Origin of the sequence: Amycolatopsis japonica (assembly GCF_000732925.1) — a bacterium.
Lineage (GTDB): Bacteria > Actinomycetota > Actinomycetes > Mycobacteriales > Pseudonocardiaceae > Amycolatopsis > Amycolatopsis japonica.
Genome location: NZ_CP008953.1, coordinates 3,571,069 through 3,686,411, shown reverse-complemented (window position 1 = coordinate 3,686,411; position 115,343 = coordinate 3,571,069). Strand labels below are relative to the sequence as shown.

Here is a 115,343-nt window from a genome sequence, read left to right as displayed (position 1 = left end):
GCGGACGCGGTCACCGCCCAGAGCACCGGGCCGCGGTCGAGCCCGATCGGGCCCTTCGGATTGGTCGCGTAGTTCTGGATGTAGCCGCCGGTGGTCATGTAGCCGACCGCGTTGTTGCCCGCGAACACCAGCGCGGCCACCACGACGAGCACGGCGTGTTTGCGGAACAGCTGGATGATCGGGGTCCGGGTCCGCTCACGGCGTTCGGCGATCTCACGGAAGACCGGGCTCTCCTCGACCCGGCGCCGCACGTAGTGGCCGACCAGGATCAGCCCGACGCTGAGCAGGAACGGGATCCGCCAGCCCCAGTCGAGGAACGCCTGCCCGGGGACGAGCAGGCTGGTCAGCGCGAGCACACCGGAAGCCAGCAGCAGCCCGAGCGGGACACCGATCTGCGGCGAGGCGCCGAAGAGGCCCCGTCGCTTCGGCGGCGCGTGCTCGACCGCCATCAGGACGGCGCCGCCCCATTCCCCGCCCGCCGAGATCCCCTGCAGGATCCGCAGCAGGATCAGCAGTACCGGCGCGAGGACCCCGATCTGGTCGAACGTCGGGAGCACACCGATCAGCGTGGTCGCGGCGCCCATCAGGATCAGGGTGAGCACCAGGACCACGCGGCGGCCGTACTTGTCGCCGAAATGCCCGGCGAGGAACGCGCCGAGCGGACGGAACAGGAAGCTCACGCCCACCGTGGCGAAGGAAACGAGCGTGCTGTTCGCCCCGAGGCCGGAGAAGAACAGCTTGCCGAAGACGAGACCGGCCGCGGACGCGTAAACGAAGAAGTCGTACCACTCGACGGTGGTACCGACGACGGTCGCGAAGGCGACCCGCCGCCGGTCGGAGGACGGTGGGGCGGTCCGGCCGGATATGCGTTCATCCTGGGCTGGGTTCGACACGTGGACTCCTTTGTCGTCGGCCACCTTGCCACTGTGGCACGGAATCATATACGTTATTAGATACGAAGCAAGGGTCGAGGATTCAGGGGAACATGGGCACTTACGAGGCAACGTCGCCAGCGGACCGCGGCTCCGGTCCGCTGGGCACCCGGCCGGGCAAGATCATCGCCGTCCATCTCAGCTACGCCTCCCGCGCGGAGCAGCGTGGACGCCGTCCGGCGCACCCGTCGTACTTCTTCAAGCCGTCGAGCTCGATCGGCACGTCCGGCGGCACGGTCGAACGCCCGGCGGGCACCGAGCTGCTGGCCTTCGAAGGCGAGATCGCGCTGGTCATCGGCACCACGGCCCGCTGGGTCAAACCGGACCAGGCGTGGGACCACGTCGCCGCGGTGACCGCCGCGAACGACTTCGGCCTGTACGACCTGCGCGCCGCGGACAAGGGCTCCAACGTCCGGTCCAAGGGCGGCGACGGCTACACCCCGCTCGGTCCCGGCCTCATCGACGCGCGTGACGTCGACCCGTCGTCGCTGCGCATCCGCACCTGGGTGAACGGCGACCTGGTGCAGGAGGACACCACCGCCGGGCTGCTGTTCCCCTTGCGGCAGTTCGTTTCCGATCTCTCCCAGCACTTCACGCTCGAACCGGGCGACGTCATCCTCACCGGAACCCCCGCCGGCTCGACCGTGGTCTCCCCCGGCGACGTCGTCGTGGTCGAAGTGGACGTTCCCGGCACCTCCGCCAGCAGCGGACGGCTCCACACCACGGTTTCCCAGGGGATCCGGTCCTTTTCGGACATCGGCAGCCAGCCCGAGGTCGACGAGAAGCAGCGCGCCGAAGCGTGGGGCACGCCCGTCGAAGCACCTGTCGAGGAGGACGCCCCCGCGCTCAGTGAGGAATTGCGCGCCAAGCTTCTTCGTGCGCCTGTCGCGGGTCTGTCCGCCCAGCTGCGCAAGCGCGGGCTGAACAACGTCGCGATCGACGGCGTGCGCCCCAACCTGCCCGGCTCCAAGGTCGTCGGCACCGCGCGGACCCTGCGTTTCGTCCCGAACCGCGAGGACCTCTTCAAATCCCACGGTGGCGGCTACAACGCCCAGAAGCGGCTCTTCGACTCGGTCGGCGCCGGCGAGGTCATCGTCATCGAAGCCCGCGGTGACAAGGGTTCCGGCACGCTCGGCGACATCCTGGCGTTGCGGGCGCGCTACCTCGGCGCCGCCGGGGTGATCACCGACGGCGGGGTCCGCGACTTCGACGCCGTCGCCGCGACCGGGCTCCCGGTGTTCTCCCAGGGCGCGCATCCGGCGGTCCTCGGGCGCAAGCACGTGCCGTGGGACACCGACGTCGCGGTCGCCTGCGGCGGGGCCACCGTCCTGCCAGGGGACATCATCGTCGGCGACGACGACGGCGTGGTGGTCATCCCGCCGTCGCTGGCCGAAGAGATCGCCGACGCGGCGCTCGTCCAGGAGGACGAAGACTCCTGGATCGCCGAGCAGGTCGGACAGGGCCGCCCGATCGAGGGGCTCTTCCCGCTGAACCCGTTGTGGCGGGAAAGGTATGAGGCATGGCAGAAGAAGCAGTGAAGACGACCAGCAAATCCGAACTCGCCTACGAGTGGCTGCGTGAGCGGATCGCCCGGCACGAGTACGGACCCGGCTACCGGCTGGTGCTCGCCGAGATCGCCGGCGCGCTCGACATGAGCGTCGTCCCGGTGCGCGAGGCGATCCGGCGGCTGGAAGCCGAACGGCTGGTGACCTTCGAACGCAACGTCGGCGCGCGCGTGGCGATGGTGGACCAGAACGAGTACGTCCACGCGATGCAGACCCTCGGCGTCGTCGAAGGTGTCGCCACCGCGTTGTCCGCGCCACAGCTGTCCGAAGAGAACATCGCGCGGGCGCGGCGGGTGAACGAGCGCATGATCGCCCTGCTGGACCACTTCGACGCGCACGAGTTCACCGCGCTGAACCAGCAGTTCCACTCGCTGCTCTTCGAATGCTGCCCCAACCCGCAGATCCTCGACCTCGTGCACCAGGGCTGGACCCGGCTGTCCGGCCTGCGCGACTCCACGTTCGCGTTCGTGCCCGACCGCGCGCACCGGTCGGTCGAGGAACACGAAGAGATCCTGCGGCTGATCTCCGCGAAAGCCGACCCGCTCGACATCGAATTCGCCGCGCGCAACCACCGCTGGGCCACCATGCAGGCCTTCCTGGACGCTCGAGAGCGCGCCAAGCGCTGACTGAGGAGGAATCTTGACCAGCACGACTCCCCGGCCGATCCCGGACGGTGTCCCGGAGCGGATCCGGCACTACATCGGCGGCGAACTCGTCGATTCGGCCGACGGCGCCGTCTTCGACGTGCTCGACCCGGTGACCAACGACGTCTACGTCCAGGCCGCCGCGGGCAAGAAGGCCGATATCGACCGCGCTGTCGCCGCCGCGCGGAAGGCGTTCACCGAGGGCCCCTGGCCGAAGCTGCTGCCGCGCGAGCGCTCGCGCGTGCTCAACCGCATCGCCGATCTCGTCGAGTCGCGGGACAAGCGGCTGGCCGCACTGGAGAGTTTCGATTCGGGCCTGCCGATTTCGCAGGCGCTGGGCCAGGCACGGCGGGCCGCGGAGAACTTCCGGTTCTTCGCCGACCTGATCGTCGCGCAGGCCGACGACACCTACAAGGTGCCCGGCCGCCAGGTGAACTACGTCAACCGCAAGCCGATCGGTGTCGCCGGGCTGATCACACCGTGGAACACGCCGTTCATGCTGGAGTCGTGGAAACTCGCGCCCGCGCTGGCGACCGGCAACACCGTCGTGCTCAAGCCCGCGGAGTTCACCCCGCTTTCCGCGTCGCTGTGGGCGGAGATCTTCGAGGAGGCCGGGCTGCCGTCGGGTGTCTTCAACCTCGTCAACGGCTTCGGTGAGGACGCCGGTGACGCGCTGGTGAAGCATCCGGACGTCCCGCTGATCTCGTTCACCGGAGAGAGCGGCACCGGCAGCCTGATCTTCGGCAACGCGGCTCCGTTCCTCAAAGGACTGTCGATGGAACTGGGCGGCAAGTCGCCCGCCATCGTCTTCGCCGACGCCGATCTGGAGACCGCGATCGACGCGACGATCTTCGGCGTGTTCTCGCTCAACGGCGAACGCTGCACCGCGGGCAGCCGCATCCTGGTCGAGCGCGCGATCTACGACGAGTTCGTCGAGCGCTACGCCGCGCAGGCCAAGCGCGTCGTGGTCGGCGACCCGAGCGACCCCAAGACCGAAGTCGGCGCCTTGGTGCACCTCGAGCACTACGACAAGGTCATGAAGTACATCGAAATCGGCAAGACCGAGGGCAGGCTCGTCGCCGGCGGCGGCCGTCCGGACGGCTTCCCGACCGGGAACTACGTGGCGCCGACGGTGTTCGCCGACGTCAAGCCGGACGCCAGGATCTTCCAGGAGGAGATCTTCGGCCCGGTCGTCGCGATCACGCCGTTCGACAGCGAGGAAGAGGCGCTCGAACTCGCGAACAACACGAAGTACGGGCTCGCGGCCTACGTCTGGACCAACGACCTCAAGCGGGCGCACAACTTCGCGCAGTCCGTCGAGGCGGGCATGGTGTGGCTCAACTCGAACAACGTCCGCGATCTGCGCACGCCCTTCGGCGGGGTGAAGGCGTCCGGGCTGGGGCACGAGGGCGGCTACCGCTCGATCGACTTCTACACCGACCAGCAGGCGGTGCACATCAATCTCGGCGAGGTGCACAACCCCGCCTTCGGCAAGGGCTGAGCCCACTCCACTGTCCACAAAGGATGACGCAATGAAGCCGATCCCCACCCCGAAATCGCCGCCGCCGGACGTCCTGCGCTGCGCGTACATGGAACTCGTCGTCACCGATCTGGCGCGTTCGCGGGCCTTCTACGCCGACGTGCTCGGCCTGACGGTGACCGAGGAGGACGAGACGACGGTCAGTCTCCGCACGATCGACGAGTTCATCCACCACAATCTCGTGCTGCGCCAGGGACCGGTCGCGGCGGTCGCGGCCTTTTCGTACCGGGTGCGGTCGCCCGAGGACCTGGACAAGGCAGTCGCGTTCTACACGGAACTGGGCTGCCGGGTCGAACGCCGCGCGGACGGCTACACCAAGGGCATCGGCGACTCGGTGCGCGTGCAAGACCCGCTCGGCTTCCCCATCGAGTTCTTCCACGACGTCCAGCACGTGGAGCGCCTCGGCTGGCGCTACGACCTGCACCTGCCGGGTGCGCTGGTGCGGCTCGACCACTTCAACCAGGTCACGCCGGACGTCCCGCTCGCGGTGAAGCATATGGAAGACCTCAACTTCCGGGTCACCGAAGACATCCAGGACGATCAGGGCACGACCTACGCGGCCTGGATGCGCCGCAAGCCCACCGTGCACGACACCGCGATGACCGGCGGCGACGGGCCGCGCATGCACCACGTCGCCTTCGCCACGCACGAGAAGCACAACATCCTGTCCATTTGCGACAAACTCGGTTCGCTGCGGATGTCGGACCACATCGAACGCGGACCGGGCAGGCACGGCGTGTCGAACGCGTTCTACCTGTACCTGCGCGACCCCGACGGGCACCGCGTCGAGATCTACACGCAGGACTACTACACCGGCGACCCGGACAACCCGGTCGTCACCTGGGACGTGCACGACAACCAGCGCCGCGACTGGTGGGGCACGCCGGTGGTCCCGTCCTGGTACACCGACGCCTCGCTGGTGCTCGATCTCGACGGCAAGCCGCAGCCCGTCGTCGCGCGGACCGATGACAGCGAGCTGGAGGTCACCATCGGCGCCGACGGCTTCTCCTACACCCGCAAGGGTGACGACGAAGGCGAACTGCCGGCGTGGAAACAGGGCGAGTACAAACTCGGCAACCAGCTCTGAGGCAGGGGACATGCTCGAAGAGGAAACGATCACCGCGATCGCCGACGAACTGGCGGCCGCGGAGGAGGCGCGGGAGACGATCCCGCTGCTGACGGCGCGCTATCCGGACATGACCGTCGAGGATTCGTACGCCGTGCAGAACGAATGGCGGCGGCGGGGCATCGCGGCGGGTCGCCGTCCGGTCGGCCGCAAGATCGGGCTGACGTCGAAGGTCATGCAGGCGGCGACCGGGATCACCGAACCCGACTACGGCGCCATCTTCGCGGACATGGTGTTCGAGAACGGTTCCGTGATCGAACACAGCCGGTTCTCGAACGTGCGCATCGAGGTCGAGCTGGCCTTCGTACTCCGTGATTCCCTCGCCGGACCGGACACCACGGTGTTCGACGTGCTGCGGGCGACCGAGTACGTGGTGCCCGCGCTGGAGATCCTGTCGTCGCGCATCGAGATGGCTGGCCGGACCATCGTGGACACGATCAGCGACAACGCGGCCATGGGCGGCATGGTCTACGGCGGCAACCCGGTCGCCGTGGACGCCGTCGACCTGCGGTGGGTTTCGGCGCTGCTGTACCGGAACGAGACCATCGAGGAGTCCGGCGTCGCCGCCGCGGTGCTGAACCACCCCGCGAACGGTGTCGCCTGGCTGGCGAACAAACTCGCTCAACACGGTGACAAGCTCGACCCGGGCGACATCGTGCTGGCGGGGTCCTTCACACGGCCGATGTGGGTGCACCCCGGCGACACCGTGACCGCCGACTACCGGGATCTGGGGGCGATCACATGCCGCTTCGTCTAGATCCGCCGTTCCGGGATCGGCTGGGCGAGCGGCCGCGGATCGGCATGTGGGTCACGTCGGGCAGTCCGGTCGTCGCCGAGATCTGCGCGGGCTCCGGGCTCGACTGGCTGCTCGTCGACACCGAGCACTCCCCCGCCGGTCTGGAGACCGTGCAGGCGTTGCTGCAGACGATCGCCGCCTACCCGATCACGCCGATGGTGCGCGCTCCGTCCGGCGACGCGGTCGCGCTGAAGCAGCTGCTCGACCTGGGCGCCCAGAACCTGTTGGTGCCCATGGTCGACAGCGCCGAGGAGGCGGAAGACGTCGTGCGGGCCGTCCGCTATCCGCCGCAAGGCGTGCGCGGTGTCGGCAGTGCCCTCTCCCGGTCCGCGCGCTGGAACCGGGTCGAGGATTACCTCGCGAAGGCCGAGGAGTTCACGTCGCTGTTCGTCCAGATCGAGTCGACGGCGGGGGTCGCGGCCGCCGCCGAGATCGCCGCGGTCGACGGCGTCGACGGGGTGTTCGTCGGGCCGTCCGATCTGGCCGCCTCGATGGGCCTGCTCGGGAAGCAGACGCACCCCGATGTCACCGCGGCCGTCCTGAGCACGTTCGAGGCCGTCCTCGCTTTGGGAAAACCAGTGGGAGTCAACGCGTTCGACCCGGCGCAGGCTCAGCGCTACCTCGACGCCGGCGCCTCGTTCGTCCTGGTCGGCGCCGACGTCACGCTGCTCGCCCAAGGTTCGGAGGCGCTCGCGCGACGGCATCAAGCCTAAGGTCTTTGGGCATGCTCTCGTGGCTGCTCGACTCTGCTCTGCGCCGGCAGGCGGAACGCGACCGTTCGGCGCGCGGCGCGTTCTTTCCTGGCCGGATTCACCGGAACTCCCGGCTGCCGAGGCAGTCGTGCATCCGTGCCGCGCGGCAGCCGGGCAGGTGTGGTTCGAGGTCGATGTCGCGGCGGGTGGGCCTTCGAAGTGGCTGGGATTCGGCGGTTTAGGTTGGGTTGCGGGCCGAACACAGGGACTCGATAAGCGCCGCTTCGGGTCCACACAGAGTGACCCGCGCCCCAACGTAAAGGTGCTCGAAGGCGGTAGCACTTCATCTGTGTCAGAGCCCCTGAGACTCAATGCTTCCTTCAGGCAGGGACCCTCACGGAGTAGATGATCACCACGCAGGGGCTCATGTTCGGAAGACGATAACCACTCATGTTCTGTCCGGCGGGCATGCCGAAGGGCCCGTCGCCGGCGTGGCCGACGGGCTCTTCGGGGTTCAGACGTGATGCAGGGTGTTGCGCCGAGGTTTTCGGAGCGGATCCCTGTATTGGGGTGGGATGAATTCCGGTAACCCATCGGCCGCCATTCGTACTTCCCAGTCGCCGTGGTGAATCAGCCGATGATGGAAACCACACAACAGGACCAGATTCCGGAGATCCGTCGGCCCGCCGTCCGCCCAATGATGAATATGATGAGCGTGGCAATTCTTCGGCTTCCGATGACAGCCGGGGAAGGCGCAGCCACCGTCGCGGATGTTCAACGCGCGTCGTTGGCCTGGGGTGACGAACCGTCTCAGCCGCCCCATATCCAGTGGTTCACCCGAGGCACCCATCACGACCGGCACCATCAGGCAGTCGCAGGCGGCGAGCCGGGCTTCCCGTGCCGTCATCGTCCCTACGAAGTCGAGGCAGGCGGTGCCGAGGCCGGACTTCAGTTCGTCGAGTCCGATGGTGACGTGGACGAGGGTGCGGTAGCCGCTGGTGCCGGGCTGGTCGGGGCAGGCGATCGCCAGGTCGAGGAGTTCGGCCCAGGCGTCGCCCATGCGTTCGCACTTCATCCGCAGATCCGCCTGCCCGAACTCATCCACCGGCCGCGGCTGGGCATGCGCCTCCAACGCCGCCGCCGTGCGAGCACCGGTCTCGTCATCGAGAAGACCGGTCAGTTTCCAGAACCCGTCTTTGCGGCGTTCCAGGGTGATCTCGCGGCGTGGTTCCTTGGGCTCGGGGTCTTTGGGTTCGTTGCCGTCAGGGTTGAGCAAGTCCTGCAAGTTCGCCTCGGCCTTGGCGAGCTGCCGGGGACCGGCGTTCGGGGCGAGATTGGCGAGGATCTGCTCCGCGCCCTCCCGCTCCTCCGCCGAAATGTCGGCGGGGAGGTTTTTCAAGATCTCCAGGATCTGATCAATCCGCTCATCCCCGACCAACCCCTGAGCGGCGACCGCGGCAGTCGCGGGAGCGACCGGCGGAACCTCCGTGCCATCCAACGCCCGCGTCGGGTTCAAGGCGATGGCCCGCTTGACGATCGGTCCTGCCTCACCGCGTGACAGCCCTGCGATCTCGGCGAGCCAGCTGGCCGTGCTGCCATGCCCGTACAAGTCTTTGGCGCCCCGAGACTCGATCTCCGCCAGAAACTGCCCCAGACAGGCGGTCGCGATTCGAATCACCTGCAACGCCTGCTGCACGCCATGGGCAAGCTCCAGCTTGCCGGCACGCCACAGCTCCTGCGGCAACTCGGGGAGGAAGGTCTCGGACACCCCTCCATAATACCCGAAGAAATCGAACACGTGTTCGTAATTTCAAGCAACCAGCGAAACGCACGAACAACACTGGAGAGTGATTTAGAGCGTGTCTTACATGGTGATTGATTGCTCGTCAGCGACGAACTTGGCCGTGGCGGATCGGTTGTCGCAGCTGCTGGTGCCGGATGAGCTCTGGGGTTGGCAGAGCCGTTGATTCCGGCGTTCGAGCCACGGTGGTACGGCAGCTCGCACAACTGCTGCCACACCCGCCCCGGCTCCTGCGGCAAGAAAGCCCGCTCACCCCTCGGCGAAAACCGAATCAGCCAACCTCGACCCGCACAACCCCTGGAAGCCGAAACGCCGCCACAACCCCACCCACAGCGACAACGCCCACAAACCCGAAGACAACACCAAAACCCAGCCCCGGCCGAGATTCCAACCCCGCCAGAATCGCGCCGGTCACCGCGACGCCGCCCACCGCACCCACCTGCCTCACCGTGTTGAACAGACCCGAAGCGCCACCCGCGGCCTCCGGATCGACGGACGCCATCGCGATGGCGGACAACGGCGACCACGCCATCGCGTTGGCGGCGCCGAGCAGCGCGGCACCCACGGAGATCCACCAGGGGTTCAGGTTCAGCACCACCACCAGCCCGATGAGCAGCAGGCTCGTCGCGAGCAGGCTCATGCCGAGGATCGCCGGTCGGCGCCCGCCCACCCGGTCGACCCAGCGGCCGGCCGGTGGCGACAGCAGGATCGCGACGACGGCGTCCGGTGCGAGGACCAGCGCGGCCTCGATCGGGCCGAAGCCTCGCATTTCCTGGATGTACAGCATCGTGGGAAGCGCCATCGCGAGCACGGTCGCGCCGAGCGACGCCATCGCGAGGCTCGCGGACAAGTACCCGGACGAGCGATAGAGGCGCAAGGGCGCGAGCGCGTCCGCGCCTTGTCTGCGTTCTTGGAACCAAAAACCGACCAAAAGCACGACGGCGAGGGTGGCGGCAGGCAACGAGAGCGGGCTCCACGACAGCAGCGCCCAGACGAGAAGGCTCAGACCGGCCGTGCTCAACGCGGCGCCGAGCAGGTCGAAACGGGCGGTGCCTCCCCGGCTTCCCGGGATCAGGCGAACGCCCATGACGACGGCCGCGGCGCAAAGCGGCACGTTCACCCAGAAGATCCAGCGCCAGTCCAGGCTCGCGGTCAGCAGTCCGCCCAGCACCGGACCGAGCAGGGTGGCGGCCGCCGCCACCGAGCCCCAGATACCGAAAGCGCGGCCTCGCTCATCGTCGGCGAAGAGCCGACGGATCAGCGTGAGCGGTTGAGGCGACATCGCGGCCGCCGCGAGGCCTTGCAGGATCCGGAAGGCGATGAGCCAGCCGATCGACGGCGCGAGCCCGCACAGCGCGGAGGCGACGGCGAAGCCTCCCATGCCGAAAAGGTAGACACACTTGGGGTCGAAGAGATCGCCGAGCCTGCCGGCGACCAGCAACGGGACCGAGAACGCGAGCAGATAGCCCGCCGTCACCCAGAACAGCGCGGAGACGTCCCCGCCGAGGTCGGCTTGGATGCTCGGGCTCGCCACGGCGACGATCGTCGTGTCGAGCAGGAGCACGAAGAAACCCGCCAGCAGAGCCGCGAGGCCACCCCATCGCGACGATGTCATCCGCCCCCCAAACCGCGTAGGCCGATCACGATAGGGCCACGGACGGCGCCCGTCGTAACAAGGCCTTGCCGCCTCGCGAGTTGTAAGCCGACGGCTTCGGCAAAGGAGAAGATCTTGAACCGGGCGGGTTCGACATGGTTCTGGTCCTTGCTCGGCGCCTGCATCGCGGCCGCCCTCGGCACGGCGATCAATTTCGCGACCGACCTCAAGACCAACTTCCTGGCCTGGGGCCTGGTGGTCGCGTTCACCCTCGCGACCGGGCTGATCAGCGGTATCTCGCAGGTACTCGTCCGCCGCGACGGTGGCTGCCCGAGCACCACCGGAACGACGAACGTCTACAACGTGCGGCACTCACAGGTCAACGCCTGGCTGGTGTTCCTGATCCTCGGGATCTCGGGTTCGTTGCTGGCGGCCATTTTCGTGGGCGTCCATTTCGCGGGGTCGTTCCAGACGGCCGGGACACCGATTCCCGCCGTGATCGAGCCGAGCCCGACGACCAGCACCACGACCAGTACGACGTCCACGGTGCCCCAGCCCGCCACGAACGAGGACATCGCCCAGTTCGTCACCGCCTACTACCGCCTGATGCCGGACACCCGGGCAGGCTGGCCGCTGATCGGCCCGAACCTCCAACGCCGCGGCCAGAGCGATTACGAAGCCCATTGGGGCAGGATCAGCGCGGTGGACGTGCACAGCGCGTCCGCCACCTCCGCGACCACCGTCCGGGTCCGGATCACCCTGCATTACCGCGACGGCCGCCCTTCCCCCACGGAAACGCACGAGCTGACGGTCGTCCCCCACGACGGCCGCCTCTGCATCGACGCGGACACTCTCATCCGCGCGAAATAGAATCCGCCCATGACCGCTCTTCCACGCGGCGGGCGCCCCGCCGAGGCCTTGGCGGCCGTCGAGGCGAGCATCGAAGACCGCTGGCGGCTGTTCCTCGCGGAATACGGTGTCTCCCCTGGGACGACGGAGGAAACCGACCTCGCCGAATCGGTCGTCGACGACACTTCCGTGTTCGAGTGGCGGATCGTCGACGCCGCATACGACAGGTTGACCTGCGCCGACTGCGGCAGCCACCTCGGATCGGGTCCCGTCGGCTGCGACAAATGCGACCAGGCCGACGGATTCCGGTTCGCGGCCATCGAAACCGACCGTCCCGCGACGCCGCCGGGCACCGAGCACGGGCTCCGCGTCGCCACCGCGGTCGCCCGCGCCCGGCACCGCCACGGGGCACGGGCCCGCTGCGGTTTCGAACTCGGGCTTCCGCTTCTCCTGGGCGGACAGCTGCCCGGCACGGCTCAAGCGCAGGCGTACCGGGCAGCCATCGACAAACTCACCGAGGAGGAATGCGAACGCGTGACCTCCTTCGAGGAGATCCCGGGGATCAGTAGTCGTCGCGTCCGGTGAACTGCTGTTCCAGCAGCTCCGCCGAACCCGCGACGAGTTCGAGCGGATCGGTGAACTCGTTGATGTCGAGATTCACCAACGGCAGGGAATGGCGCAGCACCAGATGCTCTCCCATGACCACCAATCCCCCGACGACGATGGTGTTGCCGATCTCGGTCAGCACGGTCGCCAGGTCGACCTCGTCGACCCGGGCGAAAGGCGTCGCGATCTGCACCCAGTCCTCGCGGCGGTCGAAGATCTCCCGCGCGATGACCACGGTTTGGGCCCGCTCTTCGTAGTCGTCGTCACCGTAGGACAACCGGATGCGAATTTCGTCCGGTTCGTCCTTCACCACCCGATATTCGTGCCGTACGAACGCGACCAGATCGGCCCATTCCGCCATGAATTCAGTCTCCCTCGCAGTCGAAGATCAAGACTAGCGACTGCGAGGACGAAGAGTCCGACCCACGCCTGACATCACCCGGACAGCGGCCGCCCGTATGTGTTTCGACACCGCTTGGTCCTACGACCGGATCACCCGGGGTCTCGCGAGTGCGAGCGGAAGACATCCACGACAGGCCTCAATGGCGAAATGGACCTCCACTTCGACGGAAGCAATTCGGCCTCCAATCGCTCGGGCTCTAACCGGACAGCGGTGAAGGCCTCCTTCCCTACTTTCCGGGTAGGCAAGGAGGCCTTCACCACTCACGAGGCCGAAGGTCAGCCGCCGGTCGGCAGCCCCGCCCGCGCTTCCTGCGCGGTCAAGGGACGCAACGACAGCGTGTACTCGTACGTGCTGTCCGGCTGGACCTGACTGCGTTCCCGCACCGGGTTGGGCGTGTCCCCGACCCCGGTCACCGCGTGACCGGCGTGCAGCGTGAACCAGCCCTTGTTGCGCTGCAACTGGAACGGGTACGCCGCCCGGTCGAGATCGTCGAACGGCGTCACGCTGACGTCGTTCGCGCCCCCGACCAGCAGGCCACCGGTCCGGCCGTCGGTGAGCAGCGCCCACCGGCTGTCGGTGTGGTTGCCGTGGTCCTGCGGCCGGTGGTACTCGACGTACTGCTCGTCCACCGTGCTCGACTGCACGCCGATCGGCGTCCCGTCCTTGCGGTCGACGTAACTCTCGGCTTTCCGTCCGTACCAGGCGAACCGGTCATACCGGTCCGGTACCGCCAGCGAGACACCGATCCGCGGCAGATACGGCAGAGTGCGCACACTCCCCTGCGGAATCACCCGATTGGCGAGGCTCAGCGTCCCGGTCCGGTCGACGGTGTAGGTCATCGTCTGGTCGAACCACGCCCCGGCGACGTCCGGCGCCGCGACCCGGCTGTCGACGATCACCCGAACCCCGCGCGAGCCGTCCTTCTCGACCCGGACGCCCGTGACCGTGGTCTTCAGCCGATCGAGCCCGGCCTTGCGCCAGTCCTCGCCCTCGGCCCTGCCCCAGGCGAACGTCTCGTTGCTGATCGGTGCCCGCCACGCGTCGAGCTTCGGCCCGCCGCTCAGCAGTTCCTTGCCTTGATGCCGGATGGACGTCAGCGTGCCGCCGGCCTTGTCGACCCGATACGTGACGCCTGCCGCCGACGCCGTCACCGATGCGGCGTCCTCGACGACTCCGACGGACTTCCCGTCGAGCGGAGTCCTGTCCAAGCCCGGAACCCGCTTCCCGCCCAAGGAGAACTGATCGTGCGCCAGGACATGTCCTCGCGCCGGCATCGGCTCGCCCTGGGTCGTCACCGCTTCGACGGTGAGGAACCGTTCGCGGTCCGCGGGATTCGGCGGCACCGGAACCGCGACCTTTCCGGTCGACCCGGGCCCGACCCGCAACGGCTGCTCGCCCCGGGCGACCACCCGAGAGCCTTCCTGGATCCGCCACCGCAGGTTCAGCTCGTCGGTGCCCTTGAACTGCCGCTCGTTGGTCACCGAGACCGTGCCGCCCGAGTAGGCGAAGCGCAGCGGCTGATGCGCCCATGCCATCTGCGCGGTTTCCGGCTGCACCGACCGATCCGAGCCGATCAGACCGTCCACACCGGACAGACTGGAGCCGTACGACAGATGGCTCCCCCGCTCGGTGACACTGTCGAAGTCCAGCGCCAGCACGGCCCCGTCCGCGGGAGCCGTGCCGGACAACTCCGTGGCGGACAACGGCTTGTCGTAGATGCGGACGTCGTCGACGGCTCCGCGGCCCATCCAGCCGATGGTCGACGGGTCGTTCCATGACGTCTCGAAGTCGCGGCCGATGTTGACCTCCGCCGAGGACGAGTCGATCGCGCCGGTGAACGGTTTGCTCCCGATCTCCTTGCCGTCGACGTACAGCCGCAGGGTCGTGCCGTCGTAGGTGCCGCTCACCCGGTGCCAGTCGCCGTAGAAGTCGGCGGGCACCTTCGCCTGCACCGCCTGCCACGTTCCACTGTGGATGAAGAACTCCAGTGTGTCCTGCGTCTTCATCTTCAACGCGTACTGGTGGTCGCCCTTGCCGAGGATGCGGAAGTCACCGGTCCACTTCCCCGGTTTCACCCAGGCGTCCAGCGTGAGCGCCTTCCCGGTGATGTCGAGTTTCCGGTCGCGGTAGACCTCGACGAAATCGTCAAGGCCCGACAACGCCAGCGCCTTGCCGCGATGACCTTCGACCAGATCCGGCTTTCCGCTGAGATGCGCGGAGATGGCGTTGCCCGACGAATCGGGGGTGAGCCGGATCGGCTGCCGGATGTTCTGCTCCGCCCAGTCCCAGATGAACCCGCCCTGGGTCTGCGGATTCGCCCGGATCGTGTCCCAGAACTCCCGGAAGTTGCCGAGGCTGTTGCCCATCGCGTGGGCGTACTCGCCGAAGATCAGCGGTTTGGTGGTGTTCTTCGCCTGCTCGGCGAACTTCTCCGGCGACGGATACCGCGGCCCCCAGACGTCGGCGAACGGCGCGTCGCCGTCCGGGCTGTTCGACTGGTGGTAGATCGGCCGGGTCGGCTCGTTGGCGTCCAGCCATTCCGCCAGCGCGAAGTGATGCGCGCCGAGGCCGGCCTCGTTGCCGGTGTCCCACAGGAAGACGCTCGGATGGTTCTTGTCCCGTTCGACCATGCCGATCATGCGGTCGAAGAACGCGTCCCGCCAGGCCGGGTCGTTCGCCTGGCAATAGCGGGCGCAGTTCTCGTGGTTGTGGGTCTCGATGTCGATCTCGTCGTCGATCCAGAGCCCGTGCCGGTCGGCCAGTTCGTAGAAATAGGGATCCGACGGGTAGTGCGAGGTGCGGACCGCGTTGACGTTGAGCTGCTTCATCAGCGCGACGTCGCGCTCCTGCGCGCGCCGGGGCACGTGCCTGCCGTGGTCGGGGTCGGTCTCGGCGCGGTTGACGCCCTTGAACAGCACCCGTTTCCCGTTGACCAGCAGTTGCTTGTCGCGGATCTCGATCTCGCGGAACCCGGTCGTCTCACTGGTGATGTGTGTGACGCGGCCGTCGGGCGCGGTCAGCGTGAGGACGGCCGTGTACAGGTTCGGCGTCTCGTCGGTCCACTTCGCCGGGTTGCGGACGGGCAGGCTCAACGCGGTCTTGCCGCCCGCGTCGACCTCCCCGCTCGTGGTCCCGACCTCCTTGCCCGCCGCGTCGCGCAGGCTGAGCCCGACGCGGTGCTTGCCCGCGGTTCCGCCGGGTTTGGTGGCGACCTCGACCGCGGCCTTGAGGATGGCGTCGGTGTAGGTCGCGTCGAGGTCGGTCGTCAGCCCGACGTCCTGGATGAACGTGCCCGGCGTCGAGTGCAGGGTCACCGAGCGGAAGATGCCCGAGTACCGCCACTGGTCGACATCCTCCAGGTAGGCACCCGCACTCCAGCGGTGCACCTGCACGGCGATCCGGTTCGGACCCGGCCGCAGCGCGGACGAGATGTCGAACTCCGCCGGCGTGTAGCCGCCCTGGTCGTAGCCGATGTACGTCCCGTTCACCCAGACGAAGTACGCCGACGTGACACCCTCGAAGCGCAGAAAGGTCTCGCGTTCCGACCACTGGGCGGGCAGGGTGAAATCGCGGACGTAGGCGCCGGTCGGATTCACGTCACGCGGGACGCGTGGCGGGTCGTCGGGCTGGATCTCGGTGGCGATGTTGCGGAAGATCGGATGGTCCAGACCGTCCGTCTGCCAGGTGTGCGGCACCGACACCTCACGCCAGCTCGACGCGTCGTATCCGTCGTCGTGGAACCCCTTCGGCACCTGAGAGGGGTTGTCCGCCATGGCGATCCGCCATTTGCCGTCGAGCGACATCGTGTAGGGACCGCGTTCGTCGCGGCGGGCCGCGGCGGAAACGTCCGCGTACGGACGAAGGTGGGCGTGCGGTGGCTCCTGTCCTTCGGAGACTTTTCGTGGATCGTCGAGATAGGACTGGACGTCGGCGGCCGCCGGAGAGCCGGTCGCGACGAGCGTCCCGGCGAGCATCGCCAGGGCCAGGACGATGGGGCGTGTTCGCAGCACTGCGTTCAACCTCCCAGGGAGTTCAGCTGAGCCGGAAGCTGACCCGTTGACGATCCCGCACCGCGGCACCGGGACGGAAGACCAAGATCCTTCCCTTGTCGTGGGCCAAATAGGTGGCAGGTTCACCCGGGAGGCGGAACGACACCGCCAGCCGGTCGGAAAGGCCCGGCACCTGGGTGAAACTCGCCGCCCGGCCGTAGGCGTCGCTTTCGTCGTACGGATCGATCCGCACGGTCGCCGCGTCCACCACGCGGACGTACCGGTCCGGGAAGTTGACCGACTGCAATGCGACGGTGCCCGCGCCACGGAACCCGGCGACGATGCGGAACTGGGAATCGGCCAGCTCGCGGACATTGCCGTCGGCGGTCAGCCGGTACTCGTAATGCCGCACGTGCAACGCGGGATCGTCCAACGGGGACAGTCGTACGCACGGGCCGCCTTTGCCGACCGGTACACCGAAACTCGGCGTCCCGTCGTCGTTCCAGTACAGCCGTTGCACCCGGGTGTGCCGGTTCGGGTCGTACAGCGGGTCGCCGGTGATGTCGCGGTAGTCGCGGGCGTGGTACACGAGGACGTCCGAGCCGTCCTCGGCGACGGTGAACGAGTTGTGCCCGGGCCCGTACTGCCGGGTCGCCTCGTTCGTGGTGAACACCGGCTGTGGCGACTTCGTCCACGAGCGCGGGTCCAGCAGATCCGAACGTTCGTCGGCGGTGAGCAGCCCCATGCAGTAGCGGGCGTCGGTGGCACTCGCCGAGTAGGTCATGAACACCCGCCCGTTGCGGACGAGCACCGCCGGCCCTTCGTTGACCTTGAACCCCTGGATCTCCCAGGGCAGCGTCGGCACCGCGAGCCGGACGGGGTCGCCCTTGAGCGCGAGCGGTGACGCCATCTCGGCGAGGTACAGATTGCTGTTGGTCGCGATTCCCGGCTCGCTCTGCGCCCAGGCGAAGTACCGCTTGCCGCGGTGCTCGAACGTCGTCGAGTCCAGGGTGAAGGTGTCCCACTTCGTCACCATCTGCCCGCGCAGCACCCACGTGCCCGCCCGCGGATCGTCCGAAGTGGACTCCAGCACGTACGTCCGGATGCGGAACACATCGTCCGAATCGCCCGCGGCGAAGTACACGTACCAGCGCCCGTCGATCCGGTGCAGTTCCGGCGCCCAGATATGGCCGCCCATCTTCCCGGACGACGGACGTCGCCAGATCGTCGTCTCCCTGGCGGTGGCCAGGCCGTCGAGCGTGGCGGCACCGCGGACGACGATGCGGTCGTACTCGGGCACCGAACCGGTCAGGTAGTACATCCCGTTCACCGGCCGGGTGATGAACGGATCGGCCCGCTGCTCGACCAACGGGTTCCGCGTGGTCAACGGCACGGGAGCGGTTTCGGCGGCTTGGGCCGTACCCGGTGCCAGGCTTCCGACGGCGGTGGCGGCCAGCAGCCCGCCTCCCGCTCTGAACAGGTCACGACGGTCGATGGTCATGGTCATCCCCTCACTCGGGCCGGGAACCGCAGGAACGTCACGGAGTTCGGCGGGAAGGTGTACGTGAAGGTGTTCGAGACGCCGGAGAAGCGGGTTTCGCGCGGTGCGATCGGCGTGGTGAAGGCGGTGTTGACGTCGTCCGGCAAGCCCTGCAACGTCGTCACGCGGGCGGTGGCGCCAGGCTGGACGCGAGTGCCGAGGTCGACGCGGGTCCGGGCCGCGGAAGCCTGCGCGTTGACCACCTTGACCACCAGTTCACCGGTCTTGACGTCGCGGGTGACGACCTGGCGGAACGGCTCGGCGACCTTGTCGTCGGTGAACGAGCCCCACTTCTGTCCGTCGAGGAACAGCGTCACCTGACGGCCCCGGACCTCGACCCGCAGGTCGTACTGCCTGCCGGTCTCGATCTTCGTGTCGTTCTGGAGCAGGGTCTGCTTGCCGCCGCCTTCGGTCTTCTCCACGGCCGAGACGGTGTTGTTCCAGCCGCCGAGGTTCCACCAGTAGTTGTTGCCAGTGTCCTTCACGCCGAACGCGACCAGGAAGCCTTCCTTGCCGCCGGTCTTGGTCGCCTTCACGGAGAAGTCGTAGTTGCTCCACGAGGGATCGCCGGCGGTCACGAGGGTGTTCTCGGCCGCCTGATCCGACTGGACGTAGGCCCCGTTCGACACCGCCCACGATCCCCGTCCGGCCACCTTCGACCAGCGTGAATCGTCTCCGGAGAAGTCGTCCGCGAACAGCTGCGCGCCGTCGGCGGAGGTGACCTTGACGTCGTCGTAGGCCGCGCTCGTCGCCCAGGTGGAGAGGCCGATCGCGCCCGAGATGGGAGCGACCGTGGCAGGCGTGGCGGACGCCTTGCTCGGGACCACGTGATCACCGACGTTGGTCATGAACAGCTTCTGCGTCTCGTAGCTGGCCGAAGCCCACGAGCGCTGGTTGTCGAACCAGATCATGTCCGGCTTCCACTGCACGTAGTCGGTGTTCGCCAGTAGCGGCGCGTACGACGCGAGCTTGACGACGTCGGCGTTGCGCTCCAGCCCGGTCATGTACGCGGCCTCGGCCAGCGCGTTGCCGAACTTGTTGTCCAAAGACGCGTACTCGCCGAGGAACACCTTCGGGCCGTTGCGGTCGTAGGAGTCGTACCGCTGGTTGTTCTGCAGGAACCACTGTGGACTGTTGTAGTAATGCTCGTCGACCATCGAGACCTTCGCGTTCCGGTTCAGGTCCCACAGCCGGTCGAACGTCGTGCCGGTGTCGTCCGGTCCCGAATTGCTGATCACGGTGATCCCCGGGTACTTCGCCGCGATCGCCTTGCGGAACTCGGTGAACCGGGTGAAGAACTCGTCGGGCAGGTTCTCCTCGTTGCCGACGCCGAGATGCGTCAGGTTGAACGGCGCCGGATGTCCCATCTCGGCCCGCTTCTTGCCCCACGTCGAGGTGACCGGGCCGTTGGCGAACTCGATCAGGTCGAGGGTGTCCTGGATATGCCGCCGCAGCAGCGCCGGATCGTCGGTCGCCTTGTTCTGCCCGCAGCCGGTGACCAGCGCCGGCACCACGGGCAGCGGCATCGCGCCGATGTCCTCGGAGAACTGGAAGTATTCGTAGTAGCCGATGCCGTAAGACTGGTTGTAGCCCCAGAAGTTCGCGTTCGTGGCCCGTTGCTCGACCGGGCCGATCGTGTCCTTCCACTGGTACGAGCGTTTCCGCTCCCAGTTCGGCGCCTCGTAGCCCTGATGGCTGCCGGTGTTGACCAGGCAGCCGCCGGGGAAGCGGACGAAACCGGGCTTGAGCGCGGCGATCTTCTCCGCGAGATCGGTCCGCATGCCGTTGGGGCGGTTCTTGTAGGTTTCGCGCGGGAAGAGCGACACCATGTCCAGCCGCAGCGTGCCACCGCCGGACGCGGTCAGCGCGAGCCTGCCCAGCGCGCTCGACTCCCGCGCCCGGACGGTGCCGGTGTAGCGCACCCAGCCGTCGCCGCGGACCTGGACCCGCAGCGGATCGGCGAGCGCCTTCCCCGCCGGATCGGTGACGGCCACCGTGAGCGGGGTGCCCGCCGCGCGATCCGTCCGGGCGAACACCGAGAAGTCGTACTGCTTGCCCTTCTCGACCCGGATCCCCGAGTTGTAGCCCGAATTCGCGACGCCGTACTCGCCACGGGTGAGTTCGAGCTTGAGATAGCGCCGGTTCCGTTCGTTGAGCCGCCGGTCGTCGTCGGCCACCGTCGCCGTGCCGGTTCCCCCGTTGAGCGATGTGGGTGCCCACGAGGTCAGCGGGGTGTACGACGCGTTGTCGGCCTTGTCGTACTCGAAGGAGCGGTTCTGCACGAGTTCGGCGTACAGGCCGCCGTCCGCGGCGCGGTTGATGTCCTCGAAGAAGACGCCGTACATCGAACGGTCGATCGTGGCACCACGTCCCGCCGCGTCCACGGCGAGGGTGTAGTCGGTCGTCGGTGTCTGGCCCGAAGCGGTCTGAACGGGCACGAGGACACCGGCGGCGATGGTCAGGGACAGCACACCGAGCCGGACTGATCTGCTGCGCACAGCACTTCCTTTCGCGACGTTGCGAGGAACCGGAGTGATCAGGCGGCGGTACGGGCCCGCCGTTTGGTCCAGATGTCGTAGGCGACCGCGGCGAGCAGCACGAACCCCTTCACCAGGTTCACGCTCTCGGTCGGCGCGCCGATCAGGGACATGCCGTTGTTGATCACGCCCATGATGAGCCCGCCGGTGATCGCGCCGACCACCTTGCCGACCCCGCCCTGCACCGCGGCGCCGCCGATGAACGCCGCGGCGATCGCGTCGAGCTCGAACATGTTGCCCGCGGTCGGCCCGGCCTGGTTGAGCCGTCCGGCCACGATGATCCCGGCGAGCGCGGAGAGCACGCCCATGTTGACGAAGATCCAGAACGTCACGCTCTTGACCTTCACGCCGGACAGCGTCGCCGCCTGCAGGTTCCCGCCGATGGCGTAGATGTGGCGGCCGAACACCGCCCGCGTCGTCACCAGCGAGTAGCCGATCACCAGTACCGAAAGCAGGATCAGCACCCACGGCAGGTTCTTGTACCGCGCCAGCTGCACCACGACGAACAGCACGACGGCGGCCGCCGCGGCGATCTTCAGCAGGAACATCGGCAGCGGATCGACCTCTTGCAGGTAGTTCAGCCGGGCCGTCCGCTTGCGCCACCGCGAAACGATCGCGCCCGCGATGGCCAGTGCACCCACCAGCAGGCTGACCACGTCGGCGCCGCCGAGCGGGCCCAGCCCGATGTTGCCGAGATAGCCGCCGGTGAACCCGTTCGCCAGCGTGCGCACCTCGTCCGGGAACGGGCCGATCCCCTGGTTCCCGAGCACGGTGAGCGTCAGCGCGCGGAAGATCAGCATCCCGGCCAGCGTCACGATGAACGCTGGAATCCCGAAGTACGCGACCCAATACCCTTGCCACGCCCCGATCACCGCGCCGACGGCCAGCGTGATGAGCAGCGCGACCGGCCACGCCACACCGAGGTTCACCATCAGCACGGCCGAGATCGCGCCGGTCAGCGCCACCACGGAACCGACCGACAGGTCGATGTGCCCGGCGATGATGATCAGGATCATGCCGATCGCGAGGATCAGCACGTACGAGTTCTGCACGATCAGGTTCGAGATGTTCTGCGGTTCCAGCAGCGCGCCGCCGGTGAGGATCGAGAACAACACGACGATCAGCGCGAACGCGACGTAGATGCCGCTCTCGCGCGGGTTGAACGAGATCCGGCGCGGCGCCCTGGCCGGCGCGGCTCCCTGCTGATCACCGACACCGGTGACGGTGTCGGCGGAGGCGGTGCTCATGTCTTACTCCTGTTCCCTGGTCATCGCCCGCATGAGGACCTCTTGGGTGGCCTCGGCCCGGTCGACCTCACCGGTGATCCGGCCCGCCGACAGCGTGTAGATCCGGTCGCACAGCCCGAGCAGTTCCGGCAGCTCGGACGAGATGACCAGCACGGCCTTCCCCTCCTCGGCGAGCCGGTTCACGATCGTGTAGATCTCGTACTTCGCGCCGACGTCGATGCCGCGAGTCGGCTCGTCGAGGATCAGCACGTCCGGATCGGTGAGGATCCATTTGGACAGCACGACCTTCTGCTGGTTGCCGCCGGAGAGCGTGCCGGTCACGCTGCGCACGTCCGGTGCCTTGATGTTCATGCTCTTGCGGAATTCTTCGGCGACACGGTGTTCTTCGTTCTCGTCCACCCAGCCGCGGCGCGCGAGTTTGCCCAGTGCGGCACCGGAGACGTTGCGCTGGATGTCCTCGATGAGGTTCAGCCCGTAGCGTTTGCGGTCCTCGGTGGCGTAGGCGATCCCGTTCGCGACGGCGTCGCCGACCGTGCGCACGTCGATCTCCTTGCCGTCCTTGATCAGGCGGCCGGAGATGTCCTTGCCGTACGAGCGGCCGAACACGCTCATCGCGAGTTCGGTGCGCCCGGCGCCCATCAGCCCCGCGAGCCCGACGATCTCGCCGCGGCGCAGGGTCAGGCTCGCGCCGTCGACGACGACCCGGCCGTGTTGCGTCGGGCTGTGCACGGTCCAGTCCTCGATCTGGAGGACCTCGTCGCCGATCCGCGGTTCCCTCGGCGGGAACCGGTTCTCCAGTTTCCGGCCGACCATCCCGGCGATGATGCGGTCCTCGGTCACCGTGCTCGCGTCCAGCGTCTCGATCGTCCTGCCGTCGCGCAGGATGGTGATCGAGTCGGCGATCGCGGCGATCTCGTTGAGCTTGTGCGAGATCAGGACGCAGGTGACGCCGTCGTCACGCAAGCCGCGCAGCAGGTCGAGCAGATGCGCCGAATCGTCGTCGTTCAGCGCCGCCGTCGGCTCGTCCAGGATCAGCAGTTTGACCTCTTTGGACAGTGCCTTGGCGATCTCAACCAGCTGTTGCTTGCCGACGCCGATGTCCAGCACCGGTGTCACCGGGTTCTCCCGCAGGCCGACGCGCCGAAGCAGCTCGCCCGCCTCGGCGTTGGTCCGGTTCCAGTCGATCAGCCCGCCGCGGGCCTTCTCGTTGCCGAGGAAGATGTTCTCCGCGATGGACAGTTGCTGGCACAGCGCGAGTTCCTGGTGGATGATCACGATGCCGCGCCGTTCGCTGTCGCGGATCGCGGAGAACGCGCACGGCTCGCCGTCGAAGACGATCTCGCCGTCGTACGAGCCGTGCGCGTAGACGCCCGAGAGCACCTTCATCAGCGTGGATTTGCCCGCGCCGTTCTCGCCGCAGATCGCGTGGATCTCTCCCCGGCGCACCGACAGGTTGACGTCCTGCAGCGCCTTGACGCCGGGGAAGGTCTTGGTGATCCCCCGCATCCGAAGGATTTCGTCGGTCACGTCGCTACCTCAGCTGTTCCGCTTTGTAGTAGCCCGAGTCGATGAGTTCCTTCTGGTAGTTCCCCTTGTTGAGGATCACCGACTCCAGCAGGAACGCCGGCACGACCTTCTGTCCGTTGTTGTAGTCCGTCGTGTTGTTGGTCTCGGCCTTGCCGCCCTTGAGGACCGCGTCGGCCATCTTGACCGTGGTCTCGGCGAGCTTGCGGGTGTCCTTGAAGATCGTCGAGTACTGCTCGTTCGCGATGATCGACTTCACCGAGGCGACCTCGGCGTCCTGGCCGGTGACCACCGGGTACGGCTGGCCGGGCGTTCCGTAGCCGTTGCTCTTGAGCGCCGACAGGATGCCGATGGAGAGCCCGTCGTACGGCGAGAGCACGCCCTGCACCTTGTCGCCGGAGCTGTAGGTCTTGGTCAGCAGGTCTTCCATCCGCCGCTGCGCGGTCGCCGCCTGCCAGCGCAGGATCGCCGCGACGTTGAACGCGGTCTGGCCGCTCTTGACGACCAGCGTCCCGTTTTCGAGGTACGGCTTCAGCACGGACATGGCGCCGTTGAAGAAGAATGTCGCGTTGTTGTCGTCCGGCGAACCAGCGAAAAGCTCGATGTTGAACGGTCCCTTGCCCTCGCCGGGAGAACCGTCCTCTTTGAGCACCTTGAGCCCGGTGAGCAGCGACGTCGCCTGCTGCACGCCGACCTTGAAGTTGTCGAAGGTCGCGTAGTAATCGACGTTCGGCGTGTTGCGGATCAGCCGGTCGTAGGCGATGACCGGGATCTTCTTGTCCGCGGCCTCCTGCAGCTGGGTGGTGATCGCGGTGCCGTCGATCGAGGCGATCACGAGCAGTTTCGCGCCCTTGGTGATCTGGTTCTCGATCTGGTTCACCTGGGTGGGGATGTCGTCCTCGGCGTACTGCAGGTCGACCTGGTAGCCCAGCTTCTCCAGCGCCGCCTTGATGTTGTCGCCGTCGTGGATCCAGCGCTCCGACGACTTGGTCGGCATGGTGACGCCGACCAGTCCGCCCGCCGCGCCTCCCGCGGCCGCCTGCTGATCGACGGACTTCTGACTCGAACCGCAGGCCGTCAGCGCGGCACCGAGGCCGACCGCCACGGCCAGTGTGGCCAGTTTCGTGAACTTCATTGTTCCTTCTCTCCGGTGGGGACCGATCAGAATCCTTGTGCGAGCCGGTAGTAGGCCTGGTTCCAGCGCATCCGGTCGGCGATCGAGGCGGGCGTCGTGGCCTGGTCGATCACGAGCAGTTCGACGTCGAGCATGGTGGCGAAATCCCGGATCGTTTCGGCGCCGACGGCCTGGGTGAGCACCGTGTGGTGCGGTCCGCCCGCCGTGATCCACGCTTCGGCGGACGTCGCCAGCGACGGCGCCGGCTTCCACACCGCGCGCGCCACCGGCAGGTTCGGCAGCGGCTCGTCCGGCGCGACGACCTCGACCTCGTTGGCCACCAAGCGGAACCGGTCGCCGAGGTCGGCGAGGCCGATCACGACCGCGTCGCCGGCGGCGGCGTCGAACACCAGCCGGACCGGATCCTCACGGCCACCGATGCCGAGTGGGTGGATCTCGCACGAAGGCCTGGCGGCGGCGATGCTCGGGCAGACCTCGAGCATGTGCGCGCCGAGGATCTTCGGTTCACCGGGGCCGAAGTGGTAGGTGTAGTCCTCCATGAAGGACGTCCCACGCTCGGAGTCGCGGCCCATCGCCTTGACCGCGGTCAGCAGCGCGGACGTCTTCCAGTCGCCCTCGCCGCCGAAGCCGTAGCCGTCGGCCATCAGACGCTGCACGGCGAGACCGGGAAGCTGCCGCAGGCCGCCGAGATCCTCGAAGTTCGTGGTGAACGCGCCGAAACCGCCGCTCGTCAGGAACGTGCGAAGCCCCTGCTCGATCCGGGCCGCGTAACGCAGCGATTCGTGCCGCTCCCCCGCCTTGGCGAGTTCCGGCGCGAGCGCGTACGTCTCGGCGTACTCGTCGACGAGAGCGTCGACCTCGGCGTCGGGCACCGCGTCGACCAGCGCGACGAGTTCGTTGACGCCGTAGGTGTTCACCGAGACGCCGAACTTCAGCTCCGCCTCGACCTTGTCCCCGTCGGTGACCGCGACGTCGCGCATGTTGTCACCGAACCGCGCGAGCCTGAGCGAGCCGATGGTCTGGCGCCCGACCGCCGCGCGGACCCAGGCGTCGATCCGGTCGGCGACCGACGGATCCGCGGCGTGCCCGGCGATGGTCTTGCGCGGTACCCCGAGCCGGGTCTGGATGTAGCCGAACTCGCGATCACCGTGCGCGGCCTGGTTCAGGTTCATGAAGTCCATGTCGATGGACTGCCACGGCAGCGCCTCGTTGAGCTGGGTGTGCAGATGCAGCAAGGGTTTCCGCAGCGCGTCCAGCCCGGTGATCCACATCTTCGCCGGCGAGAACGTGTGCATCCAGGCGATCACCCCGACACACGCGTCGTCCGCGTTCGCCTCCAGCATCACGCGCCGGATCGCCGACGGCTCCGTCAGCACCGGCTTCGCGACGATCTCCGCCGAGATCCGCCCGGTGTCGGCCAGCATCCGCTGGATCTGCAACGACTGGCCCGCGACCTGTTCGAGGGTCTCCTCGCCGTACAGCGCCTGGCTCCCGGTGAGGAACCAGACCTCGGTCTTGCGTTGTGTGCTCACTTCTCTCCCTGCTGGCCGTAGACGTTCTGGTAGCGCGCGTAGAGCCGGTCCACGTCCTGGTCGGACAGTGGCTCCGGCCTGCCCAGCGCGGAAGCGATGTGGACGGTTTTGGCGACGTCCTCGACCATCACGGCGGCCTTGACCGCGTCGCGTGCGGTGCGGCCGACGGTGAACGGGCCGTGGTTGCGCATCAGGACGGCGGGCGACCGGCTGGACCGCAGCGTCTCGACGATGCCCCGCCCGATCGAGTCGTCACCGATCATCGCGAACGGCCCGACCGGGATCTCGCCGCCGAACTCGTCCGCGATCATGGTGAGCACGCACGGGATCGGTTCCCCGACCGCGGCCCATGCGGTCGCGTAGGTCGAATGCGTGTGCACGACCCCGCCGACCTCCGGCATGTGCCGGTAGACGTAGGCGTGCGCGGCAGTGTCCGAGGACGGCGCGAGGTCGCCGTGGACGACCTCGCCGTACAGGTCGGTGACGACCATCGTGTCGGCGCTCAGCTCGTCGTAGGACACCCCGGACGGCTTGATCACCATCAGGTCGTGCCCGGGGACCCGCGCCGACACGTTGCCCGCGGTCCAGATGACCAGTTCGTAGCGGGTCAGCTCGCTGTGCAAGCGGGCGACGGTGTCGCGCAGCTCTTCGAAGGTGTCCGTGATCTCCACGGCGAGGCTCATCGGTGCAGTCCTTTCCGGACGGAACGGCGCCGGGCGGCGAGCCGGTGCATGACGTCGTTGGCCCCACGGCCGAAGTAGTCGTGCAACGCGGCGTACTCGGCGTAGAGGTCGTTGTAGGCCTTGACGTTCTCGGCGATCGGCCGGTGGACGGCCCGGCGGACCGAACCCATCGCGAGCGCGGCGGCCGGGACGTCGGCGTGCGCCCCGGCTGCGACGGCGGCGTGGATCGCCGAGCCCAGCGCGGGGCTCTGGGCCGAACCGGCCACGGACAGCGGCAGGTTCGTGACGTCGGCGTAGATCTGCATCAGGAGCGGGTTCTTGACCAGGCCACCGGCGACGATCAGTTCGGTGACCGGTACCCCGGCGCGTTCGAAGGTCTCGATGATCGTCCTGGTGCCGAACGCGGTCGCCTCCAGGAGCGCGCGGTAGGTGTCCTCGGGGCGGGTCGCGAGGGTCTGGCCGACGACGACGCCGGACAGTTCGTGGTCGACCAGTACCGACCGGTTCCCGCTGTGCCAGTCGAGCGCGACCAGTCCGTGTTCGCCGATCTCCTGCATCGAGGCGAGCCGCGTGAGCAGTTCGTGGACGGAGATCCCCGCTTCCCTGGCGTCGTCCACATAGGACGCGGGCGTGCCGTGCTCGACGAACCACGCGAAGATGTCGCCGACGCCGCTCTGTCCGGCCTCGTAGCCCCATTTCCCGGACACGATCCCGCCGTCGACGACGCCGCACATGCCCGGTACCTCGCGCAGTTCGGCGCCGTTCATCACGTGACAGGTGGAGGTGCCCATGATCGCGACCATCTGCCCCGGCTCGACCGCCTGGACCGCGGGCGCGGTGACGTGCGCGTCGACGTTGCCGACGGCGACCGCGATCCCCTCGGGAAGCCCGGTCCATTCCGCCGCTTGAGCGCTCAGGCTCCCCGCCTTGGCACCGAGGGCGCCCAACGGATGCACGAGCTTGTCGTCCACAAAGGACCCGAAGCCAGGAGCCAGCTCCTCCAGGAACTCCGCGCTCGGGTAGCGGCCGTCCTGCAGGATGCCCTTGTACCCGGCGGTGCAGGCGTTGCGGACGTAGGTTCCCGTGAGCTGCCAGACGATCCAGTCGGCGAGCTCGACCCAGTGGCGCATCCGGGCATAGACCTCAGGCGCCTCTTCGAAGACCTCCAGCGCCTTGGCGAACTCCCACTCGGAAGAGATCAGTCCGCCGTAACGCGGCAGCCAAGACTCGCCGCGCTTCCGCGCCAGTGCGTTGATCCGGTCGGCCTGCGGCTGAGCGGAATGGTGACGCCACAGCTTCACGTAGGCGTGCGGATCCCCGGCGAACTCGGGCAGTTCGCACAGCGGCGTGCCGTCGGCCGTCGTCGGCACCATGGTGCACGCGGTGAAATCGGTACCGATGCCGATCACGTCGGCGGGATCCGCCCCGGCGGCACGGACGGCCTCCGGCACGGCGGTGCGGAGGACGTCGACGTAGTCCGACGGCACCTGGAGCGCCCAGTCCGGCGGCAGACCGTGGCCGGTCCGCGGCAGGATCCGGTCGATCACGCCGTGCCGGTACTCCGAAACCGCGCTGCCCAGTTCCGCGCCGTCGCGGACGCGGACCACGACGGCCCGGCCGGACAGCGTCCCGAAGTCGACGCCGACGACCAGCGGCTCCCTTGTACTCACTTCTTCTCCAACTGTTAGCGTTCACATTTCTGGTCGAAAACCACGATCACCCGTGTTTGGAGCCGGAACTCGCGTGTTTGAAGCCGGTCCGGCTCCAATCACGCGGGTTACGGCCTTGATCACGCGTGTTCCGTCTTACGTGGCCCGCCTCCGACGAGGCGTTGCAGCACGATGAAGGCGAACAGCAGCGCACCGGTGATGATCGAGGTCCACCAGGAGTTCAAGGTGCCGTCGAAGGTGATCAGGGTCTGGATGATGCCCAGCACCATGATCCCGAGCACCGTCCCGAGGACGTAGCCGGAGCCGCCGGTGAGCAGCGTGCCGCCGATGACGACGGCCGCGATCGCGGTGAGCTCCAGCCCCACACCGTTGAGCGGATCGCCGGAAGACTTGTACAGCACCAAGAGCAGCCCGCCGAGGGCCGAGCAGAACCCGCTGAGCGTGTAGACCGTGATCCGCGTGCGGCCGACGTTCAGGCCCATCAGCAGCGCGGACTTCGGGTTCCCGCCGATCGCGTACACCGTCCGCCCGAACCTCGTCCCGTACAGGACGTACGCCGCCGCCGCGACCACGACGAGCGCGACGACCACGCCGATCGAGATGTGCAGTTCCCCGCCGAGCGGGATCTGCGTCTGCGCGAGGTTCGCGACCGTCGGATCGTCGATCGAGTACGCCTGGGTGCTGATCGTGTAGCAGAGCCCCCTGGCGAAGAACATCCCGATCAGCGTCGCGATGAAGGGCTGGATCTCGAACACCTGGACCAGCACGCCCATGCCGAAGCCGAGCGCCGCGCCGATCGCGAGTACCGCCGGGATCACCGCGAGCACCGGCCAGCCCTGGTTCTGCAGCAGGTCCGCCGAGACCACAGTGGACAGTGCCACCACCGAGCCCACCGACAGGTCGATCCCGCCGGTGAGGATCACGAACGTCATCCCGACGGCGACGACCAGCAGGAAGGCGTTGTTGATGAACAGGTCGAGCACGACCTGCCCGGATCCGAACGCCGTGTAGCTCGAAGCGCCGTAGACGTAGGCGCCGATGAGCATCGCCATCGTCGCCAGGATCGGCAGATGCCGTTGCCGCGGCCGATAACCCTTGATGCGGTCGAGTGTCGTCATACCCCGGCCTCCACCTTCTCCGGCAGGACGGCGGGCGACGGCGGGGCCGGTTTCCGCCGCCGGGCGAGCTTCCTGCGGAACACCGGCGACTGCAGCAGGCAGACCGCCAGCACGACCACGGCCTTGAACAGCATGATCGCCTGCGGCGCGATGCCGAGCGCGTACACGGTCGTCGTCAACGTCTGGATGAGCAGCGCGCCGATCACCGAGCCGGTGAGCGAGAACCGGCCACCGGTCAGCTGCGTCCCGCCGATGACGACGGCGAGGATCGCGTCCAGTTCGATGAACTGCCCGGCGTTGTTGCCGTCGGCGCTGTGCACGTTCGCGCTGATCATCAGGCCGGCGATACCGGCGCAGAGCGCGCAGAAGACGTAGGTGAGCCAGATCAGCCGCGCCGACCGGAGCCCGGCGAGCCTGCCGGCCTCCGGGTTGCCGCCCACCGATTCGACCAGCAGCCCCAGCGCGGACCGGCGCACCAGCACGGCGGCGATGGCGAACACCGCCAGCGCGATGAGGATCGCGCTGGGCAGGCCGAAGGTGAACCCGCTGCCGATCCATTCGTACGGATGCGAGTTGACGGTGATGATCTGGCCGCCGGTGATCAGCTGGGCGATGCCTCGGCCGGCGACCATCAGGATCAGCGTCGCGATGATCGGCTGGATGCCGAGCACCGCCACGAGCCAGCCGTTCCACAGACCGAGCACGAGGGCGAGTCCCAGCGCCATCCCGACCGCCGCGAGCGTCCCGCCGACACTGTTCTGATCGCCGAGTCCGCTGAGGTGCAGGCACGCGAGCGCGCCGCTGATCGCGACGACCGCGCCGACGGAGAGGTCGATCCCCCGCGTCGCCACCACCAGCGTCATGCCGATCGCGATGAGGATCAGCGGGGCGCCGTTCTTGAGGATGTCGATCAGGTTCCCGTACAGATGCCCGTCGCGGAATTCGATCGCGAAGAACGCCGGATGCGCGATGAGGTCACCGAGCAGCAGCGCCAGCAACGCGACGACCGGCCAGAACAACCGATGTTTGCTCATCGTGCGACTCCTTCGGCCATCGTCGCCATCACCTGGTCCGCGGTCAGCGTTTCGTTGTCCAGCACGGCGACCACCGCGCGGTCGCGCAGCACGACGACCCGGTGGCTCAGCCGGAGCACTTCCTCGAGTTCGGCGGAGATGAACACCACGGCCATCCCCTCGCCCGAGAGCCGCGCGACCAGCCGCTGGATCTCCGTCTTGGCACCGATGTCGATACCGCGCGTCGGCTCGTCGAGGATCAGCAGCCGCGGTTCGGTGATGAGCCACCGCGCGAGCAGCACCTTCTGCTGATTGCCGCCGCTCAGGTCGCCGACCTTCGCCTCCGCGTTGGCGGGCCGGATGTCGAGCGCCTTGATGTAGCGCTCGGCGATCTCGTCCTGCCGCCGCCGCGGGATCGGCCGGGCCCAGCCACGCGAGGCCTGTAGCGCGAGCACGATGTTCTCGCGCACGGTGAGTTCCTCGACGAGGCCTTCGGTCTTGCGGTTCTCCGAGCAGAACGCGATGCGGTGGTCGAGGCCGGTCCGCGGGGTTTTCAGCGACACCGGCTCGCCGTCGATCCGCACCGAACCGCTGTCCGCGTGATCGGCGCCGAACAGCAGCCGCGCCAGTTCGGTGCGGCCCGAACCGAGCAGCCCGGCGAGCCCGACGACCTCGCCGGACCGGATGTCGAGCGAGAACGGCGCGACACCGCCCTTGCGGCCGACGTCTCCCGCTTCGAGGAAGACGGGCGCCCCGGCGACGTCCGACCGGCTGTGCCCCGCGTCCTCGATGTCTTCGAGCGCCGCGAGTTCCTTGCCGATCATCCTGGTCACCAGGTCGACCGGGGTGATCTCCTCGGTGCGGTACTCGCCGATCAGCTTCCCGTTGCGCAGCACCGTCATCCGGTCCGCGACGGCGAAGACCTGCTCGATGAAATGCGAGACGAACAGGATCGCCATCCCCTGGTCCCGCAGCGAGCGCACCACGTTCAGCAGCTGCTCGACCTCGCCCGCGTCCAAACTGGACGTCGGCTCGTCGAGCACGAGCACCCGCGCCTCGACGTCGAGCGCCCTGGCGATCGCGACCAGTTGCTGCACCGCGATCGAGCAGCCGCCCAGCTCGGCCGAGACGTCCACTTCGACGTCCAGCCTGGCCAGCAGCGCGGCCGCCCGGCGGCGCGTCTCGCGCCAGTCGATGCGGCCGCGCCGTCGCGGCTCCTTGCCGAGGCAGATGTTCTCCGCCACCGACAGGTTCGGGCAGAGGTTCACTTCCTGGTACACGGTGCTCACGCCGGAGCGCTGTGCCTCCCCCGGCCCGCTGAACGCGACCCGGGCACCGTCGAGCTCGATGGTGCCCGCGTCCACCCCGTAGACGCCGGTGAGCACCTTGATCAAAGTGGACTTGCCGGCACCGTTCTCGCCCATCAGGGCGTGCACTTCGCCGGGGAACATCCGGAAGGAGACGTCGTCGAGGGCGACCACGCCGGGGAATTCCTTCCGGATATGGCTCATCCGCAGCATCGCAGGGGTTTCCGTCATCGGCTCAGTACTGGCGTTGCGGCAGCGCGGCCTTGGCCGCGGCCTGGTCGAATTCGGTCTCGGTGGTCTCGATGCGCGGCGGCACCTGCTCCCCGGCGGCGACCTTCTTCACCAGATCCATGAGCTGCGGGCCGAGCAACGGGTTGCATTCGACGACGTGGTTGATCTTGCCGTCGGCCAGCGCCTGCAGGGCGTCGCGGACGCCGTCTACCGAGACGATCTTGATGTCCTTGCCGGGCACTTTGCCCGCCGCCTCGATCGCTTCGATGGCGCCGAGGGCCATGTCGTCGTTGTGCGCGTACAGCACGTCGATCTTGGGCTGGGACTTCAGGAAGGCCTCCATGACCTCCTTGCCCTTCGCCCGGGTGAACTCACCGGTCTGCGACGCGACGACCTTGAACTTCGGGTTCGACGCGATGACGTCGGCGAAACCCTTCTTGCGGTCGTTCGCCGGTGCGGAACCGGTGGTGCCCTGCAGTTCCACGATGCTGACGTCGCCAGCCGCCGAGCCGAACTCCTTGGCCAGCCACTCGCCGGCCTTCTTGCCCTCGGCGACGAAATCCGAGCCGAGGAAGGTCTTGTACAGCGACTTGTCCGGCGAGTCGACGGCCCGGTCGGTGAGGATCACCGGGATGTTCGCCGTCTTCGCCTCCTTGAGCACGGTGTCCCAGCCGGATTCCACGACCGGCGAGAAGGCGATCACCTTGACCTTCTGCTGGATGTAGGACCGGATCGCGGCGATCTGGTTCTCCTGCTTCTGCTGCGCGTCGGAGAACTTCAGCTCGATCCCGGCCGCCTTCGCGGACTCCTGGATCGACTTCGTGTTCGCCGTGCGCCAGCCGCTTTCCGCGCCCACCTGGGCGAACCCGAGGGTGAGGGCGCCGCCGCCACCCGTTCCGCCGCCACCGCCGCACGCGGAGAGCAGGAGCAGCCCGGCCACTCCGGCCACGATCGCCGTCCACGGTTTTCTTGCCACATCGACTCCTAGATCCGCACTGATCAATTGAGTTAGCGTTAACATTCGCGCCTTGAGCCGCCGGGAAACGGCTCTCGGAGCTACGAAAGACCGGTGCTCTCCCGCACGATCAGTTCGGGGACCACCAGGTCGCGATCTCGGTCCTCACCGCCGTTCATCCGGCGGCGAAGCAGGTCGAACGTGCGCCTGCCGACTTCGACGAAGTCCTGGCGCACCGTCGTCAGCGGCGGCGTGTAGTACGCCGCCTCGGGAACGTCGTCGAAGCCGACGATCCGCATCTCCCCCGGCACGTTCACGCCAGCCTCGGTGCAGGCGCGAAGGAAGCCGAGGGCCATCTGGTCGTTGGCCACGAACACCGCGTCCAGGCCCTTTTCGCCGACGAGGGATCGCCCCGCCGCGTACCCGGACCGCGCACTCCAGTCACCGCGGATGACGGGCGGGATCGGCGCGCCGTGCCGTTCCAGGGTCTCGCGCCAGCCGCGTTCGCGGTCGAGCGCCTCCAGCCAATCCTCGGGTCCGGCCACGTGCCAGACGGTCTCGTGCCCGAGGCCGAGAAGGTGTTCGGTGGCGCGGCGCGCGCCGTCGAACTGGTCGACCGAGATCACCGGGACCGGCGCCTTCTCGCCGCCGCCGACCGCGACGAGCGGTACGTCGCTGGGCGCCGCCTCCAGGGCGCGGGCGGCGGTGACATGCGGCGCGATCACGACGATGCCCTCGACGGCCTGGCGGCGGAGGCGCTCCACGGCGTCGGTGATGGACGACCGACCCGGGCGGCTGATGCTGGTTATGGTCGTCGCGTAGCCGGCCTCGCGGGCGGCGTGCTCGATGCCGCTCAACGTGCTGGCCGGACCGTAGAGGTTGGCCTCCAGCGCGACCACGCCGAGCGTGCCCGAACGGCCGGTGACCAGCGCGCGGGCGACCGAGTTCGGCCGGTAGTCCAGCTGCTCGATCGCCGCGTTGACGCGGACCCGCGTCTCGGCGCGGACCGGGCCGGTGCCGTTGATGACCCGCGAGACCGTCATATGCGAAACACCCGCGAGCGCGGCCACGTCGGTGAGACTGGCCTGCTTGCTCTCGGTGGTTTCGCGCGCCATCGCCTGTCTCCCAATCCCGGTACCGTGTGACGAGTGCCGCAAGTGTTAGCGATAACACGAGCCGGGTCAAGCGCTCCCCGAGTCACAGTCGGGTCACGGACCGGTTCCATGAGCCAAGGTTGGCGTGCCAAGGGCGCCTATCGCCGTGCGCGGATGGACGACACGCGTGACTGGACGGACGACACATGTGCCCAGAGGGACGACTCGCCATGCCGTCCAACCAGTCACGCGTGTCGTCCGTCGGATCACGCGTGTCGTCCGTCCAGTCACGCGAAACAGCCAGCTCCACACAAGGAGCCTCGTGAGCGGCAATTCGGACCAGACCCCGAAACGCCACTCACGACCACCCCCGGCTCAGCTGGAGGCGCGATGCGTGAGCGAGACCGGCAAGATCCGCTGGCGGGGCTTGAGATCCCGGTCGTCCATCACCGCGAGCAGGGTCTCCACCATCGCGTGGACCTGTTCCCGAGGGTCCTGGTGGACCGATGTCAGCGGCGGGTCCATCTCCGGCGCGAGGGTCGCGTTGTCGTCGAAGCTGACGACGGCGACGTCCGAGGGAATCCGCCGTCCGGCCGAATGCAGCGTGCGGAGGGCGCCGAGGGCCATCATGTCGCTGGCCACGAAGACGGCGTCGAGGTCGGGGCGCCGGGCGAGCAGATTCGACATCGCCTTCGCCCCGCCGGTCAGGGTGAAGTCGCCCTCTTCCATCAGATCCGCGGGGTCGAGCCCGGCGTCGAGAAGGGTCTTGCGCCAGCCGGAGAGCCGGTCGATCGCCGCGCTCTGATCCTGCGGGCCCGCGATCGTGGCGATCCGCCGATGGCCGGCCTCGACCAGATGCGCGACGGCGAGCTTCGCGCCGCCCTCGTTGTCGAAGTCGACGACGTGGACACCGCGTTTGAGCCCGGCCGCCTGCCCGCCGTACACCACCGGGATCCTCAACTGCCGCAACGCCTTGGGCAACGGATCCGTGCGATGCGGCGCGAACACCAGCACGCCGTCGACGTGCCCGCCGTCCAGGAACCGGACGGTGCGGTCGAGGTCTTCGCGCGTGTCACTGAAGATCAAGACCATCTGACAGCCGATGTCGGCGAGTTCGCGATAGCCCGCGCGCATGACCGCGGTGCGGTACGGGTCGTCGAGCAGCCGCGCCTCCGGCTCCGACAGCACGACCGCGACCGCGCCGGTCCGCTTGATGACCAGGGATCTGGCCGCCTGGTTCGGGGAGTACCCGAGTTCGCGGGCCGCGGCCTGGACCTTCTCGCGGGAGCGCGCGCTGACGTAGCCGTCGTCGTTCAGCGCACGGGACGCCGTCGACCGGCTGACCCCGGCGGACGCGGCGACGTCTTCCAGCGTCGGCCTGCCGTCTTCCTCTGGTCGAGGCCCCACCAGCGCCACCTTCACTCTTCAGCTCCATCCGGACACCGACAGCTTAGTGTCCGGCGGGCCGCCACCCTGAGAGCGCTCCCCGGATGGAAACGCTCTCATTACAAGCCCTTGACACGGCCATACCTTGGCGACAGACTCTGCGCATCCTGGGAGCGCTCCCATTTTCTCCTCACCCCCATCAGCAAGGGACACAATGACGTGAGAAGCATCCGGAACGGCCTGGTGCTGGCACTGGGTATCACGATGACGGCGTTCGGACTCGCGGCGTGCGGCGGTGACGACGGCGGGGCGCCCGCCGCGTCCGACCCGAACGCCAAGGTCGAGCTGTCGCTGGCGACGTTCACCGAGTTCGGCTACGAGGAGCTGATCCCCGAGTACGAGCGGCTGCACCCGAACATCAAGATCACCCACCGCAAGACCGGCCAGGGCGGCCCGTACCACCAGGACCTGATCACGAAACTGGCCGCCGGTTCCGGACTCGCCGACGTCACCGCCGTCGAGGAAGGGCACCTGTCGAACGTCCTCGACAAGGGCTCGAAGTTCAACGACCTCACCAAGATCGGCCCGGCGGACGTGTCCCCCGACCGCTGGCTCGGCTGGAAGTACGACGCGGCGAAGACCAAGGACGGCAAGGTCATCGGCTACGGGACGGACATCGGCCCGCTGGCCATGTGCTACCGCAAGGACATGCTCGAAGCGGCGGGAATGCCGTCCGACCCTGAAGCGGTCAAACCGCTCTTCGCGACCTGGGACAGCTACTTCGCGGCGGGCGAGCAGTACGTCGCCAAGTCCGGCGGGAAGGCCTGGTTCGACTCGGCCGCGCAGAACTTCAACGCCATGGTCAACCAGCTCCCGACCGGCTATATCGGCAGCGACGACAAGCTCGCGGTGGAATCCAACCAGGGCATCAAGGACGCCTGGACCAAGGTCACCGCCGCAGTCGCGAAAGGACAGTCGGCGAAGCTGACCGCGTTCAGCAACGAGTGGAACTCCGGGTTCAAGCAGGGCGCCTTCGCCACGAAGGTGTGCCCCGCCTGGATGCTCGGCGTGATCGAGGAGCACTCCGGCCCGGAGAACGCCGGCAAGTGGGCGGTCACCGCGGCCTTCCCCGGTGGCGGCGGGAACTGGGGCGGTTCGTACCTCACCGTGCCCACCCAGTCGAAGCACCCGAAGGAAGCCGCCGAACTCGCCGCCTGGCTGACCGCGCCCGAGCAGCAGATCAAGGCGTTCAAGGCGAAGGGCACCTTCCCCAGCCAGGTCAAGGCGCTGGAGGACCCGGCGCTGCTGAGCGAGACCGACGCCTACTTCGGTGGCGCCAAGATCGGGCAGCTGTTCGCCGAGCAGGCCAAGAAGGTCGCGAAGCCGCAGTACAAGGGCCCCGGCGACGGCCAGATCCAGGAGAACGCGTCGAGCCCGGCGCTGCAGGCCGTCGAACAGGGCAAGTCCGCGGCCGAGGGCTGGACGCAACTGCTCGACGCCGCGAAGAAGATCACGCGCTGACCGATGACCGTCGTCGACAAGATCGCGCCGGACGAGGCGAAGGCCGGGGCGCGCACGCCGCCCCGGCCCACCCTCCGCCATCGGCTGAGCCGGTGGGACGTCAAGGTCTCGCCGTACCTCTACATCGCCCCGTTCTTCGTGGTGTTCGGGATCGTCGGGCTGTTCCCGCTGCTCTACACGGCGTACGTGTCCCTGTTCAGCTGGGAGGCGGGTGATGACGATCCCACCTTCATCGGGCTGGACAACTTCAAGGAACTGTTCGCCGACACGCAGTTCTGGAACGCGCTCGAGAACACCGTCAGCATCTTCCTGCTCTCCAGCGTTCCGCAGCTGATCATCGCGGTACTCCTGGCGGCGCTGCTCAGCGCCAGGATCCGCGGGGCGACCGGCTGGCGCGTCGGCGTCCTGCTCCCGTACGCCGCCAGCCTGGTGGCACTCGGCATCATCTTCGCGAACCTGTTCGGGCCGAAGTACGGGCTGGTCAACGGTCTGCTGCAGACGATCGGGCTGGACCCGGTCGACTGGCAGGCCGGCCGGTTCAGCAGCCATGTCGCGATCGCGATCATGGTGAACTGGCGCTGGACCGGGTACAACGCGCTGATCGTGCTGGCGGCGATGCAGGCCATCCCGAAGGAACTGCACGAGGCCGCCCTCATCGACGGCGCGGGGACAGCGCGCCGGTTCTTCAGCATCACGCTGCCCTTGCTGAAGCCGACGCTGATCTTCGTCACGATCACTTCGACGATCGGTGGCCTGCAGATCTTCACCGAGCCCAAGCTGTTCGACGCCATGCCGGGCTCGAACAACGGCGGCTCGTCCAACCAGTTCCAGACCGTGACGTTGTACCTCTACCAAACGGCCTTCGAGAACTACGAACTCGGTTATGCCTCGGCGATCGCGTGGGTGCTGTTCGTGATCATCGTGCTGATCGCGCTGGTGAACTTCTTCCTCACCGGCAGGCTCACGGCGGTGAAGAAGAAATGACCACGATCCACAAGGGACTCAAGCGGGGCGTCTCGGCGCTGGGCAAACCACGCCGGGCGACCTACGTCGTGCTCACGATCTTCGTGCTGGGCTCGCTCTTTCCGTTCTACTGGTCGTTCCTGGTGGCCAGCCGGGACAGCGGGATGCTCACCGAACGGGTGCCGCCCTTCCTGCCGGGCGGGAACTTCTTCGCCAACGCGGCGAGGGTGTTCGACACGGTGCCGTTCTGGAAGGCGCTCGGGAACAGCCTGATCGTGTCCGGCACGGTCACCCTCACCACGGTGCTGTTCTCGGCGCTCGCCGGGTTCGCGTTCGCCAAACTGCGGTTCCGCGGCCGGAACGGGCTGTTCGTGTTCATCGTCATCACCCTCGCCGTGCCGACCCAGCTCGGCATCATCCCGTTGTTCATGGCCATGTCGGAATTCGGCTGGGCCGGCGGGTTGCAGTCGGTGATCGTGCCGAACCTGGTGACCGCGTTCGGTGTCTTCTGGATGCGGCAGTACACGCTGGACGCGGTGCCGTACGAACTGATCGAGGCGGCGAGGGTCGACGGCTGCAGCATGATCCGGATCTTCTGGAACGTCTGCCTGCCCGCGGTCCGCCCGGCGGCGGCGATCCTGGCGATGTTCACGTTCATGACGTCGTGGAACGACTTCCTGTGGCCGCTCGTGGTGCTGGACGCCGGCAACCCCACCGTCCAGCTGGCGCTGGAGAAGCTGCAGAGCGGCTACTACGTCGACTATTCGCTGGTGCTGGCCGGAACCACCCTGGCCACCATCCCGATCCTCATCGTCTTCCTCCTCCTCGGCCGCCAGATCGTGGCCGGGATCATGCAAGGTGCCGTGAAAGGGTGACCATGTCCGCTCATCCCGACAGTGTCCGGGCGAAGACCGCGCTGCTGTTCCCGCCCGGATTCGTGTGGGGCGCCGCCACCGCGGCCTTCCAGGTCGAAGGGGCGACGACCGCCGACGGCCGGACGGACTCGATCTGGGACGTCTTCGCCCGCCGCCCCGGGGCCGTCGTCGGCGGCGACACCGGGGAACCGGGCGCCGATCATTACCGGCGCTACGCCGAAGACGTCGACCTGATGCGGCGGCTCGGGCTCGGCGCGTACCGGTTTTCCCTGTCGTGGCCGCGGATCCGGCCCGACGGCGGCGCCCCGAATCCCCAGGGGCTCGCGTTCTACGACCGGCTCGTCGACAAGCTGCTCGAAGCCGGAGTGGAGCCCTGGGCGACGCTGTATCACTGGGATCTCCCCCAGTCCCTGGAAGACCAGGGCGGCTGGGCGGCCCGCGAGACCGCCTTCCGGTTCGCCGAATACGCCGAAACGGTCGTCGCGCACCTGGGCGACCGCGTGCCGCGCTGGTCCACCCTGAACGAGCCGTGGTGTGCCGCGATGCTGGGCTACGCGCGCGGGATTCACGCGCCCGGCAGGCAGGAGCCCCGCGCCGCCGTCGCGGCCGCGCACCATCTGCTGCTGGGACACGGGCTCGCGATGGACGTCCTGCGGCGGCACGCGCCCGCCGCGTCGTCGGGGGTGACACTGAACCTGTATCCGGTGTCGGCGGTCGACCCATCGTCCACTGTGGACGTGGAGGCCGCGCGCCGGATCGACGGTCTGCAGAACCGGCTGTTCCTGGACCCGGTGCTTCGTGGCTCCTACCCGGCGGACCTGCGAGCCGACCTGGCGCCGCTCGGCATCGAGGAGCTCGTGCGGGACGGCGATCTCGCGACCATCGCCACCCCGATCGATTGGCTGGGCATCAACTACTACCGCGGCTACCAGGTCGCGGGCACTCCCCTGCCCGGCAGCGAACCGGCGGGCGCCGACTGGCTCGGCTCCCCCGACGTCCATTTCGTCCCCGACGAGGCGGCACCACGCACCGACTCGGGCTGGGAAGTCCAGCCGTCGCGGCTCACCGAATGCCTGCTTCAGGTTCACCGCGACTATCGGCCGATCCCGTTGTACATCACCGAAAACGGTGCTTCGTATCCCGACGCGCTGATCGGCGGGGACATCGCGGACACCGACCGGATCGCCTTCCTCGACTCGCATCTGCGCGCCGCGTACGAGGCGATCGAGGCGGGCGTGGACCTGCGCGGCTACTTCTACTGGTCGCTGCTCGACAACTTCGAGTGGGCGGAGGGGTACGCCAAGCGGTTCGGCCTGGTGCACGTCGACTACGCGACCCAGCGGCGGACGCCGAAGCGGAGCGCGCTCTGGTACGCCCGGACGATCAGCCTCAACGGGCTGAGCTGACGGCAAGGGTTGTTCGGGCGGTTCTTCGTCCCGAACAACCCTTGCCTGAGGGCTACCCGCGAGAGCGCTCGGCACGTTCCACGGTGACACGGTCGGCGCCCCGCCGGTCCGGGCCTGCCCGGACCACGTTGACGCAACCGGGTACGTCCGCGGTGGAAGTGCAGTTGTCCGGCCGGTTACCGCTCACCACGGCCCCGTTCACCAGCGTCACCCGTCCGTCGAGCGTGTGGATGCCGCCACCGGAGGCCGGAACCGGGTAGGAGCCGGATCCAGGTTCGCCCGCGGCGTTGTCGCCGACCGTCACGGCGTCGAGCGTGAGACTGTCATCGAACACGCTGAGCCCGCCGCCTCGACCTCCGTACCCGGACATCCCGGAGTATCCGCCTGGCCCCGCGACGCCGGCATCTCCGCCGCGTCCCGCGTGGTTGCCGGTGATGGCGGTGCGGGTGATGACCGGATTCAGCAGCACACCTGGACTGGTCGACATGATCAGGCCACCGCCCGTGCCGCCGCTGCCGCCGTGCCCGGCGCTGCCGCCCTCCGCGCCACCTGCGCCACCCTTGCCGCCGCTCCCGCCACTGTTGCCGGTGACGACGCTGTCGGTGAGCCGCAGGACGGTGCCTCTGAGCACGTCGACACCGGCGCCGAAGCCGGCGGAACCGCCTCGGCCACCCGGTTTGGCGGCCACCCCGTTTCCGCCAGGGCCTCCGGAGCCGGAAGCGTTGCCGGTGATCGAGGTGCGGGTGATCGTCAAAGTCACCTGAGGGGAACCGTAGGACGAGATCCCACCGCCGGATCCTCCGTAGCCGCCGCTACCCGCACTGGTGGTGGCGGTGGCGGCGGCGCCCGGACCACCCGAGCCGGCGGTGTTGCCGCTGATGACGCTGTCGGTAATGGTCAGCGGACCCCAGTTCTTGATACCGCCGCCGGACTCCCCCGGATTCGCGTCGCCATAAGAACCGGTCCCGACCCCGTCTGGCGCGTGTCCGCCCGCGATCGTGACTTCGTCGAGGGTCAGGTCGCCCCAGTTGTTGATGATCCTGAATCGGGGCGCTTCCTTGGCGCGTTCGATGGTGGCGTGGTTGCCGTGGACGGTGAGCTTTCCGTGGATGGAGGGCAGCCCGGCGTTCCAGGTGGCGTCGGCGACCGTCGTGAGCGTGTAGACGCAGTTCGGCGTCAGGGACAGCGTGTCCGGCGCGGGGGTGGCGTTGGCCTCGACGACGGCTTGGACCAGCGCGGCGGGATCACAGGGAACGGCGGTTTCGTCGGCTTGCGCCGGTGGAGCGACCAGGGCGAACGTCCCCAGCACGGTGGCCGTGGTCGCGATTCGTCTTCGGGATAGGGCAGTCGGCTTCATCGAAGAACCTCTCAGGTCGAGGAATCGGATGATGACGATTTCGCGGAATTCCCCAGTCGCGAAACCGTCACATCGAGAACACTAGAAGTGCCACCCCTTTCCCTCAATGGATATGATCCACATCACACGATTACCGATTATCGGGAATCGTGGCGAAAAACCGAATACAAAGCGGAAGTCGTACCGGATCACGGTCGCGCGGCGGGAATGCGGTGGCCGAGTCCCGGCAGGTCTTGTTATCGTGGGGACGGACCTGATCGACGAACAGGGAGACCAGACGTGGCAGGTGAAGACGACATCTCCGGGTGAGCCGGAGTTGGCAGGCCACCGGCGTTGACGCCGACGTGGCCACTTTGTCGTCCCTTCACAGCCACGTCCACCGCGGTGCGGCCTTGCGGCGCCCGCTGTCTTCCACGAGGTCATTTCCATGTCAGACGCCTTCGTCGTCGTGTCCGCCCTGTCCTTCGCCTGGCCGGACGACACCCCGGTCTTCGACGACCTGTCCTTCACCGTGCCCGGCGGCCGCACCGGCCTGGTCGCGCCGAACGGGGCGGGCAAGAGCACGCTGCTCAAACTGATCGCCGGCGAACTGCGGCCGGTGTCCGGATCCGTCTCCGCGCAGGGAGTCCTCGGCTACCTGCCGCAGTCGCTGCCGCTCACCGCCGACCTGAACGTGGCCGAGGTACTGGGCATCGCGCCGCAGCTCGCGGCATTGAGCGCCATCGAGTCCGGCGACGCGAGCGAAGAACACTTCACCACCATCGGGAACGATTGGGACATCGAGGAGCGCACCCGCGCGCAGCTCGACCGGCTCGGTCTCGACGGCATCTCGCTGGACCGGAGCCTGCGGACGTTGAGCGGCGGGCAGATCATCTCCCTCGGCCTGGCGGCACAGTTGCTGAAACGGCCGGACATCCTGCTGCTGGACGAACCGACCAACAACCTCGACCTCGACGCCCGGCGCAAGCTCTACGGCGTGCTCGAGGACTGGTCCGGCTGCCTGCTGCTGGTGAGTCACGACCGCGAACTGCTCGACCGGATGGACCGGATCGCCGAACTCGACCGCGGCGACCTCCGGTACCACGGCGGGAATTTCACCCAATACGAAGCGGCGGTCAAGGCCGAACAGGAGGTCGCCGAACGCAACGTCCGCAGCGCCGAGCAAGAGGTCAAACGCGAGAAGCGGGAGATGCAGCAGGCACGCGAACGGGCGGCGCGGCGCGCGGGCAACGCGGCCCGCAACCTCGGCAGCGCCGGTCTGCCGAAGATCTTCGCCGGCACCATGAAACGCAACGCCCAAGAGTCCGCCGGCAAGGCGAACGAGACGCACGCGGCCCGGGTCAGCGACGCGAAGAACCGCCTCGACGAGGCCGAACGCTCCCTCCGCGACGACCAGAAGATCGCGCTGATCCTGCCGGGCACCAACGTCCCCGCCGGGCGCACGATGTTCCACGGCGAGCACATCCAGGTCCGCTACGGCGACCGGAGCGTCTTCGCGGGCGACGGCGTCGACCTGACGATCCGCGGCCCCGAACGGATCGCGCTGACCGGCGGGAACGGCACAGGGAAGTCGACACTCCTACGGGTACTCAACGGCGACCTCACGCCGGACAGCGGCGCACTGAAGCGGGCGGAGGGCCGGATCGCGTATCTGTCCCAACGACTCGATCTCCTGGACCTCGACCGGACCATCGCCGAGAACTTCGCCACCTTCGCCCCGAGCCTGCCCGAATCTCAGCGGATGACCCTGCTCGCCCGCTTCCTGTTCCGGGGCGCGCGAAGCCAGCTTCCCGTCGGAGTGCTCTCCGGTGGCGAGCGCCTTCGAGCCACTCTGGCCTGCGTCCTGTTCGCCGAGCCCGCGCCGCAATTGCTCCTGCTGGACGAGCCGACGAACAATCTGGACCTGGTCAGCGTCGGACAGTTGGAGAGTGCGCTGGGTGCTTATCAGGGAGCTTTCGTGGTGGTGAGTCACGATGAGCGGTTCCTGAAGGAGATCAAGGTGGATCGGCGGGTGCGGCTGACCGATGGGGCCCTTGTGGAGTCCTGATCCGCGCTTTGGGATGTCCGGTTTCGCATTTAGAGGACTAACTGCGGCTCGTTTTCCTTGCGTGATCTTCGCGCGGGTAGCGTCATTCTTCAGTGTTGTTCGTGCGTTTCGCTTGTTGCTTAAAATTACGAACACGTGTTCGAGGAAAGTGCGGTATTATGGAGTCGTGTCCGAGACCTTCCTCCCCGAGTTGCCGCAGGAGCTGTGGCGCGCCGGCAAGCTGGAGCTTGCCCATGGCGTGCAGCACGCTTTGCAGCTGATTCGGATCGCGACTGCTTGTCTGGGGCGGTTTCTGGCGGAGATCGAGTCTCGGGGCGCCAAAGACTTGTACGGGCATGGGAGTACGGCGAGCTGGCTCGCCGAGATCGCGGGATTGTCGCGGGGTGAGGCCGCTGCGATCGTGAAGCGGGCGATCGCGTTGAATCCGACGCGTGCGTTGGATGGCGCGGAGGTTCCGCCGGTCGCTCCCGCGACCGCTGCGGTCGCCGCTCAGGGGTTGGTCGGGGATGAGCGGATCGACCAGATCCTGGAGATCTTGAAAAACCTCCCGGCCGACATTTCGGCTGAGGAGCGGGCGGGCGCGGAGCAGATCCTCGCCAATCTCGCTCCGACTGCCGGTCCCCGGCAGCTCGCCAAGGCCGAGGCGAACCTGCAGGACTTGCTCAACCCCGACGGCAACGAACCTAAAGACCCCGAACCCAAAGAACCGCGCCGGGAGATCACCCTGGAACGCCGCAAGGACGGCTTCTGGAAACTCGCCGGCCTGCTCGATGACGAGACCGGCGCCCGGACCGCCGCAGCGTTGGAAGCGCATGCCCAGCCACGCCCGGTGGACGAGTTCGGGCAGGCGGATCTGCGGATGAAGTGCGAACGCATGGGAGACGCCTGGGCCGAGCTGCTCGATCTGGCCATCGCGTGCCCGGACCAACCGGGGACCAGCGGCTACCGCACCTTGGTGCATGTCACCATCGGACTTGAGGAACTCAAATCCGGCCTCGGCACCGCCTGCCTGGACTTCGTCGGGACGATGACCGCTCGGGAAGCCCGACTCGCGGCCTGCGATTGCCTGATGGTGCCGGTCGTGATGGGTGCCTCGGGTGAACCACTGGATATGGGGCGGCTGAGACGGTTCGTCACCCCAGGCCAACGACGGGCGTTGAACATCCGCGACGGTGGCTGCGCCTTCCCCGGGTGTCATCGGAAACCCAAGAATTGCCACGCTCATCACATTCATCATTGGGCAGACGGCGGGCCCACCGATCTCCGGAATCTGGTCCTGTTGTGTGGTTTCCATCATCGGTTGATTCACCACGGTGACTGGGAAGTACGCGTGGCGGCCGATGGGCTACCGGAGTTCATCCCACCCCAGTACAGGGATCCGCTCCGAAAACCTCGGCGCAACACCCTGCACCACGTCTGAACCCCGAAGAGCCCGTCGGCCACGCCGGCGACGGGCCCTTCGTCATGCCCGTGTGGGTTTTGGGACATCTGACGTCCAAAACCCACACAGTCCATCGCGCTCGCCCGACCGAAGATCCCCAGAACTCGCCACTCGGCGACAAAGCCCTCCGTATCCGCGACTGAGGGCCTGCGCCTCCCCAAGGTTCATCGATGACCGAAGCATTGCCAGGCCCGGCACCCGCACACGAGGCCGAACATCCATGCGGGCCCCGAGCCCTCCCTAACGAACGACCGCGACCGGTCCGATCACGCAGTCCATCGCCAACGGACCGGTCACGAACCCAAAGACCGAGCGGAGCCCCGCAGCCCCTCGGCGACGAAGACCCCGAACCCCAGGAAACGCAACCAACCACCGAGCCCGCGAAATCAATCCACCGCAGAAAAGAAAAGGTCCCGCTTCCGCTCAGCGAAGGCTGGGGGTTCCTGCGAGCAGGAAGCGGGAGTTTGTGGCCGGTACGGGGGCCGCCTCTCGGCGAGTGGCTCAACGCGGCTCCGGGCGAACCGGTATTCCGCGAAGGCGAAGGGTGAGGCCCGGGGGCACCATCCGTACCGACACTCTCTACAACGCACCACCGCCGGAAATGTTCCCCGCCGACGAGCCCGAATCGATGTGACCCGCGTCTACACGAACAAAAGAGTGACCCACGTCAACGGACGGAATAAAAAGACCCGCTCCCGCTCAGCGAAGGCCTGGGGGTTACCTGCGAGCGGAAGCGGGAGCAAAGGCCGATACGGTGGGCCGCCTCTCGGCGAAAGGCACGACATGGCTCCGGCCGAACCGGTATTCCATGAAGGCGAAGGGTGAGGCCCGGGGGCACCATCCGTACCGACACCCTCTACAACGCCACGCCCCCGAAAACGTTCCCCACGAAAAGAGTGACGCGCGTCAACACACGAATGCGCTAACGCTCAGCACGGCGGCGGAACCTGCGCGACGAGTTCTTCGGGAGCGGAAAGCCGCCATGCCTCGTAGACCAATTCGGTGAGCTCGTCGGATTCGATACCGTCGAGGTAGACCACCACCCAGCCGAATCCCCCGGCGGTGAACTGCACTTCGAAGACGTCGGGTCGTTCGGCCACGAGGGCTTCCTGCTCCGAGAGGGTCTGCTTCAGTCCGACGGTCTGGGTCCGCGGCCAGTAGTAGCCGAACCGCTTCCCGCGCACGCTGAACGACTCCCACTCCTTCGCGTCGGAGCGCTCGACGTCGGCGAGCGTCTTCAGCATCCGGTGGAACTCGTCACTCGACACGCTCATCTGTACCCCAAACCCCAGGAACTCCGTCCGCCCCAGTCTAAACGGCCACTTCCGTTGAGAACGCGAGACGGCGGAACGGTAGATTCGCCGAGGGAGATCCACTCGATCCGGGGAGCTGCGCAATGGACCGACCCGTCACCGCGGCGGAGCTGTTCGACGCCATCGGGTCCGATTACGAAGACGTCTTCGGGCGGGCTCCGGCGGTCGACAAGGCGGTGCGGCATCTTCTGGACACCCTGCCGCCGTCGTCGAGGGTGCTCGACATCGGCAGCGGTACCGGCAAGCCGGTCGCCGAGGAACTGTCCGCCGCGGGCCACCGGGTGACCGGGCTCGACGTGTCGTCGGTGATGATCGACATCGCGCGCGAGCGGGTTCCGGCCGCCACCTTCGTCCACGCCGACGTGCGCGAATGGGCCTCGCCACCTCAGACCTGGGAGGCCGTCTGCGCCTTCTTCCCGTTCCTCCAGATGCCACGCAAGGACACCGAAGCCGTGCTCGCCGACATCGCGCGCTGGCTGGTACCGGGTGGCCTTTTCGCGCTGGTCACCGTTCCGCGGGACGCCGAGGACGCGCCGGCGGAGTTCTTCAGCCGCTCCTTCCTCGTGACCAGTTTCGCGCCGGACGACCTCGTCCGGCGGGTCGAGGCGGCCGGGCTGGAGGTCACCGGCACGCACTCGGAGGTCTTCACCGCGGACGAGCCGGGGACCCCGCCGGAGGAGCATCTCCTGATCACCGCTCGGCGCCCGGGCTGATCATGCCGACCATCAGCGTGATCACGCCGGTCCACGCGCCGAGCTTGCCGTACTTGACCGAGGCCTACGAATCCCTCGCCGCGCAGGAACTCCCGCCCGGCTGGAGCTGGGAATGGCTGGTGCAGGAAGACGGTGAGACCGGCCTGCTCGACGGTGCCCTCCCCGCGGACGCACGAGTCCTGCCCGGCTCGGGCCGCCGGGGCGGTCCCGGGGTCGCGCGGATGATGGCCCTGTCCCGCGCCTCCGGGAAGCTGATCAAAGCCCTCGACGCGGACGACCTCCTCACTCCCGGCGCGCTCTCGCGGGACATCGCCGCGCTCGCGGATCCCGCCATCGGCTGGACCACTTGCCGGGTCCTCGACCTCCTCCCGGACGGGACCACGGCCGGCTTCGACAGCGACCCCGACGAGGGGCCGATCGAGCGCGGCGCGATCCTGCGGCACTGGCAGCGCAACGGCTACGTGTCGTCGGTGGTGGCCGGGACCTTGTGCATCCGCCGCGAACTGCTGCTGGACCTGGGCGGCTGGATGGCGCTGCCCGCGTCGGAGGACACCGGGCTGATCCTCGCCGCCAACGCCTGCTCGGACGGCTACTTCATCGCCACGTGCGGCATGTACTACCGGAAGTGGCCAGGACAGGTCACCAAGTCCGCGGCACACAACGACGACGGCGAGCGGCTCGCGCGGATGAAACTGATCGAGGAACGAGCCGAGGTCATGTTGGCAGGTCGACGATGTCGAGCAACGCCTTCGCGCACAGATCCCGGATCTCCCCCCGGGTCAGCCTCCGGTACTTGAGCCAGTCGAGGCAGACCGCCACGACGAACGCCAGCCAGCCGCGGACGAGCACCCGCAGGGCCTCCGGCGGCTCGCTGTCCGGGCACAGCACCTCGAGGATGCGGCGGCCCTGTTCGGCGAAGTTGTTGTCCAGGACCTCGCGGACGCCGTCGACGGCGATGGACGTGCCCGAATGCAGGGCCCGGTACCCGTCCTCGTTGGCTTCGACATAGCGGAGGTACGCGTCGAGGCCGGCCGTCAGCTGCTCCTCGACCGGCAGCGTGGGGTCCGACTTGGTCATCTCGAGCAGCCGCTCGCCCTGTGACCTGATGACCTCGGTGACGAAGTCCCGTTTCGTCGGGAAGTAGTGGTACAGCAGCCCTCGGGACACCTCGGCGATGTCCGCGACCTGCTCGATCCACACGTCGTCGTACGGCCGCTCCGCGAACAGGCGGGCACCGATCCGCAGCAGTTGTTCCCGCCGCTCGGCGGTGGACAGCCTGCTGCGGGGCTTCCCGGAAGTACTCGGCGCCATCCGGGCATCGTACTTACTTGACACGGGTTCAGTAACAGGCCACGCTCGCTATTGGATGCCGGTTCAACAGTGCTCACCCTGGAGGGGCTCGATGGCCACCGCTCTCCCCCATCCCCCGCGACGGATTCCGCTGATCGGCGACGTGCTCGGCGTTTCGCCGAAGACGCCGGTCCAGGACTCGATGCGGCACGCGGCCGAGCTGGGCCCGGTCTTCGAGCGCAAGGTGTTCGGCCGGAGCATCGTGTTCGTGCACGGCGCCGAGATGGTCGCCGACCTTTCCGACGAGAAGCGGTTCGCGAAGCACGTCACTCCCGCGATCTCGAACCTCCGCCCGCTCGGCGGCGACGGGCTGTTCACCGCGCACAACGAAGAGCCGAACTGGCGGCGTGCGCACGAGATCCTCGCGCCCGCGTTCAGCCGCAACGCCATGCAGCGCTACCACCCCACGATGCTGGCGATCACCCGCGAACTGCTGGACACGTGGGACAGAGGCGGCGAAGTCGACGTCGCGGACGACATGACCAAGCTGACGCTGGAGACCATCGGCCGGACGGGTTTCGGCTACAGCTTCTCGTCGTTCGAACGCGCCGAACCGCATCCGTTCGTCGCCGCGATGGTCCGCACGCTGCGGCACGCGCAGCGGAAGGCCATCCAGCCGCCGGTCATCGGCCCGCTCCTGAGCCGGAAAGCCAACCAGCGCAACGAAGCCGACCTCGCGTTCCTGCACTCCGTCGTCGCCGACGTGATCGAGGCACGCCGGAACGATCCGAGCACCGAAGACCTGCTCGGGCTCATGCTGAACACCACGCAACCGAGCACCGGCGCGGCACTGGACGAGGACAACATCCGGCACCAGATCATCACTTTCCTCGTGGCAGGCCACGAAACCACGTCGGGCGCGCTGTCGTTCGCCCTGTACTACCTCGCCCGCAACCCCGACGTCCTGGCCCGTGCGCGGTCCGAAGTGGACAAGGTCTGGGGCGAGAACCCGGATCCGTCCTACGAAGAGGTCGCCAAGCTCCGCTACGTTCGGCGAGTGCTCGACGAAGCGCTCCGGCTCTGGCCGACGGCGCCCGCGTTCGCACGCCAAGCCCAGGTGGACACCGTCGTCGGCGGCGAGTACCCGATGCGGAAGGGGCAGTGGGCGCTGGTCCTCATCCCGGCGCTGCACCGTGATCCCGTCTGGGGAGACGATCCCGAGTCCTTCGACCCGGACCGCTTCTCTCCGGAACGCAACCGTGCCCGGCCGGCGCACGTCTACAAACCCTTCGGCACCGGCGAGCGCGCCTGCATCGGGCGGCAGTTCGCCCTGCACGAGGCGACGCTGGTGCTCGGCATGCTGCTGAGCCGGTACGACCTGCGGAGCGACCCGTCCTACCGGCTGAAAGTGCAGGAATTGCTGACCCTCAAGCCGGAGGGCTTCAAGCTGGACGTCTCGCTCCGCGACCGTGCTTCGGTGCCCGCCTAAGCCTTGAGCAGTCCGTCGAACAACGCGTCCACCAGGGCGCGGGGGACGCTCGCTCCGGTCAGCGCCCGGTAGACGATCGGGCCGATGACGGCGTCGAGCGCGGCGTCGAGGTCCAGCGCGGTCGAGACCTCCCCCGTCTCGATCCCGCGCGCGAGGAGTTCTCGTTCCAGCTCCCGGCGCGGGCCGAGATAGCGGTCGTGCAGGCTCTTGGCGGTCTCAGGGCAGTGCTGGGCCTCGGCGATGAGCGCGAGCAGGACCTTGCCCGCCGGGTCGCGGGTGACGAACCGCGCGTAGCCGCGGAAGTAGCCGCGAAGCTCGGACGGCTTGTCCGCCGGGACCGCGAAGCGCTTCTCACTGTCCTCGATGAGCGTGTCGAGCAGGATCTCGACCTTCGACGGCCACCAGCGGTAGATCGTCTGTTTGGCGACCCCCGCCCGGCGCGCGATCGCCTCGATGGTCAACCGCGCGAAACCGTGCTCGACGAGCAGGTCGTCCGCGGCATGGAGCACGGCCAGGCGAGCGGCCTCGTCGCGCTGGTTGCCGGAGCGCGCCCTGCGGGGCTGCGAATTCACCGCTGGCATGCGGCCACCCTACCGCGCTATTGTCGAGACGCAACGTCTCGTCTAGACAAATCCCTTCATCAAGGAGTTTTCGTGTCTCGAACAACCGAGCGCCAGGCTCTCGTCATCGGCGCTTCGCGCGGCCTGGGACTGACCCTGGCCGAGGAGCTCACCCGGCGCGACTGGCAGGTCGTCGCCACCACGCGCCAGAGCGGAGGCGACCTTCAGGAGAAGGCCGACGCCTCGAACGGGCGGCTGCGGGTCGAATCACTGGAGATGACCAGCGACGAGCAGCTCGCCGCCCTGCGTGAACGGCTCGACGGCACCAAGCTCGACCTGCTCTTCGTCAACGCCGCGATCGACCGCGGGAATCTGCCGATCACCGAGGTCTCCACCGAGACCTTCGCCGAAGTCATGATCACCAACGCGTTGCGCCCGCTGCGCACCCTGGAAGCACTTCGCGACCTGGTCGTACCTGGTGGCACCGTCGCGGTCATGTCGTCGAGGCAGGGCAGCATCTCGCTGAACACGAGGCCGGGATTCGAGGCCTACAAGGCCAGCAAGGCCGCGCTCAACCAGTTGATGCGCAGCTACTCGACCCGGTACGCCGAGGACGGGCACACCAAGCTCCTCATCCACCCCGGCCACAACCAGACGCCGCTCGGCGGCTCCGGCGCTCCTCTCACCGCCGCGGAGAGCATGCCTGCCGTCGTCGACGTCCTCGAAGCGCAGGCGGGCGCACCCGGTCTGCAGTTCTTGGATCTCTACGGCGAAATCGTGCCCTGGTAGGTCACATCTCCGCTTCGGGATCCGTCAGACCGGTATGGAAACCCGCATCCCGAACCCCGCCCTGTCGAACCCCGCCACCCTGAAAGCCTTGATCGCGTTGTCGGAATCGGCCGGCGACACCGGTGTCCCGAACACCACGCACTACCTCATGCACGTCCGCGCGAGCCAGATCAACGGCTGCAGCGGCTGCCTGGACATGCACACCAAGGAAATGCGCAAGGCAGGCGAGTCCGACGAGCGCATCTTCACCGTGGCGGCGTGGCGCGACACCGCCTACTACACCGACGCCGAACGCGCGGCGCTCGCGCTGGCCGAGGCACTCACCCGGATCGCGGACCGGGCCGACCCGGTCGACGACGCGGTCTGGAACGAGGCGGCTCGTCATTACGACGAAAAGCAGCTCTCCAGCCTGGTCCTCTCGATCGCCGCCATCAACACCTGGAACCGGCTCAACGTCGCCACCCGGCAGATCGCCGGCGCCGCCTGACGGGCTATTCGGCCTGCCGTAGCTCCACACAGCACTCGGCCGCGCCGGGAACGAGGGCCGCTTCCACGTTCCCGGCGCGCACGCCGTTCAGGAAACCGGCCAAGAAGGCCTGGTTGATCCCGCAGACCAGGTCCGGGGCCTTCTCGGCCAGCGGATGGAACGGACAGTTCCGCAACCGGACGCAGGTCCTGCTGTCCCGGCTCGGTTCGAAGCCATAGCGGCGAAGCATCCCTTCGGCCACGGTGAGCGCACGTTCGGCACCGAGCCTGCCGGGCCGTGTCCGCGCGCGTTCCTCCTCACCCGCCGCGAAGCCCCGCTCCCCCGCGACGCGGCGGACGGCCTCCCTCGCCGTCTCACCGGTCTCCTCGGCGAGCACGGCCTCGGCGAGGATGTCCGCGAGCAACTCGTGCCGCCGGGCGGGAAGCTGCACCTGGATGGTGTCGTCGACGGGTTCGTAGACCTTCGGCCTGCGCCCCACCTTCACCACCGGGCCCGCCGCGAAACCGAATCTGAGCAGCCCGGCGTCCACGAGTTTGTCGAGATGGAAGGCTGCGAGCTTGCGGGAGATCCCCACCGCGGCCGCCGCCTCGTCCCGGGTGACCGGGCGCCGCTCGCGCCGCGCGTAGGCGTACATACCCCGGCGAAGGTCGTCGTCGAGAGCCGCCACCGCGGCGATGGCGGGGACGTCGAGGCCGTCCGGATCGGGCACTGTCACGTACACCACGATATCGCCTATCTCAACCGACGGAACACTCTGGATCAGGGATCTACCATGTAAGATGAGCCCGCGGGTGGCAAAACACCCAAAAGTCTTGGTTAAATAACCACTGGGGATCGCGTTCAGCCTAGGAGGCCCAATGTCCACTCCCGCCTTGCGCGTCGTGCACGAAACCGGGCCGGGGCCGGACCTGGCGGCCGCCGAGGCCGCGGCCGCCGATCTCCTCACCGCACTGGGCATCTCACTGGACTCCGAGAGCCTCCGCGGCACGCCGGGCCGGATGGCGCGCGCGTACGCCGAACTCTTCACCCCTCGCCCGTTCGACCTCACGACCTTCCCCAACGACGAGGGCTACGACGAACTCGTCCTCGCCAGGGGAATCCCGGTCCGGTCCGTCTGCGAGCACCACCTGCTGCCGTTCGTCGGCGTCGCGCACGTGGGTTACCTGCCCGGCGACCGGATCCTCGGCCTGTCCAAACTGGCGAGGATCGTCGAGCATTTCGCCTGCCGTCCGCAGGTTCAGGAGCGCCTGACGAAGCAGGTCGCCGACTGGCTCGAAGAGCAGCTCGAACCCCGTGGCGTCGGCGTGGTGATCGAAGCGGAGCACTCGTGCATGACGTTGCGCGGCGTGCAGGCCGTCGGGTCGAGCACCGTCACCTCCACCCTGCTCGGCACGCTTCGCGAAGACGCCCGCTCGCGGCAGGAATTCTTCGCCCTCACCGGCATCAACGGCTGACCGCGGGTTCTTCCGCGTAGGCCGCGGAGACGACCGCACGGTCGAACACCCGCCAGGTGAGCGCGGAAACGAGCACCGCCACCACGAAACCGGCCCAGTACGGCGTCGTCAGCCCGAATTTCGACGCCACCGCGCCGCCGAGCAACGCGCCGACGCAGTTGCCGCCCGCGATGATGAACAGGCTGGTGCTGCCGACCCGGCCGAGCATGTCCGGCGGGGTGAGCCGCTGACGCAGGGAGCTGGCGACGATGCCCCACAGCGCGCCGTGCACCCCGAACAGGAACAAGGTCACCCCGACGACCGGCGCGTTCGTGCTCGTCGCCAGCACCAGATGGGTCGCGGCTTCGATCAGCAAACCGATCCGCAACGTCCAGGTCGGTGTGCACCACGCGATCAGCCGGTCGCCGGTGACCGAGCCGAGCAGCCCGCCCACCGCCATGCAGGTGAACAGCAGGCCGTAGCCGACGGAACCCAGCTGGAGCCGCTCTTTCGCCAGCAACACCAGCACGGACGTGGCCGCGACCAGCGTCAGGTTCAGCATGCCGATCAGCCCGACCATGGTCCGCAGCAGACGCTGACCGGCCAGCCACCGGAATCCCTCGGCCACCTCCGCCCGCATCGAGCGACGCACCACGGGCTCGCCGGGTTCGTCGCCGGGCCGTGAACGATAGGCACCGGCGATGAGCCCGAGCAGCAGGGCGCTGACCGCGTACGTGCCGGCGTTGACGTAGAACGGGATACTCGCCGCGACGCCGAACAGGAATCCGCTCAGTGGACCGGAAAGCATGCCGTGGGCCAGCGTCGTCCCCGCGTACAGCCGCCCGTTCGCCCGCTCCAGCAAGGCCTTCGGGACGATCGCGGGCAGCATCGCCCCGCTCGCCGTCCGGAACACGACCTCGCTCGCGTTGATCACGAAAAGGACGGCGTAGAGCAGGGCGATGCCGACGTTTCCCGCCGTGATCGCGACGGCCAGCAGCGCGACGGCGGGTACGCGGATCCAGTCCAGGGTGATCATCAGCTTCCGCCGGTCCACCCTGTCGACCAGCACCCCGCCCGGCAGCGAGAAGAGCAGCCAGGGCAACCACGCCACCGCGAATCCGCCCGAGACCACGAGCGGTTCGTCGGTGCGGGACGCGATCAGCAACGGTGCCGCCACCGTCGCGAGACCACTGCCCAGCGCGGACGTCGTACTCGCCGCCCAGAGCTTCGCGTACCTGCCGTCGAGCCGCTCCCCCGTCATGAGATCCAACGTAGCGAGCGGTGACCGAACGGATGCGGAGTTTCACCCACAGCTGAGCACTCGCCCTCTAGACTGCCCTTCCGTTCGGCCTTGGGAGGGGACCACGAATGGTGCTGGTACGCGATGTCAATCCGTCGATCCTGCTGATGAACAAGGCGCCGGGCACGAAGCCTGGCCCTTACCTGCCACGGGACATCGACCAGCAGCTCATCGCGGCGCTCACGTCCGACAGCCGGTTCACCCTCGTCGTCCACGAGGTCTACTCGGGTGCGAGGCGATCGGCTTTGCAGGCCCTGACCGTGACGTACCCCGGAATGGAACTGATCGTCGAGCCGGAGATCGACGACCTCATGTCGGACCGGTACCACGGACCGGCGACGCTCTGGCTCGACCAGAAACTGCCCCAGACCCTCGGACGCGCCCCCGTCGCGGTGACCAAATGGCTGGAGATCGATCACCGGCGCCGGGTGCTGGGCCTCATCGACGCGAGCCAGTACGACCACCCGGAACTCCGCGCGGCGATCGATCAGCTCGCGCCGACGGTCCTCCGTATCGGACCTGACCTCTCCACCCGGGAACGAATGCGGGCCGAGGAGATGTTCCCCGGGATGGGCCCCATCCGCACGATCGACGAGATCGCCGCCGCGTCCAATCCCGCCGCGTCCGAGCACGCCGATCCGGATCCGTTCGCCGCCCACGTCGCCGATTACCGGCCCGACACCGACGACGGCGTCGACCGCCTCGGCATCGGCACCGACGTGCGCATGCTCGCCGACCTGGTGGTCTCACGCATGATCACCCCTCCCCTGTCCATCGGCCTGTTCGGCAGCTGGGGTTCGGGCAAGAGCTTCTTCATGCGGCAGATGCAGCTGCGCGTCCGCGAGCTCGCCGATTCCGCGCGGACGGCCGAAACCGAGGCGGGCGCGCACGGGAAGTCCGTGTCCTCCTACTGTTCGAGTGTCCGCCAGATCAGTTTCAACGCCTGGCATTACAGCGAGGCGAACCTCCTCGCCAGCCTCGCCACGCATATCTTCGACAACCTCGCCGCGAGCGGCGCCGAGAACGATCTTCAGCGCCAGGCCGACCTGCTCGCCGAACGCCGCAAGACCGAGAAGACCCTGCTCGGCAGGCTCAGCGCGGTCCGCCTCGAACGCAGAACCCTGACGGCCCAGCAGAAACAAGCGAAACGAAGGCGACGGAAGCCGCGCGAATACGTCCTCGCGGTGTTCGACAGCCTCACCGAGGCGGACAAGGCGTGGATCGCGTCCAGGATCGGCGTCGACCAGCCGACCGCCGAGGATCTCGAACGCCTCGCGCAGGAGACCGGCGGGGTGCGTTCGGACGTCGCCGAATTCTGGCGACGCCTGCGGCAGGATCCGGTTCCGCTCCTGATCCTGATCGGTGGGCTGGTGACGGTCCTGGTGGTCACCTTGCTCGTCGGCCGGTCACAGGTCTCCGGCGTGCTCGGCGGGCTCACGCTGGTGAGTTCCGCGCTGACCGTCGTCCTGCGGATGCGCGCCAGCGCGGACCGGATCCACCAGGCGCTCGACAAACTCGGCGGTCCGTCCGAAGAGGACGAAGAAACCGAGCGGCGCCTGGCCGAACTGGACGCGGAATCCGACCGGCTCGAAAAGGCGGTCACCGAACTCGCGCCGGGGCTGGACCTCGTGGCGTTCGCCGAGTCCCGGGTCTCGGACTACGTCGAGCATCTGGGCGTGGTCTCCTTGCTGCGCAAGGATCTCGAAACGTTCGCGACGATGCTCGCGGAGGTCCCGCACGGTTCCGGCAAGATCGAACGGACCGTTCTCTACATCGACGACCTCGACCGCTGCCCGCCCAAGGTCGTCGTCCAGGTCCTCGAAGCCATCCATCTCCTGCTGGCCCTGCCCGTGTTCGTCGTCGTGGTGGGTGTCGACTCCCGATGGCTCAAGAAGGCCGTCGAGCAGCACTACGAGGAGATGCTCGGCGACGACCCGGAAACCTTCGCCGAGAGTTACCTCGAAAAGATCTTCCAGGTGCCGTTCACGTTGTCCCCCATGGACGATCCAGGGTTCGCGGGGCTCGTGCGCGGGCTCGCCGACACCGAGGTCCAGGACTCCACCCCTGCGCCCGCACCCGCCGGAACGGATCAGGCCACCGGTGACCGCTCTCCGGTCGCGATCGGTTTTCGTCCTCGCGCGGAAGCACCGCGACCGTCGTCCGAACAGTCCACAATAGACGTCCGCCCTCCTCGCTTGGTGATCTCGGCGCAGGAACTGGACTTCCTGCCGACGCTGGCCCCGCTCGTCCGGTCCCCTCGGGCCGCGAAACGGCTCCTGAACCTGTATCGCCTGCTGCGGGCACGGTTCGCCGGAGAAGCCCTCGCGGAGTTCCTCTCCGGCGGTGACCGTGAGGCGCCGTTCCGCGCGGTGCTGGTGCTGCTCGCGGTCCACGTCGGACATCCGGACGCCGTCCGGTGGTTCGCCTCCATCGAGGGGACCGACCCCGACGACAAGGCCGTCGAGATCGTGTCCTCGATGAACGACCACGAACTGCGGCCGAAGCTCGAACGCGGCCTGTCCGGCGAAGCGTGGCCACTGCTGGCCGGGTCCTATCAGCGCTGGCTGCCGTTGGTGAACCGGTTCTCGTTCGCCCGCGACCGCTCGATGTCGGGCCCGCGGTAGAGCCGCTCCGGGATCTTCGCCAGCGTCGACGGATGGACCTGCGGGCCGAGGCCGTAGAGCTTCTGGAAGCTCATGATCAGCGGCCGCCACCGGTCGGGGTCGATCCGGTCTTCGGTACCCGGCATCCGCACGTCGTCGTGGACGTGGACGCGCTGGACGCGCACCTCGAACACGAGCACGCCGCCGCGTTGTTTCGGATCGTCTTCGGCGAGGGGATGGACGGCCTCGACGACGGCCTCCATCGTCACCGGGCATTCCGCGACACGGGGCGGCCGGACCGTCTCCGAGGCGACCGGGGTGAGCCCGGCGCGGGCGAACTTGTCCGGTTCGTGCCGGTAGCCGCGTTCGTACTTGCGGGACGGGACCGGATCCGATCCGGTGGTCAGCGCCAGCCGGTCGACGGCGGCCGCCAGCGCGTCGGAAGGGAGATTCAGAACACATTCACGGTTGCGCATGAGATTCTGCGCGGTCTTGGATTTCGCGCCCAGCCCGAGCATGCCCCGCCAGCCGAGCCAGAACGCCGACGACATCGGGGCCAGGTTCACGGTGCCCGCCTGGTCGACCGTCGAGAGGAGCACCACCGGGGTGCCGAAGTAGAGGATTCCGGGCTCGATACGGGTGTGCGCGGCCTCGGCCGCCGTCGTGGAAACTGTCACGTTCGTCAGCTTCGCCGCCTCACGCGCCGGAGGCTGGCGAGAATCGGACGTCGCGATCAACACCGTCGGCGGAGGGCGTCGCGCGGTCCGAACACTTACCCTCGTCCGAGACGGTTCCCTTGGGCGGACGCGAACCCGCGGTCGTTCGGAGTATTGCGTTCGGCCGATTGCTGGTAGGTTCGCCGAACTTGAACGACGAAGGAGGCGCCGGCAGCGGCCCGGTCAACACCCGAACGCGCGTGGTGAGGCGAATCGCATGCGAGACGATGTGGTCCAGGCGAGCTCGATTCTCGGGCATTCCCCCGGCCAGGTTTGGGAAGTGATCGGCGATCCCGAGTCCTACTCGAGGTTCGTCGCGGAGATCAGCTGGTGCGAGATCCAGCGTCCCGCCGAACGCGGACGCGGCCCGAAATGCCTTGTCCGGCTGGAACCGCGGCCGGGAACGCTCGTCGTCGGCGAGATCGAGGCGCGGGTCTGGCGGCCGGGCGAGCACGTCGTGTGGTGCGGCGTCGAGAACGACGGCATCTGGGTCTCGGTCGAGCTGCGGCAGGCCCCCGACGGTGGCACGGAACTCCTCGCGCAGCTGATGCTTCCGGCGCCGCACTCCCCTCTCGTGTCCGCCGCGTCCTTCAAACGCACCGTCCGCGCGGCGGCCCGGCGGATCGATCTGCACCTTTCGGGCCGGGCGGCGTCACCTCAGGACGAACCGGCGCACACCAAGGCCACCACGCTGCACACGGCGAGCACGCTGATCAAGGCAGGAGTGCTCGCGGCCGCGCGCCCGGACAAGATCGCGCGGCAGCTCACGTCGCTTTCGCAATGGGGCGCCACCGTCGCCGGCGGCTACTCGGCCAACGCCGCGCGGGTCCCCGAAGAAGTCGCGCTGCACGACGAACGCAACGTCCGGACGTTCAAGCAGACGGCCGATCGCAGCAATCAGCTCGCGAACTCGCTGGCGGCCCGCGGCGTCCGCGCCCGTGACCGGATCGCCTTGCTGTGCCGCAATCACGCGACGATGGTCGAGTCGCTGATCGCGTGCAGCAAACTCGGCGTGGACGCGATCCTGCTCAACACCGGCCTGTCCGCCGGCGCGGTCGCGGACGTGATCGGGCTGCACAAACCGGTCGCGGTGCTCGCCGACGACGAGTTCTCGCGGATCATCGCCGACATCCCCGGCGATTTCCTCCGGCTGTCCACCTGGCCGGAGACCGAGAACGGCTACCCGACGATCGACCAGTTCATCGCCGGGGTGCCCGCCACCAAACTCAAACCCGTGGACCGGATCGGCAGGCTCGTCGTCCTCACCTCGGGCACCACGGGAACCCCGAAAGGCGCACGACGGCCGACGCCGAAGGGACTGTCGACGTCGGCCGCCATGCTCGACCGCATTCCGCTGCACTCCGGGGACCGCTTCGTCGTGGCCGCACCGCTGTTCCACAGCTGGGGGCTCGCCGGGATGCAGATCGGGATGGCCGTGCGGGCTTCGCTGTCGCTGATCCGCCGGTTCGACGCCGAAGAGATCCTGCGGACCATCGCCGAACATCGGTGCGGTGTGCTGTTCGCCGTCCCCATCATGTTGCAGCGCATCCTCGACCTGCCCGAACGGATCCGCAGCCGCTACGACCTCTCGTCGCTGCGGATCGTCGCCAGCAGCGGATCCGCGCTGCCGGGCACGATCGTCACCGAGTTCATGGACACCTTCGGCGATGTGCTCTACAACTTCTACGGCTCCACAGAGGTTTCGTGGGCCAGCATCGCCACGCCGGAGGACTTGCGCGCGGCGCCGACCACCGCCGGCCGCTGCCCGCCCGGTACCCGTGTCGCCATCCTCGACGACGACCACAAGCGGGTCCCACCGGGCTGGGAGGGACAGATCTTCGTCGGCAACGACATGCTGTTCGAGGGCTACACCGACGGAGCCAGCGTGCCCCGCGCGGAGAACCTGATGGCGACCGGCGACGTCGGTTATCAGGACGCCGCCGGCCGCCTCTTCGTCACCGGCCGGGCGGACGAGATGATCGTGTCCGGTGGGGAGAACGTGTCCCCGCGCCCGGTCGAGGAGGCCATCGTCGCCCTGCCCGGCGTCCACGAGGCCGCCGTGATCGGCGTGCCGGATCGCGAGTTCGGGCAACGGTTCGCGGCGTACATCGTCCCGAAACGCGGCGCGCGGATGAGCGCGGACGACGTCCGCGCCTACATCCACCACCGGCTGGCCCGCTTCGCGGTCCCGCGGGACGTGTACTTCGTCGAGGAGCTGCCCCGGAACGCGACCGGGAAGGTACTCAAACGGTTACTACGGGACGAAACCTGGCCGATCGAGCAGTGAGCTTTCCCGGAACTCGCGTGCTTGGAGGCGTATCACGCGTGATTGAGGGCGGAAGACGATGTTCCGCCCCCAATCACGCGAGTTCCGTCTCCGATCACGCGAGTTCCGCGTTTGAGTGCCGCTTCCGCAGGAGGAATCGCTGGATCTTCCCGCTCGGTGTCTTGGGCAGCTCCGGCACGAAGCGCACCTCACGCGGGTAGGCGTGCGCGGCGAACCGGGTCTTCACCAACTGCTGCAGTTCGGAAACCAGGGCGGAATCGGCGGAAACGCCGTCGCGCGCCACCACGTAGGCCACGACCACTTCGCCGCGCAGTTCGTCCGGGACCCCGATCACGGCGCATTCGGCCACCGCGGGATGTTGCTGCAGAACGCTTTCCACGTCGAACGGGCCGATGCGGTAGCCCGCCATCAGGATGACGTCGTCATCTCGTGACGCGAAGGTCAGGTAGCCGGAGGCGTCCTTGGCGGCCACGTCGCCGGTGTAGTACCAGCGTCCGTCGGGGCTGAACCGCGCGGCGGTGCGCTCGGGCGCGTCGCGGTAGCCCCGGAACCACACCAGCGGACTCGCCGAGAGGTCCAGGGCGACGCGTCCGCGTTCTCCCGGCTCGGCGATCACGTCGGCGTCTTCTCGGAGGACCTCGACGGCGAAGCCCGGCAGGACGCGCCCCATCGAACCGGGTTTGACCTCCGAGCGGAGGTCCGGATGCCACGCGTTGCCGACCACCATGCCGAGCTCCGTCTGTCCATAGTGGTCGTAAACGCCGACGCCGAGCTTGGCTGACGCCCACTCCAGGACGTCCGGCGTCAGCGGTTCCCCCGCCGATGAACAGTGCCGCAGCCGGAGGCCGTCCGGCACCGGGGCGGCCGAGTTCCGGAGCGCGCGGTACACCGTCGGCGCGGCGGCGAAGTTGGTGACGCCGAACTTCTCCAGTACAGCCCAGGTCAGTTCGGCGGAGAAACCCGCGTGCAGCAACAGACTCCGCCTGCCGGTCGCCATCGGCGTCATGATCGCGTAGTACAGCCCGTAGGCCCAGCCAGGGTCTGCGGCGTTCCAGAAGACGTCGTCGGCGCGGACGTCGAGCGCGAAATCTTGGTACGCCTGGAAACCCGCGAGCGCGCGGAGGGGAATCGGGACGGCTTTGGGCGTGCCCGTGGTCCCGGAAGTGAACAGCTCGACCAAGACGCCGGCACCACCGGTCTCCGCGGATCCCGGCAGCGGCGCGGCGTCGGCCAGCATCTCGCGGAACGACAGGTCGCCGTCCTCGCCTTCTCCGACCACCACGGTCCGCCGCGACGGGTCGGCGGGCAGATCGGCGGACGGCGTCAGCTTCGCGCGCTGATCGGCGTCGGCGATGACGGCCTTCGTACCGTTGCCGGTGATACGCAGCGCGATGGCGGGCGGCGCGAACGCGGTGAACAGCGGGACGTGCACCGCGCCCAGCCGCCAGATCGCGAGCAGCGCCACCACGAGCTCCGCCGACTTGCCCATCAGCGTCGCCACCCGGTCCCCCGGTCCGACCCCGAGACCGAGCAGCGCCCCGGCGAAGCGTTCGGACCGCTCACGCAGCTCGCCGTAGGTGAGGTCCACACTGGTCAGATCCGCCTCGACCACGGTGAACGCGACCGCCTCCGCCGGATGCCGGTCGCACAACAGCGTCGCCGCACTGGCCCGCTCGTCGTCGTAGACCTCGAGCAACCGCCGGACGTGAGCTTCGGTCATCGTTTCTCCCGGGACGTGGCGAAGGCGTACAGTTCCGGAAATCGTGCGGGCGGGCCCGCCCCGCCCACCACCCCCGATCGAGGGGGATCACCGAGGAGGGTGAGCCGATGCCGGTCGACGACGCCCAGCTGCTCGGCGCGGTCTCGGACCTGCGCCGGGACACCGGCCTGCCGGTCGGTTTCGCCGGGATCGCCGGCACCTCACCGCGGATGCGGCTGACCGCGTTCCTCGGCAACCGGGGCACCGCGCTGAACGGCCTGTCCGTCCGCGCGGGCTGCGGCCTCGGCGGCAAGGCGCTCGCGCTGACCCGGCCGGTGGTCGCCAACGACTACCACCGCGCCACCACGATCAGTCACGACTACGACGAGCCGGTCCGCGACGAGGGGATCCACTCGGTGGTCGCCATCCCGGTGGTCGTGCGCCGTCGCGTCCGCGCCGTGCTCTACGGCGGCCTGCGCGACGAGGCGACCCTTTCCGACCGGACGATCACCGCCGCCCTGCACGCCGCGCGCGATCTCGAACAGACGTTGGCCGTCGAGGACGAGATCGAACAACGGCTGGCCGAGGCACGACCGCTGGCCGAACACCACGAGGAGGCCGCACCGCGGGAACGCCTTCGCGAGGTCTACGCGGAGTTACGGGCGCTCTCCGGCCAGCTCGACGACAGCGTTCTCCGCGACCGCCTCGACGCGGTGTGCGAGAACCTCACCGGCGCCGTTTCCCCCGCGCTACGCCTGGCGCCGCGGGAGCTCGACACGGTCTCGCTCGTCGCGCTCGGGCTGACGAACGCCGAGATCGCGCACCGGCTGGGCCTGACCGCGGAGACGGTCAAGAGCTACCTTCGGGACGCGATGCGCAAACTCGACGCGACCTCGCGGCTGCAGGCCGTCACGCACGCGCGGCGTGCCGGACTGCTCCCCTGACTCAACCTGCGGGAACGGGCGAGACCGAGGAGATGCAGTACTTGTCGCCCGCCTCGCGCCGGACCTCCATCGTCCCGTTGTGGGGCTCAGTCCGGTCCAGGGTGCCGGTCATCGTCACCACGATCAGGTCCGGGCTCGCCGCGCGAGGATCCTTCGCGCTGAGCGACGCGTTGCGGTCGCCGTACTCCTTCGCGGCCTGACGGACCTTGTCCTTGGCGTCCGCACAGGCCGACTCGGCAGCCTTGTCGGGCTCGTCGCCGAATACCGCGAGGATGAACTTGCCCGCCAGCACCGGGCCCCAGTTGAGCTCCAACGGGGTCTGCGTCGCGTCGGCCGAGCTCGAAGACTTGCGGTCGCTCAGCAGGAAGCCGGGTGCGACGAACGCCAGGATCACGAAGACGACCACGACGAGCGCGCCACCGCCGGCGATCAAGCCGATCAGCAGCCCGTTGCCCTTCTTCGGCGGCGGGTATCCCTGCTGCGGGTACTGCTGTTGCGGATATTGCTGTTGTGGGTACTGCTGTTGCGGATGCCACTGCGGCCCTTGCGGTCCCTGCGGATACGACATCGACGGTTCCTTCCCCCGGCCAACCTGGTGCGCGGGGAATCTACCGTCCCCTTCGGACAGTCGAAAACCGGCTCCACCGCAGGTCGGGTCTCCCTAGAATCGACCCATGAGACGGCTGGCCGTAGTGGTCTTCAACGGGGCGTCGCTCGGCGCGATGTCCTTCGCGTTCGGGGTGTTCGAGATGGCTTCGGCCTTCGGGGAGCTACCCGACCTCGACCTCAAGGTCGTCGGCGGTGAACCGGACACCGCCTTGCGAGGCGGCGGCCTGACCGTACCGGTCCCCGAAGACCTCGACGCGGTCCGGAACGCGGACTTGGTGCTGGTCCCCAACTGGCGGTCGCCGATGGAGGATCCGCCGGAAGCGGCGCTGGCGGCGCTCCGCTCGGCGCACGACCGTGGTGCCCGGGTGGCCGGACTGTGCAGCGGAGCCTTCGTGCTGGCCGCCGCCGGGCTGCTCGACGGCCGCCCCGCGACCACGCACTGGGCGATGGCGCCACTGCTCGCGGCCCGCTTCCCCGCCGTCCGCCTCGACGAGTCCGTGCTCTACATCGACGACGGCGACATCCTGACCGCGGGCGGTGGTGCGGCGGGGATGGACCTCGGCCTGCACCTGATCCGCTCCTGGTGCGGCGCGGAGGTGGCGAACCGGCTGGCGAAGGGCATGGTCGTCCCGCCACACCGAGCCGGTGGGCAGGCGCAGTACATCGAATCGCCGATGCCGGAACTCGACGAGGGCGACCCGGTGTCGGAGACGATGGCCTGGGCGCTGACCAGGCTGGACACGGCGCTCCCGGTCGACGAACTCGCCAGGCGGGCGCATATGAGCAGGCGCAACTACGACCGCCGGTTCCGCGAGATCACGGGCGCCGCGCCCGGTACCTGGCTCACGCATCAGCGCGTCATCCGGGCGCAGCAGTTGCTCGAATCCACCGATCTCCCGGTCGACGAGATCGCCAGGTACTGCGGGTTCTCCTCGTCGGCCGCGCTCCGGCCGCATTTCCGCCGCCAGGTCGGGGTCACGCCGGTGTCGTATCGGGAGACGTTCGGGACCAGGCTGGGCGTGCCGGAACCCATGCTGTCTTGAAACTGATCCTGGTTGGCGAAAACACCACTCACGGCGGGCGCCGCGACCGGGCCACGATCAGGACATGACCGAAAACAGCCGTTCCTTCCTCAACCGCCGGTCCATGCTCACCCTCGGCGCGGGGGCCGCGGCCGCGCTGGTGGCCTCGGGTGGCGTCGCCGAGGCGAGCCGGCCCGCCGCCACCGACGCCGAACTCGCGCGGTCGCTGCCCGGTGGCTTCCGCAGCGAGTACGCCCAGGTCAACGGGGTCCGGCTGCATTACGTCGCCGGCGGCCGGGGTGAGCCGCTGATCCTGCTGCCGGGCTGGCCGGAGACCTGGTGGCAGTACCGCAAGGTCATGCCGGAGCTGGCGAAGCGGTATCGCGTGATCGCCGTCGATCTGCGGGGTATGGGCGGCTCGGACAAGCCACAGGGCGGGTACGACAAGAAGACGATGGCCCGCGACATCTTCGAGCTCGTCCGCGCGCTGGGCCACCGGCAGGCGCACATCGCCGGGCACGACATCGGCGCCATGGTCGCGTTCGCCTTCGCCGCCAACCACGCCGACGCCACGAAGACCGTCACGCTCATGGACGTCTCGCACCCCGACGAAAGCCTGTACCAGCTCCCGATGCTGGCCCCACCCGGGCAGCCGGTGAACGTCTGGTGGTTCGCCTTCAACCAGGTCGCGACGCTGCCCGAGCAGCTGCTGACCGGCCGGTCGCGTTTCCTCGTGGACTGGATGTTCGACCACCTGGCGGCCGACCCGGCCTCGATCGGGAGCCGGGACCGGGCGATCTACGCCGCCGCGTACGACCGCCCGGACGCCATCCGCGCCGGGAACGGCTGGTACCAGGCGTTCGGCCAGGACATCGAGGATCAGAAGGCGTACGCGAAGATCACCGCGCCGATGCTGGGGCTGGGCTCGGAGTTCAACTACGACTACCTCGCCGCGGTCCTGCCGTCGAAGGCGGCCGACGTCCGGGTGCGGAAGGTCTCCGGTTCCGGCCACTTCGTCGCCGAGGAGCAGCCGCGGACGGTCATCGACGAATTGCGGACCTTCCTCGGGTGAGGCGTATACCCCGAATGGGTCAACGCCGCGCGCCGAACGACCCGATTCACTCGGTCAGGTGAAAGACGCGGCGAGGCGTCATTCTCGCGGCGAGGGCCCCTCTTCTCTGGTGTGTCGGTACCGGCCGGGCAGCCCCCCGAACGGCCGGTACCGACATGGAAGTTCAGCTCAACCGATCCACCAGCGGGCCTTGTAGATCCACGCGCCGTGCAGCGCCAGCTCGGCGCGTGGAAAGGCCAGCCGGACGGTGTCCGTGCACCAAGTGCACAAGTGGCCCTCCTGCACGGAGGCCGTCAGGATCTGGCCGGTCCGCGGATTCGTCGACACGCTCTTCACATGCGGCCGGTCGATCTCCCGCGCACCCGCGTAGCGCTGGGTGAACCCGCCACTCGTCTTCGAGAACCGGTACACCCCCGCCTCCGTCGTCACCCACAGCAGGTCCGGCCGGTTCGGGACCGGCTGGAGGTCGTGCCCGCCCTTGGTCGGCACCGGGACGGACCGCTGCTCGGTGAGCACCGGAGCGGCGGGCGTCCCGCCGACGCTCAACGCGACGAGCGCGTCGGTGCCCAGGGCCCACAACACGTTCCGTCCGGCGTCCCACACCACGCCGTGCGCCCCCACCAGCCGGTATTCGGCGTAGGTCGTCGAGCGCTGCCCCTGCGAGGCGGTGTAGACCCGCACCCAGCCGCCGGTGCTGGCCGCCACCGCGACGTTCCCGTCCGGCAGCAGTTCGATGCTGTGCGGATTGGCAGGGCCGCCCACGTTCGCGGCCCAGTACGCCCGATCGCCCGCCGGATACGGCACAACGGCCGCGAAACCACCCGACGCCGACGTCAGGAGGTACTTCTCGCCGCCTCGTTCGGCGAGCTTCGCGTCGCTCGGATTGCTCCAAGAGCCGGCCAGATCCGCCAGCCCGTTGGCGGCGTTCGGCGCCCACGCCCAGCTCACCTTCCGCTCTCGCCAGGAGGCCCGGTCGGCGGGCAGGACCAGGATGCGCTTGGACGCCTGTTCGGTGATGACGATCGAGCCGCGATCGCGCCCGGTGGCGTCCGCGTCCGCCACCGCCGGCGCGGACGCCGCGACCGAAAGGCCGGCGATGGCCAGCGCCACCAAGGATTTCCGCATGATCTTCATACCCAGAACCGAACCCGTCCGGGATGACGGGTGGGTGGCGGCGATCGGAAACGTGGATGTCGACGAGGTGACCTGCTCAGAGGCTGGCTTCGGACTGCCGGAACAGCACTTCGCCGAGCGGACGGCGTGCCGTCATCGGAGCTGGGCGGCCGTACCCGAAGCGCAGCACGGCGTGCGGGCGGCCGAGGTCGGCGAAGACCCGGTCCATCGCCGCCCGGGTCTCCGGGGTTTCGAACGGCCTGCCGACGAACGAGGTCGCGAGACCGGCGGCCGTCGCGGTCAGCAGTACCCGCTGCAGCACCATTCCCGCCCGCAGATCCGCGGCGGGCCCGCCGGCTGCGGTGAGGACCGCGCCGAGCACCGGCTCACCGCCTTCGGGTTCGGCGGCGATGAAGGACTCCTGCGCGGGAATGCCGTGCGGCGACGGCGGTCTGGTCGGCGCCTGGACACCGTCCGGCGCGTGGGCCGTCCGCCGCGTCCACAGCGCGACCTCGGCCTGGAACGCGCCGTTGCGCGCCTGCGCGGCCTCGGCCCGGTGCAGTACGCGCGCGACCGCGTTCGCCCGGTCGCCGCGGCCGAACAGTTCCAGCAGCCCGCCTTCCACCAGCGCGGCCGCGCGCAACGTCGTCCGCGCCCAGACCGGCACCGGCCAGTCCGCGAACGGACGGCGGTTCGTGTGACGGCGGAAGACGACTTCGGCCAGCTTCCGTTCCTCCGGCGACGAGAACCGGTCGCCGCCGATCACGAGTTCGGCGAGCAGGTCCGGCCCCTCCGGCTTCGGGACCAGCCGCAGCGAGACGGTCTTGCCGTTGGACCGCAACGAAACGATCAGGTTGAACAACGCCGCGCCGCACGAAAGCCGCGCCTCGCGCGCGTCCGGGTCGGCGATCCGCAGCACCCTGGCTCGATCGAGCCACACCTCGATCCGCCCCTGGTCGACGACGAACCGCCACGGCTGGGTGTTGAGCGGGGACGGCGCACGGACGGCGGCCGCCACCGCCTGGTCGACATGGGTCGGTAACGGGATCATCGTGGGCTCCGAGGGAAGGGGATTGATCCACCATCGGCCGGGGTACCCGGCGACCGCAACGGCCGCCGGTCACGAATTCCGAGGACTTTCGCCCCCGATTCACCCGGGAGCGAGGACTTAGGACCCTGTGCCACGGACGGCCGCGATGAGAGCCTCGATGACCGGAACGGAGCCCACGATGACGGACAAATGGACGATCGACGTGTCCCTGCAGCACGAGCCGTACCGGGTACGCGCGGAAGCATTGCTCCGTCTCGAGGACGGCGGCGAGTTCGTCGGCGTCGGAATCGCGGAGGCCGGGCTGAGAAACGGTCCGACGTCCCAGATCGGTTCCTATCTCGCCGTGACGCGGGCGCTTTCGGACCTCACCGCGGAACTGCTGGAGACCGTCGCCTCCGACGTCGCCCGCTCGATCGAAGTCGACGGGCTCCTCGCCACGCAGTCGACGAACTGAATCCCGGTCAGCGCAAGGGGGCGGACCAGTCGATCCTGGTTCCGCCCCCTTCGCGCGTCTCCGCCCGGAACGTCCCGCCCGCCTTCTCCGCGCGATCACGCAGATTCCGCAGCCCGCCGAAACCACCGGATTCGCCGATCCCGGTGCCGTCGTCGGTGACCACGATCCGCAGGACGTCGTCCTTCACCGCGACGCTCACCGAAACGCCGCTCGCCCGCGCGTGCCGGACCACGTTGCCGACCGTCTCCCGCACCACGGCTTCGGCGTGTTCGGCGAACGGGAGCGGGATCGAGTCGAGTGGCCCGGACAGGCTGACCGTCGGATTCAGTGGCGTGTCGTCGGTCAGTTCGGTGATCGAGTCGTAGAGGCGATGCCGCAGCCGCACCCCCTGCTGGCCCGCCTCGCCGCCGTGGAGGTCGAAGATCGCCGTGCGGATCTCGTGCACGATCTCGTGCATCTGGTCGATGCTCTCGCCGATCCGCCGCCGCAGTTCCGGCGAATCCGCGCGGCGGTGGGTGCTCTGCATGGCGAGACCGACCGCGAACAGCCGCTGGATGACGTGGTCGTGCAGATCCCTGGCGATCCGGTCCCGATCGGCGAGCACGTCGAGTTCCCTGGCGGTGCGCTGTCGCGCGGCCAGCTGGAGCGCGAGCGCGGCCTGGTCGGCGAACGAGGCCACCACCGGCAGCTGGGCGAGCTCGAACGGGACCGCGCCCGGATTCCGCACCGCCATCAGCACCCCGGACGTCCGTTCCCGCGCGCGGAGCGGCACGACGAGCGTCGGGCCGAGCCCGATCTCCCCTTCGGGGCCGAGTACCAGTTCCGGCACGCTGCGCGGGGTCCGGTCGCGGTAGACCGCCCCCGGCAACGACGTGGCGACGCTGATCCGCACCCCGGTCAGCTCCGCCGCCCGCGCGCCCGCGCAGACGGCGATGATGAGCTCGCCGGCCTCGTCCTCGCCGTCCAGGCTGACGTCGAGCCTGCCGGGACCGGGCAATGCCAGCAAGGTGAGATCGGAGCCGGTGAGTTCGAGCGCCCGGCCGGCGATCAGGTTGAGCGCGTCGACGGGGTCGGTGCCGCCCAACAGTTCCGTGGTGACTTCGCTGGTGGCCGCCTGCCACCGCTGGCGGATCCGCGTCTGCTCGTACAGGTGGGCGTTCTCGATCGCTATCCCGGCCGCGGCGGCGAGCGCCTGGACGACCACCTCGTCGTCGTCGGTGAAACTTTCCCCGCGTTTCTCGGTCAGGTAGAGATTCCCGAACACCTCGTCGCGGACCCGGATGGGCACGCCGAGGAACGAGCGCATCGGCGGATGGCACGGCGGGAACCCGACCGACGCGGGATGCCGGGAGATGTCGGCCAGGCGCACCGGTTTCGCCTCGTCGATGACGAAACCCAGCAGGCCGTGACCTTTCGGGAGATGCCCGATCTGTTCCTTCGTTTCGCCGTCGATGCCGTGATAGACGAATTCGGCGAGCGAACCGTCGTCCGCGATCACCCCGAGCGCGCCATAAGTGGCCTCGCCGAGATCGATCGCCGCCTGCACGATCCGGTGCAGCGTCGTGTCCAGCTCCAGCCCCGACGCGACCGCGAGCACCGCTTCGAGCAGGCCGTCCATCTTGTCGCGGGTGCCGATGAGCCGTTCGATGCGGTCCTGGAGATCCCGCAGCACCTCACGAACCTTCAGCTGGGACAGCGCGCCGGTGATCCGGTCGTCGCTTCCGCCCAGCCGGTCATGAGCCGACATCCTGCTCCGCCTCCGAAGATCGGGACGACTCCCGGCCGTGGTGACTTTCTCCTCTTTCGGCCCCGCACCGCGGGCGGGACCGTCTCATCAGACAACCGTATTGCCCGTGGCGCAGCGGCGGGGGAAACCATGACCATACAAGTCACCAGGGTCGGACGTTTGAACTCCGAACAGGTGAATTCCGTGCTCCGGTCGGCCATGCTGGCCCCGTCGACGCACAACACCCAGCCGTGGCTTTTCCGGTGCACCGGCACCGGAATCGAGGTGCACGCCGATCCGCGCCGTATTTTACCCGTCACGGATCCGGACGGACGCGAACTCGTGCTCTCGTGTGGCGCCGCCCTGTTCACCCTCCGGACGGCGATTCACGCACTGGGCTTCCATCCGGCGACGACCCTGATGCCCAGCCGCGCCGATCCCGATCTGCTGGCCGTCGTCCGTCCGCTCGCCGAACGCATGCCCGATCAGAAGGTCGTGCGGCTGGCCCGGGCGATCCCCCGCCGCCGGACCAACCGGCGGCCGTTCCTCTCCAGCGTCGTGCCCAAACCGACGCTCGCCGCGCTCCGCCACGCCACCGAACTCGAACACGCGTGGATGCCGAACCTCGACGCCGAGCAGTGCCGCCTCCTGCACGACCTCACCGCCCGCGCCCGCCGGGCGCAACTCGCCGACCCCGCCTTCCTCGCCGAACTCGGCCGCTGGACCGGACTGGGCGCGAGCACCCGCGACGGTGTGCCGTCCTATGCGATGGACGGCAGCCCCGCCGACGAAAGCTGGCTCCTCGACGAATTCGGCGAAGCGGCCGGTGATCCGCGGCCCGCCCCGCTCGTGGTGGCGATCGGATCGCTGACCGACGACCGGCTCGACCGGCTGCAGGCCGGCCAGGCCCTGCAACGGGTGCTGCTCACCGCGACCGCCTCGGGACTCGACGCGTCGTTCATCTCGCCGCCGATCATGGTCCGCGAGGCCCGTGCCGAACTGCGGCGGATCCTCGGCTGCGGGGTGTGGCCGCAGGTGCTGCTGCGGGTCGGCTACGGCTCGCCGCTGCCGTGGACGCCGCGCCGGCCGCTGGACGACGTGCTGCTCGATACGCTCATTTCCGCTTGAGTGAAGGCGGAACCGGGGCGAAGGCTCCCTTCGCCGCATCAGACGCGGTGAAGGGAGCCTTCAGCCCACTCACGACCAGCTGCATCGCCCGGTTCCATCACTGCCGCCGCAGTTCCGTCGCCAGCACCGCCGCCTGGGTCCGCCGCTGCATCCCGAGTTTCGTCAGCAACCGCGACACGTAGTTCTTCACGGTCTTCTCCGCGAGGAACATCCGTTCGGCGATCTGCCGGTTGGTCAGCCCCTCGCCGATCAGTTCCAGCAGCGTGCGTTCCTGGTCGGAAAGGCCGGCCAGCGGGCCCTTCTTGGCGGCGTCGTCGCGGAACTTCGCCATCAGCGTCGCGGCGGCCCTCGCGTCCAGCAGCGACCGGCCGAGGCCGACCTCCTTGACCGCCGCCACCAGGTCCATGCCGCGGATGTCCTTGATGACATAACCGCTCGCGCCGGCCATGATCGCGTCCAGCATCGCCTGCTCGTCGGTGTAAGACGTGAGCATCAGGCATTTGAGTTCCGGCATCTTGGATCTCAGTTCCCGCGCGAGTTCGACGCCGTTGCCGTCCGGCAGCCGCACGTCGAGCACCGCGACGTCCGGCCGCAGCGCCGGGATCCTCGCCAGCGCTTGGGAAAAGGTCGCGGCCTGCCCGACGACGCACAGTTCGGCCTCCTCTTCGAGCATGTCCGCGACCCCTCGACGGACCACCTCGTGGTCGTCGACCAGAAACACCCGGAGCATTCCGACCTCCACGGTTCCCCCTCCTCGGCTGAGCGTACGGTGCACGGCCGGTCACTGCGACAGGCCAAAGGGCCCTGTTCGGCGCCCGTTCGAGTGGCTGCCGCCGTCCGGACCAGGTTCATTTGCATCATTCGAGTCAGGACGTTCTGTTCTTCCCGGAGCAGTCCCGCCGCTGCGACGATCGCTTCATGTCCGAGACCACGCTTTCGCCTACCCCGGCGCCCGGCTCTCCCGACCCGGCCGACGACCTCGTGGCGATGCGCAACCGCATCCGCTTCTACCGGGCCCGCGCCGAGCAACTCCAGTACGCGCTGGATCACCGGCTTCCCATCGAGCAGGCGAAAGGGATACTGGCCGAGCGCTACCAGATCGACATCGACGCCGCGTTCGAACTGCTGCGTTCGTTCTGCCGCAACAACAACATGAAGATCCACGACGTCGCCAGGACGCTCATCGAGCAGCCGAGCGAAGGCGACCGCCGGATCTCTTGCTGAGTCACGTCATGTTCGGAGGGGGGCCCGCGACCACCACCGGCGCCGCAGACCGCGCGGGCACGGACTGGGTGATGAACCGAACGCCGCCCCCCAGACTTCGGGTGCTCGTCGCGGACGACAACCCGGTCATCGGCGACGCCCTGCGCGCCCTCCTGGACTCCGAGCCGGACATCGAGGTGGTCGCCGTCGCGCTGGACGCCGGCGAAGCGGTCGCGCTCGCCGAGCTGCTGTCCCCCGAGGTCGCCGTGCTCGACGTCCGGATCCCCGGCGGTGGCGGCGCGTGGATGGCGCGGGAGATCCGGCGCCGGGTGCCCCATACGCGGTTGATGGCGTTCTCCGCGCACAGCGACACCCGCTCCATCGCCCAGATGGCGTCCGCGGGCGTCACCGAGTACCTCGTGAAGGGCAGCCCCAACACCGAGATCGTCGCGGCCATCCGCCGCGTCTGCGCGAACAGCGCCAACGGGACCGAGTAGCGAGGCCTTCAGTCCGTGAGCCAGCGTTCCATACAAGCCAGGAGTTCCTCCGCGTTCACGGGTTTGGTCACGTAGTCGCTCGCCCCGGCGGCGAGGCTCTTCTCGCGGTCCCCTTCCATCGCCTTCGCGGTGACGGTGATGATCGGCAGGCCGGCGAACTTCGGCATCTCGCGGATCGCCGCCGTCGTCGCGTGGCCGTCCATCTCCGGCATCATCACGTCCATCAGGATCAGGTCGATCCCGTCGTCGGACAGCAGTTCCTCGATGCCCTTGCGGCCGTTGGGCGCGTGTACGACCGAAAGTCCGTGCAGTTCGAGCATTCCCGAGATCGCGTACACGTTGCGGGCGTCGTCGTCGACGAGCAGGACCTTGCGTCCCTGGAGCCTCGCCGGCCCGGCGGGCGGATCGGACGGCTGGTCCAAGGCGGGCACGGTCTCCACCAGGCTCACCTCGGGCTGGCGCATCAGCGGCAGGATGCCTTCGAGTTCACTGGCCGAGATGTGCAGCATGATCCGCTCCCGCAGCATGTCCAGCGAGGGCAGGAGTTCGACGGGATGCACCCGCGCGTGCCCGTGCAGCAAGCGGTCCTGCGCGGCGCTGAGCTTGCGGGTCGCGTAGGCCAGCACCGGGACTTCGACCGGATCCGGACCGTCGACGAGCCGTTTGAGGAACGTCAAGGCGCTCGTCCCGGGGATGCTGGTGTCGAGTACGACGCAGCGGTAACTGTCGCGTTTCAGTTCCTCGAACGCCTCCGCCGGATCCGACACGGCCCGGACCTGGACCGAGCCGTGGCTGTCCGCGATGTCGGCCGCGACCCCACGGGCGAGCAGGGTCAGCAGGCTGTTCTGCTCGCTCTCCACCACCAGCACCCGTCGTTCCGCGGCGGCGTTGTCCACAGTGGACTCGTCGAGGCTCACGGGCGCGGTGAACCTGGCGACCGGCAGGTAGAGGGTGAACGTGCTGCCGGTCCCCAGGACACTGTCCGCCCGGATCTCGCCGCCGAGCAGGTAGGCGACCTCGCGGCTGATCGACAGGCCGAGCCCGGTGCCGCCGTACTTGCGGCTGGTGGTGCCGTCGGCCTGCTGGAAGGCGCCGAAGATCGAATCGAGGTTCTCCTCGGCGATCCCGATCCCGGTGTCGGTGACGCTGAAGGCCACCAGGGACTCGTGCGAGGGGCCGCCTGACGGCGAAACGATGGTGTCGACCAGCTTGACCCGGAGCTCGACGCTGCCGTCCTCGGTGAACTTGACCGCGTTCGACAGCAGGTTCCGCAGCACCTGCCGCAACCGCTGCTCGTCGGTGAACAGCAGCTCCGGCACGTTGGGTTCGACGGTGACCTGGAAGTCGAGTCCCTTCTCGGCGGTCAGCGGCCGGAAGGTCGTGCCGACGTAGTCGAGCAGCTGGCGCAGCGGGAACGGCTCGTGGTGGATGTCCATCTTGCCCGCCTCGACCTTCGACAGGTCGAGGATGTCGTTGATCAGCTGCAGCAGGTCGGTGCCCGCGGACTGGATCACCTTCGCGAACTCGACCTGTTTGGGCGTCAGGTTCTGGGTCGAGTTCTGCGAGAGCACCCCGGCGAGGATCAGCAGGCTGGTCAACGGGGTCCGGAGTTCGTGCGACATGTTGGCCAGGAACTCCGACTTGTACTTCGACGCCAGCGCGAGCTGCTGCGCGCGTTCCTCGATCTCCTGGCGCGCCTGCTCGATTTCGAAGTTCTTCACCTCGATGTCGCGGTTCTGCCGGGCGAGCAGTTCGGCCTTCTCCTCCAGTTCCGCGTTGGACACCTGCAGTTTCGCCTGCTGCGCTTGAAGCTCCTCGGAGCGGGCCTGCAGTTCTTCGGCGAGCCGCTGGGACTCCTCCAGCAGCGAGTCGGTCCGCGCGTTGGCGATGATCGTGTTGACGTTGACCCCGATGGTCTCCATCAGCTGTTCGAGGAAGTCCTTGCGGACGGCGGTGAACTCGCCGAACGACGCCAGTTCGATGACGCCGAGCACCTGGTCCTCGAAGACGATCGGCAGCACGATCAGGGTGACCGGCGGGGCCGAGCCGAGACTCGACGAGATCTTCACGAAGCCCGGTGGCGTCCGGTCGACCACGATCGGTTTCTTGGTCTGCGCGGCCTGCCCGATCAGCGACTGCCCCATCGCGAAATCCGAGGGCGCGTCCGGGGCCTCGCTGTGCCCGTAGCTGGTGATCAGCCGCAGCCGGGTGCCGCTCTCCCCCGGTTCGGTGAGGAACAACGTGCCGTGCTGGGCGCCGACCAGCGGGGTCAGCTCGTTCATGATGAGCGTGGCCACCACCCGCAGGTCCCGGTGCCCCTGCATCAGGCCGGAGATCCGGGCCAGGTTGGTGTTGAGCCAGTCCTGTTCCTCGTTCGCCCGCGTGGTCTCGCGCAGCGACTGGACCATCGCGTTGATGTTGTCCTTCAGCTCCGCGACCTCGCCCTGCGCCTCGACGGAGATCGAGCGCGTGAGGTCGCCGGTCGCCACCGCGCTGGTCACCTCGGCGATCGCCCTGACCTGCCTGGTCAGGTTCCCGGCGAGCTCGTTGACGTTCTCCGTCAGCCGCTTCCAGGTACCCGAAACGCCTTCGACCTCGGCCTGGCCGCCGAGCCGTCCCTCGCTGCCGACCTCACGGGCGACGCGCGTGACCTCGGCGGCGAACGCGGAAAGCTGGTCGACCATCGTGTTGATGGTGGTCTTGAGCTCCAGGATCTCGCCCCGCGCGTCGACGTCGATCTTGCGGGAGAGGTCTCCCTGCGCGACCGCGGTGGTCACCTGGGCGATGTTCCGCACCTGGCCGGTGAGGTTGTTCGCCATCGAGTTGACGTTGTCGGTGAGGTCCTTCCAGGTCCCGGCGACGTTCGGCACCCTGGCCTGCCCGCCGAGGATGCCCTCGGTGCCGACCTCCCGCGCCACGCGGGTGACCTCGTCCGCGAAGGCCGACAGCGTGTCGACCATCGTGTTGATCGTCTGCGCGAGCGCGGCGACCTCGCCCTTGGCCTCGACGGTGATCTTCTGGGACAGGTCGCCCCTCGCCACCGCGGTCGCCACCTGGGCGATGGACCGCACCTGATCCGTGAGGTTGTCGGCCATGACGTTGACCGACTCGGTCAGGCCCTTCCAGGTACCCGACACACCCTTGACGTCCGCCTGACCACCCAGCCGCCCCTCCGTACCCACCTCACGGGCGACACGAGTGACCTCGTCGGCGAACGACGACAACTGGCCGACCATCGTGTTGATGGTGTCCTTGAGCTCCAGGATCTCGCCCCTCGCGTCGACGCGGATCTTCTGCGAGAGGTCGCCCTTCGCGACCGCGGTGGTGACCTCGGCGATGGACCGCACCTGATCCGTGAGGTTGTCGGCCATGACGTTCACGGACTCGGTCAGGCCCTTCCAAGTGCCCGAGACACCCTTGACGTCCGCCTGACCACCCAGCCGCCCCTCCGTACCCACCTCACGGGCGACACGAGTGACCTCGTCGGCGAACGACGACAACTGATCCACCATCGTGTTGATCGTGTTCTTCAACTCCAGGATCTCGCCCCGCGCGTCGACCGTGATCTTCTGCGACAAGTCACCCTTCGCGACCGCGGTGGTGACCTCGGCGATGGACCGCACCTGATCGGTCAGGTTCCCCGCCATGAAGTTCACCGACGTCGTCAGATCCCGCCACGTGCCGGCGACCCCGGGAACTTCCGCCTGACCGCCCAGCCGCCCCTCGCTGCCGACCTCGCGCGCGACCCGCGTGACCTCGTCGGCGAACGACGACAACTGATCCACCATCGTGTTGATCGTGTTCTTCAGCTCGAGCATCTCGCCTTTGACGTCGACGGTGATCTTCTGCGAAAGGTCACCCTTCGCCACCGCGGTCGCGACCTCGGCGATGTCACGAACTTGGCCCGTGAGGTTGCCCGCCATCGCGTTCACCGAATCGGTGAGGTCCTTCCAGGTCCCCGAAACCGAGGGCACCGCCGCCTGGCCACCGAGCTTCCCGTCGGTCCCCACCTCGCGCGCGACCCGGGTGACCTCGGAGGTGAACAGCGCCAGTTGATCGACCATCCCGTTGAAGACGACCGCCATCTCGTCCATCAGGACGTCGTCCACCTGGGGCAGCCGGGTGCTGAAATCGCCGTCGCGAACGGCTTTCAGCCCCTCCAGCAGCCGCTGCAGGCCTTGGTCGTCGATCGCCCCGCCCACCCGGACCGCTTCTCTCGTTCCGCGCTTGCTTCCCGGTTCCGGCATCGAGGTGCCTCCTTCGTTCATGTCCGCGCGGGTCCGGGAGGGCCCAGCGGAATCCAGAAGGTCACCGAAGTACCTTCGCCCGGCCTGCTGGAGATCCGGAACCAGCCTTGCGCCGCTTCCGCACGTTCACGCATCGACGCCATTCCGATGTGCTCGCCCGACAAGGTCTCGTGCGCGTTCTCGCCGTCCGGTTTCAGCCCGTCGCCGTCGTCGGCGATCTTCACCAGCAGACCGCCGTCCCGTCCCGTCAGCGAGACCACGACGGTGCGGGCGTTCGCGTGTTTACGCACGTTCACCAACGCCTCCTGAAGAATCCGGAAGGCGGTGACGACGAGGTCGGGCGGCGGTGTGACGGCGAGATCGTGCCGCAGGGTGCAGTCGAGCCCCCAGCCGGCGACGACCTCGTCGAGATAGTCGCGGACGGAAGCGACCAGATCCTCGTCGTTCAGCGCGGGCGGGCGCAATTGCGCGACGAGGATCCGCAATCGTCGGATCGCCCCTTGAATCGCTTCGTCGAGTTGCATCAAAGCCGGATCACGCCGTTGTGCGGCGAGCATCTGCAACCGCATGCTCACCGCGATCATCGACTGAATGGAATCGTCGTGAACATCCCACGCGATACGGCGACGTTCTGTTTCCTGTGCGCGGACCAAATGCGCGAAGGCCTGTCGCCGTTCGGTCCTTTCCTCCAGTGTTTTCCGGCGTTCGGTGAGATCACGGGTGACCTTTCCGAAACCGACGAGGCCGCCCTGTTCGTCCCGCAACGCGGTGATCACGGTGTTGGCCCAGAACCGCGACCCGTCACGGCGGACCCGCCAGCCCTCGTCCTCGTGGCTCCCCATCTCCGCGGCGACCAGCAGTTCCGCCGCGGGTTTGCCGTCGGCGACGTCGGCCTCGGTGTAGAAAACGGAGAAATGACGGCCGAGGATCTCGTCCTGGGAGTACCCCTTGATCCGTTCCGCCCCCGGGTTCCAGCTGATCACCCGTCCGTCGGCGTCCAGCAGGTAAATGGCGTAGTCGGCCACGCTGTGCATGAACAACTCGAAGAGCACAGCGCTGCGGTGATCAGGCGTCTGTTCCGATGGCAGCATGGCCATAGTGCAGCTTGGCACTCGGATACGTCTCCCCGCTACGGCCGTTCGAGGAGGCCATTCTTACGTGCGTGCACCACTGCTTCGAGTTTCGAATGGGTCCCGGTCTTCACCAGGATCCGCTGCACGTGATTCCGCACGGTATTCCGCGCCAGTCGCAGTTCTTCGGCGATCCGGTCGGTCCCGGCGCCTTCGGCGATCAACCCCAGCACCTGCCGTTCCCGCAGGGTCAGCACCGGGCCGATCCGGCCCGAACCGCCGCCCAGCATGGCCAGCGCGCCACTGAGCAACTCCGGGTCGATGACCATGTCGCCCGCCGCGATGGTCCTGATCGCGGTGATCAGCTCGTCGAGGAGACCGGATTTCAGCAGCAGCCCGGCCCCGCCGACCTCCAGGATCCTGGCGACGATCGCACTGTTCGCGTCGCCGGTCAGCACCAGCACCCGGCTCGACGGCGAGACCGCGCGGAACCCGGCGATCGCCTCGATCCCGTCGCCGTCCGGGAGCCGCCGGTCGAGGAGCACGATGTCGGGCCGATGTTCCTCCGCCGCGACCATCCCGTGCGCCAGGGACTCCACCGACGCCACCAGGTCGATCTCCGGGAACTCCTCGAAGGCCGCGCCGAGGGCTTCGGCCACCATTTTGTGGTCCTCGACGAGCAGCACCCGGATCGGGGCCGCGGCCGGGGGCATGGGCTGCGGGGAGTTCGGGTTCGGCATGCACCTTCTCCGTCGATCGTGGTCTCGCCGGACCATTGTCCGGCAGATTCCCGGAAATCAATCCTGCCCACGGCCGTATTCACCCGCGTGCGGATTCGCGATCGGCGCGCCGGCGCATTGTCCCACCGCCGCCGTCACGGCCGTCCTTTCGACGCCAACCCGTGACCCGCCGTACCCGTCCGGCGACCGAGTGGGGTCTTTGTGCCCTCGATGGCACAACCTTCGGCGCTGACCGGAACGGCACTCGGTACCTCATCGTCGTAGGGGACGAATTCGACGGGCGTGACCGCGGGGAGAGGGTGACCGGGACGTGACCACGAGAATCTGCGAGACCCGCCGCCGTCCCGGCACGCACGCCTCGGCCCGCCGGGTGCCGCTCGCCCCCGAACTCGAGCGGCTGCCGAGGGTCGTGGCGAAACCGGAGACGCACGGCTCACTGCTCGACGACGTCCTGACCGCCATCCGGCATCTCGACGGCGCGGCCCTCGCCACCCGGTCGCGACGCCGCTTCCCGCGATGGAGCCCGCGGGACCGGCGCGTCCAGCGGCTGCGCGGCTGGCTCAGCGGCGTACCCGGCTGACCCGTCACTCGCGTGATTGAGGGCGGAACTCGCGTGATGGGAGCCGGAACTCGAGAGTTCCGGCTCCCATCACGCGTGTGACGGCTCCAAGCACGCGAGTTCCGTCGGTCATACCGGGCGCCACCGGCCGATGTCGGACTCCATCGGCACGATCCGGGTCAGCGACGAGCGGATCTTCAGCTCCATCGCCCTGTCCCGGCCGCGGGTCCCGCGCGGCGCGTACGGGTAGAAGGTGCCGCGTTCGCGCCGGTAGACCATCGTCAGCCTCGGGTGACGCATGTCCCGCACCTCGGCGAAGTCGACCGCCGTGTGCAGCAGCCACGACGCGAACCCGGCCTGAGCCAGCCTCTCGTTGACGTCGACGAGATCGTCGAGCAACCAGCCGAGGTCCCCGTTCTCGCGCCAGCACCGGACGATCGTCCGCCCGTGCGCGTCATTGGTGACCAGGTTGCGGCGGGCGGAATCCCCGGCGAGGCCGGCGATGATCTCCGCCTCCGTCTCCGTGCCGGGACGTCCCTCCGCGACGAAGCAGACCGTCCCCGATCCGGTGGGCGCGAGCCCGTGACCGGAGCGCAGTGCCAATACCGCCGCACTCAGATCCAGCAACGGAAGCAGGCTCGGCCGTACCGACCGGCTCCGCCCGAGCAGGGTTCCCAACAACGCCATGACTTCACCGCACCTTTCATTCTGGGTGAAGCCTTTCCCATTTCGTCCTCGCGCCCTAGGGCCGCACGGTCGCGCGTTGCCGGGGACAAGTCATCGGTTCCGGTGACCAACGGCCCTTTCGACAGTGGTCACCGGTTTCGCGGCCGGAGAAGTTTCCGGGTGTCCAGTGTTCCTTCGACGACGCCGCGTGCGACGTCCGCCAGCTTCTTGTTCGAACCGCGGGCGAAGGAACGCATGCGGTGGAATGCGGTGCCGAGGTCGATACCGGCGCGTTCGGCGAGCATACCCTTCGCCTGCTCGATGACGACCCTGCTGTCGAGCGCCTTCTGCAACTGTTCCGACAGCGTCCGGTAATGCCGCAATTCCCGCTGCTGCAGAAGGCACAGCGTGGCGACGTCGGCGAGCGCACGGCCCAGCCGGTGGTCCTCGACGCTCAGCACGACGGTTTCGGCGCTGAGGAAGGCGATCGAACCGACGGTTTCATCCATCGCCCGCAACGGAAGCGCGGAAACCGCGGCGAAGCCTTGCCCTGCCATCCTGGCGACGTAACCCGGCCAGCGCGAGACCTCGGCGGAGAGGTCGTGTACGGCGATGTCCTTCCCGGTTTCGAAGGATTCGAGCGCGGGCCCTTCCTCCGCCACCGCGGGAGGGCGTTGCAGTTTCAGACCTGGCAGGAAGACCTCGGTGGAATCGATCGGCAGCAGTCGTGAGCATTCGCTGGACAGGGTGTCCACGACCCGGTCCGGCCCGAGATCTTCCGTGACGCTCGCGGTCAAACTCGCGAACGCGGCACAGACCGCGGGCTCTCTGTCCGCTCTGGCGGCGATTTCCGTGTCCCAGCTACCCACTAGAGGAATTCTGGCCCGCACCGCGACACCCGGCAACGACCAGATGGAGGATCCTGTGACCGAGCGCCACGCACAGCGACGACCGGCGATCCCGGCGGGGAAACGCTCGCCGGGTTCTCAGTGGCTCCGCAAGGAAAACGGCGGCACCGTGTTCGCCTTCAGCGCGTCTTCGTCCAAAGTAGACTCCCCGATCCCCGCCTTGCCGATCCTTTCCGCGACGAGGGCGCCGGGATCGGCGAGCGCGTCGGCCCTGCCGGTCAGGAAGGCCCACTCATGCTCGTCCGAACCGTAGTAGAGCACGGTCCCGAACGACTCGGTGAACCGGCGCCACGCCGTGCTCAGCGTCTGGTTGCGCCACAGCGTCGGGCAGCCGGCCTGACAGCCGACCACGCCACCGTCGGTGAGCAGCGCCGTGCACCTCGCCAGGAAGTCGGTTCCGTACAGGCGGTTGTGCTGCGCCGCCGGATCGTCGTTCTCGTCCGGCAGGTCGATCACGACCACGTCGTAGGAGTCGCCGCGCTCCCGGGCTTCGGCGAGGAACTCCCAGCCGTCGCGGTAGTGGACACGGACCTTCCCCTCCCCGCGTTCGGCACGGGCGAGATCGTCGAGGGTGTAGCCGTACGGAAGATGCTCGGCGCAGACACGCACCGCTTCGGCGTCGATGTCGACGTGGTCGACCACCTCCGCCCCGGCCGCGACGGCGAGCTGGGACGCGACTCCTTCGCTGGACCCGATGATCAGCACCCGCTCGACACGTTCGGCGAGCAGCAGCGTCGGCACCATCAGCGCCTCGTGGTAGACGAGCTGGCTCAGCTCGGTGCTTTGCCGTTCGTCGTCGCAGAAGAGCGAGACCCCCTGCGCGGTCCGTCCGATGAGGACGTTCTGGAACGCGGTGCGGCCCTCGAACAGGACCTCCTCGACGTCCCAGTTCCGGGTGAGCCCCGCGCCCATCGGCTCGACGATCACTCGCTGCGCCATCAGTTCTCTCCTCGTTCCACAGTGGACATCCGGACGGTGCCGGCGCCCAGCATCTTCGCCAGCAGCGCGACCGCGCGCTCCGGATCCGCCCGGTCCCCGCAGGTGAACACGTCGACGAACACCGAGCCGATCTCCGGATAGGTGTGCACCGACGCGTGTGATTCGGCCAGCAGCGCGAGCACCGTGACCCCTTGCGGGGCGAAGGAATGCGACACGACCTCGCAGACCGTCGCCCCCGCCTCGGTCACCGCTTCGGCGAGGGTCTTCTTGAGGAGTACGGCGTCGTCGAGCAACGACGGCTCGATCCCCTCGAACTCCGCGAGTACGTGGCGGCCGGCGAACCGGCCGACGAGTGGTTCTTCAGCCGGCATCGGCGAACCTCCCCACACAATAGGTGCGCAACGGCTCGATTCCGTTGAAAGCGACGGAAGAATAGCTGGCGGTGTACGCCCCGGTGCCCGGGATGTCCAGCCGGTCGCCCGCCTTCAACGACCTCGGCAGCGCGCACGGCGTCCGCTGGTACAACACGTCGTCACCATCGCAGGTCGGCCCCGCGAGGACCACCGGTCCTTGCGGTCCCTTGACGCCGACGGGCTCCAGCCGATACGCGACGGCTTCGTTCTCGCACTCCGCCATTCCGTTGTACCTGCCGACGTCGAGATAGACCCAGCGGCGTTCGTCGGCGGCCGCGCGAGTGGTCACGAGGACGACTTCGGTCCTGATCAGCCCGGCGTCGGCGACGATCACCCGGCCCGGCTCCAGCAGCAGTTCCGGCTCCGGGAGATGCTCGCGGAGGGCGGCGTGGATCGCCGCCGCGTAGTCCGTCAGCGACGGCACGGGCTCCCGGTGCTCGGTGGCGAAACCGCCCCCGATGTTCAACCGCTCCAGTACGACGCCGGCCTCGGCGGCGACCTTGGCCGCGGTCGCGATCCCGATCTCCCAGGCGGCCGGATCCGGCTGCTGCGAGCCGACATGGAACGCGATTCCCGGGCGCAGCCCGGCTTCCACGGCCTGGCGGAGCAGTGCCGCGGCCACCGCCGGTTCGCAGCCGAACTTGTGGCCGAACGGCGTGACCGAGTCCGGGCCGCCGGTGAGCAGGCGGACCGAGACCAGCGAACCGGGCGCGTGCTCGGCCAGATTCGCCAGATCGCCGGCGGAGTCCGTGGTGAATTCACGGACTCCGCGCGCATAGGCGAAGGCGATGTCCGCCGGTTTCTTGATCGTGTTGCCGTACGCCAGTTCCGCCGGCCGCGCGCCCCGGGACAGGCACAGCTCGATCTCCGCCGTACCCGCCACGTCGAATCCTGCGCCGGTCGACGCCACCGCGTCGAGTACCTCGGGAGCCGGGTTCGCCTTGACCGCGTAACGGATCAGCGCACCCGGGAAAGCCGCCGAGACCGCGGCCGCACGCTCCGCGACCAGGTCGGTGTCGACGACCAGGCACGGCGTCGGCGGCTCGCGATCCGCCAGGAAGGCGCGGATCCGGTTCAGGCTTTCGGTCACACGCCCCAGGGTGTCAAAGGCCGATCACCGGCCTGGAACCCGGGTCACGCCCGGTTGTCCCCCGAGGCCTGCTCCGGCAGGTCGACCCCGTGTTCGGCGGCCAGTCGCTCCAGGTTGGCCAGATCGGCGCCGACGGCCGAGGCCCGGTCCTCGTCAGAGGCCTGCTTGGCGATCTGAACGTCCTCCCTCGCCTGCCGTACCCGGTCCCGCAGATTCACCGCGAACTCGCTCATCGTGCACCCCCGATCTCCCGCACCTTGTGTGCTTTCACCCTAGGACCCTCCGAATCGGTCACCCACGTGATCTGCGTCATCACGGGTTCGTTCGCGTCGGAGTGAAGCAGTATGACGGCTGCGCCGGGCTTTCGCAGATCAGCGGAGCCCGGCTTTTTCACCGGGCTCCCGCACGACCGGCCGCCGGGCTAGCACCGCGAGCGGGGCGAGGGCGCACAGACCCCCCGCGACGCCGACCAGGACGTAGCCACCCAGGCCGAACAGCTGCCCGGCGAGCAGGCTCGCCCCGGCCGAAGTCCCCCAGACGAAGGCGTCGACCGTGCCCTGCGCCCTCGACCGCTGGGCGGCCGGGAGATCGCGGCTGAGCATGCTGCTGCCGCCGACGAAGACCAGGTTCCAGCCGTAGCCCAGCAGGAACAGTGCGACCGGGATTCCCACGTGATGCGAATCGGGGGCGCCGATCACGGTGACCGCCGCGACGGTGAGCGTCCCGATCCCGCCGAGGATGGCCGCGCGGCCGCCCCAGCGGTCGGCGATCCAGCCGGACAACGGCGCCAGCGCGAACATCCCGACCAGATGGGCGCTCAGCACCCAGCCGACGACGTCGAGACCTTGGCCGTGCTCGTGCAACTGGACCGGGGTCATCGTCATCACCGCCACCATCGCCAGCTGCGCGCCGACCATCGCCACGAGCGGCCCGAGGACGGCGGGGTTCCGCACGGACATCCGCTCCCGCTCGGGTGCGCCCTCCGCCGGGACGGCGAGGCCTCGCGGCAGGGTGGCGACGGCGACCACGGCGATGGCCACGACGATCGCACCCGCCGCGATCGGACCGGACAAAGCGGGAAGATCGACGGCTTCCGCCCTCGCCGCGGCGGGCGCGATCAGGGCGGGCCCCGCGACCGCGCCGACCGTCCCCGCCCAGACCATTGTGGACAGTGCGAAACCCTTGCGGTGCTCGGGCGACAGGTCGGCCGCGGTGTACCGGGAGAGCTGCGCCCCGCTGTTGCCGAAGCCGATCAAGGGCATCCCCGCCACCAGCGCGAGCACGGATCCTCCGAGCACACCGGCGAACGAGACCAGCGCGCCCGTCACCGCGGCCCCGTACAGCAGCACCAGGACGAGGCGCCTCCCGAACCGCGCGGCCAGCGCTCCCGACGACAGCGAACCCATGGCGGAACCGAGTACCAGCACGGCGCTCGGCAACCCGCTCCACGCCGCGCCTGCGTGCTCGACCATGATCAACGCGGCCGTGGTGGACAGGCCGACGACCGCGGTGCTGAGACAGGCGACGCCCATGAAGAGCGCGAACATCGGTTTCATGATTCAAACCTAGGGATTCCCGGCGCCGCGGCGAATAGGCTGACGAAGGCCTCGCGGGGGTGCGAGGCGCATCATGGAAGGAATCCGGGCGCGATGACCTTACGATCGGAAAGGGCGCTGGACGACCTCGACTGGCGGCTCCTCGAAACACTCCAGGCCGACGGCCGGCTCTCGTTCAAGGAACTGGGCCGCCGCGTGAACCTCTCGGCGCCCGCCGTCGCCGAACGGGTCCGGCGGCTGGAGGAGGCGGGTGTCATCACCGGGTATCGCGCCCAGGTGGACGCGCACCGCGCCGGGTACGGCCTGCAGGCGTTCGTCGAGATGCGCTGCTCGCTGGGCAGCTGTCTGCTGCGCACCAGCAAGTCGGAGGACTACCCCGAGGTGGTCGAACTGCACCGGCTCAGCGGAGACCGCTGCACCATGCTGAAGGTGCGGGCCGTATCGCTCGAACATCTCGAAGGCCTCTTCGAACGGCTGGGCAAACACGGCGAGATCAGGTCGTCGGTGGTGCTGTCGACGCAGTACGAGGGCAGGCCGGTCGGGCCGCCGGTCGAGGACTACCTGAAGGCGACCAAGAGCGAGGGCTGGAGCGTCTGAATACTGGGGCCCATGACCTTGCTCTTCGCCGACGGCTGGTTCGGTCCCGAGCCCGGGGACTGGCAGTCCGTCTGGCTCGACCGTTACCCGGGTTCGAAAAGGTTCGTCCAGGACGACTGGGACTCACCCGTCCGCGAGGACTGGGTCGCCCGGCTGGACGAGGCGATCGCGGAAGCGGCCGATCCTCCGGTGCTGGTGGCGCACAGTCTCGGCTGCCTGACCGTGCTGCACTGGCTCGCGGCCGGGGGCGACCGGCCAGTGCGCGGCGCCCTGTTCGTCACGCCGCCCGACGTCGAGGAGAACCCCGAACCCGCGCTGGCCGGGTTCGCCCCGATCCCCCGCCTCCGCCTCCCCTTCCCCGCCGTCGTCGCCGCGAGCGCGAACGACCGCTGGATGACCCCGGCCCGCGCCCGGTACTTCGCCGGGGTCTGGGGCGCCGGATTCGCGGACATCGGTCTCGTCGGACACCTCACCGGAGCGCACGGGCCGTGGCCCGAGGGCGAGAAGCTCGTCGCTCCCCTGCTCCGGGAAGACGGATCAGGAATCGAGAAGCGGAAGGCCCCCGAACTCACCTAGCGTGATCGTCGTCGAAGACGAACGGCTCGAAGCTGGTTAGATCGAGCCCGGTGAGGCTGACGGAACGTCACGCGGCCCCCATGAGGATGGAGAAACGATGCGCAAGACCTCCCGGCCGCAGGCGCCCGAGGAACACCCCGCCGACAGCCACGACCTGATCCGCGTCGTGGGGGCGAACGAGAACAACCTCAAGAACGTCGCCGTCGAGCTGCCGAAGCGACGGCTGACGGTGTTCACCGGCGTCTCCGGATCGGGCAAGAGCTCCCTGGTCTTCGACACGATCGCGGCCGAGTCGCAGCGGCTGATCAACGAGACCTACAGCACCTTCGTGCAAGGCTTCATGCCGACGCTGGCCCGGCCCGAGGTCGACGTGCTCGACGGCCTGACCACCGCGATCATCGTCGACCAGCAGCGGATGGGCTCCGACCCGCGCTCCACGGTCGGCACCGCCACCGACGCGTACGCGATGCTCCGCATCCTCTTCAGCCGGATCGGGAAACCGCACATCGGTTCGCCGCAGGCGTTCTCGTTCAACGTCGCCTCGATCTCCGGCGCGGGCGCCGTGACCATCGAGAAGAGCGGCCGGACCACCAAGGAACGCCGCGAGTTCAGCATCACCGGCGGGATGTGCGCCCGGTGCGAAGGCCGGGGCAAGGTCAACGACATCGACCTCACCGCGCTGTACGACGACACCAAATCCCTCAACGAGGGCGCGCTGACGATCCCCGGTTTCTCCATGGAGGGCTGGTACGGCCGCATCCTGCGCGGCTGCGGTTTCTTCGACCCGGACAAGCCGATCAAGAAGTACACCAAGCGGCAGCTGGACGATCTGCTCTACAAGGAGCCGGTCAAACTCAAGATCGACGGCATCAACCTGACCTATTCGGGGCTGATCCCCACGATCCAGAAGTCGTTCCTGTCCAAGGACCGCGAGGCGATGCAGCCGCATATCCGCACGTTCGTGGACCGGGCGGTCACCTTCGCGGTCTGCCCGGAATGCGACGGGAGCAGGCTCAGCGACCTCGCGCGGTCGTCGAAGATCAAGCGGATCAACATCGCCGACGCCTGCCGGATGCAGATCAGTGACCTGGCCGACTGGGTCCGCGGGCTCAAGGAGCCGTCGGTGGCGCCGCTGCTGGAGAAGCTCCAGCACACGCTCGACTCCTTCGTCGACATCGGACTCGGCTACCTTTCCCTCGACCGGCCGTCCGGCACGCTTTCGGGTGGCGAGGCGCAGCGCACGAAGATGATCCGGCACCTCGGGTCTTCGCTCACCGACGTCACCTACGTGTTCGACGAGCCCACCATCGGGCTGCACCCGCACGACATCCAGCGGATGAACAACCTGCTCCAGCAGTTGCGGGACAAGGGCAACACGGTGCTGGTCGTCGAGCACAAGCCGGAGACCATCGCCATCGCCGACCACGTCGTCGACCTCGGCCCCGGCGCGGGCACCGCGGGCGGGACGATCTGCTTCGAGGGCACCGTCGACGGCCTGCGCTCCAGCGACACCATCACCGGCAGGCACCTCGACGACCGGGCATCGCTCAAGGACAGCGTCCGCAAGCCCACCGGCAAACTGGAGATCCGCGGCGCGGACCGGCACAACCTCCGGAACGTGGACGTCGACGTCCCGCTCGGCGTCCTGTGCGTCGTCACCGGCGTCGCGGGCTCCGGCAAGAGCTCCCTGCTCCACGGATCGATCCCGGCCGACGAGGGCGTGGTCTCGGTCGACCAGACCCCCATCCGTGGCTCGCGGCGGAGCAACCCCGCCACCTACACCGGGCTGCTCGAACCGATCCGCAAGGCGTTCGCCAAGGCCAACGGCGTGAAGCCGGCGCTGTTCAGCGCCAACTCCGAGGGCGCCTGCCCGACCTGCAACGGCGCGGGGGTCATCTACACCGACCTCGGCATCATGGCGGGCACCGCGACCACCTGCGAGGAATGCGAAGGCAAGCGGTTCCAGGCTTCGGTGCTGGAGTACACCTTCGGCGGCAAGAACATCAGCGAGGCACTGGAGATGCCGGTGTCCGAGGCCGTGAAGTTCTTCGGCGAGGGCGACGGACGCATCCCCGCCGCGCACGCGATCCTCAGCAGGCTCGACGACGTCGGGCTCGGCTACCTCAGCCTCGGCCAGCCGCTCACCACGCTTTCCGGCGGCGAGCGGCAGCGGCTGAAGCTCGCGACGCACATGGGCGACAAGGGCGGCGTCTACATCCTCGACGAGCCGACCACCGGTCTGCACCTCGCCGACGTCGAGAACCTGCTCGGCCTGCTGGACCGGCTCGTCGACGCGGGCAAGTCGGTGATCGTGATCGAGCACCACCAGGCGGTCATGGCGCACGCCGACTGGATCATCGACCTCGGCCCCGGCGCCGGGCACGACGGCGGCAAGATCGTCTTCGAGGGCACGCCGTCCGACCTCGTCGCGAGCGCTTCGACGCTCACCGGTGAACACCTGGCAGCCTACGTCGGCAAGTGACCCCCTGCCCCCTTGCCGCATTTAGTCCTCTAAATGCGGGAAGGCACGGGATCGCACGCGTCGCGAAAGCCACTTTCGCAACGTTGAAGGTTGCGAAAGATGCTCCTATTGATGTCAAGGGGTGTGGGTGAGGGTGGCGAGGTCTGCGATGAGGGCTTGGTGGATTTCGCGGGCTATGTAGCGTTTGAGGCAGCGGATGATGTGGCGTTTGGGGAGTCCTTCGGTGGTGCGTCGTTCGACGTAGGCGCGGGTGCTGGGGCAGTGGCGCATGCGGACGATGGCGATGCGGTAGAGGGCGGCGTTGGCGTGGCGGTCGCCGCCGCGGTTGAGGCGGTGGCGGGTGGTGCGGCCGCTGCTGGCGTGGATGGGTGCGGCGCCGCAGAGGTGCGCGAAGCGGGCTTCAGTGGTGATGCGGTCGGGGTTGTCGCCGGCGGTGGTCAGGAGTTGCGCGGCGGTGTCGGGGCCGACGCCGAACAGGGCGGTGGTGGCGGGCAGTGCCTGCCGGGTCAGGGTGGCCAGTTCTGTTTTGGTGTCGGTGATTTCGTCGGTGAGGTGCTGGATGCGGCGGGCGAGGCGGCGTAGCGCGGTTTTGACGGCGGTGCGCGGGTCGGTGAGGTCGGTGCCGGGGCGGAGCCGGGCGCAGGTGGTGATCAAGGTGGTGCCGGTGAGCGGGGTGAGGGTTTCGCGCAGCGCCGCGGGGGCGGTGACGATCAGGGCGTCGAGCTGGTTGAGCGCGGCGGTGCGGGACTTGACCGCTCCGTTGAGTGCTGTGCGCAGTGCGGAGATCGCCGCGGCGGGGCCAGTGCCTGCTTTCGGGGTCGTGCCGGCCTGACCGGACAGCACGGCGCGGGCGGCGTTGATCGCGTCCTGGGCATCGGTTTTCCCTGCGCGGCGGCGGGTGTGCCGGTCGGGCTGGTTGACCTCCACCACCGTGACGTCCTCGGCGGCCAGGTGGCGGGCCAGCCCGGCGCCGTAGGAACCGGTGCCCTCGACACCCACCCCGGTGACCACGCCAAACCCGCCCAACCAGGCCAGCAGAGCCGTGTATCCGGCCGTGGTGGCCGGGAACGTGCGGGTCCCCAGACACCGCCCGAGGTGATCCAGCGCGGCGGCGGTGTGGGTGTCCTTATGGGTATCGACCCCGCCGGTCACCAGGGTCGTGTCGACGGCATGCTGCTGATCGGTCATCCTGGTCACTGCCATTCCGTGTCTCGATCGGGTTGAACGGATGGCACGTACCGGGCCGGGATGGACAACACAGTGATGGGTGTCCTGGTGGCACAGGCTCCTATCAAGTCACATCCCCGGCCTGGTCACGTGCATGAACAGAGACCCAGCACGAGCCGGCAGATCTTTCGCAAGACAACCCCAACCAGGGCGTCAGTGGCTTTCCGAGCCAGACCCCGCCAGAACTCCATCCACACACATCATCATCACTGTGGCTTTCGCAACGCCACCGGGCAAGGCCCACGCCTTCCCGCATTTAGTCCTCTAAATGCGGCAAGGGGTCACTCGCCGTCGGTATCGAGGCCGTCGCGATCGGCCCATTCGAGCAGGGTGTCGAGCGAGTACGCCGTGTCGTCGATGCCCGCGTGCAGGTCGCCGAGTTCGGCGAAACGCGCGGGCACGGTGGCGATCGTGAAGTCGCGGGGCTCGACGTCGTCCACCTCGTCCCAGCGGATCGGGGTCGAGACGACGGCTTCCGGCACGCCGCGGACCGAGTACGCACTCGCGATGGTGTGGTCACGGGCATTCTGGTTGTAGTCCACGAACAGCTTCGAGGGATCGCGGTCCTTGCGCCACCAGGTCGTGGTCACCTCGTCAGGCATCCGCCGCTCGACCTCGTGCGCGAAGGCGAGCGCCGCCCGGCGCACCTCCTGGAAACCCCATCGCGGTTCGATCCGAACGTAGACGTGCATGCCGTGCCCGCCGGAGGTCTTCGGGAAGCCGGTGATGCCGAGTTCGTCCAGGATCTCGCGGACGGTGCCGGCGACCTTCCGCACGGTGGAGAACGGGCAGTCGGGCATCGGGTCGAGGTCGATCCGCCACTCGTCGGGGCGTTCGGTGTCGGCGCGGCGGGAGTTCCACGGATGGAACTCGACGGTCGACATCTGCACCGCCCAGATCACGTCAGCGGGATGGGTGACGCACAGCTCGTAGGCGTGCCTGCCGGACGGGAAGTCGACGCGGACCGTCTGCAGCCAGTCCGGGGCACCGTTGGGGACCCGTTTCTGGTGGACCTTGTCCCCCGACACCCCGGACGGGAACCGGTGCAGCATGCACGGCCGTTCCCGCAGCGCCCGCACGATCCCGTCGCCGACCGCGAGGTAGTACTCGACGAGGTCGAGTTTCGTCTCACCCCGCGCCGGGAAATAGACACGATCCGGGTTCGAGACGCGCACCGTCCGGTCGCCGACCTCGATCTCCACCGCCGAGCTTTTCGCCATACGGGGAAACTAGCCCGAAAGTCATCGATCCGCGCTCTGCCAGGATGAACGGCATGGCACCACGGACCCGCGCGGAGGCTTTGTCCCGCGAGCGCATCGTCGAAGCGGCCGTCGAACTGCTCGACGCGGACGGCGAACGCGGGCTCACCTTCCGGACGTTGACCGAGCGCCTCGCCACCGGCCCCGGGGCGATCTACTGGCACGTGCCGAACAAGGGCGCCCTGCTCGATGCCGCGACCGCGTCCGTCATCGCCGCCGCCCTGACCGTCGACGCCGGACGTTCGCCCCAGGACGAGATCCGGGCCATCGGCCTGAGTCTGTTCGAAGCGATCGAGAGCCACCCATGGCTTTCCCCGCAGCTCGCCCTCCAGCTTTCCCGCAGCCCCCGGGGTTCGGTGACACCACGGATCTTCGAAGCCATCGGACAGCGGGTCAGCGCGCTGGGCATCCCGGAAAACACCTGGTTCACCGCGACCTCGGCGCTGGTGCACTACGTCTTCGGCGCCGCGGGCCAGAACGCGGCGAACTCCCGGGTGCTCGGGCCCGGGGTGGACCGCGCCGAATTCCTCCGTGCCGCGGCGAACGCGTGGGAAGACCTCGACCCCGCCGAGTTCCCCTTTCTCCGGTCCATCGCCGACGAGGTCCGCGAGCACGACGACCGGGAGCAGTTCCTCACCGGGATCGAACTGATCCTCGCCGGGATGACCGGTGGATCGCGGCGACCATGACCGCGAACACCGCGCCGAGGAAGGTCACGTCCACCGAAGGCACCCAGCGCACGTCACCGCCCTTGACCACGTAGGCCCCGACGGGCCGCGCGGCGAGGATGAACCCGCCGCCCTCACCTTCCTTGCCCTGTTCGCTGCCGTGCCCGCCACCGCCACCGCCGATGACACTCGCGGCCGGGATGATCACGACGCCGTCCTTCTCCACCGGTTCGCCGTAGACACGCCGGACGGTGAGGTTGTCACGCATGACACCGACGATCTTCTCGAGCCCCATCAGGTCCCCGCCCTGTCCAGTTCCAGCGCGATCGCGCCCCTCAGGAGTTCCCGCGCCCGGTCCAGCTCCATCGAACCAGAAAGCCACCGCTCGCTGAGCCCTTCGACCAGGCCGGTGAGCCGTTCGGCGGCGTCTTCGGCCCGGACATCGGCGCCGTCGACACTCCGGATCACTTCGGCGACCTCGTCCACCCAGATCCGGGTCGACTCGGCCAGCGGTTCGCGCAGTTCCGGGGTGAACACGGCACTGGCCCGCAGCTCGCCCCAGGCGGTGCTGTTCTCCCGCACCGCCTGCGTGTCCTGAAGTTCCCCGAACAGCAGGAGTTCGAGCTCGGCGCGGGGATCCGCCGCCTCGGCCGCGGCCTCTTCGGTGTACGCCGCGGCGCGGTCGCTGACGAATTCCAGCGTCTTGCGCAGCAGCCCGGCGCGGTTCGTGAAGTGGTAGTAGATCAGCGACGTCGAGATCCCGGCCTCGGCCGCGATCTTCTCGACCCGCAGGCCTCGCACACCGCTGCGCGCGATCACCCGCACGGCCGCTTCCAAGATCTTCTGCTGACGTTCGACCACGGGTGATCACCCTAGCGGTTTCATCCTGACTGAATTTTCAGTCAGGATGCTATCGTGTCCACACCGGTCCGACCAAGGAGTGCAGAGTGTTCGCTTCGTCCCTTCCCCGTCGCACGATCCTGCGCGCCCTGACAGCGGTCGGCGCGGTCGCCGTCGGGAGCGCGGGATGTTCGGAGAACCCGGCCGCGCCCGCTCCGGCGGCCGACTCGCCCGAGCCTGCAGCCGCGGCGGCTCGCAGGCTGGGCGCCGAATGGGAAAGTCACGCGCGCACCTACCTGTCATGGCCCGCGTCGAAGTCCATCTGGGCGGAGGATCTGCCCGCGGTCCGAGAGGAGATCGCTGGTCTGGCCAAGGCGATCGCCGGCTACGAACCGGTGGTGCTCCTCGCCCGCCCCGAGCACGCCGACGCCGCTCAGCAGGCTTGCGGGGACACGGTCGAGGTCGTCCCGATCCCGGTCGACGACCTGTGGGCACGCGACACCGTCCCGGTGTTCGTCGAGGAGGGCGGCAAGGTCGCGGGGGTCGATTTCAACTTCAACGGCTGGGGCGGCAAACAGAAGCCGCACGACAAAGACAACGCCGTCGCGAGGTCCGTGCTGGGCAAATACGGGCTGGCCCGCACGGAAACCTGGATCACCGCCGAGGGCGGCTCGTTCGAGACCGACGGGGCCGGCACGTTGATGGTCACCGAAAGCTCACTCGTCAACGACAACCGCAACAAGGGAAGGACCCGCCAGGACATCGAGGACGAACTGAAGAAACTGCTCGGCGTCCGGAAGGTCATCTGGTTCGCCGGCGTACGCGGCGAGGACATCACCGACGCGCACGTCGATTGCCTGGCCCGGTTCACCGCACCCGGCGTCGTCCTCCTGGACAAGGCCGCGCCCGGGACCCCGCCCGATTCATGGTCCCGCGCGGCCGATCAGGCGAGGTCGGTACTCGCGAACGCCACCGACGCCGACGGCAAACCCTTCAAGGTGGTCGACCTCGTCCAGCCGGATCCGGACAAGGTCGAAGGCTACGGCGAAGACAGCGTGATCTCGTACGCCAACTTCTACGTCGCGAACAAGTCGGTCTTCGTGCCGAAGTTCGGCGACGCCGAGGCGGACGAGCGTGCCCAGCAGGTCTTGCGCGAGCACTTCCCCGGCCGCGAGATCGTGCCGGTGAAGATCCCGACGATCGCCTCGGGCGGCGGCGGGATCCACTGCTCGACGCACGACCAGCCGGGTCAGCCTTCCTGAGGCAGCACCGACATCACCTCGGACACCGGGCGCAGATGCTCCTCCAGCAACCGCGATGCTTCCTTGGCGTCGTGGTCGTTCAGGGCGGCGACGAGCGCCCGGTGTTCCTCGTTGATCACGGTCAGCCGTTCCGGCCGGGCCTCCAGCGCGCGGACCGTGACGCGCTGCTGCCGCGAACGAAGGGTGTCGTACAGCTCGGTCAGGACGGTGTTGCCCGCGGCGTTCACGATGGCGCGGTGGAAGCGGCGGTCGAAGCCCGAGACGGCGAACCAGTCGCGTTCGGCGCCGGAGCTCGCCATCGCCTCGATGAGTTCCGGCAGTTCGGCCGGCGCGCCCGCCCGGTTCGCGCAGAGCGTCGCGATGGCGTGCCCTTCGATCAGGCGCCTGCTCTGGTAGACCTCTTCCAGTTCCCTGGCGGTGACGGTGCGCACCTGCGCACCCTTGCGCGGCAACAGGCTGATGAACCGCTCCGCGGCCAGCCGGTGGAACGCCTCGCGCACCGGCGTCCTCGACACGCCGACGACACCGGAAACCCACATCTCGTCGAGGAAGCGGCCGCCTTCCAGCTCACCCGAGATGATTCCGTCGCGTAGCCACGTGTAGACCCGCTCACGCGCCGGGCCGCCCCCTTCGGCGGTCACAGTCATCTCGTTCCCCCTCTATGCCGTCACTTTCCGCGACTGAGCCTACACCTGGACCAGCCAAGTATCCATCATGTATACAAGAGTTCCACTTATCGGAAGGGGTCCCATGGTGCACGTCGCGGTGGCGCAGTTCGCGCCCGGCAACGACAAAGAGGCCAACCTCGCCCGCGTCGCCGCCCTCGTCGGCGAAGCGGCCGATCGCGGGGCGCGAGTGGTCGTGCTGCCCGAGTACTCGTTGTTCACCGTACCGACGATGAGCCGGGAATTCGTGACCTCGGCCGAAGAACTCGACGGCCCGTTCGTCACCGAACTGCGCGGGCTGGCGAAGGACCGGCAGATCACCGTCGTCGCGGGCATCAACGAAGCGCTCCCCGGCGGCGAGCGGATCTCGAACACCCTCGTCGCGGCCGGTCCCGACGGCGCCATCGCCGCGCTCTACCGCAAGCTGCACCTGTACGACGCCTTCGGTTTCCGCGAATCGGAGCTGGTCCGGCCCGGCGACATCGAAGCGCCGGAGACGTTCGAGGTCGACGGGATCACCTTCGGCCTCCAGACCTGCTACGACCTCAGGTTCCCGGAGGTCACCCGCCGCCTGGTCGACGCCGGCGCGGACGCGGTGCTCCTGCCCGCGGAGTGGATGCCCGGACCGCTCAAGGAGGACCACTGGACCACCCTGGTCCGGGCCAGGGCGATCGAGAACACGATCTACCTCGTCGCGTCGGGGCAGGCCGCGCCCGCCGGTTCGGGACACAGCATGATCGTCGACCCGATGGGCGTGGTCGTCGCCTCGCTCGGCGAGCGCACGGGGACGGCGACCGGCGAGGTCTCGGCCGAGCGGATCTCCGAGGTACGCGCCAAGAACCCGGCACTGGAACTGCGCCGGTTCGCCGTCACCCCGAAGTCCTGAGTATCTTCTGACCCGGAGGTCCGTTCGTGAAGACACGCCCTCGGGCGTGGTGACGCGGCTTCCGTACGCCTGGGTGCCGGGTGGCCGCCCGGCACCCAGGCTCATTTCACGGCACCAGCAGTCCCCAGTGGACGGCCCACGGGACGAACAACGCGGCGCCCGCCAGCAGCAGGCCGACTCGGACTCCCCCGCGTTCCTTCCCACGCCACCACGAAACCGCTGTCACCGCACCGGCGGCGACGACGCCGACCGCGATCAGCTGCAACGCGAGCCAGGGCAACGTCCGTCCGAAAAGGACCGGACCCGGCGCCATCGCCGCCCCCATCGACAGGGTGATGTAGTAGGCGAGGAACCCCGCCGTGGCGACCGTCCCGGTCGACGCGAGCCAGCGTGCGGGCCCGGCGAGCGGAACGCTTTCCCTGCGACGGAACAACGCCGTCACCGGATAGGCCGCGAACGCGAGCAACGCCAGCGCCCAGACCCCGATCTGCACCCACGGCGCCTCGTACCAGGCGAGCGGTGCGAGGGCGACGCTCTGGCTCGCCTGGACCGGAGGCGGGTCGGCCGACGGCCCGTCCTTCGTTCCGTTCACCCAGTTCGCCACGAGTTCGAGGTAACCGGGGGCGAAGCCGTCGAGCTTGTCGAAACCGTCGGTGGTTCGCCGGAGCCCGTGCTGGGCCTGGGGGAACACCTTCAGCGTGTACTGCCGGTTCCCCGCCCGGTCCAGCGTTTCCCGGAAGATCCGGACGGCCTCGCCGGGCGGGGTGAGCCGGTCCAGTTCACCCCACAGCCCGAGCACCGGCTGCCGCACCTTCTCCAGCACCGGCACCGGGTCGTATCCGGCCTCGGGGAAGGCACCCGCACCCGCGAGGGTCCGCATGTTCGTCGAGGCCACCATGTCCACCATCGAGCCGGTGACCCCGCCCCGCCGTAGATAGGTCTCGAGCGCCCACGCCTGCTGACGATCGGGCGAGACCCCGTTGGCGCCGACGGTGACCGCGAAGGCGACGTCCTTCGACTTCGACGCCGCCAAGGGCGCGACCCAGCCCCCTTCGCTCAAGCCCCACACCCCGACGCGGGACGGATCCACGCCGGGACGCGAGCGCAGTGCCTGCACGGCGGCGAGCGCGTCGTCGGCCAAGACCGAGTAGTCCCGCTCGAACAGCGAATAGCCCTCGGTCCGCTTGTCGTAGATCAGGGTCGCGATTCCCGCCTTGGCGAAGGCTTCCGCCTCGGCACGGTAATCGTCCCGGTCGTGTTCGCCGGACCCGTGCACCATGACGATGCCCGGCGCCGGTCCGCCGCTCTCCGGCGCGACCACCGTTCCCCGCAGGGTGACTCCGTGGCTGGTGAACGAGACTTCGCCGTCCGGAGCCGCCGCAGGCAGCGGTGACGAGACCGCCACGACGGCCGCGAGCATGGCCGCGATCATCGCCTGCTCACCCGGAGCACCTCGAGCGACGGCGACGCGAGGATGTCCTTCTCGCAGTACCGTTCGGCGACCCACTGCTTGCGCGAGTACAGCTCCGTCTGGTCGCTGTGGTGCGCCGACTTCGGGTTCACGGACTGCGAGTAGGTCATCAGCGTCGTCGTGTCCGGGCATCCGGTCCCGTTGAACGCCACGACGTGCAGATACGTCCCGCCGTGCGTGAACTCGGTGTACCCACGGGCCGGATCCCAAGGTCCGCCGAGGGAGTTGTAGACCCCGCGGCCCGCGGTTCCGCCGCCCAGCGGGATCTTCCGGCCGTCGCGGACGACGTAGTGGTTGTCACCGTACGGCGCGTCGAGCGGGATCTTCGCCGCCCGCAGCTCCGAAACGGCGTCGGAGAGCGCCTTGCGGATCGCCGCGTTCCCCGTGTCGAGCGTGTTCGGCGTGTGCACCGGATCCTTGACGTCGAACGGGTTCTTCCAGATCTCCGGCCCCATCCGGTCCACCGCGGCCCAGAACCGGTCGAAGAGCAACGCGCCCCGGCTGCCGGCGTCCGAACGACCGTCCCAGCCCGCCAGCGCCGCGCAAGCTTCGTCCAGCCCCGGCATCGTGCGGCACATCGCGACGACGTCGGCACGCACGAGTTCGGCGGCGTGGTCCCGATTCGAGAACATCAGGTCCCGCATGGCTTGCCCCGTGAAGCCGCCCTTCTTCAGCTGGTCGGCGATCTCGACGAGACCGGCACGCGTCCGCATGTTCTGCTCGTAACGGACCGGGCCCACGATCCTGGGGTAACCGGTCTTCGGCTCGGCGGGGTTGACCAGCCAAGAGCTGTCGTTCGAGTTCGCCGCGTAGTCCGACCGGCTCAGGCTGGGCAGGCTGGACGGCCCGAAAGTACCCGGCCGCAGCGCGTCCCGGTCGCGGCCCCAGGCGCACGCCGTCTTGGAACCGTCGAGCACCGCGACCCCGTTGGCGTCGAACAATTCCTTGCCCAGCGGCGTGTTGCAGCGCGCGGCCTTCTCGTCGGTGACGTGCGGGACCCCGTGGATCTGGCTGAACTCCACGCGACCCCGGTCGTCGGTGGCGAGGATGTTCATCCACGGCAGCCCTTGGGTCTCGCGGACCGCGCCGATCATCTCCCCCGCCGTCCTGGCGCGGGCGATCGAGAACATGGAGTTCGTCATCCCGAGGTTCGTGGCGTTGGCGTCCGCGATGGCGAACGCGCTCGACGCCGTCCACGGCAGCTCGCGCTGCCCGAGCCGGGTCGTCACCGGGCCGTACCTCGTCGTCCACTGTGGACGTACGACGCGCTCCAGGCTGCCGTCCGCCTTGCGCGACAGCACACTCACGTCGGAACGGCGCATCCGCTCGGGCTTCCCGTCGACCAGGTACGTCGTCGACGAGCCGGGCACGAGCTTCAGCTCGAACAGCGTGTACGTGCGCGTGGTGTCGGTGGCGGTTCCGCTCCAGGCCGCGGTTTCGTTGTGCCCCAGCCACATCAGCGGAATCCCGGGGATGCCGGCACCGCTGACGTTGAGCTTGCCTGGCAAGGTCACCTGTGACTGCCAGAGCCTGGTCCCGCTCAGCTGCCACGGCAGGTGCGGGTTGGCCAGCGAGACACCGCGTCCGTTCGCCGACGCGGAGGAGCCGATCGAGATCGCGTTGCTGCCGATCCCGGTCTCCCCGAGCATCTGTTCGGTACCGCCGCCCGCGGGCGGGGCCCCGGGCAGCGACGAGGTGATCGAGTCGGCGACGCCGCCCTGGCCGAAGATCATGCCGACCGCGTGACTGTGGCGGTACACGTCCAGTTCGGTGATCGGCTTCAGCCAGCCCGCGCCCCGGCAGGCCGGGTCGGTGATCTCGCCGGTGCGCAGGTACTTGTTGACCCCCTCGACGTAACCGCGGATCAGTTCGCGGACCTCGCGGTACGGCCCGCGCGGCGCGGGCGCCGACAGGAGCCGCTCGACGGCGCCGCTTTCGTTGAGGCCTTGGAAATACAGGTCGCTCGCGAGGTTCGTGCTCGCCTGGCTCACCCCGCTCGTCGGCGGTGCGTCCGGCCCGAGCCAGCGGGAACGCTCGGCCCGCGTCGTGACCGCGACGTCCGCGATCGCGCAGATGTTGTCCTTGGCCGCGGCGAATCCCTGCCCGAAGCCCAGGCTCGCCCAATCGTTCGCCACGATGTGCGGGATGCCGTATTCGGTGTAGCGGATGGTGGCGTCCGACCGGGATCGCCCGTCCGGCGGTTGCGCGGCCGCCGCGGTCCCCGCCGCGAGCAGGCTCGCCGCGGCGCACACGGCCGTGATTCTCTTCCAGAGCAGCATGCTGCTCCCCCTTTGTGTGTGGAGTGGTTCGTGAAGACACGCCGTCCGGCGTGGTGACGCGATTCCGGTGGTCGAGTGGCCGCTCTCCCACCGGTTTTTCAGTTCCCTTCCTGCACCTCCCCGTCCGCGTCCGGGAACGCCGTCCAGCGCACGAGCACCTTCCGCGCGTCCGGGCCCGGCTCCGGCCGCCAATAGCGGCGCAACAGCTCCAGGTATTCGTCGAAGAACTCTTTGAGCTCTTCGAGGTTCACGTAGACCGAGCCGCGCGAGAACACCAGCGCGTCACCCCATTCGCCCAGCTCACCGCGACGCTCGAGGAAGGTCGCCAGCTGTTCGAGGTCTTCGGTGAACGCCGCGCGCTGCGCCTCGTCGAACACGGCGCGCATCTCGTCGTTCTGCTCGCTGCGCCGCGGCCAGCGGATGTCGCGCTGGCGGGCGCGCCACCAGCGCTCCTTGCCGTGCGCGAGCTCCGGCGCCTCGTCGACGAAGTCGTATTTCGCCAGTTCCCGCAGGTGATAGCTGGTCGCGCCCGAACTCTCCCCTAGTTCCTTGGCCAGCTTCGTCGCCGTCGCGGGGCCGCGGCCCAACGCCTCCATGATCCGGCGGCGCAACGGGTGCATCACCGCCTTCAGCACGGCGGCGTCGGCGATCTCTTCGGGTGGCGGCGGACCGGTCATGACACCAAAGTAGCCGTGCAAAGGAGATTGTGCAAAGGCCTCTTTGCACGCGGTTCAGACCACTCCGCGGGGCGGCCGGGGATTCTGCTGACGATTCGGTGAACTCAGCGTGAAATTGACAACTTCACTACGAAGGTCTTGTGCCGCGAGGACGAAAACTCGACAGGATCGCGGGTTTTTCGTTGCGTCGTCCCCGAAAACCGGCTCTATCGGATAGTTTTGCGCGGAGTCGACCTTGCGGGAGAGAACATGCCGAAGCACCGCCCTCGACAGACGGACAAGTTGTCCGCCCGGCACCGGACGGCCTTCGCGCTCGCCGGCGGCGCGCTCGCCGTGCTGCCCGCGGTCACCGCGTCCGCGGGCCCCGACGCCCCGATCGCCGCGCCGAAGCCGTCCGCGCCGCAGAACCAGGCCGCGGCCTGGCAACCGCCGGCGGGCACGGTCCCGGAGATCGCCGTCGACGGCAGCCTCCCCGAGCCGCCCACCCCGGATCCGCTGACCGTCCCCGGGCATTCCGGCAACATCGGCGGCGCGTTCGCGCCGTCGGGCGCGCTCGGCATCCCCGCCAGCATGATGAAGGCGTACAAGAACGCCGCCGACATCCTCGCGAAGGAACTGCCCGGCTGCCACATCGACTGGGCGCTGATCGCCAGCATCGGCCGGATCGAATCGAACCACGCGCGCGGTGGTTACGTGGACGCCAAGGGCAACACGCTGGAGCCGATCCTGGGCCCGCAGCTCAACGGCGCCGGCCCGTTCGCGGCCATCCCGGACACCGACGGCGGCAAGTACGACGGCGACACGGTGTGGGACCGCGCCGTCGGCCCGACGCAGTTCATCCCCTCCACGTGGAAGGGCTACGCCTCCGATGGCAACGGCGACGGCGAGTCGAACCCGAACAACATCTACGACGCGACACTGGGCTCCGGCCGCTATCTCTGCTCCGGCGGGGTCGACCTGACGTCCGAGCAGACCCAGCGCGTGGCCGTGTACCGCTACAACCACTCGCTGTCCTATGTGGACACCGTGATCCGCTGGGCGGTCGCCTACCGCGGCGGCGTCGCGACGATGCCGGACAGCCAGGTCCCCGTCGGCGCGCCGGACTCCCAGGACGTCGCCGCCGGTACGCCCGACGGCCAGGTCCCGGTGCCGACCCTGCCCGGCACTCCCCCGCCCGGCACGACCACGCCGGGTCCGACCCCGCTGCCCGGCACGTCCGTCCCGCCGAGCAGCAGCACGCCGCCGAGCAGCTCTTCGCCGTCGAAGCCGACCAGCACGCCGCCTTCGTCGACGCCTCCCTCGTCGACCCCGCCTTCCTCGACACCGCCTTCGAGTACTCCTTCGTCCTCGACGACGCCTCCGCCGTCCAGCACGTCTTCCGCGGCGCCGTCCTCGACTCCGGCGGGGAACACCGGCGAGACGTCCCCGACCAGCAGCACTTCCCCGACCCCGTGACGCGGCTTCCGACTGCGGCTTGATGCCAGGCCCGGTCCGTAGCCCGGAATGCCCTGAAGTCGGACCGCGTTGTCGCCTGTCGTAGATCACCTACGAGAGAAGCGAGACACGGATGTCGTCTTTCGTCATGACCGCCGAGGAACGCGAAGCCTTCCTGAGCGAGGTCCACATCGGGGTCCTGGCCGTGGAGCGGGAAGGGCGGGCCCCGCTGGCCGTGCCGGTCTGGTACGACTACGAGCCCGGCGGCGAACTGCTGATCTGGATGGACGGCGGTTCGGTCAAGGACAAGGCGATCAAGAAGGCGGGCAGGCTGAGCCTGGTCGCGCAGTCGGAGACGCTGCCGTACAAGTACGTGACGGCCGAGGGGCCGGTCATCGCGAACGACGCGCCGCCGACCAGGGAGCAGGCGCTGAAGATCGCGCAGCGCTACCTGCCCGGCGACGAGGGCACGAAGTACGTCGACGGCGCGCTCAGCGACAACTCCGTGCTGGTCCGTGTCCGGCCGGAGAAGTGGCTGAGCAACGACCAGGGCAAGGCCTGACCGCACGACGGTGTCCCGGCGGGCGAGCCACCGGGACACCGTCGTTCAGCCCGCGATCGGCTCGAACTCGACGACGCTGTCGAGCGCCTTGCCCATCGCGGCGTTCCCTTCGCGTTCGATCATGATCTCCACCAGCACCGGCCGCGACGTCCGCTCGGCCTCCTTGCGCGCCCACTCCAGCGAAGCCCGGATCTCGCCCGGCTCGGTGACGCGGGTGCCGGAGCAGCCGTAGGCCTCCATGACCTTCACGTTGTCCGTGCCGATCTTGTCGTAGTGGATGTCGACCTCGAAGTTCATCTCGTAGCCGGTTTCGGCCTGCCGGATGAGCCCGAGGTACTCGTTGTTCAGCATGATCAGCACGAACCCGACGTCGTACTGCGCGGCCACCGCCAGCTCCTCGACCAGGAACTGGAACGAGTAGTCCCCGACGACGCCGACGACCTCGGCCTCCGGTTTCGCCTTCTTGACGCCGATCGCCGCCGGGATCTCCCAGCCGAGCGGGCCTGCCTGGCCGCACACCTGGTAGTGCCGCGGCTTGTGCGCGCGCTGGAACTGCCCGGACCAGATCTGGTAGAGCCCGATCGCGGTGACGAAGTAGGCGTCCTCGCCGTAGAACTCGTTGATCTCCTTGAACACCCGAGGCGCCTTGATCGGCGTGTCCTCGAAGTCCTCACGCCGCGGCAGGCTCTCCTTGAGCTCGCCGATGCGCCGCGGCCACGCGCGATCCCGCGCCGGGGAACGCTTCGACGCCGCCTCGATCAGCGCGTCCAAGAAGGCTCCCGTGTCCGACACGATGCCGAGGTCCGGCCCGAACACCTTGCCCAGCTGGGTCGGCTCGATGTCGACGTGGATGAACTTCCGGTTCCCCCGGTAGACGTCGAGGTCACCGGTGTGCCGGTCGCCGAACCGCGCACCGAGCGCCAGCACCAGATCCGCCTCGAGGAACGCCGCGTTCGCCCAGCGCTGCGAGGTCTGGATACCCGCCATGCCGGCGAACAGTTCGTGGTCCTCGGGGAAACTCCCCTTGCCCATCAACGTCACGCCGACGGGGACGCCGAGCAGTTCGGCCGTGGTGCGCAGCCGGTCGCTCGCGTCTCCGAGCACCACTCCGCCGCCCGCGAGGATCAGCGGCCGCTCGGCGGCCAGGAGCAGGTCCAGCGCCCGCTCGACCCTGGCCGGGGACGGCGTCGCCCTGATGACCGGGAGCGGCGAGTCGATGCTGGAGTCCCATTCGATCTCCTGCCGCTGGACGTCGATCGGCAGGTCGATCAGCACCGGGCCGGGACGGCCGGACCGCGCGATGCGGAACGCCTCCCGGAACACCCACGGCAGCTGGGCGGCCTCCTTGACCTGCACCGCCCATTTGGTCACCGGCTTGGCGATCTCGACGATGTCGACGGCCTGGAACGCCTCGGTGTGCAGCTTCCGCGAGTCGGCCTGCCCGGTGATGCACAGGATCGGGATCGAGTCGGCCTGCGCGGTGTAGAGGCCGGTGATCATGTTCGTCCCGGCGGGCCCGGAGGTGCCGATCGCGACGCCGACGTTGCCGGTGGTCCTCGCCCAGCCGTCGGCCATATGGGTCGCGCCCTCTTCGTGGCGCACGATCAGATGCTCGATGCCGCTGTCCTGCATCGCGTGGTACAGCGGGAGGATCGCGGCGCCCGGACACCCGAAAGCGGTGTCGACGCCCTCACTGACCAGGACGTCGACGACGGCCTGCATGGCGGGGATTCTGGGCATTCCTCACTCCTTGTTTTCCGCGCCGGACAGCGATTCGACGACCTTCAGCAGGGCGGAGTGGTCGAGCGAGCCGTGGCCCATCGCCCGTCCGGCGGCGACGAGCTGGGCGACCAGCCCGGTGAGCGGCAGCGCGACGTCGGCCTGCCTGGCGGCGGCGAGCGCGATGCCCATGTCCTTGTGGTGCAGATCGATCCGGAAGCCCGGCGCGAATTCCCGCGCCACCATGGACTTCCGCTTGAGTTCGAGGATCCGGCTGCCCGCCAGACCGCCCGCGAGGACGTCCAGGCCGACACCGGCGTCCACGCCCGAGGCTTCGAGCAGCACGATGGCTTCGGCGATCAGCGCGTACGTCCCGCCGACGACCAGCTGGTTCGCGGCTTTGACGACCTGGCCGGCACCGTGCGGACCGACGTGCACGATGGTCTTGCCGACCGCCTCCAGGATCGGGAGCCCGGCGGCGAAGTCGTCGTTCTCACCACCGACCATAATGGACAGTGACGCCTGCTCGGCTCCGGCCTGGCCGCCGGAAACGGGTGCGTCGAGCACCCTGATCTCGCGTTCCCCGGCCCGCTCGGCCACCTCGATGGAGGTCTCCGGCCGGATGGTGCTCATGTCGATGAGCAGCGTGCCCGGTTTCGCCGATTCCAGCACCCCGCCCGCCGCCAGCACGACAGCCTCGACCTGTGGGTGGTTCGGCAGCATGGTGATGACGACTTCCGCGTCCGCCACGGCGTCGGTCACCCCGTTCGCGGCCCGGCCGCCCGCGGCCTCCAGCCTCGCGAGCGCGTCCGCGTTCGTGTCGAATCCGCTCACCTCGTGGCCGGCGGCGACGAGATGTCCCGCCATCGGTCCGCCCATGATCCCCAGGCCGATGAATCCCAGCTTGGTCATGCCAGTCCCCTTCGTTCGAAAGGCAGCCACGACAGCGAATCCGCGCTCGGCCCGTCGGGTTTGTACTCCACGCCGACCTGCCCGCGGTAGCCCGCCGTCTGCAGCTTTTCCAGGTATCCCTCGATGTCCAGCGTTCCGGTCCCCGGCTGGTGGCGCCCTGGGGCATCGGCGATCTGCACATGGCCGATCCGTCCGGTGTGGACGGTCGTGACCGTGTCGAGGTCGTCACCGTTGACCGCCAGGTGGTACAGGTCGGCCAGCAGCTTCACGTTGTCCCGCCCGAGTTCGTCGAGCACCTTCAGTACGTCGTCCGCGGTCTTGAGCGGGTACTTCTCCGCCCCCGACAACGGCTCGAGGACGATCTCCGCGCCGATCCGCGCGGCCGCGTCCGACGCGAGCGCCAGATTCGACAAGCCGAGCTTGTCCTGCGCGGCCGGATCCGCGCCGTCGATCCGGTTGCCGTAGAGCGCGTTGAACCGGCGGCAGCCGAGCCGCTCGCCGAGGTCGATCGCGGAGGCGATGCCTCGGGCGAACTCGTCCTCGCGACCGGGCCAGGTGACCAGGCCACGATCACCACCCGCCATGTCGCCGGGGAAGAAGTTCAGCCCGGTCACCGCGACACCCGCCCGCTCGACCGACGCCACGAACGCGTCGACTTCGGCGGCGTCCGGCTCCGGCGTCTCGAACGGCCACCAGTACTCGACCGCGGTGAAGCCCGCCGCGCGCGCCGCCTCCGCACGGTCGAGCAGCGGCAACTCGGTGAAGACCAGCGACAGGTTCAGCACGTAGGGCAGTGCGTGTCGCGAACCGGCAAGATCAGCCATCGAAACCTCTGCAATTTCGCTCTGCGGAAACTTTCTTTCGTATATCGAGAATAGCCCGCTGACCTGTCCAGGTCAACGGGCGGTATACCGCCTACTGAGCGAAAGTCCGTGAAGGCCTCCTTGAGGGACTCTGGGTCCCTCAAGGAGGCCTTCACGGACTGGAACACAGGACGCGCGGCGTGATCAGGGACGTGACTCGCGTGAGTGCGGTGCCACGTCACCGTGAGGGTCAGCGGTTCTGGACGTGCTGCCACCCGAAGCGGCCCTTGATGCAGAGGTTCCCGTGGGTCACCGAACTCTCGTGGGGCGAGGTCACCTTGACGATCTCGTTGTCCTGGACGTGCAGCGTCAAGGAGCAGCCGACCCCGCAGAAGGTGCAGATGGTGGTCGTCGCGGTCTGCCGCGACTCGTCCCAGGTCCCGGCCTCACGCTTGTCGTGCTCGCGTTTGAAACTCAGCGCGCCGGTCGGGCAGACCTCGACGCAGTTTCCACAGTAGACACACGCGCTGTCCGGCAGCGGGTTCGCGAACTCCGTCGAGATCCGCGCGTCGAAACCGCGTCCCGCCATGGTGATGGCGAACGTGTTCTGCCATTGCTCGCCGCACGCGTCGACGCATTTGTAGCACTGGATGCATTTCCCGTAGTCGCGGACGTAGAGTTCGTTGTCCACCTTGACCGGCTGGCGCACGGTCGCCGCCGTCAGCCCGTCCGGGATCTCGTGCTCGCCGGGGCGGCGATCGTCGCGGTCGTCCGAAGCGGGCGCGGGCGGGCCGAAACGCTCGGGCTCCGCACCGCATTCGGCCATCCAGCCCGCGACATCGGGCGTGGTGGACAGATCCGTCGCCGATCCGAGGAGTTCGAGCACCACCTTGCGGCTGAGTCTCGTCCGGTCGGTCTCGGTCCGCACCACCATGCCCGGTTCCGCCTTGCGGGAGCAGGACGGCACGAGCGTGCGCGATCCCTCGACCTCCACCATGCAGACACGGCAAGCGTTCGCCGGTTCGAGGGTGTCGCCGAAGCAGAGCGTCGGGATGTCCTTGCCCGCCGCGGCGCAAGCGTCGAGGATCGTGGATCCTTCAGGGACCCGGACCGCCTCACCGTCCACAGTGAACTCGACGAGCCGCCGCGGGAGCCCCAATCCGACAATGGTCACGATCGCTCCTCCAGTGCGCCGAGCCGGTCGATCGCCGACTCGATGGCGTTCCAGGCGGTCTGGCCCAGTCCGCAGATGGACGAATCCCGCATCACCTGTCCGACTTCGCGCAGCAGCGCGAGGTCGTCGCCGCCGGTACCGAGCTTGCGGCCGCCGACGATCCGGTGCAGCGCCTCCTCCTGCCGCACGGTGCCGATCCGGCACGGCACGCATTGCCCGCACGACTCGTCCCGGAAGAACGCCGCGATCCGCACCAGGAACCCGCCGAGATCGGCTTGGTCGTCGAGCGCGAGCACGACCCCCGAACCGAGTGTGGCGCCCGCGGCACGCGCGTCCTCCATGGTGAGCGGCAAGGTGGTTTCGTCCGGGCGCACGAAACCACCCGCCGCGCCGCCGAGCAGGACGGCGCGCAACTCACGACCCTCCGGCACTCCCCCGGCCAGTTCGAGCAGTTCCCCCAGCGTCGTCCCGAACGGCACCTCGTACACGCCGGGACGCCGGACGTTGCCGGACAGGCAGAACAGCTTCGGCCCGGTCGAGCGTTCGGTCCCGATGCGACGGTAGGCCTCGCAGCCTTCAGTGAGGATCAGCGGGATGTTGACCAGGGTCTCCACGTTGTTCACCACCGTCGGCTTGCCGAACAATCCCTTCTCCACCGGGAAAGGCGGCTTCGACCTCGGCTCGCCGCGGTAGCCTTCGATCGAGTTGAAGATCGCCGTTTCCTCGCCACAGATGTAGGCGCCCGCCCCACGCCTGATCTCGATGTCGAACGAGAACCCTTGCCGCCCCATGATGTTTTCGCCCAGGAATCCACGTTCACGAGCCACGTCGATGGCGTTGCGCAGCGTCTTCAGCGCACGCGGATACTCGCCGCGCAGGTAGACGTACCCCTTCTGCGCCCCGATCGCGAACGCGGCGATCGTCATCGCTTCGACGAGCGCGAACGGGTCCCCCTCGATCAGCACGCGGTCCTTGAACGTGCCCGGTTCGCTCTCGTCGGCGTTGCACACCAGGTACCGGGTCCGTTCGGGCTGCCGGGCGGCGGCGTCCCATTTCCGGCCCGTCGGGAACGCCGCTCCACCCCGGCCCATCAGCCCCGAATCGGTCACTTCGCGGATGACCCCGGCCGGCCCGAGCAGCAACGCGTTCCTCAACGCCGCGTAGCCGCCCGCCGCACGATAGGCGTCCAGGCTTTCGGGCTCGACGACGCCGACGCGGCGCAGCAGGCGCAGGCCCGGTCCCCCTTGCTGCGGAACGGAAACCGGGGCTTCCTCCCAAGTGGACGGTTCGCGGGTGATTTCGCTTGGCGTGGCCGGCGCGAGCAGCCGTCCCTCCGCGGGATCACCCGCCTCGAAGGCCAGCGCCGCCGGAGCGCGTTCGCAGACACCCAGGCACGGGCTGCGATGCCAACCGATTCCCGCCGCGTCGAAGGCTTCGGTCACCGCCTCCGCACCGTTGACGCGGCAGGCCAGATCCGTGCAGACGTGGACCACGCGCGGCGGCCGTTCCTTGAGCGAGAACAACGCGTAGAAGCTCGCGACGCCATAGGCTTCCGCCGGCGGCACGTTCAGCCGTCGGCAGATGTGGTTCAACGCTCCCTGACTGATCCAACCGACCCGGTCGTTCACGGCGTGCAACGCGGGAAGCAGCTGATCGCGGCTTCCGGCTCCGAGCGCGTCGACCGCGTGCCGTTCGGCGTCCGTCGGTTCGGCGTTCAGGAAACGCAGGTCCATTCCGGCTCCTCACACGGTGACGGGCAGCTTCTCGACCCGGATCGCGGCGGCCTTGTACTCGGCCGTGCCCGCGACCGGACAGGTCGCCTCGATGGTGATGACGTTGACGTCGATCTCGTCCGGGAAGTGGAAGGTCATGAACGCCAGGCCCGGACGCAGCCCCTCGTCGATCCGGACCGGTGCCTCGATCTCGCCGCGCCGGGACGAGATCCGCACGACCTCGTCCTCGACGACCCCGAGCCGCACCGCGTCCGCCGGACACAGGTCGAGGGTCTCCCCTCGGCGCAGCGGCGAGGGGAACCCGCCGGATTGGACGCCGGTGTTGTAGGAGTCCAGCCGCCGTCCGGTGGTCAGCCGGATCGGGAAGTCCTCGGTGAGCAGATCCACCGGCGGGCTGTGGGCGATCACGGTGAACGGTGCCGGTCGGCCGCGTTTCGCGGGATCCTCCTCCCAGAGCCTGCCATGCAGGAACGTCGGTTCGAGCTCGTCCTCCCGGTAACAGGGCCACTGGATGCCGCCGAGTTCCTCCAGACGTGCGTAGCTCATCCCGGCGTGCATCGGCGACAACGTCCGGAGTTCGTTCCAGACGTCCTCGCCGCCCTGGTAGTTCCAGTCGTGGCCGAGCCGGCGGGCGAGTTCGCACAGCAACTGGATGTCGTCGCGCGCGCCCTCCGGCGGTTCGAGCGCCTTGCGGACTCGCTGGACCCGGCGTTCGCTGTTGGTGAAGGTGCCGTCCGATTCGCACCACGCGGCCGAAGCGGGCAGCACGACATCCGCCAGCTGAGCCGTCTTGGTGAGGAAGATGTCCTGCACCACCAGATGCTCCACATTGGACAGACGTTTGATCGTGTGCTCGCAGTCCGCTTCCGACTGGACCGGGTTCTCCCCGATGATGTACACGCAGGTCAGGTCGCCGCGTTCCATCGCGTCGAGCATCTGCGTGAGGTTGAGTCCCTTGTGCGGCGGGATGTTCGAACCCCAAGCGGCGTCGAATTTCGCCCGGACGTCCGCGTCGAGGATGTTCTGGAATCCCGGCATCCGGTCCGGGATGGCGCCCATGTCGCCGCCGCCCTGGACGTTGTTCTGCCCGCGCAACGGGTTGAGCCCCGCGCCGTACCGGCCGACGTGGCCGGCCAGCAGCGCGAGATTGATCAGGGACAGGACGTTGTCGGTGCCGTTGTGGTGCTCGGTGATCCCGAGCGTCCACGACAGCTGACCGCGGTCGGCGCGGGCGTAGGTGTGCGCGAGTTCGCGGATCAGCTCGGCCGGGACGCCGGTCGTCTCCTCGGCGGCTTCGAGCGTCCACGGCTCGACGGAGGCCGCGAACTCGGCGAAACCTTCGGTGGCCCGTTCGATGAAGGCGGTATTGGCCAGTCCGGAGTGGATGATCTCGCGGGCGATCGCGTGAGCCAGCGGGATGTCCGTGCCGACGTACAACTGGAGCCGCCGGTGCGCCCAGCTCGCGGTGCTGGTCCGGCGCGGGTCGATCACGAACAGTTTCGCGCCGCGGTGGACGGCCTTGAGCACGTGCTGGAAGAAGATCGGGTGGGCTTCGCGGGGGTTGCCGCCCCAGACGACGATGACGTCGGCGTCCTCGATCTCCTGATACGACGACGTCCCGCCGCCGCTGTCGAACACGCGCGCCAGCCCGGCGACACTCGGCGCGTGGCAGGTGCGGTTGCACGAGTCGACGTTGTTGGTGCCGATCACCGCACGCGTGAACTTCTGCGCGACGTAGTTCATCTCGTTGGTCGCCCTGGCACAGGAGAACATGCCGAAGGCTTCGGGTCCCTTGGTGTCGAGCGTCCGCCGGAACCCGGCGGCGGCGCGCTCCAGCGCCTCTTCCCAGCTCGCCGGGCGCAGCTCGCCCGAATCGCGGACCAGCGGCCGGGTGAGCCGGACGTACGGCTCGGTGTTCTTGCGCTTCATCGGGTTCCTCCGATTCAGTGCGCTCCGACGGGAACGGCGTTCGCGGTCTGCCCGAGCAGGCCGATCGCGGCGTGGACGTGGCGCAGCGCGGGAGCGGGCACGCCGGTCAGCTCCGCGAGCTCGACGACGGCGCCGATGATCGCGTCGATCTCCAGCGGCTTGCCCGCTTCGAGGTCCTGCAGCATCGACGTCTTGTGGTGGCCGACGCGCCAGGCGCCGTTGATGCGTTTCTCGACCGAAACCTGGGGATCGCTGCCCGCGGCACGGGCGATCGCGAGGGTCTCGTTCATCATCGCGGCGACGAGCTCGCGGGTGTCCGGATGCTCGCACATTTGGACCATGGTCGCCCTGGTCAGCGCGCTGAGCGGGTTGAAGGCGACGTTGCCCATGAGCTTGACCCAGATCTCGTCGCGCAGGTCGAGTTCGACGGGCGCCTTCAGCCCACCGGCGATCATCGCGTCGGCGAGAGCCGCACATCGGGACGTGACGCCGCCTTTCGGCTCTCCCAAAGCGAAGCGGGTCCCTTCGAGATGCCGGATCACGCCCGGTTCCTCGATCACCGTCGAGCAGTAGACGACGCAGCCGATCGCGCGGCGCAGTTCGAGGACCTCGCTCACCGCGCCCCCGGGGTCGACCGTCTCGATGCGGCGGTTCTCCAGCGGATGTCCGGCCAGACCGTGGAAGTACCACCACGGGATCCCGTTCTGCGCGGCCACGATCGCGGTGTCCTTACCCAGCAACGGCGCGATCAGCGGGCCGCAGGAGGCGTACGAATTCGCCTTCAGGCCGAGGAAGACGAAGTCGACGGGGCCGACTTTCGCCGGATCGTCGGTGACGTGCGGGTGGACGGTGAAGTTCCCGCGCGGGCTGAGCACCCGCACGCCGTGCGCGCGCATCGCTTCGCCGTGCGCCCGTCTCGCGATGAGGTGGACCTCCGCCCCGCCTCGGTGGAGCGCGGCGCCGGCGTACGCGCCGATCGCCCCCGCGCCCAGAACAGCGACCTTCATGACGTGCCTCCCGCTCAGCCGAAGACCAGATTGCATACAGTATCCTGTAGATGGTCGGCATGTCACGCCCCTTCCCGCATTTCGTCCTCTGAATGCGGGCTGCCTCAAGCCGGAACTCGCGTGCTTCCAGGCGCATCACGCGTGATTGGGGACGGAAGACTCGGTCTCGCGCGTGTTCCGCCTCCAATCACGCGAGTTCGGTCTTCAAGCACGCGTGTTCCGTGTAGGAGGCCCGCATTTAGAGGACGAAATGCGGAGTGGAGCGGGGAATGTCGGGATTTTGCATACCAAAACCTGTATCCTGAACCGGACGAGTCATCCGGAGGTCCTGTGAGCCAGCCCGTTTCGCCCCTGCCCGACCGCGGCCCCACCGGTCGCCGCGCCAAGGGCACGCTCGACCCGGCGACGGCCAAACGCGTCGAGCGGCCCGCTCCCCTGCGCCAGGTCGTCTACGACGCACTCGCGGAGCTGATCATCAACCGGACCCTCGAACCCGGCCAGCACCTGGTCGAGGCGGACCTCGCCGAGTACCTGGGCGTCAGCAGGCAGCCGGTCCGCGAGGCGTTGCAGCGTCTGCAGAGCGAGGGCTGGGTCGACCTCCGTCCCGCGCAGGGCGCCTTCGTACACATGCCCACCGACGAGGAAGCCGATCAACTGCTCAGCGTGCGCACCGTGCTGGAGGCGCACTCCGCCCGGCTCGCCGCCGACAGGGCCGGCGGCGAAGACGTCGAACGCTTGTGGGAACTGCAGAAGACCGGGCTGGAGGCGTTGGCCGCCGACGACACCGAAGGCCTCGTCGCGGCCAACGCCGCGCTCCACGCGTTCATCACCGAACTGTCCGGCAACGCCGTCCTCGCCGAGATGATCGGCATGGTCGACCGCCGCGTCCGCTGGTACTACACCCCGATCGCCCGTCCTCGCAGCCACGACGCGTGGCAGGAACACGAGGACCTGATCAAGGCCATCGCCGCCGGTGACCCCGTCGCCGCCGAACGGATCATGAACCAGCACACCGAGCGCACCCGGCAGGCCTTCCACGAACGCCCGAAAGAGGACTAAGCGGGATTCAGTTCCTGCTCACGCCTCGGCGTCCGCGTCCGCGAACGCCCCGGCTGCCGGAGGAACAGACTGAGCGCGGCCGCGAGCAGACTCGTCCCGCCCGCGAGGAAGAACGCGCCGCCGTAACCCCAGGCCACCACGACCATCGCGCCGACGCCGGAGCCGACCAGGCCCGAGATCAGCTTCGAACTGTAGACCAGGCCGTAGTTGCTGGCGTTGTTGTTCTCGCCGTAGAAGTCCGCCGTCATCGCCGCGAACAGCGGGAAGATCGCGCCGCCGCCGAAGCCGGAGACCATCGAGGCCAGCAGGAACAGCGGCATGCTGCCGATCGAGCCGGACAGGTACACCGCGACCTGCGCGAGGCCGAGCACCACGCAGACCATGAACAGGGTCTGACGCCGCCCGTAGCGGTCGGAGATCCAGCCGATCACGCCGCGGCCGGTACCGTTGATGATCGCCTTCAGGCTCATCGCCAGCGCGACGATGCCGCCCGCGAAACCCATCTCGTTGCCGAACGGGACCTGCATCGCGATGCCGAAGATGTTCACCCCGGCCGTGCACAGCAGGCAGAACCACATCAGCGGCAGCATGCCGGTCCTGAGCGCCTCCTTCGGCGTGTACTGCTTCACCGCCGGCGGATTCTTCTGCAGGGAACGGCGGACACGGGGATCGTCGGACACTTTCAGCGGATCGACGTGCGCGGGCCACCAGTTCTTCGGCGGATCCTGGAAGTAGAAGCCGCTCACCCCGACCACCGCCGCCAGGAAGAGGCCGACCACGAGCAGGACACCCGAGAAGTTGGAAAGGTCCATATAGGAGGTGAAGAGGAAGATGAACGGCACCGAACCGTAGGCGAAACCGCCGTTGACGAAGCCCGTCTTGCCGCCCCGGCGCTCCGGATACCACTTCCCCACCATGTTGACGCAGGTCGCGTACACCAGCCCGGCCCCGCCACCGCCGAAGAACCCGAAGCCCAGATACGCCCAGATCTCGCTGGGCGCGTAGGCGAGCGAAAGGTACGCGAGCAGGGTGCCCACCGCACCCAGCAGCATCGCCGCCTTGGCGGGCAAGGTCCCGTTCTCCCGCATCTTCCCCGCCGGGAAGGCGACGATCGCCTGGAAGAACACCCAGACCCCGAGCAGCCAGAAGATGGTGGCGCCGTGCCAGCCGTGTGCGGCCGACAGCGTCTCCTCCGCCGACGTGAACGCGTATTCCGACGAACTGATGGCCATCATGGCGACCCACGGCAGGATCACCATCGTCCATCGTGGACGGCCCATGATGTCGCGATCGGTTTCGCCGACGCGATAGATCCGGCCGTTCGAATCGATTACTTCCTTGTACGCTCCGGGTGGTTGAGCCGCGGTCGATGACGTCACTGTCATTCTCCTTGGTCGGTTTGGTTCCGGAATCAGCCGAGCAGTCCCGCGGAACGTGCCCAGCGATACTTCGCACCGAGCACGGCCACCGGTTTCTCCGTCGTGTAGGGATAGGCGACGACACCGTGCTCGTACAGAAAACTGCTGGCCTGTTCGACCTCGACATCGCCTGCCAGCGAGGCGACGACGGGCTTGTGGATCCCCTTCGCCCGATATTCGGAAACGACTTCCGAAACCAGTTCCGCGAAGATCATCGGCGGGGTGACGATAGTATGCCAATAGCCGAGGATCAAGGCATGGATTCGCTCGTCCGCCAAACCGAGCGCGATCGTGTTCCGGTAGGTGGTAGGTGGTTCGCCGCCGGTTATATCCACCGGGTTGCCCGCGGCGCCGAACGGCGGGATGAATTCCCGGAACGACGCGTCGAGATCGGGCGGGATCTCCATGAGATTCAGCCCGTTGTCCACACAGGCATCCGAGAGCAGGACACCGGAGCCGCCCGCGCCGGTGATGATCACGACGTTCTCACCTTTCGGCGTCGGCAGCAACGGAATGCCGCGCGCGTATTCGAGAAGATCGTTGAGGCCGGGCGCCCGGATGACCCCGCTTTGGCGCAGGATGTCGTCGTAGACCTTGTCGTCCCCCGCCAGCGCGCCGGTGTGCGAGCTCGCCGCTTTCGCGCCTTGGGAAGTGCGGCCCGCTTTGAGGACGACGACCGGTTTCCGCACCGAAACCCGTTTCGCCGTTTCCGCGAACGATCGCCCGTCTTTCAGATCTTCGAGATGCATGGCGATCAGGTCGGTGTTTTCATCGTGTTCGAAGAAGGTGAGCAGATCGTCCTCGTCGATATCGGCTTTGTTGCCGACTCCGACTATCGACGACACGCCCATTTTCGCCGACCGGCTGAAGCCGAGGATGGCCATCCCGATGCCGCCGCTCTGCGAGGAGAGCGCGACACCGCCCTTGACGTCGTACGGCGTGCAGAACGTCGCCGAAAGGTTCTCCGGTGTGTAGTAGTAGCCGTAGATGTTGGGGCCGAGGATCCGGACGCCGTGCTCGCGCGCGATCGCGACGACCTGGTCCTGGAGTTCGATGTTGCCGGTCTCGCCGAATCCGGACGGGATCAGGATCGCCCCGGCCACCCCTTTGCGGCCCGCTTCCTCCAGCGCGGCGGGGACGAATTTGGCGGGGATGGCGAACACCGCGACGTCGACGTCGCCCGGAACGTCGGAAATGCTCGGATAGGCCTTGCGGTCGAGGATCTCGGCGGCCTTGGGGTTGATGGGATGGATCTCCCCCGCGAACCCGCCGTTGACGAGGTTCTTCATCACCGAGTTGCCGATCTTGCCCGCCTCGGCCGACGCGCCGATGACGGCGATCGACGCCGGCTTCATGATCCGGGTCATCGACGCCAGGATCTCCTCCTGGCTGAACCTCATGGGCTCGCGCGCCGCTTCGGGATCCACCAGGATCCGGACGTCCACCGCGGTGGCGCCGTCGGGTGTGGCCAGCACCGGGTTGAGGTCGACCTCGGCCAGTTGCGGGAAGTCGGTGACCAAGGTGCCGACGCGCGTGAGCACGTCGGCCAGCGCGTCCCGGCTCACCGGCTCCGCACCGCGGACGCCGCGCAGGATCTCCGCGGCCGCGATGCCGTCGATCATCGAGAACGCCTCGTCACGGTCGAGCGGAGCGAGCCGGAACGTGACGTCCTTGAGCACCTCGACCAGCACTCCGCCGAGGCCGAAGGCGACGATCTTGCCGAAGGTGGTGTCGGTGGTGGCGCCGACGATCACCTCCTGGCCGCTGCTGAGCATCCGCTGCACCTGCACGCCGGTGATCTCGGCGTCGGCGTCGTACGCCTCGGCGTTGGCGACGATGGTCCGGAAGCCGTCCGCCACCGCGTCGGCGGTCGCGAGGCCGACCAGCACCCCACCGGCC

General features: G+C 68.4%; 98 protein-coding genes (2 of these 98 only partly in view). 39 read left to right on the top strand and 59 right to left on the bottom strand.

Annotated elements, in window-relative coordinates:
• On the bottom strand, positions 1 to 893 hold the 5' portion of the coding sequence (locus AJAP_RS17220) for an MFS transporter (RefSeq protein ID WP_051972493.1). The gene continues 481 nt to the left of window position 1, outside the view; only the first 893 of its 1,374 coding nucleotides appear in the window; its start codon is at positions 891 to 893; the stop codon falls past the left edge of the window.
• A 92-nt stretch (positions 894 to 985) separates the two neighbouring features.
• On the opposite strand from AJAP_RS17220, the gene AJAP_RS17215 reads away from it, so the two are divergent.
• From AJAP_RS17215 to AJAP_RS17190, 6 genes are read left to right on the top strand one after another with little or no spacing between them, the layout of a single operon-like run.
• On the top strand, positions 986 to 2,470 hold the full coding sequence (locus tag AJAP_RS17215; RefSeq protein ID WP_038512843.1) for a fumarylacetoacetate hydrolase family protein: 1,485 nt from the start codon (positions 986 to 988) through the stop codon (positions 2,468 to 2,470).
• A complete protein-coding gene (locus tag AJAP_RS17210) occupies positions 2,452 to 3,123 on the top strand; it encodes a GntR family transcriptional regulator (RefSeq protein WP_037338657.1) in 672 nt (223 codons plus the stop codon). Before AJAP_RS17215 ends, AJAP_RS17210 begins: the two co-directional genes overlap by 19 nt.
• A 13-nt stretch (positions 3,124 to 3,136) precedes the next feature.
• Positions 3,137 to 4,642, top strand: coding sequence for a 5-carboxymethyl-2-hydroxymuconate semialdehyde dehydrogenase (hpaE, locus tag AJAP_RS17205; RefSeq protein ID WP_038512840.1), 1,506 nt, complete (start codon positions 3,137 to 3,139; stop codon positions 4,640 to 4,642).
• A gap of 31 nt (positions 4,643 to 4,673) precedes the next feature.
• Positions 4,674 to 5,768, top strand: a complete 1,095-nt coding sequence (gene hpaD, locus AJAP_RS17200) for a 3,4-dihydroxyphenylacetate 2,3-dioxygenase (RefSeq protein ID WP_037338663.1) — start codon at positions 4,674 to 4,676, stop codon at positions 5,766 to 5,768.
• Positions 5,769 to 5,778: 10 nt separating this feature from the next.
• Positions 5,779 to 6,564, top strand: a complete 786-nt coding sequence (gene hpaH / locus AJAP_RS17195) for a 2-oxo-hept-4-ene-1,7-dioate hydratase (RefSeq protein ID WP_038512837.1) — start codon at positions 5,779 to 5,781, stop codon at positions 6,562 to 6,564.
• Positions 6,549 to 7,316, top strand: coding sequence for an HpcH/HpaI aldolase family protein (locus AJAP_RS17190; RefSeq protein ID WP_038512833.1), 768 nt, complete (start codon positions 6,549 to 6,551; stop codon positions 7,314 to 7,316). Before hpaH ends, AJAP_RS17190 begins: the two co-directional genes overlap by 16 nt.
• A gap of 493 nt (positions 7,317 to 7,809) precedes the next feature.
• Here the strand turns inward: AJAP_RS17190 and AJAP_RS17185 are convergent, their stop codons facing one another.
• A complete protein-coding gene (locus AJAP_RS17185; RefSeq protein ID WP_038512830.1) occupies positions 7,810 to 9,063 on the bottom strand; it encodes an HNH endonuclease signature motif containing protein in 1,254 nt (417 codons plus the stop codon).
• A gap of 304 nt (positions 9,064 to 9,367) precedes the next feature.
• Positions 9,368 to 10,711 (bottom strand): MFS transporter, encoded by a 1,344-nt coding sequence (locus tag AJAP_RS17180; RefSeq protein ID WP_038512828.1) that lies wholly within the window; start codon positions 10,709 to 10,711, stop codon positions 9,368 to 9,370.
• A gap of 114 nt (positions 10,712 to 10,825) precedes the next feature.
• Between AJAP_RS17180 and AJAP_RS17175 the strand changes: the two genes are divergently transcribed.
• Together AJAP_RS17175 and AJAP_RS17170 are read left to right on the top strand one after the other, a co-directional pair.
• On the top strand, positions 10,826 to 11,560 hold the full coding sequence (locus AJAP_RS17175) for a hypothetical protein (RefSeq protein ID WP_038512825.1): 735 nt from the start codon (positions 10,826 to 10,828) through the stop codon (positions 11,558 to 11,560).
• Between the two features lie 9 nt (positions 11,561 to 11,569).
• On the top strand, positions 11,570 to 12,124 hold the full coding sequence (locus AJAP_RS17170) for a hypothetical protein (RefSeq protein ID WP_038512822.1): 555 nt from the start codon (positions 11,570 to 11,572) through the stop codon (positions 12,122 to 12,124).
• Here AJAP_RS17170 and AJAP_RS17165 read toward each other — a convergent pair.
• The 16 genes from AJAP_RS17165 to AJAP_RS17090 form a co-directional block, all read right to left on the bottom strand.
• Positions 12,102 to 12,506 carry a hypothetical protein gene (locus AJAP_RS17165; protein WP_037338675.1) on the bottom strand — a complete coding sequence of 135 codons (405 nt, stop codon included), beginning with the start codon at positions 12,504 to 12,506 and terminating at the stop codon, positions 12,102 to 12,104. The genes AJAP_RS17170 and AJAP_RS17165 overlap by 23 nt on opposite strands.
• A 317-nt stretch (positions 12,507 to 12,823) precedes the next feature.
• A complete protein-coding gene (locus AJAP_RS17160; protein WP_038512819.1) occupies positions 12,824 to 16,558 on the bottom strand; it encodes a glycoside hydrolase family 2 TIM barrel-domain containing protein in 3,735 nt (1,244 codons plus the stop codon).
• A gap of 22 nt (positions 16,559 to 16,580) precedes the next feature.
• Entirely contained in the window at positions 16,581 to 18,038 is a 1,458-nt protein-coding gene (locus AJAP_RS17155; RefSeq protein ID WP_228694965.1) for a family 43 glycosylhydrolase, read from the bottom strand.
• A 2-nt stretch (positions 18,039 to 18,040) separates the two neighbouring features.
• Positions 18,041 to 20,575, bottom strand: a complete 2,535-nt coding sequence (locus AJAP_RS17150; RefSeq protein ID WP_038512814.1) for an alpha-L-arabinofuranosidase C-terminal domain-containing protein — start codon at positions 20,573 to 20,575, stop codon at positions 18,041 to 18,043.
• A 38-nt stretch (positions 20,576 to 20,613) separates the two neighbouring features.
• Positions 20,614 to 21,861 (bottom strand): multiple monosaccharide ABC transporter permease, encoded by a 1,248-nt coding sequence (gene mmsB / locus AJAP_RS17145; RefSeq protein ID WP_038512811.1) that lies wholly within the window; start codon positions 21,859 to 21,861, stop codon positions 20,614 to 20,616.
• A gap of 3 nt (positions 21,862 to 21,864) precedes the next feature.
• Positions 21,865 to 23,388: a multiple monosaccharide ABC transporter ATP-binding protein gene (gene mmsA, locus AJAP_RS17140; RefSeq protein ID WP_174492028.1), complete on the bottom strand. Its 1,524-nt coding sequence runs from the start codon at positions 23,386 to 23,388 to the stop codon at positions 21,865 to 21,867.
• 4 nt (positions 23,389 to 23,392) lie between these two features.
• Positions 23,393 to 24,520, bottom strand: coding sequence for a multiple monosaccharide ABC transporter substrate-binding protein (chvE, locus tag AJAP_RS17135; protein WP_038512808.1), 1,128 nt, complete (start codon positions 24,518 to 24,520; stop codon positions 23,393 to 23,395).
• Positions 24,521 to 24,546: 26 nt separating this feature from the next.
• A complete protein-coding gene (gene araA / locus AJAP_RS17130; RefSeq protein ID WP_038512805.1) occupies positions 24,547 to 26,052 on the bottom strand; it encodes an L-arabinose isomerase in 1,506 nt (501 codons plus the stop codon).
• A complete protein-coding gene (locus AJAP_RS17125; RefSeq protein ID WP_038512803.1) occupies positions 26,049 to 26,735 on the bottom strand; it encodes an L-ribulose-5-phosphate 4-epimerase in 687 nt (228 codons plus the stop codon). The genes araA and AJAP_RS17125 overlap by 4 nt, the downstream gene beginning before the upstream one ends.
• Positions 26,732 to 28,405, bottom strand: coding sequence for a ribulokinase (gene araB, locus AJAP_RS17120; protein WP_038512800.1), 1,674 nt, complete (start codon positions 28,403 to 28,405; stop codon positions 26,732 to 26,734). The genes AJAP_RS17125 and araB overlap by 4 nt, the downstream gene beginning before the upstream one ends.
• Positions 28,406 to 28,524: 119 nt before the next feature.
• Positions 28,525 to 29,523: a galactofuranose ABC transporter, permease protein YjfF gene (gene yjfF / locus AJAP_RS17115; RefSeq protein ID WP_038512797.1), complete on the bottom strand. Its 999-nt coding sequence runs from the start codon at positions 29,521 to 29,523 to the stop codon at positions 28,525 to 28,527.
• Entirely contained in the window at positions 29,520 to 30,557 is a 1,038-nt protein-coding gene (locus AJAP_RS17110; RefSeq protein WP_038512794.1) for an ABC transporter permease, read from the bottom strand. Before AJAP_RS17110 ends, yjfF begins: the two co-directional genes overlap by 4 nt.
• Positions 30,554 to 32,056: a sugar ABC transporter ATP-binding protein gene (locus tag AJAP_RS17105; protein WP_038512791.1), complete on the bottom strand. Its 1,503-nt coding sequence runs from the start codon at positions 32,054 to 32,056 to the stop codon at positions 30,554 to 30,556. Before AJAP_RS17105 ends, AJAP_RS17110 begins: the two co-directional genes overlap by 4 nt.
• A gap of 22 nt (positions 32,057 to 32,078) precedes the next feature.
• Positions 32,079 to 33,095: an ABC transporter substrate-binding protein gene (locus tag AJAP_RS17100; RefSeq protein WP_051972491.1), complete on the bottom strand. Its 1,017-nt coding sequence runs from the start codon at positions 33,093 to 33,095 to the stop codon at positions 32,079 to 32,081.
• Positions 33,096 to 33,130: 35 nt separating this feature from the next.
• Positions 33,131 to 34,144: a LacI family DNA-binding transcriptional regulator gene (locus tag AJAP_RS17095; RefSeq protein ID WP_038512787.1), complete on the bottom strand. Its 1,014-nt coding sequence runs from the start codon at positions 34,142 to 34,144 to the stop codon at positions 33,131 to 33,133.
• A gap of 354 nt (positions 34,145 to 34,498) precedes the next feature.
• On the bottom strand, positions 34,499 to 35,545 hold the full coding sequence (locus AJAP_RS17090; RefSeq protein ID WP_038512784.1) for a LacI family DNA-binding transcriptional regulator: 1,047 nt from the start codon (positions 35,543 to 35,545) through the stop codon (positions 34,499 to 34,501).
• A 183-nt stretch (positions 35,546 to 35,728) separates the two neighbouring features.
• On the opposite strand from AJAP_RS17090, the gene AJAP_RS17085 reads away from it, so the two are divergent.
• Genes AJAP_RS17085 through AJAP_RS17070 form a run of 4 tightly spaced genes read left to right on the top strand, consistent with a single transcriptional unit; the run spans position 35,729 to position 40,274 of the window.
• Complete coding sequence (locus tag AJAP_RS17085; protein WP_038512781.1) at positions 35,729 to 37,030, top strand: ABC transporter substrate-binding protein; 1,302 nt, start codon at positions 35,729 to 35,731, stop codon at positions 37,028 to 37,030.
• 3 nt (positions 37,031 to 37,033) lie between these two features.
• Positions 37,034 to 38,014 carry a carbohydrate ABC transporter permease gene (locus AJAP_RS17080; protein WP_038512778.1) on the top strand — a complete coding sequence of 327 codons (981 nt, stop codon included), beginning with the start codon at positions 37,034 to 37,036 and terminating at the stop codon, positions 38,012 to 38,014.
• Positions 38,011 to 38,868, top strand: a complete 858-nt coding sequence (locus AJAP_RS17075; protein ID WP_038512776.1) for a carbohydrate ABC transporter permease — start codon at positions 38,011 to 38,013, stop codon at positions 38,866 to 38,868. The genes AJAP_RS17080 and AJAP_RS17075 overlap by 4 nt, the downstream gene beginning before the upstream one ends.
• Positions 38,865 to 40,274 (top strand): GH1 family beta-glucosidase, encoded by a 1,410-nt coding sequence (locus tag AJAP_RS17070; protein ID WP_038512774.1) that lies wholly within the window; start codon positions 38,865 to 38,867, stop codon positions 40,272 to 40,274. The genes AJAP_RS17075 and AJAP_RS17070 overlap by 4 nt, the downstream gene beginning before the upstream one ends.
• 52 nt (positions 40,275 to 40,326) lie before the next feature.
• On the opposite strand, the gene AJAP_RS17065 is transcribed toward AJAP_RS17070, so the two are convergent.
• Positions 40,327 to 41,631, bottom strand: coding sequence for a hypothetical protein (locus tag AJAP_RS17065; RefSeq protein ID WP_051972490.1), 1,305 nt, complete (start codon positions 41,629 to 41,631; stop codon positions 40,327 to 40,329).
• 427 nt (positions 41,632 to 42,058) lie between these two features.
• Between AJAP_RS17065 and abc-f the strand changes: the two genes are divergently transcribed.
• Complete coding sequence (gene abc-f / locus AJAP_RS17060; RefSeq protein WP_038512769.1) at positions 42,059 to 43,678, top strand: ribosomal protection-like ABC-F family protein; 1,620 nt, start codon at positions 42,059 to 42,061, stop codon at positions 43,676 to 43,678.
• Between the two features lie 166 nt (positions 43,679 to 43,844).
• Positions 43,845 to 45,098, top strand: a complete 1,254-nt coding sequence (locus AJAP_RS17055; protein ID WP_038512766.1) for an HNH endonuclease signature motif containing protein — start codon at positions 43,845 to 43,847, stop codon at positions 45,096 to 45,098.
• 950 nt (positions 45,099 to 46,048) lie between these two features.
• Here AJAP_RS17055 and AJAP_RS17050 read toward each other — a convergent pair.
• On the bottom strand, positions 46,049 to 46,393 hold the full coding sequence (locus AJAP_RS17050) for an MmcQ/YjbR family DNA-binding protein (RefSeq protein ID WP_038512763.1): 345 nt from the start codon (positions 46,391 to 46,393) through the stop codon (positions 46,049 to 46,051).
• Positions 46,394 to 46,515: 122 nt separating this feature from the next.
• On the opposite strand from AJAP_RS17050, the gene AJAP_RS17045 reads away from it, so the two are divergent.
• Together AJAP_RS17045 and AJAP_RS43005 are read left to right on the top strand one after the other, a co-directional pair.
• On the top strand, positions 46,516 to 47,145 hold the full coding sequence (locus AJAP_RS17045) for a class I SAM-dependent DNA methyltransferase (protein WP_038512761.1): 630 nt from the start codon (positions 46,516 to 46,518) through the stop codon (positions 47,143 to 47,145).
• A gap of 2 nt (positions 47,146 to 47,147) precedes the next feature.
• On the top strand, positions 47,148 to 47,942 hold the full coding sequence (locus AJAP_RS43005; RefSeq protein WP_084098205.1) for a glycosyltransferase family 2 protein: 795 nt from the start codon (positions 47,148 to 47,150) through the stop codon (positions 47,940 to 47,942).
• Here AJAP_RS43005 and AJAP_RS17040 read toward each other — a convergent pair.
• The gene (locus AJAP_RS17040; protein ID WP_038512758.1) at positions 47,860 to 48,456 is read right to left on the bottom strand and encodes a TetR/AcrR family transcriptional regulator; all 597 of its coding nucleotides are present in this window, start codon (positions 48,454 to 48,456) and stop codon (positions 47,860 to 47,862) included. The two genes, AJAP_RS43005 and AJAP_RS17040, sit on opposite strands and share 83 nt — an antisense overlap.
• A gap of 91 nt (positions 48,457 to 48,547) precedes the next feature.
• Between AJAP_RS17040 and AJAP_RS17035 the strand changes: the two genes are divergently transcribed.
• Entirely contained in the window at positions 48,548 to 49,924 is a 1,377-nt protein-coding gene (locus tag AJAP_RS17035) for a cytochrome P450 (protein ID WP_148311522.1), read from the top strand.
• Here AJAP_RS17035 and AJAP_RS17030 read toward each other — a convergent pair.
• A complete protein-coding gene (locus AJAP_RS17030; RefSeq protein WP_038512751.1) occupies positions 49,921 to 50,505 on the bottom strand; it encodes a TetR/AcrR family transcriptional regulator in 585 nt (194 codons plus the stop codon). The two genes, AJAP_RS17035 and AJAP_RS17030, sit on opposite strands and share 4 nt — an antisense overlap.
• A gap of 72 nt (positions 50,506 to 50,577) precedes the next feature.
• Between AJAP_RS17030 and AJAP_RS17025 the strand changes: the two genes are divergently transcribed.
• Positions 50,578 to 51,273 (top strand): SDR family NAD(P)-dependent oxidoreductase, encoded by a 696-nt coding sequence (locus tag AJAP_RS17025; protein ID WP_038512748.1) that lies wholly within the window; start codon positions 50,578 to 50,580, stop codon positions 51,271 to 51,273.
• 34 nt (positions 51,274 to 51,307) lie between these two features.
• Complete coding sequence (locus AJAP_RS17020; RefSeq protein ID WP_038512746.1) at positions 51,308 to 51,760, top strand: carboxymuconolactone decarboxylase family protein; 453 nt, start codon at positions 51,308 to 51,310, stop codon at positions 51,758 to 51,760.
• 4 nt (positions 51,761 to 51,764) lie between these two features.
• On the opposite strand, the gene AJAP_RS17015 is transcribed toward AJAP_RS17020, so the two are convergent.
• A complete protein-coding gene (locus tag AJAP_RS17015) occupies positions 51,765 to 52,481 on the bottom strand; it encodes a helix-turn-helix transcriptional regulator (RefSeq protein ID WP_084098203.1) in 717 nt (238 codons plus the stop codon).
• 136 nt (positions 52,482 to 52,617) lie between these two features.
• On the opposite strand from AJAP_RS17015, the gene folE reads away from it, so the two are divergent.
• Positions 52,618 to 53,214 carry a GTP cyclohydrolase I FolE gene (gene folE / locus AJAP_RS17010; protein ID WP_038512743.1) on the top strand — a complete coding sequence of 199 codons (597 nt, stop codon included), beginning with the start codon at positions 52,618 to 52,620 and terminating at the stop codon, positions 53,212 to 53,214.
• Here folE and AJAP_RS17005 read toward each other — a convergent pair.
• Positions 53,204 to 54,454, bottom strand: coding sequence for an MFS transporter (locus tag AJAP_RS17005; RefSeq protein WP_038512740.1), 1,251 nt, complete (start codon positions 54,452 to 54,454; stop codon positions 53,204 to 53,206). The two genes, folE and AJAP_RS17005, sit on opposite strands and share 11 nt — an antisense overlap.
• A 107-nt stretch (positions 54,455 to 54,561) precedes the next feature.
• On the opposite strand from AJAP_RS17005, the gene AJAP_RS17000 reads away from it, so the two are divergent.
• Positions 54,562 to 57,117, top strand: coding sequence for a P-loop NTPase fold protein (locus AJAP_RS17000; protein ID WP_038512737.1), 2,556 nt, complete (start codon positions 54,562 to 54,564; stop codon positions 57,115 to 57,117).
• On the opposite strand, the gene AJAP_RS16995 is transcribed toward AJAP_RS17000, so the two are convergent.
• A complete protein-coding gene (locus AJAP_RS16995) occupies positions 57,048 to 57,773 on the bottom strand; it encodes a flavin reductase family protein (RefSeq protein WP_038523255.1) in 726 nt (241 codons plus the stop codon). The two genes, AJAP_RS17000 and AJAP_RS16995, sit on opposite strands and share 70 nt — an antisense overlap.
• Positions 57,774 to 58,029: 256 nt before the next feature.
• Here AJAP_RS16995 and AJAP_RS16990 point away from each other — a divergent pair, with 256 nt between their 5' ends.
• On the top strand, positions 58,030 to 60,099 hold the full coding sequence (locus AJAP_RS16990) for an AMP-binding protein (protein WP_038512733.1): 2,070 nt from the start codon (positions 58,030 to 58,032) through the stop codon (positions 60,097 to 60,099).
• Positions 60,100 to 60,193: 94 nt separating this feature from the next.
• Here the strand turns inward: AJAP_RS16990 and AJAP_RS16985 are convergent, their stop codons facing one another.
• Positions 60,194 to 61,819: an AMP-binding protein gene (locus AJAP_RS16985; protein ID WP_038512731.1), complete on the bottom strand. Its 1,626-nt coding sequence runs from the start codon at positions 61,817 to 61,819 to the stop codon at positions 60,194 to 60,196.
• A gap of 107 nt (positions 61,820 to 61,926) precedes the next feature.
• Between AJAP_RS16985 and AJAP_RS16980 the strand changes: the two genes are divergently transcribed.
• Positions 61,927 to 62,742: a helix-turn-helix domain-containing protein gene (locus AJAP_RS16980; protein WP_038512728.1), complete on the top strand. Its 816-nt coding sequence runs from the start codon at positions 61,927 to 61,929 to the stop codon at positions 62,740 to 62,742.
• Position 62,743: 1 nt separating this feature from the next.
• On the opposite strand, the gene AJAP_RS16975 is transcribed toward AJAP_RS16980, so the two are convergent.
• Positions 62,744 to 63,310 carry a hypothetical protein gene (locus AJAP_RS16975; RefSeq protein ID WP_038512726.1) on the bottom strand — a complete coding sequence of 189 codons (567 nt, stop codon included), beginning with the start codon at positions 63,308 to 63,310 and terminating at the stop codon, positions 62,744 to 62,746.
• A 106-nt stretch (positions 63,311 to 63,416) separates the two neighbouring features.
• On the opposite strand from AJAP_RS16975, the gene AJAP_RS16970 reads away from it, so the two are divergent.
• A complete protein-coding gene (locus AJAP_RS16970; protein WP_038512723.1) occupies positions 63,417 to 64,394 on the top strand; it encodes a GlxA family transcriptional regulator in 978 nt (325 codons plus the stop codon).
• Between the two features lie 64 nt (positions 64,395 to 64,458).
• A complete protein-coding gene (locus tag AJAP_RS16965) occupies positions 64,459 to 65,445 on the top strand; it encodes an alpha/beta fold hydrolase (RefSeq protein ID WP_038512720.1) in 987 nt (328 codons plus the stop codon).
• A 168-nt stretch (positions 65,446 to 65,613) separates the two neighbouring features.
• Here AJAP_RS16965 and AJAP_RS16960 read toward each other — a convergent pair whose 3' ends face one another.
• The gene (locus AJAP_RS16960; protein ID WP_038512717.1) at positions 65,614 to 66,579 is read right to left on the bottom strand and encodes a DUF6528 family protein; all 966 of its coding nucleotides are present in this window, start codon (positions 66,577 to 66,579) and stop codon (positions 65,614 to 65,616) included.
• A gap of 76 nt (positions 66,580 to 66,655) precedes the next feature.
• The gene (locus tag AJAP_RS16955) at positions 66,656 to 67,609 is read right to left on the bottom strand and encodes an Acg family FMN-binding oxidoreductase (RefSeq protein ID WP_038512715.1); all 954 of its coding nucleotides are present in this window, start codon (positions 67,607 to 67,609) and stop codon (positions 66,656 to 66,658) included.
• Between the two features lie 178 nt (positions 67,610 to 67,787).
• Here AJAP_RS16955 and AJAP_RS16950 point away from each other — a divergent pair, with 178 nt between their 5' ends.
• Positions 67,788 to 68,063, top strand: coding sequence for a dsRBD fold-containing protein (locus AJAP_RS16950; protein WP_228694964.1), 276 nt, complete (start codon positions 67,788 to 67,790; stop codon positions 68,061 to 68,063).
• 7 nt (positions 68,064 to 68,070) lie between these two features.
• Here AJAP_RS16950 and AJAP_RS16945 read toward each other — a convergent pair whose 3' ends face one another.
• On the bottom strand, positions 68,071 to 69,810 hold the full coding sequence (locus tag AJAP_RS16945; RefSeq protein WP_038512710.1) for a GAF domain-containing sensor histidine kinase: 1,740 nt from the start codon (positions 69,808 to 69,810) through the stop codon (positions 68,071 to 68,073).
• A gap of 129 nt (positions 69,811 to 69,939) precedes the next feature.
• Here AJAP_RS16945 and AJAP_RS16940 point away from each other — a divergent pair, with 129 nt between their 5' ends.
• The gene (locus AJAP_RS16940; RefSeq protein ID WP_148311521.1) at positions 69,940 to 70,917 is read left to right on the top strand and encodes an Acg family FMN-binding oxidoreductase; all 978 of its coding nucleotides are present in this window, start codon (positions 69,940 to 69,942) and stop codon (positions 70,915 to 70,917) included.
• A 97-nt stretch (positions 70,918 to 71,014) separates the two neighbouring features.
• Here the strand turns inward: AJAP_RS16940 and AJAP_RS16935 are convergent, their stop codons facing one another.
• A complete protein-coding gene (locus AJAP_RS16935) occupies positions 71,015 to 71,647 on the bottom strand; it encodes a response regulator (protein ID WP_038523249.1) in 633 nt (210 codons plus the stop codon).
• 188 nt (positions 71,648 to 71,835) lie between these two features.
• Between AJAP_RS16935 and AJAP_RS16930 the strand changes: the two genes are divergently transcribed.
• Together AJAP_RS16930 and AJAP_RS16925 are read left to right on the top strand one after the other, a co-directional pair.
• Positions 71,836 to 72,141 carry an ANTAR domain-containing protein gene (locus tag AJAP_RS16930; protein WP_038512707.1) on the top strand — a complete coding sequence of 102 codons (306 nt, stop codon included), beginning with the start codon at positions 71,836 to 71,838 and terminating at the stop codon, positions 72,139 to 72,141.
• Between the two features lie 101 nt (positions 72,142 to 72,242).
• On the top strand, positions 72,243 to 72,617 hold the full coding sequence (locus AJAP_RS16925) for a response regulator (RefSeq protein WP_038512704.1): 375 nt from the start codon (positions 72,243 to 72,245) through the stop codon (positions 72,615 to 72,617).
• Positions 72,618 to 72,625: 8 nt separating this feature from the next.
• On the opposite strand, the gene AJAP_RS16920 is transcribed toward AJAP_RS16925, so the two are convergent.
• From AJAP_RS16920 to AJAP_RS16910, 3 genes are read right to left on the bottom strand one after another with little or no spacing between them, the layout of a single operon-like run.
• On the bottom strand, positions 72,626 to 76,864 hold the full coding sequence (locus AJAP_RS16920; RefSeq protein WP_038523247.1) for a HAMP domain-containing protein: 4,239 nt from the start codon (positions 76,862 to 76,864) through the stop codon (positions 72,626 to 72,628).
• A 17-nt stretch (positions 76,865 to 76,881) separates the two neighbouring features.
• Positions 76,882 to 77,961, bottom strand: coding sequence for a PAS domain-containing sensor histidine kinase (locus tag AJAP_RS16915; protein ID WP_051972489.1), 1,080 nt, complete (start codon positions 77,959 to 77,961; stop codon positions 76,882 to 76,884).
• 32 nt (positions 77,962 to 77,993) lie between these two features.
• Positions 77,994 to 78,674: a response regulator gene (locus AJAP_RS16910; protein ID WP_038512697.1), complete on the bottom strand. Its 681-nt coding sequence runs from the start codon at positions 78,672 to 78,674 to the stop codon at positions 77,994 to 77,996.
• A 310-nt stretch (positions 78,675 to 78,984) separates the two neighbouring features.
• On the opposite strand from AJAP_RS16910, the gene AJAP_RS16905 reads away from it, so the two are divergent.
• The gene (locus AJAP_RS16905; protein WP_038512693.1) at positions 78,985 to 79,254 is read left to right on the top strand and encodes a hypothetical protein; all 270 of its coding nucleotides are present in this window, start codon (positions 78,985 to 78,987) and stop codon (positions 79,252 to 79,254) included.
• 108 nt (positions 79,255 to 79,362) lie between these two features.
• Here AJAP_RS16905 and pspAB read toward each other — a convergent pair whose 3' ends face one another.
• From pspAB to AJAP_RS16870, 7 genes are all read right to left on the bottom strand, one after another.
• Complete coding sequence (gene pspAB / locus AJAP_RS16900) at positions 79,363 to 79,920, bottom strand: PspA-associated protein PspAB (protein WP_038512690.1); 558 nt, start codon at positions 79,918 to 79,920, stop codon at positions 79,363 to 79,365.
• 128 nt (positions 79,921 to 80,048) lie between these two features.
• The gene (locus AJAP_RS16895) at positions 80,049 to 80,768 is read right to left on the bottom strand and encodes a GAF and ANTAR domain-containing protein (protein WP_228694962.1); all 720 of its coding nucleotides are present in this window, start codon (positions 80,766 to 80,768) and stop codon (positions 80,049 to 80,051) included.
• Between the two features lie 117 nt (positions 80,769 to 80,885).
• Entirely contained in the window at positions 80,886 to 81,746 is an 861-nt protein-coding gene (locus AJAP_RS16890) for a spermidine synthase (RefSeq protein ID WP_038512686.1), read from the bottom strand.
• Positions 81,746 to 82,117 (bottom strand): adenosylmethionine decarboxylase, encoded by a 372-nt coding sequence (gene speD, locus AJAP_RS16885; protein WP_038512683.1) that lies wholly within the window; start codon positions 82,115 to 82,117, stop codon positions 81,746 to 81,748. The genes AJAP_RS16890 and speD overlap by 1 nt, the downstream gene beginning before the upstream one ends.
• On the bottom strand, positions 82,107 to 83,249 hold the full coding sequence (locus AJAP_RS16880) for a type III PLP-dependent enzyme (protein ID WP_038512681.1): 1,143 nt from the start codon (positions 83,247 to 83,249) through the stop codon (positions 82,107 to 82,109). The genes speD and AJAP_RS16880 overlap by 11 nt, the downstream gene beginning before the upstream one ends.
• Positions 83,250 to 83,293: 44 nt before the next feature.
• Complete coding sequence (locus tag AJAP_RS16875) at positions 83,294 to 83,482, bottom strand: hypothetical protein (RefSeq protein ID WP_037338802.1); 189 nt, start codon at positions 83,480 to 83,482, stop codon at positions 83,294 to 83,296.
• Positions 83,483 to 83,620: 138 nt separating this feature from the next.
• A complete protein-coding gene (locus AJAP_RS16870) occupies positions 83,621 to 84,805 on the bottom strand; it encodes an MFS transporter (RefSeq protein WP_038512678.1) in 1,185 nt (394 codons plus the stop codon).
• Between the two features lie 93 nt (positions 84,806 to 84,898).
• On the opposite strand from AJAP_RS16870, the gene AJAP_RS16865 reads away from it, so the two are divergent.
• The 3 genes from AJAP_RS16865 (at position 84,899) to AJAP_RS16855 (ending at position 88,460) form a co-directional block, all read left to right on the top strand.
• On the top strand, positions 84,899 to 85,402 hold the full coding sequence (locus AJAP_RS16865; RefSeq protein WP_037338807.1) for an Lrp/AsnC family transcriptional regulator: 504 nt from the start codon (positions 84,899 to 84,901) through the stop codon (positions 85,400 to 85,402).
• A 12-nt stretch (positions 85,403 to 85,414) separates the two neighbouring features.
• Positions 85,415 to 85,978: an RBBP9/YdeN family alpha/beta hydrolase gene (locus AJAP_RS16860; protein ID WP_051972488.1), complete on the top strand. Its 564-nt coding sequence runs from the start codon at positions 85,415 to 85,417 to the stop codon at positions 85,976 to 85,978.
• 97 nt (positions 85,979 to 86,075) lie between these two features.
• Positions 86,076 to 88,460, top strand: coding sequence for an ATP-binding cassette domain-containing protein (locus AJAP_RS16855; protein ID WP_038512671.1), 2,385 nt, complete (start codon positions 86,076 to 86,078; stop codon positions 88,458 to 88,460).
• A 114-nt stretch (positions 88,461 to 88,574) separates the two neighbouring features.
• Here AJAP_RS16855 and AJAP_RS16850 read toward each other — a convergent pair whose 3' ends face one another.
• Together AJAP_RS16850 and ligD are read right to left on the bottom strand one after the other, a co-directional pair.
• Entirely contained in the window at positions 88,575 to 89,648 is a 1,074-nt protein-coding gene (locus AJAP_RS16850) for an IS110 family RNA-guided transposase (RefSeq protein ID WP_038508549.1), read from the bottom strand.
• 320 nt (positions 89,649 to 89,968) lie between these two features.
• On the bottom strand, positions 89,969 to 90,907 hold the full coding sequence (gene ligD / locus AJAP_RS16845; protein WP_174492027.1) for a non-homologous end-joining DNA ligase: 939 nt from the start codon (positions 90,905 to 90,907) through the stop codon (positions 89,969 to 89,971).
• 53 nt (positions 90,908 to 90,960) lie between these two features.
• Here ligD and AJAP_RS16840 point away from each other — a divergent pair, with 53 nt between their 5' ends.
• A complete protein-coding gene (locus AJAP_RS16840) occupies positions 90,961 to 91,635 on the top strand; it encodes a TetR/AcrR family transcriptional regulator (RefSeq protein WP_038523241.1) in 675 nt (224 codons plus the stop codon).
• Here the strand turns inward: AJAP_RS16840 and AJAP_RS16835 are convergent.
• A complete protein-coding gene (locus tag AJAP_RS16835; protein ID WP_038512669.1) occupies positions 91,580 to 91,909 on the bottom strand; it encodes a sporulation protein in 330 nt (109 codons plus the stop codon). The two genes, AJAP_RS16840 and AJAP_RS16835, sit on opposite strands and share 56 nt — an antisense overlap.
• Positions 91,909 to 92,475 (bottom strand): TetR/AcrR family transcriptional regulator, encoded by a 567-nt coding sequence (locus tag AJAP_RS16830; protein WP_038512666.1) that lies wholly within the window; start codon positions 92,473 to 92,475, stop codon positions 91,909 to 91,911. The genes AJAP_RS16835 and AJAP_RS16830 overlap by 1 nt, the downstream gene beginning before the upstream one ends.
• An 86-nt stretch (positions 92,476 to 92,561) precedes the next feature.
• Between AJAP_RS16830 and AJAP_RS16825 the strand changes: the two genes are divergently transcribed.
• On the top strand, positions 92,562 to 93,716 hold the full coding sequence (locus tag AJAP_RS16825; protein ID WP_038512663.1) for an agmatine deiminase family protein: 1,155 nt from the start codon (positions 92,562 to 92,564) through the stop codon (positions 93,714 to 93,716).
• Here AJAP_RS16825 and AJAP_RS16820 read toward each other — a convergent pair.
• Positions 93,704 to 94,363 (bottom strand): GntR family transcriptional regulator, encoded by a 660-nt coding sequence (locus tag AJAP_RS16820; RefSeq protein ID WP_174492026.1) that lies wholly within the window; start codon positions 94,361 to 94,363, stop codon positions 93,704 to 93,706. The two genes, AJAP_RS16825 and AJAP_RS16820, sit on opposite strands and share 13 nt — an antisense overlap.
• A 103-nt stretch (positions 94,364 to 94,466) precedes the next feature.
• Here AJAP_RS16820 and AJAP_RS16815 point away from each other — a divergent pair, with 103 nt between their 5' ends.
• Positions 94,467 to 95,267, top strand: coding sequence for a carbon-nitrogen hydrolase family protein (locus AJAP_RS16815; protein WP_038512659.1), 801 nt, complete (start codon positions 94,467 to 94,469; stop codon positions 95,265 to 95,267).
• Between the two features lie 106 nt (positions 95,268 to 95,373).
• On the opposite strand, the gene AJAP_RS16810 is transcribed toward AJAP_RS16815, so the two are convergent.
• The 3 genes from AJAP_RS16810 to AJAP_RS16800 all read right to left on the bottom strand — a co-directional run bounded on the left by AJAP_RS16810 (position 95,374) and on the right by AJAP_RS16800 (position 99,694).
• Positions 95,374 to 96,699 (bottom strand): alpha/beta hydrolase family protein, encoded by a 1,326-nt coding sequence (locus AJAP_RS16810; protein ID WP_148311520.1) that lies wholly within the window; start codon positions 96,697 to 96,699, stop codon positions 95,374 to 95,376.
• The gene (locus tag AJAP_RS16805; RefSeq protein ID WP_038512656.1) at positions 96,696 to 99,017 is read right to left on the bottom strand and encodes a penicillin acylase family protein; all 2,322 of its coding nucleotides are present in this window, start codon (positions 99,015 to 99,017) and stop codon (positions 96,696 to 96,698) included. Before AJAP_RS16805 ends, AJAP_RS16810 begins: the two co-directional genes overlap by 4 nt.
• 98 nt (positions 99,018 to 99,115) lie before the next feature.
• On the bottom strand, positions 99,116 to 99,694 hold the full coding sequence (locus AJAP_RS16800; RefSeq protein ID WP_038512653.1) for an ArsR/SmtB family transcription factor: 579 nt from the start codon (positions 99,692 to 99,694) through the stop codon (positions 99,116 to 99,118).
• Positions 99,695 to 99,943: 249 nt separating this feature from the next.
• Between AJAP_RS16800 and AJAP_RS16795 the strand changes: the two genes are divergently transcribed.
• Together AJAP_RS16795 and AJAP_RS16790 are read left to right on the top strand one after the other, a co-directional pair.
• A complete protein-coding gene (locus AJAP_RS16795) occupies positions 99,944 to 101,149 on the top strand; it encodes a lytic transglycosylase domain-containing protein (protein ID WP_038512650.1) in 1,206 nt (401 codons plus the stop codon).
• Positions 101,150 to 101,261: 112 nt separating this feature from the next.
• Positions 101,262 to 101,690 (top strand): pyridoxamine 5'-phosphate oxidase family protein, encoded by a 429-nt coding sequence (locus tag AJAP_RS16790; RefSeq protein WP_038512648.1) that lies wholly within the window; start codon positions 101,262 to 101,264, stop codon positions 101,688 to 101,690.
• Positions 101,691 to 101,735: 45 nt separating this feature from the next.
• Here the strand turns inward: AJAP_RS16790 and gcl are convergent, their stop codons facing one another.
• The 7 genes from gcl to AJAP_RS16755 all read right to left on the bottom strand — a co-directional run bounded on the left by gcl (position 101,736) and on the right by AJAP_RS16755 (position 110,967).
• Positions 101,736 to 103,430 carry a glyoxylate carboligase gene (gene gcl / locus AJAP_RS16785; RefSeq protein WP_084098199.1) on the bottom strand — a complete coding sequence of 565 codons (1,695 nt, stop codon included), beginning with the start codon at positions 103,428 to 103,430 and terminating at the stop codon, positions 101,736 to 101,738.
• Between the two features lie 3 nt (positions 103,431 to 103,433).
• Positions 103,434 to 104,321 (bottom strand): 2-hydroxy-3-oxopropionate reductase, encoded by an 888-nt coding sequence (locus AJAP_RS16780; protein ID WP_038512642.1) that lies wholly within the window; start codon positions 104,319 to 104,321, stop codon positions 103,434 to 103,436.
• Positions 104,318 to 105,145 (bottom strand): hydroxypyruvate isomerase family protein, encoded by an 828-nt coding sequence (locus AJAP_RS16775; protein ID WP_038512639.1) that lies wholly within the window; start codon positions 105,143 to 105,145, stop codon positions 104,318 to 104,320. The genes AJAP_RS16780 and AJAP_RS16775 overlap by 4 nt, the downstream gene beginning before the upstream one ends.
• 229 nt (positions 105,146 to 105,374) lie before the next feature.
• Entirely contained in the window at positions 105,375 to 106,298 is a 924-nt protein-coding gene (locus AJAP_RS16770) for a 2Fe-2S iron-sulfur cluster-binding protein (protein WP_038512636.1), read from the bottom strand.
• Positions 106,295 to 108,031 carry an NAD(P)H-dependent oxidoreductase subunit E gene (locus AJAP_RS16765; RefSeq protein WP_038512633.1) on the bottom strand — a complete coding sequence of 579 codons (1,737 nt, stop codon included), beginning with the start codon at positions 108,029 to 108,031 and terminating at the stop codon, positions 106,295 to 106,297. Before AJAP_RS16765 ends, AJAP_RS16770 begins: the two co-directional genes overlap by 4 nt.
• Before the next feature lie 9 nt (positions 108,032 to 108,040).
• Positions 108,041 to 109,960, bottom strand: coding sequence for a molybdopterin oxidoreductase family protein (locus AJAP_RS16760; RefSeq protein WP_038512629.1), 1,920 nt, complete (start codon positions 109,958 to 109,960; stop codon positions 108,041 to 108,043).
• 14 nt (positions 109,961 to 109,974) lie between these two features.
• Positions 109,975 to 110,967 (bottom strand): 2-dehydropantoate 2-reductase, encoded by a 993-nt coding sequence (locus AJAP_RS16755; protein WP_038512626.1) that lies wholly within the window; start codon positions 110,965 to 110,967, stop codon positions 109,975 to 109,977.
• A gap of 330 nt (positions 110,968 to 111,297) precedes the next feature.
• Between AJAP_RS16755 and AJAP_RS16750 the strand changes: the two genes are divergently transcribed.
• On the top strand, positions 111,298 to 112,026 hold the full coding sequence (locus tag AJAP_RS16750; protein WP_038512623.1) for a GntR family transcriptional regulator: 729 nt from the start codon (positions 111,298 to 111,300) through the stop codon (positions 112,024 to 112,026).
• Here AJAP_RS16750 and AJAP_RS16745 read toward each other — a convergent pair.
• Both AJAP_RS16745 and AJAP_RS16740 read right to left on the bottom strand, forming a co-directional pair.
• Positions 112,023 to 113,411, bottom strand: a complete 1,389-nt coding sequence (locus AJAP_RS16745; RefSeq protein ID WP_038512620.1) for an OFA family MFS transporter — start codon at positions 113,409 to 113,411, stop codon at positions 112,023 to 112,025. The two genes, AJAP_RS16750 and AJAP_RS16745, sit on opposite strands and share 4 nt — an antisense overlap.
• A 26-nt stretch (positions 113,412 to 113,437) precedes the next feature.
• Positions 113,438 to 115,343, bottom strand: partial view of an acetate--CoA ligase family protein gene (locus AJAP_RS16740; RefSeq protein WP_038512617.1) — the 3' portion only. Its footprint extends 224 nt past the window's final position; the window shows 1,906 of its 2,130 coding nt (coding positions 225-2,130); its start codon lies off the right edge, out of view — the gene reads right to left on this strand; the stop codon is at positions 113,438 to 113,440.

Coding starts and splice junctions, on each gene's coding strand:
- folE (WP_038512743.1), top strand. CDS start 52,618: ATGTCCACTCCCGCCTTGCGCGTCGTGCACGAAACCGGGCCGGGGCCG.
- AJAP_RS16980 (WP_038512728.1), top strand. CDS start 61,927: ATGCCGGTCGACGACGCCCAGCTGCTCGGCGCGGTCTCGGACCTGCGC.
- abc-f (WP_038512769.1), top strand. CDS start 42,059: ATGTCAGACGCCTTCGTCGTCGTGTCCGCCCTGTCCTTCGCCTGGCCG.
- AJAP_RS17040 (WP_038512758.1), bottom strand. CDS start 48,456: ATGGCGCCGAGTACTTCCGGGAAGCCCCGCAGCAGGCTGTCCACCGCC.
- AJAP_RS16840 (WP_038523241.1), top strand. CDS start 90,961: ATGGCACCACGGACCCGCGCGGAGGCTTTGTCCCGCGAGCGCATCGTC.
- AJAP_RS17075 (WP_038512776.1), top strand. CDS start 38,011: ATGACCACGATCCACAAGGGACTCAAGCGGGGCGTCTCGGCGCTGGGC.
- AJAP_RS17005 (WP_038512740.1), bottom strand. CDS start 54,454: ATGACGGGGGAGCGGCTCGACGGCAGGTACGCGAAGCTCTGGGCGGCG.
- AJAP_RS17095 (WP_038512787.1), bottom strand. CDS start 34,144: ATGGCGCGCGAAACCACCGAGAGCAAGCAGGCCAGTCTCACCGACGTG.
- AJAP_RS16795 (WP_038512650.1), top strand. CDS start 99,944: ATGCCGAAGCACCGCCCTCGACAGACGGACAAGTTGTCCGCCCGGCAC.
- AJAP_RS16920 (WP_038523247.1), bottom strand. CDS start 76,864: ATGCCGGAACCGGGAAGCAAGCGCGGAACGAGAGAAGCGGTCCGGGTG.
- AJAP_RS16755 (WP_038512626.1), bottom strand. CDS start 110,967: ATGAAGGTCGCTGTTCTGGGCGCGGGGGCGATCGGCGCGTACGCCGGC.
- AJAP_RS16950 (WP_228694964.1), top strand. CDS start 67,788: ATGACGGACAAATGGACGATCGACGTGTCCCTGCAGCACGAGCCGTAC.
- AJAP_RS16835 (WP_038512669.1), bottom strand. CDS start 91,909: ATGGGGCTCGAGAAGATCGTCGGTGTCATGCGTGACAACCTCACCGTC.
- AJAP_RS16780 (WP_038512642.1), bottom strand. CDS start 104,321: ATGACCAAGCTGGGATTCATCGGCCTGGGGATCATGGGCGGACCGATG.
- AJAP_RS17035 (WP_148311522.1), top strand. CDS start 48,548: ATGGCCACCGCTCTCCCCCATCCCCCGCGACGGATTCCGCTGATCGGC.
- AJAP_RS17065 (WP_051972490.1), bottom strand. CDS start 41,631: ATGAAGCCGACTGCCCTATCCCGAAGACGAATCGCGACCACGGCCACC.
- AJAP_RS43005 (WP_084098205.1), top strand. CDS start 47,148: ATGCCGACCATCAGCGTGATCACGCCGGTCCACGCGCCGAGCTTGCCG.
- AJAP_RS16985 (WP_038512731.1), bottom strand. CDS start 61,819: ATGACCGAAGCTCACGTCCGGCGGTTGCTCGAGGTCTACGACGACGAG.
- AJAP_RS16865 (WP_037338807.1), top strand. CDS start 84,899: ATGACCTTACGATCGGAAAGGGCGCTGGACGACCTCGACTGGCGGCTC.
- AJAP_RS16975 (WP_038512726.1), bottom strand. CDS start 63,310: ATGTCGTATCCGCAGGGACCGCAAGGGCCGCAGTGGCATCCGCAACAG.
- mmsB (WP_038512811.1), bottom strand. CDS start 21,861: ATGAGCACCGCCTCCGCCGACACCGTCACCGGTGTCGGTGATCAGCAG.
- AJAP_RS17030 (WP_038512751.1), bottom strand. CDS start 50,505: ATGCCAGCGGTGAATTCGCAGCCCCGCAGGGCGCGCTCCGGCAACCAG.
- AJAP_RS17100 (WP_051972491.1), bottom strand. CDS start 33,095: ATGTTAACGCTAACTCAATTGATCAGTGCGGATCTAGGAGTCGATGTG.
- AJAP_RS16745 (WP_038512620.1), bottom strand. CDS start 113,411: ATGACAGTGACGTCATCGACCGCGGCTCAACCACCCGGAGCGTACAAG.
- AJAP_RS16960 (WP_038512717.1), bottom strand. CDS start 66,579: ATGAAGATCATGCGGAAATCCTTGGTGGCGCTGGCCATCGCCGGCCTT.
- speD (WP_038512683.1), bottom strand. CDS start 82,117: ATGCCGGCTGAAGAACCACTCGTCGGCCGGTTCGCCGGCCGCCACGTA.
- AJAP_RS17020 (WP_038512746.1), top strand. CDS start 51,308: ATGGAAACCCGCATCCCGAACCCCGCCCTGTCGAACCCCGCCACCCTG.
- AJAP_RS17180 (WP_038512828.1), bottom strand. CDS start 10,711: ATGACATCGTCGCGATGGGGTGGCCTCGCGGCTCTGCTGGCGGGTTTC.
- AJAP_RS16990 (WP_038512733.1), top strand. CDS start 58,030: ATGCGAGACGATGTGGTCCAGGCGAGCTCGATTCTCGGGCATTCCCCC.
- hpaH (WP_038512837.1), top strand. CDS start 5,779: ATGCTCGAAGAGGAAACGATCACCGCGATCGCCGACGAACTGGCGGCC.
- AJAP_RS17125 (WP_038512803.1), bottom strand. CDS start 26,735: ATGAGCCTCGCCGTGGAGATCACGGACACCTTCGAAGAGCTGCGCGAC.
- AJAP_RS17190 (WP_038512833.1), top strand. CDS start 6,549: ATGCCGCTTCGTCTAGATCCGCCGTTCCGGGATCGGCTGGGCGAGCGG.
- AJAP_RS16970 (WP_038512723.1), top strand. CDS start 63,417: ATGAGACGGCTGGCCGTAGTGGTCTTCAACGGGGCGTCGCTCGGCGCG.
- AJAP_RS16800 (WP_038512653.1), bottom strand. CDS start 99,694: ATGACCGGTCCGCCGCCACCCGAAGAGATCGCCGACGCCGCCGTGCTG.
- AJAP_RS16815 (WP_038512659.1), top strand. CDS start 94,467: ATGGTGCACGTCGCGGTGGCGCAGTTCGCGCCCGGCAACGACAAAGAG.
- AJAP_RS16860 (WP_051972488.1), top strand. CDS start 85,415: ATGACCTTGCTCTTCGCCGACGGCTGGTTCGGTCCCGAGCCCGGGGAC.
- ligD (WP_174492027.1), bottom strand. CDS start 90,907: ATGGCGAAAAGCTCGGCGGTGGAGATCGAGGTCGGCGACCGGACGGTG.
- AJAP_RS16765 (WP_038512633.1), bottom strand. CDS start 108,031: ATGGACCTGCGTTTCCTGAACGCCGAACCGACGGACGCCGAACGGCAC.
- AJAP_RS17165 (WP_037338675.1), bottom strand. CDS start 12,506: ATGGCGGAATGGGCCGATCTGGTCGCGTTCGTACGGCACGAATATCGG.
- AJAP_RS16940 (WP_148311521.1), top strand. CDS start 69,940: ATGACCATACAAGTCACCAGGGTCGGACGTTTGAACTCCGAACAGGTG.
- AJAP_RS17210 (WP_037338657.1), top strand. CDS start 2,452: ATGGCAGAAGAAGCAGTGAAGACGACCAGCAAATCCGAACTCGCCTAC.
- AJAP_RS16955 (WP_038512715.1), bottom strand. CDS start 67,609: ATGATCCCGTTACCGACCCATGTCGACCAGGCGGTGGCGGCCGCCGTC.
- AJAP_RS17155 (WP_228694965.1), bottom strand. CDS start 18,038: ATGACCATCGACCGTCGTGACCTGTTCAGAGCGGGAGGCGGGCTGCTG.
- AJAP_RS16775 (WP_038512639.1), bottom strand. CDS start 105,145: ATGGCTGATCTTGCCGGTTCGCGACACGCACTGCCCTACGTGCTGAAC.
- AJAP_RS16855 (WP_038512671.1), top strand. CDS start 86,076: ATGCGCAAGACCTCCCGGCCGCAGGCGCCCGAGGAACACCCCGCCGAC.
- chvE (WP_038512808.1), bottom strand. CDS start 24,520: ATGAAGTTCACGAAACTGGCCACACTGGCCGTGGCGGTCGGCCTCGGT.
- yjfF (WP_038512797.1), bottom strand. CDS start 29,523: ATGACGACACTCGACCGCATCAAGGGTTATCGGCCGCGGCAACGGCAT.
- AJAP_RS16790 (WP_038512648.1), top strand. CDS start 101,262: ATGTCGTCTTTCGTCATGACCGCCGAGGAACGCGAAGCCTTCCTGAGC.
- AJAP_RS16870 (WP_038512678.1), bottom strand. CDS start 84,805: ATGAAACCGATGTTCGCGCTCTTCATGGGCGTCGCCTGTCTCAGCACC.
- AJAP_RS17105 (WP_038512791.1), bottom strand. CDS start 32,056: ATGCTGCGGATGAGCCATATCCGGAAGGAATTCCCCGGCGTGGTCGCC.
- AJAP_RS16850 (WP_038508549.1), bottom strand. CDS start 89,648: ATGACCGATCAGCAGCATGCCGTCGACACGACCCTGGTGACCGGCGGG.
- AJAP_RS17215 (WP_038512843.1), top strand. CDS start 986: ATGGGCACTTACGAGGCAACGTCGCCAGCGGACCGCGGCTCCGGTCCG.
- AJAP_RS16875 (WP_037338802.1), bottom strand. CDS start 83,482: ATGAGCGAGTTCGCGGTGAATCTGCGGGACCGGGTACGGCAGGCGAGG.
- AJAP_RS17050 (WP_038512763.1), bottom strand. CDS start 46,393: ATGAGCGTGTCGAGTGACGAGTTCCACCGGATGCTGAAGACGCTCGCC.
- AJAP_RS17110 (WP_038512794.1), bottom strand. CDS start 30,557: ATGAGCAAACATCGGTTGTTCTGGCCGGTCGTCGCGTTGCTGGCGCTG.
- AJAP_RS17000 (WP_038512737.1), top strand. CDS start 54,562: ATGGTGCTGGTACGCGATGTCAATCCGTCGATCCTGCTGATGAACAAG.
- AJAP_RS17045 (WP_038512761.1), top strand. CDS start 46,516: ATGGACCGACCCGTCACCGCGGCGGAGCTGTTCGACGCCATCGGGTCC.
- AJAP_RS16805 (WP_038512656.1), bottom strand. CDS start 99,017: ATGCTGCTCTGGAAGAGAATCACGGCCGTGTGCGCCGCGGCGAGCCTG.
- hpaD (WP_037338663.1), top strand. CDS start 4,674: ATGAAGCCGATCCCCACCCCGAAATCGCCGCCGCCGGACGTCCTGCGC.
- AJAP_RS16915 (WP_051972489.1), bottom strand. CDS start 77,961: ATGGCCATGCTGCCATCGGAACAGACGCCTGATCACCGCAGCGCTGTG.
- AJAP_RS16910 (WP_038512697.1), bottom strand. CDS start 78,674: ATGCCGAACCCGAACTCCCCGCAGCCCATGCCCCCGGCCGCGGCCCCG.
- pspAB (WP_038512690.1), bottom strand. CDS start 79,920: ATGGCGTTGTTGGGAACCCTGCTCGGGCGGAGCCGGTCGGTACGGCCG.
- AJAP_RS16935 (WP_038523249.1), bottom strand. CDS start 71,647: ATGCTCCGGGTGTTTCTGGTCGACGACCACGAGGTGGTCCGTCGAGGG.
- AJAP_RS16945 (WP_038512710.1), bottom strand. CDS start 69,810: ATGTCGGCTCATGACCGGCTGGGCGGAAGCGACGACCGGATCACCGGC.
- AJAP_RS17080 (WP_038512778.1), top strand. CDS start 37,034: ATGACCGTCGTCGACAAGATCGCGCCGGACGAGGCGAAGGCCGGGGCG.
- AJAP_RS17170 (WP_038512822.1), top strand. CDS start 11,570: ATGACCGCTCTTCCACGCGGCGGGCGCCCCGCCGAGGCCTTGGCGGCC.
- AJAP_RS16810 (WP_148311520.1), bottom strand. CDS start 96,699: ATGATCGCGGCCATGCTCGCGGCCGTCGTGGCGGTCTCGTCACCGCTG.
- AJAP_RS16930 (WP_038512707.1), top strand. CDS start 71,836: ATGTCCGAGACCACGCTTTCGCCTACCCCGGCGCCCGGCTCTCCCGAC.
- gcl (WP_084098199.1), bottom strand. CDS start 103,430: ATGCCCAGAATCCCCGCCATGCAGGCCGTCGTCGACGTCCTGGTCAGT.
- AJAP_RS16820 (WP_174492026.1), bottom strand. CDS start 94,363: ATGACTGTGACCGCCGAAGGGGGCGGCCCGGCGCGTGAGCGGGTCTAC.
- AJAP_RS16890 (WP_038512686.1), bottom strand. CDS start 81,746: ATGGCGCAGCGAGTGATCGTCGAGCCGATGGGCGCGGGGCTCACCCGG.
- AJAP_RS16965 (WP_038512720.1), top strand. CDS start 64,459: ATGACCGAAAACAGCCGTTCCTTCCTCAACCGCCGGTCCATGCTCACC.
- AJAP_RS16760 (WP_038512629.1), bottom strand. CDS start 109,960: ATGAAGCGCAAGAACACCGAGCCGTACGTCCGGCTCACCCGGCCGCTG.